Here is a 115343-nt window from a genome sequence, read left to right as displayed (position 1 = left end):
TCAGCTCGTCGCGCATCGCCGCCACGCGCCGCAATTTGGCCATCGCCGCGCCGGTGCCCGCCGGGATCAGGCGACCGACGATGACGTTCTCCTTCAAGCCTTCGAGCGTGTCGGCCTTGCCGTTGACGGCGGCTTCGGTCAGCACGCGGGTCGTCTCCTGGAAGGAAGCGGCGGAGATGAACGAACGCGTCTGCAACGAGGCCTTGGTGATGCCGAGCAGAACCGGCGTGCCTGTTGCTGGCTTGCCGCCCTGTTCGAGCGCCTTGGCGTTGGCTTCCTCGAGTTCGACCTGATCGACCTGCTCATTTGCGAGAAAATCGGTGTCGCCGGGATCGACGATGTCAACCTTCTGCAACATTTGCCTGACGATCACTTCGATGTGCTTGTCGTTAATGGCGACGCCCTGCAGACGATAGACTTCCTGAATCTCGTTCACGAGATAAGCCGCGAGCTCCTCGACTCCCTTGATCGCCAGAATGTCGTGCGGCGCCGGATTGCCGTCGACGATGTAATCCCCCTTCTCCACGACGTCTCCGTCCTGAAGATGGATGTGTTTGCCTTTCGGGATCAGATATTCGATCGGCTCGGCGTCTTCCTCGTTCGGGATGATCGAGATGCGGGTCTTGTTCTTATAGTCGCGTCCGAACTGAACCGTGCCTGAGGCCTCGGCGATGATCGCATGATCCTTCGGCCGGCGCGCCTCGAACAATTCGGCGACGCGTGGCAGACCGCCGGTGATGTCGCGCGTCTTGGCTGACTCCATCGAGATGCGCGCGATGATGTCGCCGGCGCGTACAACGCCACCCGGATCAACGCCGATGATCGATTCGACCGGCAGCGTGTAGCGGGCGTCGCCGCCACGCTGCAGTTTGCTGATCTTGCCGTCGGCCGCCTTGATCACAATTGCGGGCTTCAACGTGGCGGAACGCTGGTTGAGGCGCCAGTCAATGACCATGCGCTTTGCAATGCCGGTCGCCTCGTCGACGGTCTCCGTCATGGAGGCTCCTTCGACAAGATCCTCGAATCCGATGAAGCCGTCGACCTCGGTCAGGATCGGCCGCGTATAGGGATCCCATTCGGCGATGCGCTGGCCGCGTTTGATCTGATCGCCCTCATCGACTTTCATCCGCGCGCCATACTGCACGCGGTGAACGGCGCGCTCCGTACCGTCGGAGCCCTCGATCACAACCGCGACATTGCGCGCCATGACCATCAGATCGCCATCGGTGTTGCGCGCCAGATGACGGTTGCGGATGCGCACGATCCCATCGAAATTGCTCTCGATGAAGGACTGATCCGCGATCTGCGCCGCGCCGCCGATGTGGAAGGTGCGCATCGTCAGCTGGGTGCCCGGCTCGCCGATGGATTGCGCCGCGATGACGCCCACTGCCTCGCCCATGTTGACAGGCGTGCCGCGCGCAAGATCGCGGCCATAGCATGTGCCGCAAACGCCGTTTTTCGCCTCGCAGGTCAGCACCGAACGAATCTTCACTTCCTGGATGCCGGCCGCATTGATGTGGTCGATATGCCATTCCTGAATCATCTCGCCGGTGGCGACAATGATATTGCCTTCAATATCCTTCAGATCCTCCGCCGCCGTGCGCCCAAGAATGCGGGTCGCGAGCGAGGCGACGACCTGTCCGGCGTCGATGATCGCGCGCATGCGGATGCCGCCTTTGGATCCGCAATCCAGCGTCGTGATGATCGAATCCTGCGCGACGTCGACGAGACGCCGGGTTAGATAGCCGGAGTTCGCGGTCTTCAAGGCGGTGTCGGCGAGACCCTTGCGGGCGCCATGCGTCGAGTTGAAGTACTCGAGCACGGTGAGGCCTTCCTTGAAGTTCGAGATGATCGGGCTCTCGATGATCTCGCCGGAGGGCTTGGCCATGAGGCCGCGCATTGCGGCGAGCTGCTTCATCTGCGTCGGCGAACCGCGCGCTCCCGAATGCGACATCATGTAGATGGAATTGATCGGCTTGTCGCGGCCGCTGTCGTCCTTCTGCACGGCGGAGATGCGCGCCATCATTTCTTCGGCGAGCTTGTCCGAGCATTTTGCCCAGGCGTCGACCACCTTGTTGTATTTCTCGCCCTGCGTGATCAGGCCGTCATTATACTGCTGCTCATATTCCTTGGCGAGCGCGCTCGTGTCGGCGATGATCTTCGGCTTCGTCTCCGGCACCACCATATCGTCCTTGCCGAACGAAATGCCGGCCTTGAAGGCCTCGCGGAAGCCGAGCGCCATGATGCGATCGCAGAAGATCACCGTCTCTTTCTGACCGCAGTTGCGGTAGACGACGTCGATCATGTTGGAGATTTCTTTCTTGGTCATGAGCTTGTTCACGACGTCGAAAGGAATCTTGGCGTGGTCCGGCATCAACTGCCCGAGGATCAGGCGGCCCGGCGTCGTGTCATAGATCTTCGACTGACGCTTGCCTTCGCTGTCATAGGTCCAGGCCCTGCCCTTGATCCGCGTATGCAGCGTGATCGCCTTGGAGAACAAGGCGTGCTCGACTTCGCCGATATTGGAAAAGGCCATGCCCTGACCGGGCTCGCCATCGCGCATCAGCGACACATAATAGAGGCCAAGCACGATATCCTGACTCGGCACGATGATCGGCAGACCATTGGCCGGATGCAGGATGTTGTTGGTCGACATCATGAGCACGCGCGCCTCGAGCTGCGCCTCGAGCGAGAGCGGGACATGCACCGCCATCTGATCGCCGTCGAAATCCGCGTTGAAGGCGGCGCAGACGAGAGGATGCAACTGGATCGCCTTACCTTCGATCAGCTTCGGCTCAAAGGCCTGAATGCCGAGACGATGCAAGGTCGGCGCGCGGTTCAGCATCACCGGATGTTCGCGGATGACCTCATCGAGGATATCCCAAACCTCGGGCTTTTCTTTCTCGACAAGCTTCTTCGCCTGCTTGACCGTGGCGGACAGACCCTTGGCGTCGAGGCGCGAGTAGATGAACGGCTTGAAAAGCTCGAGCGCCATCTTCTTCGGCAGGCCGCATTGGTGCAGTTTGAGATCGGGACCGACGACAATGACGGAGCGGCCCGAATAATCGACGCGCTTGCCGAGCAGGTTCTGCCGGAACCGGCCCTGCTTGCCTTTCAGCATGTCGGCGAGCGACTTCAGCGGCCGCTTGTTGGCGCCCGTGATGACGCGCCCGCGCCGGCCGTTGTCAAAGAGGGCGTCGACCGCCTCCTGCAACATGCGCTTTTCATTGCGCACGATGATGTCGGGCGCGCGCAGTTCGATCAGCCGCTTCAGACGGTTGTTGCGGTTGATGACGCGGCGATAGAGATCGTTGAGATCGGAGGTCGCGAAGCGGCCGCCATCGAGCGGGACGAGCGGGCGCAAGTCCGGCGGGATGACAGGAACTTCGGTCAGGATCATCCATTCCGGCTTGTTGCCAGAATGCATGAAGGCCTCGATGATCTTGAGCCGCTTGGCGAGCTTCTTCGGCTTCAGCTCGGTGGTCGACTGCGCGATTTCGATCTTGAGCTTCTCGGCGATCGTCGGCAGATCCATGTTGCGCAGGATCTCGCGGATCGCTTCCGCGCCAATCATCGCCGTGAAGGAATCCTGCCCGTACTCGTCCTGGGCCCGCAGATAATCCTCTTCATTGAGGAGCTGGCGGTCCTTCAGCGGCGTCAGGCCGGGATCGAGAACGATGTAGGATTCAAAATAAAGAATGCGCTCGAGATCCTTCAGCGTCATATCGAGCAGAAGGCCGATGCGCGAGGGCAGCGACTTCAAAAACCAGATATGCGCGACCGGCGCCGCGAGCGAGATGTGGCCCATGCGCTCGCGCCGCACGCGCGACAGAGTGACCTCGACGCCGCACTTCTCGCAGATGACGCCCTTATATTTCATCCGCTTGTACTTGCCGCACAAGCACTCGTAATCCTTGATCGGCCCGAAAATCCGGGCGCAGAAAAGCCCGTCGCGTTCCGGCTTGAAGGTGCGATAATTGATCGTCTCGGGCTTCTTGATCTCGCCGAACGACCAGGACAAAATCTTTTCGGGGCTGGCGATCGATATCTGGATCTGGTCGAAAGCCTGCGGCTGCACGACCGGATTGAAGAGATTCATGACCTCTTGATTCATTGCCATCTCCTGATGCTTGGACCCGCGCGCAACCGCTGCGAGGCCCCGTGCCGGAAACTAAAAAAATGAATAGAACGGCGCGCTGCGTCCGGACGCGCGCGCCGCTCTAAAGTGTCGAGCATCTTATTCAGCGGCTTCAGCCTGCGGCGGCGCCGCCAGCTTTGTCGACATGGTCAGCTCGACATTAAGGCAGAGCGAACGCATTTCCTTGACCAGCACGTTGAAGCTCTCAGGAATTCCTGACTCAAAAGCGTCGTCGCCGCGCACGATGGACTCATACACTTTAGTGCGGCCGGCGACGTCGTCAGACTTCACCGTCAGCATTTCCTGCAGCGTATAGGCCGCGCCATAGGCCTCGAGCGCCCAGACCTCCATCTCTCCAAAACGCTGGCCGCCGAACTGCGCCTTGCCGCCGAGCGGCTGCTGCGTCACGAGGCTGTAAGGCCCGATCGAACGCGCATGGATCTTGTCGTCAACAAGATGATGCAGCTTCAACATATATATGTAGCCAACCGTCACTTTACGATCGAAGGACTCGCCGGTGCGCCCGTCGTAGAGCGTGACCTGACCTGAGGGGTCGAGGCCCGCCTGCTCGAGCATGACCACGATGTCTTTCTCATGGGCGCCGTCGAACACGGGCGTCGCAATCGGCACGCCGCGGCGCAGGTTCTCGCCGATTTCGACGACGGTTTCATCGTCGAGCGCATCGATCTCCTGTTTAGCGTCATATATGTCGATCAGCTTGCTGCGCAGCGGCTCCGCGTTCTGATCGCGCAGATAGGAATTGACCGCAGCCGAAACCTGCTTGCCAAGTCCCGCGCAGGCCCAGCCAAGGTGCGTCTCAAGAATCTGTCCGACGTTCATCCGGCTCGGCACGCCGAGCGGATTGAGCACAATATCCACCGGCGTTCCGTCGGCGAGGAAAGGCATATCCTCCTGCGGCACGATCTTCGAGACGACGCCCTTGTTGCCGTGCCGTCCCGCCATCTTGTCGCCTGGCTGGATCTTGCGCTTCACCGCGACGAAGACTTTCACCATCTTCATCACGCCGGGGGACAGTTCATCGCCGCGCTGCAGCTTTTCGACCTTGTCAAGAAAGCGGCTTTCGAGGCCTTTCTTCGACTCGTCATACTGCTTGCGCATGGCTTCGAGTTCGGCCATCGTCTGGTCGTTCTCAATGGCGAAGATCCACCACTGCGAGCGAGGATATTCCTCGATCACATCGCGCGTCAGCACAGTGTCCTTCCTGAAGCCTTTCGGCCCCGCGATCGCCTTCTTGCCGACAAGGACGTCGAGGAGGCGGGCGTAGACGTTGCGATCGAGAATCGCGAGCTCGTCGTCGCGGTCCTTGGCGAGGCGTTCAATCTCTTCGCGCTCGATCGCCTGGGCGCGCTCATCCTTTTCGACGCCGTGCCGATTGAACACCCGCACTTCAACGATCGTGCCGGTGACGCCCGGCGGCACGCGCAATGAGGTGTCGCGCACGTCGGAGGCCTTTTCGCCGAAGATCGCGCGCAGCAGTTTTTCCTCGGGCGTCATCGGGCTTTCGCCCTTCGGCGTGATCTTGCCGACGAGGATGTCTCCCGCCTGTACTTCCGCCCCGATATAGACGATGCCCGCCTCGTCGAGATTCTTCAACGCTTCTTCCGAGACGTTCGGAATGTCGCGCGTAATCTCTTCGGGGCCAAGCTTGGTGTCGCGCGCCATCACTTCGAATTCGTCGATGTGAATCGAGGTGAAAACGTCGTCCTTGACGATGCGCTCGTTGAGCAGGATCGAATCTTCGAAGTTGTAGCCGTTCCAGGGCATGAAGGCGACAAGCACGTTGCGCCCGAGCGCCAGATCGCCAAGGTCGGTCGAGGGACCATCCGCGATGATGTCGCCCTTGCTTACGAAATCGCCGACGCGCACCAGAGGTTTCTGGTTGACGCAGGTCGACTGGTTCGAGCGCTGGAACTTCATCAGCCGGTAGATGTCGACGCCGGGTTTGCTGGCGTCGGATTCCTCGGTCGCGCGGATGACGATGCGGGTCGCGTCGATCTGATCGATATAGCCTGTGCGGCGCGCGGCGATGGCGGCGCCGGAGTCGCGTGCGACCACGGCCTCCATGCCGGTTCCGACGAGCGGCGCGTCCGCCCGGACGAGAGGCACCGCCTGACGCTGCATGTTGGAGCCCATCAGCGCGCGATTGGCGTCATCGTTCTCGAGGAACGGAATGAGCGCGGCGGCGACCGACACCAGCTGCTTCGGCGAGACGTCCATGAAGTCGACGCGCTCGCGCGGCACCATGACGACGTCGCCCGAATGGCGGCACACCACCAGATCCTCGGTCAGACGACCTTCGGAATCGAGCGGCGCATTCGCCTGCGCGACGTAATATTTGCTCTCCTCCATCGCCGACAGATAGACGACCTCCTCCGTCACGCGGTTATCGCGGATGCGGCGATAAGGCGCTTCGATGAAGCCGTATTTGTTGACGCGTGCGAAGGTCGCGAGCGAGTTGATGAGGCCGATGTTCGGACCTTCCGGCGTCTCGATCGGACAGATGCGGCCGTAATGGGTCGGATGCACGTCGCGCACCTCGAAGCCGGCGCGCTCGCGCGTCAGGCCGCCAGGGCCAAGCGCCGAAAGGCGCCGCTTGTGCGTGATCTCGGACAGCGGGTTGGTCTGATCCATGAACTGCGACAACTGCGACGAGCCGAAGAACTCGCGCACGGAGGCCGCCGCCGGCTTCGCATTGATAAGGTCCTGCGGCATGACCGTATCGATGTCGACGGAGGACATGCGCTCCTTGATGGCGCGCTCCATCCTGAGCAGGCCGAGCCTGTACTGATTCTCCATGAGTTCGCCAACCGAGCGCACCCGGCGATTGCCGAGATGGTCGATATCGTCGATCTCGCCGCGACCGTCGCGCAGGTCGACAAGCGCGCGCATCACCGCGATGATGTCCTCCTTGCGCAGGATACGCACCGTATCGGGAGCGTCGAGATCCATGCGCATGTTCATCTTGACGCGGCCGACGGCGGAAAGGTCGTAACGCTCCGGATCAAAGAACAGCGAATGAAACATCGCCTCCGCCGACTCGAGCGTCGGCGGTTCGCCGGGCCGCATCACCCGGTAGATGTCGAACAGAGCTTCTTCGCGCATGCTGTTCTTGTCGACAGCGAGCGTGTTGCGAATGTAGGGCCCGATATTGACATGATCGATATCGAGAAGCGGCAGTTCGTTGAAGCCCGCGTCGATCAAGGAGGGAAGAGTCTTGACGGTAATTTCATCGCCGGCTTCAGCGAAGATCTCGCCCGTATTGGGATCATAGAGATCGGCGGCGATATATTGACCGAAAAGATCCTCGTCCTGCACGCGCAGAAACCTCAGCCCGCGCTCAGCGAGCTGCCGGGCGGTGCGCACGGTGAGCTTCTTGCCGGCTTCGAGCACGACCTCGCCCGTCTCGGCGTCGAGCAGATCGGCGACGGCCTTCATGCCCTTCAGGCGCTCGGGATCAAACGGCTGGCGCCAGCCTTCCTTGTCGCGCGTAAGCAAAATCGTCTTGTAAAAAGTCGAGAGAATCTCCTCGCCGTCCATGCCGAGCGCATAGAGCACCGAGGTCGCCGGGATCTTGCGGCGGCGGTCGATGCGCGCGTAGACGATGTCCTTGGCGTCGAATTCGATGTCGAGCCAGGAGCCGCGATACGGAATGATGCGCGCCGCGAACAAAAGCTTGCCGGAGGAATGGCTCTTGCCCTTGTCGTGATCGAAGAACACGCCCGGCGAGCGGTGCATCTGCGAGACGATGACGCGCTCGGTCCCGTTGACGATGAAGGTGCCGTTCATGGTCATCAGGGGCATGTCGCCCATATAGACGTCCTGCTCCTTGATGTCCTTGACGGACCGCGCCGCCGTATCCGGATCGACGTCGAACACGATGAGTCGCAGGGTCACCTTGAGCGGAGCTGCATAGGTCATGCCGCGCTGCCGGCACTCGTCGACGTCATATTTCGGCTGCTCAAATTCATATTTGACGAATTCGAGCAGAGCGGTGTTGGAAAAATCGGCGATCGGAAACACCGACTTGAAGACGGACTGCAATCCTTCGTCGGGACGCCCGCCCTTCGGCTCGTCGACGAGGAGAAATTGATCATAGGATGCTTTTTGAACTTCAATCAGATTCGGCATTTCCGCGACTTCGCGGATGTGGCCAAAGAATTTGCGGATACGCTTGCGGCCGTTGAACGTCTGCGCTGAATGATGAGCCATGTCGCTCTCGCACCTCTGCAAAACGGCGATGATCCCGAACGGATTACCGCCTCATCCGCGCCCAGCTCGGACGCTGGGGCGGGACTTGTTCGATCCCCGCGCCGCGGCTGATGCGCCGCGCATTGACCGCAAGGTTCGAACATACCTTCCGGCAATAGATCGACGGCCCCCCGTTTCCAGGGCGCCGTCGCAACTCAAATCTTGACCGCAGCTGCGATCAAACTCACTTGAACTCGACCTTCGCGCCGGCCTTTTCGAGAGCGGCCTTGATCTTCTCGGCCTCTTCCTTGGCGACGCCCTCCTTGACGGGTTTCGGAGCGGCTTCGACGAGGTCCTTGGCTTCCTTGAGGCCGAGGCCGGTCACGGCGCGAACTTCCTTGATGACTTCGATCTTCTTATCGCCGACAGCGGCGAGAATGACCGTGAATTCCGTCTGCTCCTCGACCGGAGCGGCGGCTGCGGCGCCGGCCGGAGCAGCCGCGACAGCGACCGCCGCGGCGGCCGAAACGCCCCACTTTTCTTCAAGGAGCTTCGCCAGCTCCGCCGCCTCGAGTACGGTGAGGCTCGACAGATCCTCGACGATTTTTTCCAGATTAGCCATGTCTACGTCCTTCGATTGGTCAATTGTTGATGGTGTCTCTCAAGATTAAGGCCGTCAGGCAGCGTCTTTTTCGGCATAGGCCGCAACGACGCGCGCGAGTTTCGCGGCGGGCGCCGTTGTGAGCTGGGCGAGTTTCGTCGCCGGCGCCAAAATGAGGCCGAGGAGCTTGCCGCGAAGCTCATCCAGGGACGGCATCGTCGCAAGCGACTTCACAGCGTCCACGGTCAGCGCGGTTTTCCCCATCGCCCCGCCGAGGATCACGAGCTTGTCGTTATCCTTGGCGAAAGCCACTGCGACCTTCGCAGCCGCCACAGGATCGCTCGAATGAGCGATCAAGGTCGGGCCTTTCATCAGACCAGAGATCGAGGCGACCTCCGAGCCTTCCAGAGCAATCTTGACGAGACGGTTCTTGGCGACCTGCACGGTAGCGCCAGCTGCGCGCATCTGCTTGCGCAGATTTTGCATCTGAGCCACTGTCAGGCCGGAATAATGCGCGACCACGACCACCGATGTCGTCCTAAAGACATTGGCGAGCGTTTCGACGCATTCTTTCTTTTCCGCTCTGTCCACAGTGCTTTCTCCTTGCGCAGGCCCGAAACCTTGAACGGCCTGGCCCGCGGGCTGCAATTGCCGCCTCGAGACGGGATGGGAATCCGGCCTCGAAACAGCGCTGTGCCTGTCCCCGGAGCAACAAGCCGCTCCGGACAGAGGGAGTAGACCAAAATCGAAGGATAAAGAGGCCAGACGAGCCGCCCTCATATCCAAAATCTTGTTATTACCCCGTCTATGCTGGCGACTCTCAAACAGGACGGCGAACCGGCCCGGCGATCGAAGATTAAGTTTGAGCTCTTCGCAGAGACATCAAACGCCAGCAGTCTTGGACAGGACATGGCCGGAAGGGACAGGCGTCGCCGCCTATCCTCCAGCCTCATCCACCGGACCGCGAACGCTTTTTCGCACACAAGCTAAACTTGTAAGTCAAATAGGCGGCTCGCAATCGCGGAAGCTTTTAAGGGTGCGGAGCAGCCATAATGGAACGGCCCCGAACTCCCTATTTAAACTAACCAATCCGCGATGCCAAGGGCCATCTGCGAATTTTCCAACATGTCAAGGAATAATTTGCGGTCGCTGACCTCAGGCCGAAACCGTCGACGGATCGACCTTGACCCCCGGGCCCATCGTCGATGAAATCGCAACACGCTGAATATAGGTGCCCTTCGCGCCCTGCGGCTTGGCTTTGGCGACCGCGTCGACAAAGGCCGCTATATTCGCGATGAGTTTGTCGTCGTCGAAGGAAGCTTTGCCGACGCTGCCCTGGATGATGCCGGCTTTCTCGACACGAAACTCCACGGCGCCGCCTTTTGAAGCCTTGACCGCCGCGGCGACGTCCATGGTCACCGTGCCGACCTTCGGGTTGGGCATCAGGCCGCGCGGTCCCAGCACCTTGCCGAGACGGCCGACGAGCGGCATCATGTCCGGCGTCGCGATGCAGCGATCGAAAGCAATCGTGCCGCCCTGGACCGTAGCGACGAGATCCTCCGCGCCGACAATGTCGGCGCCCGCCGCCTTTGCTTCATCAGCCTTCGCGCCGCGCGCAAAAACGGCGACGCGCAATGTCCGGCCCGTGCCGTTCGGCAGATTGACGACGCCGCGCACCATCTGATCGGCGTGTTTCGGGTCGACGCCAAGATTCATGGCGATCTCGACGGTCTCGTCGAATTTCGCACTGGCCCGCTCTTTCACGAGCTTGACCGCGTCCGTGATCGGATAAAGCTTGATCCGGTCAATTCCTTCACGCGCCTTGACCACGCGCTTTCCAACATGCGCCATTTCTCTACCCTACAATCTCGAGGCCCATGGAACGGGCGGAGCCCTCGATCATCGTCATTGCGGCGTCGACCGTCGCGCAATTCAGATCGGGCAGCTTCTTTTCGGCGATCTCCTGGATCTGGGCCTTCGAGATCTTCCCGACGAAGCCGCGCCCGGTCGTCTTCGATCCAGAAGTGATCCCCGAGGCCTTCTTAAGAAAATAGGACACCGGCGGCAGCTTCATCTCGAAGGTGAACGAGCGATCCGCATAAGCCGTGATGACGACCGGAATCGGCGTGCCCTTCTCCATCTGCGCCGTGCGCGCATTGAAGGCCTTGCAGAACTCCATAATGTTCAGGCCGCGCTGACCCAGCGCGGGGCCGATCGGAGGCGACGGGTTGGCCGCTCCGGCAGGCACCTGAAGCTTCACGAAACCCGTGATCTTCTTCGCCATTTCTCTTTACTCCCAGACAAAGCCGGCCTTGCGGCGCGGCGGTTGCGGTCGTGGTGCGACCTGAGGCGGCGGCGTGGCGCGCCATCGCCCGGTCTTCCACGTGATGCGCGGCGGGATTGCCCCTCGCGCCGTTCAGGCGGCTTGACGCCGCCCGAATTCAAAAGCGTTTCGACGCATGATCTTGTCCGGAAAGCCCGCGGCTTCCCGGAAGCGAAGCCTAGACCTTCTCGACCTGCGCATATTCGAGTTCGACAGGCGTCGCCCGGCCGAAGATCGAAACGGCGACCTTGACGCGTGAGCGGCTCTCGTCGACTTCCTCGACGATCCCGTTAAACGAAGCAAAGGGGCCGTCCGCCACACGCACCGTCTCTCCGATCTCAAAGGAGATCGACGCTTTCGGGCGCTCGACGCCATCGGCGACCTGACCCTTGATGCGATCAGCCTCCGCGTCCGATATCGGCATCGGCTTCTTGTCGGCCCCAAGAAACCCGGTCACTTTCGGCGTATTCTTGATCAGATGATAGATATCGTCCGAAAGATCACATTTTACAAGGACATAGCCTGGAAAGAACTTGCGCTCGGAATTGATCTTGCGGCCGCGCCGCACCTCCACGACCTGCTCGGTCGGGACAAGGATTTCCTCGAACTTCGACGTCAGGCCGCGTTGAGCCGCCTGCTCCTTGATCGATTCGGCGACCTTCTTTTCGAAATTCGAATAGGCGTGAACAATATACCAGCGCATGCTCATCGGGTAAGCTTCGACCTCTTTTGAATGGCGCTCAACGCCCAATGCTCAAGACGAGCGTGACGAACAGCCGGAGCCCCTGATCCACCGCCACGAAGAACAGGGCGGCGAAGATCACCATGAGAATGACGAGCCCAGTCGTGATCAGGGTTTCCCGCCGCGTCGGCCAGGTGACCTTGCCGGCCTCGGCGCGCACGTCCTGAAGGAACTGGAATGGATTTGCCATCGCCCAAAAAGACCTCTACGGGGGGGACACTGCCGGTCGCCCAAAAAAATCAGGGCGCGGAGCCAAGAAGGCCACGCGCCGCAGCGATCGACTATAATCATCCCGGCGCAGAACGCAAATCGAAAATTCTGCGTCGGTCCGCCCTACGCGGCGCTCGGCCTTTGCGGGTGAAGCAAAGTCCATGCGCCGCGCAACTGCCGCGCCGGCGATTTCAGCCGGTGAAGGCCGCGGAACAGCGCGCGGTCGCAGTCTCTTTTGCCGGACAAGCTTCGCAGGAACGCGGCTTTCAAACGATCCGAGCCCCTGGAGAGATCAGGCGCTGCGGGCCTCAAGCCCAACTGGCGCAGTATCGAATTGGCTTGATGGATCCGCGCCAGATCGTCCATTGATCGCGTGGTGAAATAGACCGCGAGGCTGACCGACACGCCATCGCCGTTTTTGACCCAGTGCGGCGCCAGAGCCGGATGATGAACCGCAAGGCCCGGTTCAAGCCTGTAGACGGCCTCCCGGCCAGCCAGTTCCGCGCGGTATCGCGTCGCGCCGTCGTTTCCAATCTGAAACGCCTCGATCACGGATTGGGTCAGAATGAACGGATCATTCTGATCATAGAGATAAACGTCCTTGACGCCCCGAATCTGGAACAGGACGTTCTGCTCACGGTCGTTATGGTAGGGAGTTACAGCCCGTGGCGCGGAGACGATGACCGTCATTCCCTTGAAGGCGACATCCGACGCGCAGAGGCCGGTCGCAGCAGCGATCTCACCGATTATTTGCCCCATGAGCGCGTCGAACTCCGGGTCCACTTGATTGGCGAAGGACAGCATCATTGATATGGTTGAGCGCCCGTCATCGAGCTCATTGAAAAGAACTGAAAGCTCGTGCTCCCATCTTTCTTTGCTCAAGGCGATGGGACTCTTCGCGCCCCAGCAGGACATCGCCTGCAGAGCGTCGAGATTCGGCTTGTCTCGCCGCAATTTGAGCTGAGCGTCGATGGCTTGCCCTTCAATCCTCGCGGCATGAATCGCTTTAGCGAGCCGTTCCAGCCTTGGAAGCTGGAACAATGCATTTTGCGCGAGGACGTGGCTTATAAGGAATGGCTTCCTTGCAAATTTCTCGATGTGTTCTGGCAGCCATTCGGCGAAGACTGAAGCGTTGCTGGATAAAGTAGACTTGGCGTTTGAAAAAGTCTCAAGGATTGGAAATGTGGACATCTCAGCACCCAATGTGGAGGCGCGCCTTACTGAAATACAAAGCAGCCTAAGCTATTAGATGAGAGCGCGCAAATAACATTATTATAATTGGAAACTATAGCTTCACATGTAAACACGTTACATTCAGTCTATTGCGTATTAATTATTGTATTTGATGATTGTTGCCGGATATTATATTTCTACTCCGTGCAAGGCTTTGCGATTGTCCTCGCCGCGAATTTCAACACTGCCCCGCTTCGGCCGCGGCGGCTCCTCCGTTTTTGCGGACGGGCTTCCCTTACTTTTTGATCCCGGTTATGGATGCGGCTTCGGACGTTTTTCGTCGCCCATCGAGTCCCATATGAGAGCCGTCCACTGCCTGAATGGGCCAAACCTCAATCTTCTTGGATCGAGGGAGCCGGAGCTTTATGGCTCCGCTACGCTCGCCTCGATCGAGGCGCGCCTCGCCGCCGCCTGCGAATCGCGCGGGCTCGCGCTGCATTTCCGGCAGAGCAATCACGAAGGCGATCTCATCACCTGGGTGCAGGACGCCGGTCTTGCCGGTGAGCCAATCATCTTGAACGCTGGCGCTTATACGCATACATCGATCGCCCTTCGGGATGCGATCAAAGGCGCCAATGCGAAAGTGATTGAGGTTCACCTTTCCAACATCCACGCGCGGGAAGGCTTTCGCCATCACTCCCACATTTCTCCCGTGGCGCAAGGCGTCATTTTTGGTTTCGGGGCGCTCTCTTATAGTCTTGCGCTCGAGGCCTGCATCGCCCTAGCCACGGCCAGCGAAAGTTGAAGAAAATGAAATATGCCGGGCCGAAAGCGGCGGCGCCTTCCTCGGACGGCGCGGTCGACACAGAATTGGTCGAGACGCTCGCCGCGATCTTGATGCGTCTTGGACTGTCCGAGATCGAGATCGCGCAAGGCGATCTCAAGATCCGCGTCGCGCGGCAACTTGTGGCAGTCCAGCCGGCGGCGGCGGCGGCCGCGCCAGCCTCATCCGCGGCCGCGCCGGCGCCGGATGAAGGCGATGTCCCAGGCGCCGTCAAATCGCCAATGGTCGGCACTGCTTACCGCCGGTCATCGCCCGAAGCCGCGCCCTTCGTCGAGGTTGGCTCCGTCGTCAAGGCGGGCGACAAGCTCTTGCTCGTTGAGGCCATGAAGACCTTCAATGAGATTGTGGCGCCGCGCGCCGGGACCGTAACCCGAATTCTCGTGGAGGATGGCCAGCCTGTCGAGTATGGCCAGCCGCTCTTCGTGATCGAATGAACGCCGCGTTCCCGGTGAGTTGAGATGTTCGAAAAAATCCTCATCGCCAACCGCGGCGAAATCGCCTTGCGCATTCTTCGCGCGGCGAAAGAGCTTGGCATTGCGACGGTCGCGGTCCATTCGACCGCGGACGCCGACGCCATGCACGTCAAGCTCGCCGACGAATCGGTCTGCGTCGGGCCGCCCGCCGCGCGCGACTCCTATCTGAATATACCAGCTCTCCTCGCCGCCTGCGAAATAACGGGCGCCGAAGCGCTGCATCCGGGCTACGGATTTCTTTCAGAGAATGCGCGCTTCGCGGAAATTCTCGCCGAGCATCACATCGTCTTCGTCGGTCCCAAGCCGGAACATATCCGCATCATGGGCGACAAGATCGAGGCCAAGCGGACGGCGACCCGGCTCGGCATTCCGTGCGTTCCCGGCTCACCCGGCGCGATCACCGACGACATCGAAGCCGTAGCGATCGCAAAAGAACTCGGCTATCCCGTCCTCATCAAGGCGGCGGCGGGCGGCGGCGGACGCGGCATGAAAGTCGCCTATGGTCCGGACGACCTTTCCTCGGCGCTCGAAACCGCCCGCATGGAGGCGAAGTCCGCCTTTGGCGACGAATCTGTCTATCTCGAAAAATTCCTCGAAAAGCCGCGCCATATCGAGATCCAGATTCTCGGCGACGGACGCGGCAACGCCATCCACCTCGGCGAGCGTGACTGTTCGCTGCAGCGCCGCCATCAAAAAGTATGGGAGGAAGGCCCCTCCCCCGCCCTCAATGCCCCGCAACGGCTTGAAATCGGCGAAATCTGCGCCGCGGCCATGCGCGAGCTTCGCTATTCGGGCGTTGGCACCGTCGAATTCCTTTATGAGGAAGGCAAGTTCTACTTCATCGAAATGAACACGCGCATTCAGGTCGAACATCCCGTGACCGAGATGATCACAGGCGTCGATCTCGTCAATGAGCAGATCAAGATCGCGGCGGGTTCCGAACTGACGCTGACGCAGGACGAGGTCGTCTTCAACGGCCACGCTATCGAATGCCGTATCAACGCCGAGCATCCGGCGACCTTCCGCCCCTCGCCCGGCACAATCAATTATTATCATCCGCCAGGCGGGCTTGGCGTTCGCGTCGATAGCGCGGTCTACGCGGGATACACCATCCCGCCGACCTATGATTCACTCGTCGGCAAGCTCATCGTGCACGGACGCAACCGCAACGAAGCCTTGATGCGCCTGCGCCGCGCGCTCGATGAATTCATCATCGACGGCATCGACACCACCATTCCGCTGTTTCAGACGCTGGTCCGCAACGCCGACATCCAGAACGGACTCTACGACATTCACTGGCTCGAGAAATTTTTGATTGATGGCGGCATGGACGGCGAAGGCTGAGTTTTCGGAAAGCTCCCCGGCTTCAGGACGGCGCATGGCCATTGAATACGCGGTTGTTGAGAGTCTCGACCTTGAGACCTTCCTCACGGTCCTGCGTAACTCGGGACTCGCCGAGAGGCGCCCCGTCGCAGATCAAAGCCGGATCCGTCGCATGCTTGAAAATGCGAACTTGATCGTCGTCGCGCGTGACGGGGACAATGTGGTAGGCGTCGCGCGTTCGATCACGGATTTCTCTTACTGCTGCTATCTTTCCGATCTGGCGGTTGACCGGTCCCATCAAGGCCGCGGCATCGGCAAAAGACTGATCGAAGAAACGCGAAAAGCCGCCGGTCCGGAGGCGATGTGCCTGCTTCTGTCTTCGCCGGACGCAATGGCGTTCTACAAGGCGATTGGCATGCCGCAACCAGAGAATGCATTTCTCTACAAGCGCGAGCGATAGCTCGACTTCGGCCTTCCATTCATCACGTAAATCTCAACTGAGGCCTTGCCCGTTTAGATTCTCGACACAAGATCGCCGCCGTGACGCTCGATGCGCCCGCCGAGTTCGAGTTCGAACAGGATCGTACGGACGTCTCGCGCCGGCGCCTTTGAGGCGCGCACAAGTTCGTCGACCGAGACCGGAGTCGGCCCGAGCAACTCGATGACGCGCGCCAAAATGGCGTCCCGCGTCAGCGGGGCGGGACTGTCCACAACTCCCGCCGGCTTGTCTCGCCCCAAATCGCTCTCGTCGAGCGCGAATGCGTCGATCTCAAGCGTCAGCTCCATCGTCCGCACCAGAGCGCCGTCGAATTCGGGCAAGTCGAGTTCGTCCCAAAATGGCGCATAGGGGCGCCCCGCCTCCGGCTCGGAAAAACTGAAGCCCGGCGTATCGGGCGACAGATTTTGCCGGGCGAGCGCGTCGAGCACATCCTCGGCCCTGGTGCAGAACGTCGCGCCATTGCGCAGAAGATCATTCGCGCCCTCGGCGCGGGGGTCGAGAGGCGAGCCTGGCGCGGCAAAGATTTCCCGGCCCTCCTCGGCGGCGAAGGAAGCGGTGATCAGCGAGCCGGACCGGCGCGCGGCTTCAACCACGATAATCCCCCGTGAAAGCCCTGCGACGATGCGGTTGCGGCGCGGAAAATCACGCCCGCGCGCCTCCCAGTGAAACGGCATCTCGCTGATCGCCGCGCCATGCTCCGTCAGACGTTCGAGCAGTCCTGCATGCTCCGCCGGGTAGATGTTGCCAAGACCGCCGGCGAGCACGGCGATGGTGCCGGTCTCCAATGCGGCCTGGTGCGCGCGCGCATCGATGCCGCGCGCCAGCCCCGAGACGATGACATGCCCTGCGCGGGCGACGCCGCGCGAAATCTGCTCCGCGAAGGCGAGCCCGGCCGCCGACGCGTTACGCGAGCCGACCACGGCGATCTTTGAGCGCTTGAGGCAGGCAAGGTCGCCGCGCGCCGCGATGAGAGGCGGCGGGGAATGGGTTTGTCGCAACAGCGCGGGATAGGCTGGCTCGCAAAGGCCGATGAGCGCGACGCCGTGGCGATCAAGCTGCTCGAGCTCGGCCTCGACGTCGCTCGCCGAGGCGATGGAAATTGGCCGTCCGGCCTTTCCGCTCGCGATGAGTTCGGGCAACGCCTCCAGCGCCGCGCCCGCGCCGCCATAGCGCCTGAGCAAAGAGACAAAGCTGCGGGGTCCGATATTTTCCGAGCGAAAAAGCCGGAGCCAATCGAAGCGTTCGGCGTCGGTCAGCGGCCGGTTCGCTTCGGCGAGCGCAGGCGCCGTCACGATTTGCCGATCCGCGTCTCGTTGCCGGCGCGGAGCCTGGCGATATTGGGAGCGTGCTTGATCCACAGCAGCACGGCCATCAGCGCGAAGACGATTGCCGAACTGGTTTGATCAAGGGCGAACAGGAAAGCCGGCGACAAGGCGCTCGCCAGCAGCGCGGCCAGCGACGACAGACGCGTGATGATGGCGGCGCCAAGCCAGACGGCGATGAAGGCGAGGCCCGCCGGCCAGGCGACAATGAGAAGGCAGCCGAGAAAAGTCGCGACGCCCTTGCCTCCTCTGAAGCCGAGCCAGACGGGATAGACATGACCCAGAAAGGCGCCCATGGCCGCGGCCAGCACGGGCGGCGGCGGCCAGGCGGTTTCGGGAGGAAGCCGGCGCCCGGCAAGATAGGCGACGATGAGAACGGCGGCCGCGCCCTTCGCCAGATCGAGAAAAAGCGTCAGCGCGGCAAGGTCCTTGCGCCCGGTGCGCAAAACATTCGTCGCGCCGATATTGCCGGAGCCGATCGAGCGCGGATCCGCCGTCCCCGCCAGCGCGGTCAATATCAGCCCAAACGGAATCGAGCCGCAAAGATAGCCGAAAACAAGAGCGAGGAAATTGAGGATCACGTCGAAAACCGGGAGCCGGAGGCAGGCGCGCAGAGCCTAGCGTCTGAGGCATTCAGTGGCAACCGATTGCCGCGCGGCGATGATTGGCCCCGCGATTTTTCGCCCCCGGACGACTATGAAATTTCGTCATTTGAGTTGCGCGGCGCGCCGCATAAGCTCATGATGCGATCTATTGCCGCACTCCAAACCCTCCCAGCTTCAGGAGACAACCTTGGCTTCAGTCTTTGTCGTTGAAACCGCCGATCTTCCACGCGCAAAGGTCGGCGGCGTGGACGATCCACATGTGCGTTGGGCTGGCGCCTTCGCCGCCTTTGGCGGACATGGGAGCACCCAATCCTCCACGATCGTCTATGAAATCGAGGCCGGCGACCGGCTTGGCTGGCATACCGACGCCACCGAGGAAACGCAGTATATCCTCGCCGGCAGCGGCGAACTGCATATGGAGGATGGAAGCGTTCATAAGGTGGGTCCGGGCAGCGTTTTCGTCCTGCCGACGCCGGTGCGCCATGATCTCGTCAATACAGGCGCGGATACTTTGCGGGCGGTGGCTTTCTTCGCCGCGCCAATGTTCACGCAGACGTTTGACAACGCCATGCTGCCGCCCAACGTGCATGTCCTCGGCACGCCCAATCGCGAGGGGTAACGCCGCTCTCCCTTCCCTCTCATGACCTGCTCGCGGCGCAACGGGTCGGCGCCGTTGGCGCGCCGCGTCAGACGAGCGCGCGCGCCGCAAGGGGATGGCAAGGACATGTCATTCCCCCGATGTCTTTCTGCCGAGCAGTCCCGCGGATCGATCTGATGGTTCAGGCCTTTGACCAGATCCTGCACCAGCCGTTCGGGCTGATCGCGCCATCGACCTGCTTGCAGGCGTTCGGCGCTATAAACAGGCGACAATTGGAGCAGCTTTGGGCGCCTTTGGGCGCGCCTTGATAGGCTACCGCCGCCCGCGACACCTTTGCGGCTTGCGCGCTGCGTCCGCTCAAACCAAGAAGCGACAGCGCGCCGACTCCTGCCTGGAGAAGAGTTCCCCTTGTCGCTCCTGACAATCCCTGCCGCAGCGATCCGCCAATGTCATGGTTAACTTCCTCTATTTGCCTATGTTTCGCAAGGCGTGAAGAGCGAAGTTGCGGCAGCGCGACACACTTCGGCTCTCAACGATGCGGCAAATGTTCAGGCTGAAGGCGCGCGGTCGATGATTTCGCTCAAATGTCGAAGGTATCCGCCTCGCTTATACACGCGCTTCCATTCTGCCCGCCGCAGCTAAACTATGTATGACGGAACACGGTAAGTAAAAAACTATTTATGTAATATCTGTAAACTGCCGCCGACTACCAAGCTGCAATCAGCCGTTAGTTGTCGCTATCACCGCGCAACCATGCTGTTGTTTTGATACAACATCGGCAAACAATACGCCTTCAGGGCACCATAAAATTTCTTCACTGAAATAGCCATGTTATTGTTGATTGAGACACGATTCTTAGAGCGCGGCGCGTCGGGGGTTGCATATGCCGGATGCCACATCAGACCGCGGCGCCCATGCCGCGAGCGGAATGACCAACGCAACCAAAAGCTGGCGCGATGTTCGGTTCATCGCCAGCTTCGCAGGCGCCGCATCCTTCGCCGCGGCGATCGTCGTCGCCGGCGTCCTGATCAGGCCGCCGGGCGCTTCGGCTCTTCCGAGCTTCGCCCGGCAAACCGGCCAGCCCTGCGCCACATGCCATACGGCGTTTCCGCAACTGACGCCCTTTGGCCGCCGATTCAAGCTGGGCGGCTACACGATGGGCGGCGGCATGAGCTTGCAACAGGCGCCGCCGCTTGCCATGATGGTGATTGGATCTTTCAGCCACACGCAGGATAATCAGGATTCGCCGCCGACGCCCTCGACGCACACCAATAACAATCCGCTCCTGCAGCAACTCAGTCTTTTCTACGGCGGCCAGATCTATGGGAATCTCGGCGCCTTCATCCAGGGCACCTATGACGGCGCCTCCCAGCATATGTTTCTCGACGCCAGCGACGTCCGCTATGCGGACACGACGAAGCTTCTGGGATTTGACGTCACCTACGGCGTGACGGTCAACAACACGCCGACCGTCGAGGATGTCTGGAACACGACGCCGGCGTGGGGCTTTCCGTTCGTCGCCTCGACGCTCGCCCCCCAGTTCGCGCTGCCGGGGACCTTGATCGAGGGCGGTCTCGGCAATCATGTCATCGGGACGGGAGTCTACACGTTCTGGAACGATATGTTCTATGTCGATTTCACCGCCTATCAAAATCTGTCGACGGGAACGTTACAGGCGCTTGGCGAGCCGGAGGTTATCGGCTCCACCTCGATCGACGGCGTAGCGCCCTACTGGCGCGCCGCGTTTGAATACGATACCGGCGAGCAATCCTTCGAGGTGGGAACCTATGGCATTTTTGCCAACACGCTCCCCGGCCGGGTCGCCGGTTTCGGATTCGACCAGATTATGGACGTCGCCGTTGACGCCCAATACCAGTACATCGGAGATCCGCACAACATTACATTGCGGCTGACGAACATACACGAAAGCCAGCAGCTTAATTCAAGCTACCTGCAGGGCGGCGCTTCCAACCTTTACAATACGCTGAATAGCTTCAAGGCCTCAGCTGAATACGTCTATGATCACACCTATAGTTTGACCGCAGGTTACTTCAACGTGTCCGGCTCCGCCGACGCCTTGCTTTACGGCGCAAATTCGCTCGTCAATCTCCCCAACGGCGAAGGAATCATTGTCGACGCAGCCTTTTTGCCATTCAGCAAGGGCGGCCCGTCCTTCTACCCTTGGCTCAATGCACGTCTTGGCGTCTCCTATACGAGTTATCTGAAGGTTTTCGGCGGGGGAAACAATTTTGACGGCCTCAATGTGAACCATAACGCCGCCGGCAATAACACGCTTTTGCTGTACGCTTGGATGGCGTTCTGAGACGGCCCTTTTATCATCGCCGGCTTTTCGGCGGCGGGAGCGGAAAGGCCATTTGCAAGCCGTGACAATGGCTTTCCGCGCCTCCCGCGGGGCGTGCGCCAGCGAGACGGCCGGCGCACCTCAGCCTCAATGAACGGCCTCGCCGTGCAGCGACAGATCGAGCCCTTCCATTTCCACTTCGCTCGCCACTCGCAAACCGATCGCCTTCTCGATGATGAAAAGAATGATCAGAGAGACGATGGCGTCATACGCGACGACGACGCCAACGCCGATCAGCTGATTGACCACCTGATGTGTGTTGCCTTCGATCAGGCCCGCTGTGCCGCCATATTCACTGATCGCGAAGACGCCGGTCAGAATAGCGCCTGTCGCGCCGCCGACGCCATGCACGCCGAAGCAATCCAGCGCGTCGTCATAGCCAAGAGCCGCTTTGAGCCATGTGACGGCGCCATAGCAAATCACGCCGGCCGCGACGCCGATCACCATTGATCCGCCGGGGCCGACGAAGCCGGAGGCCGGCGTGATGGCGACGAGGCCCGCCACCGCGCCGGAACAGACGCCAACGAGCGTCGGTTTGCCGCGATGCGCCCACTCGACCAGCATCCAGACAAAAGCCGAGACGGCGGTGGCGATCTGCGTCACCGTCATCGCCATGCCCGCCTGCAATCCGGCGGTGACGGCGGAACCGGCGTTGAAGCCAAACCAGCCGACCCACAGCAATGAGGCGCCGATAAAGGTCAGCACGACATTATGCGCCGGACCGGTGTCATTGCGCCTGCCGAGCATCAGGGCGGCCATCAGCCCGGCGACGCCGGAATTGACGTGAACCACCGTTCCGCCGGCGAAATCGAGAACCTTGACGAAGGCCGCGTCATTCGTGCTGTTCAGGAAGCCGTCCGGACCCCAGACCCAGTGCGCGACCGGCGCATAGACGAAAATCGCCCACAGACCGATGAACCACAACATCGCCGAGAATTTCATGCGTTCCGCGAAAGCGCCTGCGATCAAGGCCGGGGTGATGATCGCGAAAGTCATCTGGAAACAGATGTAGACTGTTTCAGGAATCGTCGGCGCGAGCGGATTGGGATTGCCGACGCCTTTTCCGATATCGCTCAAAATGCCTTGCAGGAAGGCGCGATCGAAGCCGCCGACGAAGGGCGTGCCGGCGCGAAACGACATGCTGTAGGTCACGACGGCGAACAGGATGGTGACGAGGCAGGTGATGGCGAAGCTCGTCATCACCGTGTCGGCGACGTTCTTCTTGCGCACCATACCACCATAGAACAGTCCGAGGCCCGGAACCGTCATCATCAGGACCAGCGCCACGGAAGTGAGCATCCAGGCGGTGTCGCCGGAGTTCGGCGTGCAGGCGGTCAAGGTCTTGGCGTCGCAGGGGGGCGGCGCGGGAGCCGTCTCCTGCGCCAGGGATGGATGAATACAAAGAAGGAGCGCGATCGCCGCCATCACGAAGCCGCAGGCAAGGAGCTTGAACGTCACAGGCGCGCATTTCAACGACTTCATGGTCTGGCCCCTCCCAACGAACGATCGAAACCTCGCCTGAAGCATGTCTTTGAGAAGCTGAATGACTTTTTCGATGAGAACATGCCCCGGCCTATTGATGTCGCGCGCTGTCTGGTCGGTTACCCCGTTCGACCGGAAGGCGCGCTAAAGCGCCGCTTCATCCATTTCCCCCGTGCGAATCCGCAGCGTGCGGTCGACGCTCATGATGAAAATCTTGCCGTCGCCGATCTGGCCCGTGAAGGCCGATTTCATGATCGCTTCGGCGACCGCGTCGACCCGACTGGCGGGGACTGCGACTTCGATTTTGATCTTTGGAACGAAGCTCGTAACATATTCCGCGCCGCGGTAAATTTCCGCGTAGCCCTTCTGATGCCCAAATCCCTTGACCTCGGTTAAGATCATGCCGGAGACCCCGGCAGCCGTCAGAGCGTCCCGCACCTCGTCGAGTCTGAAGGGCTGAATGATGGCGACGACGAGCTTCATGGGACTGCTCCCAATTCTCGCTTTGATGAAGCGGATCGCGGCGCATGCGTCTAAACGCCGCATGGTCGCGGCTGGCAATCAAATTTTATGCCATCGCGATGCTTTGCTCATCAGCCGCACGCGGCGCGCCCTTACCGTGGCGGCGTGGTTTCAAGCCCCTGAAAAGCTGCGGAAATTGACGCGCGGCATTGTTGTTAGGCCGGCGGCCGCACAGGCGACGCCTCAAACATCGATGATTAAATAAGCAGATGATTAAACTCTAGGCGAAAAGACATCGGCATTTGCCGGGCGCCGGTCGCAACGTCCGGGGCGACAAATCGCTTGTGCGCACGGGTCCGCCGTCAGATCCCGGCGCGCCAAAGGTCAGAAGATCACCAATCGACTTTCGCTGCGCGCGGAGCGTGCGAAACCGGGACGCCAATGTTGGCGACACTTTTTCCTCCGTGCAGCGCCGCGTCTATTCGCTGTGAAGCCACTCACTCCGCCTCGAACGCTGTTTCCCCCGCCACAAGCGTCAGCTTCACCCGGCCTTCCATGCGCGCCTCGTCAAAAGGCGTATTCTTGCACCGCGAATGCAAGTTTGCCGGATCGACGACATAGGGCTCTTCGGGATCGAAACGGATGAGATCGGCAGGGGCGCCGATTTTCAGCCGCCCTTGCGGAAGCCCGAGAATTTCAGCCGGGCGCAAAGTCATCGAGCCGATCAAGCGCTGAAGCGAGAGTTCGCCCGCGTTCACGAGGCGCAGCCCCGCCGACAGCATGGTCTCGAGGCCGATCGCGCCATTCTCGGCTTCCGCGAAAGGCAGGCGCTTGGTCTCGACGTCCTGCGGGTTATGGTCCGACACAATAATGTCGATGAGGCCGGAGGCCAGCGCCTTGACGAGCGCGCGGCGCTCGTCTTCGTGCCGGAGCGGCGGGGCGAGCTTCAAAAAGGTGCGGTAATCGCCAATGTCGCTCTCGTTCAGGGTCAAATGATTGATCGAAACGGCGCAGGTGACCGGCAGGCCGGCCGCCTTGGCTCTCGCGATGATCTCGAGCGAAAGGGTCGTCGTGACGAGGGCGGCGTGATAGCGCGCGCCCGTGAGGGCGACGAGGCGGATGTCGCGATCGAGCATGATCGCCTCAGCCTCGCGCGGAATGCCCGAAAGACCAAGGCGCGAGGCGAATTCGCCCTCGTTCATGACGCCCTCGGCGGACAGATCGCGGTCCTCGGCGTAATGGATGACAAGCGCGTCGAAATCGCGGGCGTAGGACAGGACGCGGCGGAACACCCGCGCATTGCTGATCGACTCGGCGCCGTCCGAAAAGGCGAGCGCGCCCGCCTGCTGCAACAGGCCGATCTCGGCGATCTCCTCGCCGCGCAGGCCATGCGTCAGCGCGGCCGAGGGAATGAGGCGCACGCGCCCAGTGTCGCGCGCGCGGCGCAACAGAAAATCGACGACGGCCGGCTCGTCGACCGGCGGATTGGTGTCGGGACGCGCGAGAATCGTCGTGACGCCGCCCGCCGCCGCCGCGGCCGTCGCCGTGGCGATGGTCTCGCGATGCTCGGCTCCAGGCTCCCCGACGAAAGCGCGCATGTCGATGAGGCCCGGCGCGATGACGTCGCCGCCACAATCAATGACGCGGGCGTGCGAGGGCAGATTCTTTGGCGCGATTTCCGGCCCGAGATCCAGGATCGCGCCGTCAAGGATCAGAACGCCCCCGTGCGCGCCCGAAAATGTCTCGCCGTCAAAGAGGCGCCCATTGACGAGCGCCAAAGGCTGATGCGCGATCGAGGGAGTGGATGGAATTCTCAAGGAGGCGGCCTTTCGCTCTTGCCTTTAAGCTGCTCTTATCCGTTCGGCAGATGCTGGGCGAGCGCGTCAAGCACGGCCATGCGGACCGCGACGCCCATTTCGACCTGTTCGCGGATGCGGCTATGCGCGCCGTCCGCAACCGCCGAATCGATCTCGACGCCCCTGTTCATGGGGCCTGGGTGCAGCACCAGCGCGTCGGGCTTGGCGAGGCTCAGCTTTTCTTCATCGAGCCCGAAGAAGCGGAAATATTCCTTTGGCGAGGGGATGAAGCCGCCCTGCATGCGCTCGCGCTGGAGGCGCAGCATCATGACGATGTCGACGTCCTTCAGCCCGGCCCGCATATCGCGAAAAACCTCGACGCCCATGCGCTCAATGCCGGCGGGCAGCAGGGTCGAGGGACCAATTACGCGCACCCGCGCCCCGAGCGCGGAAAGCAGCAGAATATTGGAGCGCGCCACGCGCGAATGCAAAATATCGCCGCAAATCGCGACTGTCAGCCCCGAGATCCTGCCCCTGTTGCGCTTGATCGTCAGCGCGTCGAGCAGCGCCTGCGTCGGATGCTCATGGGCGCCGTCGCCGGCGTTGACGACTGAGCAATCGACTTTCCGCGCGAGGAGATGGACCGCGCCGGCCTGGGCGTGCCGCACGACTATGATGTCAGGGCGCATGGCGTTGAGGGTCATCGCCGTATCGAGGAGAGTCTCGCCTTTTTTGACGCTGGAGGTCGCGACCGACATGTTCATGACGTCGGCCCCGAGCCGCTTGCCAGCCAGCTCGAAAGAGGATTGGGTGCGGGTCGAGGCCTCAAAGAAGAGATTGATCAGAGTGCGTCCCCGCAAGGTCGAGCGCTTCTTTTCGACCTGGCGCGAAACTTCGATGGCTTCTTCCGCGAGATCCAGCAGAACATGAATGTCCTGCGGCGAAAGACCTTCGATGCCGAGGAGATGCCGATGGGGAAATTTGTATTCTGGACCTTGGTCTAGCATGACGCGATGTCTTACAGGACGCAGGGGCCGTCGTCACAGGCCTTTGGCGCAATCCGCCGCGCCTGCGCACAGATTTTGCGCATTTCAGCGGCGGCCCGGCCCCCCGGCAAGGGGCGGGAGCGAGGAGCGCCGATCGGCCCCGATTTGACTAAGACTGCGCCCTCCCCCATCTTCCGGGCCTAAAATCATACTGCACTGCAACCTTTGCGGAGGAAAGCCCGCCGCACAACCAGCGCGAGCTTAACCTTTAAGACGCGATATGAATTTTTGAAGAAGCGACCCGGGACCATTCCGGTCCAGCCGGTCGAACCGAGGACTGTTGTCAATGAATGTCGTCATCGTCGAATCGCCGGCGAAGGCCAAGACCATCAACAAATATCTTGGCAAGGGCTATGAGGTTTACGCATCCTTTGGCCACGTCCGCGATCTGCCGGCCAAGGATGGCTCGGTCGATCCCGACGCCGATTTCGCCATGCTCTGGGACGTCGACGTCAAATCGGCCAAACGTCTTTCGGAGATCGCGAAGGCCGTCAAGGACGCCGACAAGGTCATTCTGGCGACCGACCCGGACCGCGAAGGCGAAGCGATTTCCTGGCACGTGCTGGAGGTCTTGAAGGCGAAGCGCGTTCTTAAAGACAAGCGCGTCGAGCGCGTCGTCTTCAATGCGATCACCAAATCCGCCATTCTCGAGGCCATGCAGCATCCGCGCGAGATCGACGTGGCCCTCGTCGACGCTTACCTCGCGCGCCGGGCGCTGGACTATCTTGTCGGCTTCAATCTCTCTCCGGTGCTATGGCGCAAGCTGCCCGGCGCGCGCTCCGCCGGCCGGGTTCAGTCGGTCGCCTTGCGCCTCGTCTGCGACCGCGAACTCGAAATCGAATCCTTCGTCGCGCGGGAATATTGGTCGATCGTCGCCCATTTGAAGACGCAGGCGGGCGCGCCATTCACCGCCCGGCTCGTCGGCGCGGATGGCAAGAAGCTGACGCGCCTCGACATCGGCGCGGGACCCGAGGCCGAGGCCTTCAAGGCGGCGCTGGAGAACGCCGCCTTCAAAGTCGCCGAGGTCGAGGCAAAGCCCGCCAAGCGGCACCCTTACGCGCCCTTCACCACCTCGACGCTGCAGCAGGAAGCCTCGCGCAAGCTCGGCTTCGCCCCCGCACGCACCATGCAGCTGGCGCAGCGCCTCTATGAAGGCGCCGACATCGACGGCGAGACGGTCGGACTCATTACTTATATGCGAACCGACGGCGTCGATCTTGCGCCCGAAGCCATCACGAGCGCGCGCTCCGTCATCGCCCGCGAGTTCGGCGACGCCTATGTGCCCAAGGCGCCGCGCAAATATACGGTGAAGGCAAAAAACGCGCAGGAAGCGCATGAAGCGATCCGCCCGACCGATCTGACCCGGCTGCCAAAGCGCGTCATGCGCGCCCTGGAGCCGGACCAGGCGAAGCTCTATGAGCTGATCTGGACGCGCACCATCGCGAGCCAGATGGAATCGGCCGAGCTCGAGCGCACGACCGTCGATATTCTGGCGCAAGCAGGCGAGCGCAAGCTCGATCTGCGCGCGACAGGCCAGGTCATCCGCTTCGACGGCTTCTTGAAGCTCTATCAGGAAGGCCGCGACGACGAGGAAGACGAAGATTCAAGCCGTCTCCCGGACATGGCGAGGGACGAGCGGCTGACCAAGGAGCGCATCGACGCGACCCAGCATTTCACCGAGCCGCCGCCGCGCTTCACCGAAGCGACGCTGGTGAAGCGCATGGAAGAGCTCGGCATTGGCCGGCCCTCGACCTATGCCTCAACGCTGGCGGTGCTGCGTGAGCGCGACTATGTGCGGATCGAGAAAAAACGTCTTTACCCCGAGGACAAGGGCCGTCTCGTCACGGCGTTTCTTGAAAGCTTTTTCACGCGCTACGTCGGCTATGACTTCACCGCCGACCTGGAGGAAAAACTCGACCGCATCTCCAATCATGAAATCGACTGGAAGCAGGTGCTCCGCGATTTCTGGCTCGATTTTTCCGGCGCTCTCGCCGGCACCAAGGATCTGCGCACGACGCAGGTGCTGGACAGCCTGAATGAGATTTTGGGGCCGCATATTTTCCCCGCGAAAGCGGACGGATCGAATCCACGCGCCTGCCCATCCTGCGCGGACGGCCAGCTGTCGCTGAAGCTCGGCAAATTCGGCGCCTTCGTCGGCTGCTCGAATTATCCCGAGTGCAAATTCACGCGCACGCTCGCGGGCGGCAATGGCGAAAACGCCGAGGCCGTCGAAGGCGATCGTCCCGGCGTCAAGGTGCTTGGAATCGACCCCGAGACGGGTGAGGAGGTCACGCTGCGCGACGGGCGTTTCGGCGCCTATGTGCAGCAGGGAGAGGCCGAAAAGCCGAAGCGCTCGTCCCTGCCGAAGACGATTTCTCCCGGCGATCTGACGCTGGAGCAGGCGATCGGGCTTTTATCCCTGCCGCGCGAAGTCGCCAAGCATCCCGAGACGAAAGAGCCTGTCGTCGCGGGCATCGGACGCTACGGTCCATACGTCCAGCACGGCAAGACCTACGCCAATATTGGCAAGGACGAGGATATTTTGAGCATCGGCGGCAATCGCGCGATCGATCTCATCATCGCCAAGGAAAGCGGGCTCACCGGCCGGCGCTTCGGCGCTTCGGAAAGCGCGCCCGCCCGGGTCCTTGGCGAACATCCGTCCGGCGGTCCGGTCACGATCAAGGCGGGGCGTTACGGACCCTATGTCAGCCACGGCAAAGTCAATGCGACCTTGCTGAAGGACGCCGACCCCACCACATTGACGCTTGAGGGCGCCCTGGAGCTTCTGAGCGCCAAGGCGTCGGGCGGCGGCGGTCCCATTCAGGGGCGCCTGCTTGGCGAGCATCCGTCAGGCGGCCCGATCACGGTGCGGGCCGGACGATTTGGCGCTTATGTCAATCACGGCAAGACCAACGCGACCCTCAAGGCGAACGCCTCGGCAGAGACGATCACGCTGGAGGAAGCGATCCGCCTGATCGAAGACAAGGAAGCGGCTGGCGGCGGAGCGAAAAAGAAAGCCGCCGCGCCGAAGAAGACAGCTGCGAAAGCCGCGCCCAAGACAAATGGCGCCAAGGCGGGCGCGTCGAAAGCCGCCGCGTCGAAAGCGAAAGCCTCCGAGGGGGACGACGACGGTCCGCCTTTCGAGCCGACGGCAAATCTCAAACCCGCGCCGGCGCGAAAGCCTGCGGGCTCACAAAAACCCGCCCCTAAACCAGCGGCGGATAAACAGAAAAAGGCCAAACACGCGTGAATAAACCCGCCGGTCCAGGAAAGTCCGGCTCCAAGGCTGCGCAAGGCGCGCAGCAGACCCCTCGCCCCGCGCCCTCGCGGGAAGATATCGTCGCCTTCATCGCCAGAGAGCGGGAGGCGCAGGGCGAGCAAATGTCTTCCGGCAGATCGCCGGCGAAAATCAGCAAGCGCGAGATCGCCCGCGCCTTCGACATCAGGGGCGATGACCGCATCGCCCTCAAACGGCTCCTGAAGGAACTCGAAGCCGAAGGCGCCATCGAACGCCGCCGCAAAGGGCTGCACAAGGCTGGGCTTTTGCCTGCGACCGTGCTCGCCGACTTTTTCAGCCGCGACCGCGACGGCGATTTTCTCGCCGCTCCCGTCGATTGGGACGCGGCGCAAGGACCGCAGCCGAAAATCATCGTCGGCATCCCGCGCAGGCAAAGACCGGGGGCGCCGGCGCCTGGCGTCGGCGATCGCGCGCTTTTGCGTGTCGAGCCCCTGCCTGACGCAAAGCCGGGCGAGCCCGCCTATAGCGGGCGTGTCGTTAAGCTTCTGGAACGCGCCAGATCGCAGATTCTCGGCATTTTCCGCGAACGGCCGGGTGGCGGCGGCCGCGTTTTACCGGTCGACAAGAAGAACGCCAATCGCGGCGAACTCGACGTACATCCCGGCCAGGAGGGAGACGCGCGCGAAGGCGACCTCGTCGCCGTCGAGATTTTGCGTACCGGACGGCTCGGCCTTCCCTCGGCCCGCGTGCGCGAGCGCCTTGGCGCTTTCGACAGCGAAAAGGCGGTGAGCCTCATCGCCCTCCACACCCATAAGATCCCCAATGTCTTCCGGCCCGAGACCATCGCGGAGGCTGATCGCGCGCGCCCCGCGACCATGGATGGGCGCGAAGACTGGCGTCAAATCCCGCTCGTCACCATTGATCCGGCCGACGCCAAGGACCACGACGACGCGGTTCACGCCGAAGCCGACCCTGACCCCAATAATCGTGGCGGCTTCATCCTGCGCGTCGCCATCGCCGATGTCGCGGCCTATGTCCGGCCCGGCTCGCCGCTCGACCGCGACGCGCTGGAGCGCGGCAATTCGGTCTATTTCCCCGACCGCGTCGTGCCGATGCTGCCGGAGCGCATTTCAAACGACCTCTGCTCGCTGCGGCCACATGAGGACAGGCCTGCTCTCGCCGTGCGCATGGTCGTCGCGGCGGACGGACATAAGCTCACGCACAGCTTTCATCGCGTGATGATGCGCTCGGCGGCAAAGCTCGCCTATGGCCAGGCGCAGGCGGCGATCGACGGCGCGGCCGACGAGGCGACAGCCCCGCTCGTCGCGGGCGTGCTGGCGCCGCTCTATGAGGCCTACGCCGCGCTGAAACGCGCCCGCGATGCGCGGGGGCCTTTGGACCTCGACCTGCCCGAGCGGAAAATCATCCTCAACGAAGAAGGCGGAGTCCACAGCGTCGTCATTCCGACGCGGCTCGACGCGCATCGGCTGATCGAGGAATTCATGATCCTCGCCAATGTCGCGGCGGCCGAAACGCTCGAGGCCAAGCATCAGGCGCTGATCTATCGCGCGCATGACGAGCCTTCGGTCGAAAAGCTCAACAATCTCGCGGAGTTTCTATCCTCGATCGGGATCAAGCTCGCGAAGGGGCAGGTTATCAGGGCCGAGCAGTTCAACGGCATTCTGGCTCAGGTCAAGGACACCGACAATGAGCATCTCGTCAATGAGATCGTTTTACGCACACAGGCGCAGGCTGAATATGTAGTTGAAAACTATGGCCATTTCGGCCTTAATTTGCACCGCTACGCGCATTTTACCTCACCGATCCGCCGTTACGCCGACCTCATCGTCCATCGCGCGCTGATCTCGGCGCTTCGTCTTGGCCCCGACGGCCTGCCCCCAAATGCGCGGGAAGAACTGACCGAGGTCGCGGCGAAGATTTCCGCCGCCGAACGCAGAGCCATGGCGGCCGAGCGCGAGACCATCGAAAGGCTGATCGCGGCGCATCTTGCCGACAAGGTCGGCGCGACCTTCGAGGGACGCATTTCAGGGGCGACCCGCGCCGGCCTCTTCATCCGGTTGCACGACACCGGCGCCGACGGATTCATTCCAGCCTCGATGCTGGGCGATGATTATTTTCGCCATGACGAGCGTTTGCACGCGCTGATCGGCTCGCGTACCGGTAAGATGCATCGGCTCGGCGACATCGTCACGGTGAAGCTGGTCGAGGCGGCCCCGCTTGCCGGGGCCTTGCGTTTCGAACTTTTGAGCGCGGGCGGTCCCCGCGCCCCAAGGACCGCGCTCAAACAGGCCGGCAAAGGTGAGAAAGCGCAGCGTCATAACCGCTCATCGAGATGAACGCAGGGGCAATTCATGTTGGACAATGGTGTAATCACCGTTTCGAGCCCTCATACGGTCGAGGAAACGGTCAGCCGCTTCGAGGCCGCGCTCAAAGCGCATAAGGTGACGCTCTTCGCCAAGATCGACCACGCGGCGGGCGCGGGCGAAGCCGGCATGACTCTTCGGCCGACTTTGCTGTTGATTTTCGGGAGCCCCCGCACGGGCACGCCGCTAATGCAGCACAATCAGGAGATCGGCCTCGACCTGCCCATGAAGGCGCTTATCTGGCAGGACGCCGATGGCAAGGTTTGGCTTTCCTCAAACGATCCAGCATGGCTCGTCCGCCGGCACCGCCTTGGCGACGCCGTGGAGGAGACGGTTGCAGCTCTTGAAAACGGCCTCGCCGTGCTCACGCAAGAGGCCAGCGCCGGTTGAGGTTCTGGCGGTCGCTTCAGATCTCGCCGGTCGATCGGCGTTTGCTGCTCAACCCACAAAAATGTCAGCGGGCCGATCCGTAAGGATCAGCGCGCCGATCGCAATTAGCAGGAACGGCAAGATCCATTTCGCCATCTTCTCAAGGAAAGACCGCGAAATCGGGTGGCGCGCAAGCAGTGCGGCCAGCGCGCTCATCAAAATGGCGACCGCCATCGCGGCGATGAAACAGGCGGGAACGAAGGCCGGCTTCAAGTCCGCGAAGAGCGGCGTCAGCACGCTGACGCTGTCGCTGCTGTTCGCCAGCAGGACCGTCGCAAACCCGAGATAGGCGTAAAGACCGATTGGACCTCGCGGCTCGCCAATCAATTCGTCGTCACGGCCGGCCTGGTTCATGCCGAGCTGGCTCGTGATGAGTTGCATGAGCTGATAGCCGCCGAGCCCAATCGGGATCAAGCCAAGATAGCGGATGCTTTCCGCCGGCAGGGCGTCGGCGGCGCGAGCCAGGGCGAGGCTGACGGCGAGGACCGTCACACAGACCAGAACGAATGTGAGCCGCACGAAAGAAGGGTGGTAGCCGGGCCTCGCGCCATAGGCCGAAAGGACGACCATATTGTCGAAATTGGTCGATCCATAAGAAATCGCCGCCGCGCTCGCGACGCTCAGGGCCTCGATCAGCATCTGGGGTGAAGCAAAAGCGCTCAATGCATCGCCTTCGGGAGGGGCCGCTGATCGCGTTCCGGCCTTTGACAGGCCATCGCGGGCGGATGAATCGACATGGTTTCGGAAAGAGGAAGTCGAATCAAGACGATGGGCGTCAGCGCCGGAAATCCTGCCTGGCTCCTCTGATTCATGACACAACAGACTAAAACGCCACGATGGCGGACTCAAGCTGCGCTTTGCCGGAATAATCAGGATGCGGGGGCGTTTCCTCGGTGGCGACGAGCGTGCCCGCCGCGGTTCTCATCGCGTCTCGCCCGGCGCGCAAGAGGGCCGGCGAAGCGGCCATTGGCCACGCAATCGAATTGCCTCACGCCTTTTCATTGTATTACCGTGCCAATGGCGGTCCGCTGGCCTTAACACATGATTCTGGAGACGTAAGAATGGCGAAGCCGACACAGGCCGACGCGGAAGCCGCTGTCAGGGTGCTGATCGAATGGGCGGGCGATGATCCAGATCGCGAAGGCCTCCTCGACACGCCCGGACGCGTGGCGCGGTCTTATCGTGAGCTGTTCGCGGGATACGCGACCGACCCACGAACGTACCTCGAACGCACATTCGAGGAGGTTGGCGGTTACGACGAGCTTGTCGTGATGCGGGACATTCCCGTCGTCAGTTTTTGCGAGCACCATATGCTTCCGGTGATCGGCCGCGCGCATGTCGGTTATCTGCCGAGCAATCGGGTGGTCGGCATCTCAAAGCTCGCCCGCGTTGTGCATGGTTTTGCGCGCCGGCTGCAGATCCAGGAGAAACTGACCGCCGAGATCGCAGACGCCATCCAGGACATTCTGGAGCCGAAGGGCGTTGGCGTGGTGATCGAGGCCGAGCACAGCTGCATGACGCTGCGCGGCGTCAACACGCTCGGAACCACCCTCACAACCAGCCGCCTGCGCGGCATCATCCGGGACGACCCGCGCACGCGCGAAGAGTTTCTGCGCCTGACGCGAGCCTAGAGCGCTTTCCGATCGAATGGAGTCATTCGATCGATCAGAAATCGCTCCAGATTCAAAAACTTGAGCATATCCTTGTCGATCAGATCGAACCGATCTGATCGGGATATGCTCTCGCCGACAGGTTCGACCAGCGGCCTTGGGAGGCGAGCGAACTGCTCCGCGACATGATCGTCCTCGATATGATGGACGATCTCCTTCATACTGATCGCGCCGTCGGCGCCGGTCAGCGCCGAAAACCTCGCAGGCCATCTCGTGTCGCGTCGCCGCAACAATTTTTGGGCCCTTATGCTTGCTTGAAATCATGCGACGCACGCAACATCGGAAAGCCGCCTCAAAAGCGGCTTCAGCTCGGCAACTTCAATGATGCATGATGGCTGGGGGACCTGGATTCGAATTGGTTTTACCGATGAATCAAGCTAAATCGAAGCCTATGGGGACAAGCAAAGAAGCTGAAGAGCTGGCCGCGAAGATCGGGGCTAAGATTAAAGAGTTGCGGCTGGCCAAAGGCTTCGCGACGCAGGATTCGTTCGCCAAGAAACTCGGCATGAAGGCGGACGGCGTCTCGGCATATGAGCGCGGAAATAACCTGATTCAGCTCGTGAAGCTAAGCGAGATGGCCCAAATTCTCGGCGTGACCCCGAACGATATTCTTGGTTTTAAGCCTGGATCGGCAGGGCAGATGCGCCAGGTTACAGGTATTCTTCTAGAGCGCTCATGTGTGGCGCTAGGGGTGCCGGAGAAGCGAGCGAGGGCTCTGGCAGAAACAGTTCTTGCAGTTCTAGATAGTCCTGCAATTCACACATCTGGCATCCCGTTAGAGGACATTGTTCGCATTTTGGCCGACGACGCAATTCGTCGATCTTTGCTGTCAGCGCGGAGCTGACCAACACCCTAATAGATCGCGCATTCTTGATGATTCTTGCAATGTGAAGATGTAGCTGAACGCTCTTTGCGACGGCGTAGGTATAATGTGCTCTTTGAAGGGCACGATCATCTATCGGCCTTTTTGACTCCACCCCGCTAGCTGAAGGCAGGCAGTTTCCGCACAGGTAACTTCCTCCGGCAGTGGAGCGCCGGCGACCGGCTCTGGGTGCGCGATCTTGATGAATTCTCCGGCAAGGATATCGCGGAGAAGACCGTGGATGCCGGATATGCCGCGCCGTGGTGTCCGCTCCGATTCGAAGCCGATAGCGCGCTAGATGGCGATTGGGCGAGATTTGAGAATGGGCCGAACACAGCCGTTCCTGGGCGGCTTCGCCATAGCCGCTTCATGCCACGTTGGGCTTCCCGCCTGACGCTGATCGCAGCCATTATTTCAGCCGAGACCCAGCTTTGGCGCAGTCAGCCATCGCGAAATTAGAACTCGCACGCCCTACCAAAACGTGAACATGTTCGGCAAACCGCGTAGCAAACCGTGTGCAGCACATCTAATCTCGGAATATCATAAGCTATTGATTTCAGAGTGGCTGGGGGACCTGGATTCGAACCAAGATTGACGGAGTCAGAGTCCGCTGTTCTACCGTTGAACTATCCCCCACCGACCCATCTTCGAGGGCTTTCGCTGGGCCGCCCGGCAATCGGATCTATTGGCGCGATAGCGCGAGCGGAGATGTCATCTAGTTCTTCGCCTCGCCGCTGTCAACGTTTCGCCACGGCCAAGCCGGCCGTTATCGTCCTCATGACGCGACGGCCTTTTCGCCGTTCAGGGGGTTGGCTGGATCCCAGCGGTAGCGCACGGTCTCGAAGCGCATGTCGAGCGCGTCGAAGAGCACCAATCTGCCGATGAGGCTTTCGCCAAAGCCGACAATCTCGCGCACGACTTCAAGCGCCATCATGGAGCCGAGTATGCCGGTCAGGGCGCCAAGAACCCCGATCTCCGCGCAGGAGGGAGCGACGCCCTCGGGCGGGGGCTCCGGAAACAGGCAGCGATAGGTCGGATTGGGTTCGCCTGTGACGCTTGATTCATAGGGGCGCAGCGTCGTCAGCGATCCGTCGAAGGCGCCGACCGCCGCCGTGACAAGCGGGCGCCGCTCGTGGAAGCAGGCGTCGGAAACAACGTAGCGGGTCGCGAAATTGTCCGACCCGTCGGCGACGACGCCATAGGCCGCGACGAGTTCACGCGCATTCTCGGCGCTGAGCCGTGTTTGATGCCGCCTCACCAGGACATGCGGGTTCAGCCTTGCGATCGCCGCGGCTGCGCTGTCAACTTTCGGCCGTCCGACATCCTGCGTTCCGTGCAGCACCTGGCGCTGCAGGTTCGAGAGCGAGACGACGTCATCGTCGATGACGCCGATCTCCCCGACGCCCGCCGCGGCGAGATATTGCAGGAGAGGCGCGCCGAGGCCGCCAGCGCCGACGACGAGGACGCGCGCGGCCTTGAGCTTCTGCTGACCCGGACCGCCGACGCCGCGCAGAACGATGTGGCGCGCATAGCGCTCGATTTCTTCTGTTCCCAGGATGACTTCGGTCAACGCGGGCGGCGCCTTTCATTGTTGCGAAGCTAATATGGCGAAGGCGGCGGAAATTGCGAGCCGCCGGCGATCGAAAGCAGCCGTCAGCAGACCGGCAATAAGCGCTTAATCTATTGCAGTTTGAACGCAAGCTATAGAATATGAGCGGGCTCCGTTCGAGGCGGAAGCACATAAAATCTCAGATGCGGGGGACGGATAATGGGGAAAAGGACAAAAATGCTCGCCGCGGCGCTCGTTTTATCGGGCGCGATGACCGCGGCGGCCTGGTGTCAGGGGCTCAGCGAACAGCAAGAGGCGGCGGACTGTCAGGGCGACGCTTTGCGGCTTTGCGGCCCCTATATTCCTGATCACGCGAAAATTCACGCCTGTCTGGTCACCTACAAAGTCTATCTAAGCCCGGCTTGCCGTTCGATCATCGCACCGGCAAAGCATCGTAAGCATAGCTATTAAGCTTTCCCGGCGATGGACGCTTCAGCTCTGAGCTTTGCACATAAAAGCGCAGCGCCAATGGCGCGGCGCGTGAAGCGATAGCTTGAGGCGCCTCGCGCTTTCGCCTAAGAGAGGCCGGGGCTGGGAGATTGGACGATTCTCAACGAAACGATAGGATGAAACATGCAGATTAATTTGACGCGCGCAGTCGTCGCTACTGCGTTTTTGTTGGCGGGCTCCGCCGGGGCGCTCGCTCAGCACGCCTGCCATGATGACGCCTTCCGCTTTTGCCGCAACGTCATTCCCGATCACGCGCGCATCCAACATTGCCTGGAGCGCAATATGTATCACCTGCATGCCGCCTGCCGGGCGGAATTCAAGAGAGGATAAATCCGCGCGTCGCGGCGTCGAGACGCCGCTGCGGGTAGAAGGTTCCTCAGCGGAGCCGCGGGCCGGCCGCGTCAGGCCGCCCGCGAGAAGGTCGCGACGGCGTCGCAAACTTCATCGACGATCCGCTCGACGAGATCGAGATTATCGCCTTCGCCCATCACGCGAATGACGGGTTCTGTGCCCGATGCGCGGATCACGAGGCGGCCCGAACTGCCGAGTTTCTGGCGCCCCGATTCAATTGCGCGGGCGACGTTCGCGTCCTCCAGGGGTTTGCCAGCGCTGACCCTGACGCTCTTTAGCACCTGCGGCGAAGGCTCGAAGCGATGGCAGACCTGGCTGACCGGCTTTGATTGGCGTTTGACGACCGCGAGCAGTTGCAACGCCGCCACGAGTCCGTCGCCTGTCGTGCAATAATCCGCGAGGATGATATGGCCGGATTGCTCGCCGCCGAGATTATAGCCGTGCTGGCGCATATGCTCCAGCACGTAGCGGTCGCCGACAGCCGTGCGGGCAAGCGACAGGCCGATCCCCTGGAGATAGCGCTCGAGCCCGAGATTGGACATCACAGTCGCGACGACGCCGGGCTGCGACAGGCGTCCATCTTCCTTCCAGCTCTCGGCGATCACCGCCATCAATTGATCGCCATCGACGATCTTGCCCATTTCGTCGACGATCAGCACGCGGTCGGCGTCACCATCGAGCGCGATCCCGATATCGGCGCGCATCTCGCGCACCTTCTTGACGAGGGCAAGTGGCGTGGTTGAGCCGACGCCGCGATTGATGTTGAACCCGTCCGGCTCGACGCCAATCGAGAAAACCTCGGCGCCCAGCTCCCATAAAGCCTCCGGAGCGACCTTATAGGCGGCCCCGTTGGCGCAATCGACAACGATGCGCAAACCCTCGAGGGAAAGGTTGCGCACCAGCGTCCTCTTGGCGAATTCGATGTAGCGGGCGCGGTCGCCCTCGACGCGCATGGCGCGCCCGAGATCGGCAGGCTTCGACAATTTCAGTGCGAAATCCTTGTCGAGCATCGTCTCGATCTTGGCTTCGACTTCATCCGACAATTTGAATCCGTCAGGTCCGAAGAGCTTGATGCCATTATCTTCGAAGGAATTGTGCGAGGCGGAAATCATCACGCCGACATCGGCCCGCATCGAATGCGTCAGCATGGCGACGGCGGGCGTCGGCATCGGTCCGAGCAGAAGGGAATCCATGCCGACTGAGGCGAAGCCCGCCACCATCGCATATTCGATCATGTAGCTTGAAAGTCGCGTATCCTTGCCGATCACCGCTCGGTGGCGATGGTCGCCGCGCTGAAACAGGACGCCGGTCGCCTGCGCGACCTTCATGGCCAGCTCCGGCGTGATGACCGAGTTGGCCTGGCCTCGAATTCCATCCGTTCCAAAATGTTTGCGAACCATCAATCAGCTTTCCTTGCAATTCTTCCTGCGCGTTCGGGCTCAAACAACCCACCGAGGCTCGCCTCAACGCCTTCCTCACGTCAACGCCCTGGCATTACACGGGGTCGTGATCAGCGGGCGCCGGCCTCATTCAAACTCCCAACTTGCATTCTGCTGCTGATTGGCATTTACAAGCGGATTTTTTGGCGCGGCGTTCAGGCGCGGGCCGATCTCAATATAGCCACCGATAATCGCCAGACTCCAGCAGAAGAGTTATTTTATAATCAATCACGCCAATTTTGTGGGAAAGCTACGTGATGAGGCATTTCGAAACACTCTTCAGGGTCCTGCTCGGCGCCTGCGCGGCCGGTTTTCTTTGCGGCGCCGTCGCTGGCGCGTCGCCGCGCGCCGAGGCGGCGGGCGCGCCGGAGCGCCTTGCGCAGAATTTTGGAGCTCCTCCCGGCGACGTTGGCGACGGCCAGCCGGACGATGCGTCTACCCTGCTCGTGCGGATTGATCGCCTCGAAAGCCAGATGCGCCAGATGAATGGCCAGATCGAGCAATTGCAGTTTCAAAACCACAAGCTTGAGGATCAGCTGAAGAAGTTCCAGGAGGATGTCGATTTCCGGTTTCAGGATAGCGGACGGCCAGGCGCCGCGGCGCCGTCCGCCGCGAAACCGCAAAAGCGAAGCGACGCGATCGACAATCTCATCGACGCCGGAGATCAGCCCGGGGAGCCGCCCTCCTCCGCGACCCCGCCCAGCGTGACGCCCGGCTCCGCGCGCCCGTCGCGACGCGGCGACGCCTTCGATCCGTCAAATGACCCCAACGCTCCAGGCGCGCCCCGGACGCTCGGAAGCGCCCCGCCATCGCCCGCCGCCAGAGTGAGAACCACCGCCCTCCCGGACGCGGCCTCTCCCGACGCGCCGCTCGATCTATCCGGCGCGAAATGGCGCGCCGCTCCCGCCGATGCTCCGGCGAGCGGCTCCCCGGCCACGGCCACTCCGCCAGTCGCGGCGCTGACGACGCCAAACAGCGTCGCGCCGGGCGCCGCGCCGATCAATCCGGTGAAAGAGGAGTTCGATGTCGCCTACGGCTATCTCCGGCAGAAGGAGTATGAAAGCGCGGAAAAGAGCTTCGCCGCCTTCATCCAGAAGAATCCCAGGAGCAGAATGACGGCCGACGCGACCTATTACCTTGGCGAGAGTTTCTTCCAGCGCAACCGCCCGCGCGAGGCCGCGGAGCAATATCTCAAGATGTCGACGCAATACGCGACGTCGCCGCGAGCGCCAGAGGCGATGCTGCGGCTTGGCCAGTCGCTCAATGCGCTTGGCGCAAAGGAACAGGCCTGCGCGACATTCGCCGAGATCGGCCGCAAATATCCAGGCGCCTCGGCGGCTGTCAAAGCCGGCGCGGATCGGGAGGCTAAACGCGCCCAATGTTGAATGTTGACAGCGCGCGTCCGGGCAGAGGCGGCGAACCGCCGCCGCGCGCGCAAAGACGCGCGGCCAGCATCCAGGCGTTTTCGCCGGAGGCGATCGCGCGGCTGTTTCAAGCATGGGAAAACGCACAAAGAATTCTGCTCGCCGTGTCGGGCGGCCCTGACTCTGTTGCTTTGATGCTGCTCGCGGCCGAATGGGCGCGGCGCAGGCCGGGCGCGCCGTCCCTTCACGTCGCCACCGTCGATCATGGCTTGCGCGAGGATTCCCGCAGAGAGGCGGAAGCCGTGGCGGTTTGGACTGCGCGACTGGGCCTGACGCATGACGTTCTCGTCTGGAGCGGCGCCAAGCCGAGGTCGAAAATCCAGGAGCTGGCGCGCGAGGCCCGCTACGCGCTTCTCTTCAGCCATGCGGCCCGCATTGGGGCCGAGATCGTCGCAACCGCCCATCATGCCGACGATCAGGCTGAGACGATCCTGTTTCGCCTGCTGCGCGGAAGCGGGCTCGGCGGGCTTTCCGGGATGGCCGCCTCCGCGCGGCGGCAGGGCCTGATGCTCTCGCGCCCGTTGCTGGAGCTCCCCAAGGCGGAGCTGATCGCATTCTGCGAGGCGAAAGCGCACCCGTTTTTCGCCGATCCCTCAAATCGCAATCCCGCCTACGCCCGCACGCGGCTGCGTGCGCTTGGCGCTATGCTGGCCGAAGAAGGCTTGAGCCGCCACGCGCTTCTGCGGCTCGGGCGCCGCGCCGCGCGAGCCGAGGCCGCGCTGGCGGCACGCGCGGAAGCCGCCGGCGGCGCCCTCGACGCCCGCCGCGAGCCGGGCGGCTTCTCGGCCGATTTCACCGCCCTCGCCAATGAGCCAGAGGAAATTTTTATGCGCGTTCTGGCAGCGCAGATTACCGTGCTCGGGGGTCAGGGCCGGCCGCTCCGGCTCGACCGGCTGGAAGCGCTGACCGCGGCCGTGCAGGGCGCGCTGCGCAAAAACCAGCCCTTTGCGGCGACGCTTGCCGGTGTGGCGCTCAAGCTTGGCCGGGATGGCGCTCTGGTTCTCCAGACCGAAAATCCGCGCCGGCGGGGACGTGGCGCGCCAAAAAAAGAGCCGCCAATGGCATGATGCGGCGCGGTATTTGCCTTGGCGCAAGCGTTCCCCTTGGCAATGGCGCCTCTGACGCCTACATTATCGTTCTAATCGCCGGACTCACAGTGAGTTTTTCTTTCGACGGGCGATCGACCATCCGGTTTGAATGGCCCGTAGCAGGACGTTGAGATGAATCCGAATTTCCGTAATTTTGCACTGTGGGTGATCATCATCCTTCTGGTGGTGGCGCTTGTCATGCTGTTCCAGAATCCGGGACAGCGCACGGCGTCGCAAGACATCACCTTCAGCCAATTGCTGACCGAGGTCGACCAGGGGCGCGTCCGCGAAGTCACTATTTCGGGCAATGAGATCACCGGCCATTTCAGCGATAACCGGGCCTTCTCGACCTATGCGCCGAACGATCCGACGCTGGTGCAGAGCCTCTATAAAAAGAATGTTTCGATTTCGGCGAAGCCGCCGTCCGATGGCAATAACTGGCTCTTGACGCTGCTCGTCAACGGGCTCCCCCTGATCGCCATATTCGGCGTGTGGATTTTCCTCTCGCGGCAGATGCAGGGAGCCGGCGGCAAAGCCATGGGCTTTGGCAAATCGAAGGCGAAGCTTTTGACCGAGGCGCATGGGCGCGTGACCTTCGAGGATGTCGCGGGCGTCGACGAGGCCAAGGAGGATTTGCAGGAGATCGTCGAATTCTTGCGCGATCCCCAAAGATTCCAGCGTCTTGGCGGCCGCATTCCGCGCGGCGTTCTGCTGATCGGACCGCCCGGCACGGGTAAGACGCTGCTGGCGCGCGCCATCGCGGGCGAGGCCAATGTGCCCTTCTTCACGATTTCGGGCTCCGACTTCGTCGAAATGTTCGTCGGCGTCGGCGCGAGCCGCGTGCGCGACATGTTCGAACAGGCGAAGAAGAACGCGCCCTGCATCATCTTCATCGACGAGATCGACGCGGTCGGCCGCCATCGCGGCGCCGGCCTTGGCGGCGGCAATGATGAGCGCGAGCAGACCTTGAACCAGCTGCTCGTCGAGATGGACGGCTTCGAGGCGAATGAGAGCATCATTCTGATCGCCGCGACCAACCGTCCCGACGTGCTCGACCCCGCCCTGCTGCGGCCGGGCCGCTTCGACCGCCAGATCGTCGTTCCCAATCCCGACGTCGTCGGCCGCGAGCGCATCCTCAAAGTTCACGTGCGCAAGGTGCCTCTGGCTCCGGACGTGGAATTGAAGGTCGTCGCGCGCGGCACCCCGGGCTTTTCGGGCGCCGATCTCATGAACCTCGTCAACGAAGCCGCGCTGCTCGCGGCGAGGCGCGGCAAGCGCGTCGTGACCATGGCCGAATTCGAGGATTCGAAGGACAAGATCATGATGGGCGCGGAGCGCCGCACCATGGTGATGACCGAGCAGGAGAAGATGCTCACCGCCTATCATGAGGGCGGGCACGCCATCGTCGCCCTCAATGTTCCGGCGACCGATCCCGTGCACAAGGCGACGATCATCCCGCGCGGCCGCGCGCTCGGCATGGTCATGCAGCTGCCTGAGCGCGACAAGCTCTCGACCAGCTATGCGCAGATGACCTCCCGGCTCGCGGTCTGCATGGGCGGGCGCGTCGCCGAGGAAATCATCTTCGGCAAGGACCAGATCACCTCCGGCGCGCAATCCGACATCGAGCAGGCGACCAAACTCGCCCGCGCGATGGTGACCCGCTGGGGCTTTTCCGAGGAACTCGGCACCGTCATGTATGGCGAGAACCAGGAAGAAGTCTTCCTCGGCTATTCGATGGGCAAGCAGCAGACCATTTCCGAGGAAACGGCTCGCAAGATCGATTCAGAGGTGCGCCGTCTTGTCGAACTCGGGCTCTCGGAAGCCAAGCGCATACTGACCGAGAAGCGTCAGGATTTGGAGACCCTCGCCAAGGGCCTGCTGGAATATGAGACTCTGTCCGGCGACGAGATCATCGGTTTGTTGCAAGGACGCAGGCCCGTCCGCGAGAACCCCGAGGATACGACGACGCCGCTTCGCGGCTCGCCGGTGCCGACGACCGGCGTCGGCGTCAGGCCGAAACCGGGTCCCGAGCCCGGCGGTCTGGAGCCGCAACCGCAGGCCTGAGCCGGCGGGGGATTTTAAGAATGACAGGGCTGCTTCGCATGTGAGGCAGCCCTTTTTATTGCGTCAAGCCGAACGAAAAGCGGCGAGGATGCCAAAGCAAGAGACGTTTCCGGCGCCGGCGGAGGTTAAATGAAGCATTCCCTATCGCTGTATTCTTTCTTCGGCATGCTCGGTCTCTCCTTCGCCGCCGCCGGCTCCGCCGCGGCGCAGAGCAAATCCGCTGATGGACCGACCATCAAAAGCAATCCCGCGGCCCAGGCGCAGTCTCTCAAGCAATTCAAGGACTGGACGATCGGCTGCGACAATCTCAGGACATGCACTGCGCTCGGGCTCCTCCCCGATCAAAACGCGGGCGCCTATGTCAAGGTCAGCCGCACGGGCGCCGGCGACGATCAACCGGTCGTCGCCTTCACTGTCGATGCCGAAAACCCAGCGAAAGCGCCGCAGTTGAAGGTGCTGCTCGACGGCATGACTGGACCCGGCCTCCCCTCCAAACCGCTTCCTGCTCGTCAGGACGGCGATTTCGTAACGGCCACTTTGACGGGGGATGGCGCCCGCGCCTTCCTCGAGGCCCTGCGGCCGGCCAAGACGCTCACGGTTCAATTGATCGACGGAGCGAGCACTGGCGATCCAGCAATCATATCGCTCGCTGGCTCCGCCGCTGCGCTGCTCTATATGGACGCGCAGCAGAACCGGCTCGGCACGGTAACGGCTTTGGTTCAGCGCGGCAGCGCGCCCGCTTCATCCGTTCCCGCCGCGCCGGCGCCTCCAAGCATAGCGGCGATCACGATGAGCGAGATCAAAACGGCGCCAAAGCGCCCCGCGGGGATTCACCTGTCGAAAGATGAGAGCTGCAAGGATTATGACCCGATCGTGGTCCGCCTGTCTCCCGATCAGACCCTTTGGGGCGTCTGCGAGCAGGCCGCGGCGTATAATTTCCGCTATCGATTTTGGATTGCGGACGCGGGACGAGCGACGCTTGCCGCCTTCAAAATACCCGGGAAGTCCGATGCCGATCCGGCAGAACTGGTCAGTCCCTATCTTTTGGAGGACGGCCTGACGCTTGGCGCGGAGGATAAAGGGAGAGGAGTTGGAGATTGCGGCGAGATCAGCGAATGGGCCTGGGATGGCGCGGCTTTCCAGCTGATCCGCTTTAGGCAAATGAATGAATGCCGCGGCGTTTCTTCGAATGATTGGCCGGCGCTCTATACGGCGAAGGCGGCGCGCGCGAGATAGCTCAAACTCGGCGCAACCACCGCTTTCAGAGCGCCAGGCCCTGACGCAATTCGACAGATTCCATGACACCCGCCAATCAGGGGTCTTAAGCGCCCTGATCGGCTTGCGCGAAAACCCGCCATAGCAGCGGCGAGTCAATCCGCCGTGTCGAGGATGAGCCGGAGATGGCCACTCCGGCGAAATGGCGTTGCCTTCACAACGTCAGGACTGCGAGCCGGCAAGCACGGTGACCGCGCGGCGGTTCTGCGACCAGCAGGAAATATCGTTGCAGACGGCCACCGGGCGTTCCTTGCCATAGCTGATCGTATGGATGCGGGACGCCGGAATGCCGCGCGCCACCAGATAGGCCTTGGCGGCTTCGGCCCGGCGTGCGCCGAGCGCGAAATTATATTCGCGCGTGCCGCGCTCGTCGGCGTGGCCCTCGACGGTGAAATTATATCTCGCATATTGCTGCAGCCAGCGCGCCTGCTTGTCGAGCGTCGCCTGCGCCGTCGAGCTCAATTCGCTGGAGTCGCTATCGAAGAAGACCCGGTCGCCAACGTTGACCGCGAAATCCTGCGGACTGCCGGGCGTCGCCGCCCCTCTTGCGCCCCCATTGAGGCCGGCGAGGGCGTTTGGATCCTCAGCGGGGTTTTTGGCGCATGCCGCAATCGCCAGGGCGGCGCCCAGCACGGCGGCGATTTTCAACTCGCGCCTCCGTTCGAGAAAGCTCATCCCCAAAACTCCTTGTGTGATCGCACGATAGCCCTTTCGTAAAGCCCCGACCGTTAAAAGAAGGTTCCGTCAACCTTGATCCGAGCTTATCAGACCCTGTTGCATTTGAGTAATCAAGCCCAATGGTTAACAGAAAGTTAATCCCCCATAACGCCAAGCCAAGCTGAACGGCCAGTTCAGACTAGAGCTAAAGGTTCGGCGTTCCAGACGTGTCGGGAGCGCCGGATAGGCTTGGATGGCCGGTATATCAGGCGCCGGAGCCATCATAATCCGGGCCTGCCGCTGCCAATTGTCGCGGCCGTCGCCGAAGCCCGATCCATTCGCGAAGGTGATCTGGCTCCTCACTTTTTGTTTCGCCACATGATTTGATCCAGGAACTCTGCGGCTCCTGACGGCGCGCTCTTGCCCGCGCGGCGTTCACGTTCCTTCTAAAGCGAGAAAGTTGCGCGGCGCTGATCGTCCGCGCCGAGAGAAAGGTGTCGCCCGCTTAATGCGCGAGGCGCTCGAGCAGGTCGCGCACATGCACCTGATCGGCCTTATAGTTGCCTGTCAGCGTGTACATCACGAGGTTGACCCCTCCGCGCAAGGCGAGTTCATGCTGGCGTGCTCCGCCGGGGGTCAACGCATAAAGGCTCTCGCCATCGGGGTCGCTCGCCCATCCTCCCGCAAGGTCGTTCGAGGTGATGATCACCGGCGAGACGCCATCGCCGGACCGCGCCGGTCGCGCGCTCCCATCGGCTGGAGCCGGCGGCAGGGCTTCGATCCAGGTGACCCCATTGACGTAGCGGCCAACGAAGCCGTCGAGCAGATAAAAAGTTTTGGTGACGACGTGGTCCGCGGGCACTGGGGCGAGTTCGGGCACGTCGACGCCATCGAGCAATTGCCGCAGCCATTGCGCCTCAGGGGTCGGCGGCCCGTCCGGACGCGCCGTCAGCGCATCACGGGTGTCGAAAATAATGGTGCCTCCAAGTCTCATGAAGGCGCTGATCTTGGCGATAGCCTCCTGCGATGGCCGCGGGCGCCCGGCGACGATCGGCCAATAGAGCAACGGATAGAAGCTGAGTTCGTCGCGCGCAGGATCGACGCCAACCGGCTCTCCCGGCGTGAGGGACGTCCGCCGCGCCAGCACCCGCGACAGGCTGAGGAGGCCTTGCCGGCTCGCCTCATCGACCTTGGCGTCGCCGCTGACGACATAGGCGAGACGGGTCGTTAGCGCCGAATTGATGTCGCGCTGCGAAATCGCCGGGCTCGAAGGTTCGGCCTGCGCCCGCATCGGCCCCGCGACACATCCGCAGGCGATGAGAAACGCCGCAAGGCCCGCGACGGCCCGGCGCGAGGGGCGCAGCGCCCCCGATAGCCAGAGCGAGGCCAGCGCGTCGAGACAGAACAGAAGGAACGCCGCGGCGATCAGGAAGGGCCTGAGATCGACCGGCTCGGCGCCGCGCAGAAAATTGGGCGCGAGGCCAAGGCGGCCAAAATCCAGCGCCGACAAGGTTTCCCCGGCGAGCAGCGTGTTGACGGCGAGAGGCGCATTTTGCGGGCCGTAAAATCCAGGCAGATGCTCCGCGTCCGCCGCGCCCGCAAAGCCGATCGGGATGGGTTTTGCGCTGGCGGGCGGCACGCCAAGGACGCCATAGCCGTCAAGCGTTCGCGTCGGCGCAACGGTGCGCGGCTGATCCGCGCTCGCGGCGAGCGCGTCCTTGTCGCCGGCTTTGGCCGCGTCCGTTTGCGCTTTCTCGGCTTCCACCCCGGTGGCCGCGCCTTGACCCGTTTCTCCAGACAGATCGACGATCTTGCGCAGCATATCGACGAAAAGGCCCGACAGCGGCAGGTTCGACCATGTGGTGTCGGCCGTCACATGAAAGAGAATGGTCATTCCTTTGCCCATGCGCATCGCCGTTACGAGCGGCGTGCCGTCCGAGAGCTGCGCCAGCGTCTTGGCTGGCAGGCCGGGATCGGGCTCGGCGAGCACCTGGCGCGTGACAGTCACTTCATCTGGAACGTTCAAACCAAAGAAAGGACTTGAACGCTCGAATGGCGCGAGCTTTTTCGGCGTGTCCCATGACATCGACCCGCCGAGCACGCGCCCGCCCCGGCGCAGCCGCACGGGAACGAGATCGTCGGAAGCGTTGGCGAGCCGGGTGCCGGCGAAGCGGACAAGGATGCCTCCATCCTCGATAAAATGCCGCAGTTCGTCATGCGTCGGCCCCGAGACGGCGCCGATATCGGCGAGGACCATGACGGCGACATGCTCCTCGAGCAAGGCATGGATCGGATCGCCGACGCCGGGCCGCGCCTCGCGCACGTCTGCGAAGGGAGAGAGCGCCTTCTTCAGATAATAATTCGGCGCGAGCAAGGGCTGCGACACGTCGGCGGCCTCCCCGCTGACGATGCCGACGCTACGCCGGCGCCAGCGCTCATCGAGCAGCGAGACCGCTCCCGCCGAGTGCTCGCCGGCGATTTCGAGCCGCACGATGTCGTTGCGCAATTCGACCGGCAGGTCGAACCGGGCGGTGGTGGCGGTCTTTCCGGCAAAATCGAAAGGGGCGGCGCCGATGGCGAGGCCCTTGAGGTCGAGCGCGCGAACCTCACCTTGCTCGGCGCCCGCGACGGCGGACCGCAGCACGCCCACTTCGAGGCCTCCCGCCAGATTTTGCGGCCCCGAGAGCGCCCTGACCGGATTGGGGTCGGTGACGATGGAGAGGTGTTTCGCCGCCCCCGCGAGGCCGGCAGCGAAATCGCCCGCATGGCCGCGCTCGAGGCCGTCGGCGATCCAGACGACCGAGCTTTCGTCATGGGCGGCGATGAAAGCCTTAATCGCGCCGAGCGCCGGCAACCGATCCGGCGCATAAGGCGCGGGCTTGATCGCGCGCAGCCGCTCGAGCGCCTTGTTCGCCTCAAAGGGAAGAATTTCGCGCGGGCCGTCGGAAGTCGCGACGATGGCGACCGGTCTTGACCGTTGCCCTGCCGCCTGGATGCGCTGCGCGGCCGCCTCGATCCGGCGATCCCAGCTCGGGGCCGCCGGCCAGCCGTCATCCAGCACGAGCAACAGCGGCCCCGCCCCCGCGGCGACCGGCGCAGGGTTCAGCACAGGGCCAGCCATCGCGAAAATGATGCAGGCGGCGATCGCGAGGCGCAGAATCAAAAGCCATAAGGGGGTTCGCCGCGGGGTCTGATTGGCCGGCAGCAGATCAAGAAACAGCCGCAACGGCGGAAATGGCACCTGACGCGGGCGCGGCGGCGTGACGCGCAGCACATAATAGAGGAGCGGCAGACCGATCAGCGCGGTGAGGGCGAGGGGAACCGTGAAAGCGAGCGGAATACCAAACATCAAAGGGCCAGACCCGCGGAGGCGTTATGGAAATGGGCGTCGAGATGCATCCTCAATGCCAGCAAGGCCTCGGACGCAGGCCGGTCGGTCCGGTGCAGCAGCAAGGTCCAGCCGCGCGCCCGGGCCGCCGTCCGGATCGCCTCGCGATGGGCTTCAAGACGCCGGATATAATCGACGCGCAAGGATTCGGCATCGCCGACGCGCAGGCGCGCGGGGGAATCGACATCGATGAATTCAGTATGGCCGGAGAAGGGAAATGTCTCCTCGACCGGGTCGGCGATCATGATGAGATGACCGCGCGCGCCGCGTGCGCCGATCTTTTCGATCGTCGCGGCGATGGCGGCGGGATCACTGAGAAAATCCCCGATCAGCACGGCCTGCGAATTCCGCGGCAGGCTGTCGGAGGCCGGCAGCTCCGCCGCCTCATGATCGGACCCGCGCTGTAAAATCTCGCTGAGCAAAGCTTCCGCGAAGCGCTCGACGATATTGCGGGCCGCGACGGGCCGGACGAGGCCAAGAAGGCCGACGCGCTCGCCGCCCCTGATCAATAAATCGGCCGTCGCGAGGCCAAGCACCAGCGCGCGATCAATTTTCGGCTGCAGCGCCAGTTTCGAGACGAAACGCATCGAGGCGGAGCGGTCGATCCAGACCATCACCGTATGCGCCGCTTCCCATTCCCTTTCGCGCACATAAAGCCTGTCGTCGCGCGCCGACCGGCGCCAATCGATGCGATTTTTCGATTCCCCCGCGTCGAAGGGCCGGAACTGCCAGAAGGATTCGCCAACGCCGGCGCGGCGGCGCCCGTGAACGCCGTGGAGCACGCTGGCGGCAACCTCCCGCGCGGCGACGACAAGGTTCGGAAAACGGCGCGCCAGAGACAGCGCCTCGTCCTGCTGGCGGCCGGCGAGGCGGCCTTCATCGCGGTCGAGGAGCCGGACCTCCGCCATGTTCAGCGCAGCCGTTGTGTGAGCTTGGCGATGAGATCGGTGATCGTCTCGCCTTCGGCGCGGGCGGAAAATGTCAGCGCCATGCGGTGCTTCAGGATCGGCACGGCGAGCGCCGCGACATCGTCGTTCGAGGGCGAGAGCCGGCCGCCAATCAAGGCGCGCGCCCGGGTCGCCAGCATCAGGGCCTGCGCCGCGCGTGGACCCGGCCCCCAGGCGATATGCTGCGTGATCGCCGGATCGCCTTCGCCCGGACGCGCCGAGCGCACGACGTCGAGGATCGCTTCGATGACGCTGTCGCCGATCGGCAGCCGTCGCACCAGCCGCTGAATGCCCATCAACTCCTCGGCGTTGATCACATGCCTGGCTTCGGCCTGGGCCGCGCCCGTCGTTTCGACCAGAATGCGCCTTTCGGCGGCGCGGTCTGGATAGCCGACGTCGATCTGCATCAGGAAACGGTCGAGCTGAGCTTCCGGCAACGGATATGTGCCCTCCTGCTCGAGCGGATTTTGTGTCGCCAGAACATGGAAAGGCTGCGGCAGGTCATGGCGCTCGCCCGCGACCGAAACGTGATATTCCTGCATCGCCTGAAGCAGGGCCGACTGGGTGCGCGGACTGGCGCGGTTGATCTCGTCGGCCATCAGCAATTGGGCGAAGATCGGACCTTGCACGAAACGGAAGCTGCGCCGCCGGTCGCTCGATTCTTCCAGGACCTCGGAGCCAAGGATGTCCGCCGGCATGAGATCCGGCGTGAACTGCACGCGGCGCGCATTGAGGCCGAGCACAATTCCAAGGGTCTCGACGAGCTTGGTCTTGGCGAGGCCCGGCACGCCGACGAGGAGGCCGTGGCCACCCGACAGAAGCGTCACCAGAGCTTCTTCCACCACCTGGGTCTGGCCGAAAATGATCGTTTCGATCGCAGCCCGCGCGGCCGCGATGCGATCCAGCGCGGTTTCGGCGCTGCGCTCCATGGCGGCTTCGAAGGAGGCTGTCACTGCTTCTGCCATAGGATCCCTTTTTCTTGAGCCCGCGGCCGCGGACACGATATTTTCGCTTCGTCGCTCTGCAATTAGTGGTCTATCCAGATTGCATTGTCGACGGGGTTCATTTTCACAATCACCGCGATTTGGCTCTTTTTCATGGCTGGCGCTGCGGCGAGGATGTATGGCGCAGGATATTGAAGCGAAAGGGGAACCGGAGCGGCAAGATCCCCCGGCATTGGCCAGGCTGGCGAGGGAGCTTCCCGCGCCCGCCCAGGCGAGGCCGCTTCCTCCGGTCGCGCAATGGAATCCGCCCTTTTGCGGCGACATCGACATGCGCATCGCGCGCGACGGCGCGTGGTTCTATCAGGGAACGCCGATCCTGCGGCCGGCGCTGGTGCGGCTGTTTTCGACGATTTTGCGCAAGGACCCCGATCGTTACGTGCTGGTGACGCCCGTCGAACGCGTCGGAATCCTCGTCGAGGACGCCCCCTTCATCGCCGTGGAAATGGAGAAAAGCGGAGACGGCCCCGAGCAACTCCTGCGGTTTCGCACAAATGTCGACGATTGGGTGACGGCCGACGCCGAGCATCCCTTGCGTTTCGAGCGCGAGACAGAATCCGGCGGCGTCAAGCCCTATGTTCTGGTGCGCGGAGAGCTTTGGGCGCTGCTCGCCCGCGCCTTATTGATGGATCTCGTTGCGCTTTGCGAAATCAGGGCGCATGAGGGCGCGCAGTGCTTTGGCGTAGCCTCGGCTGGCGCGTTCTTCCCGCTGGCCGGCGCGCAGGAGCTCGCCGCCATAGAGGCAAGCCTTTGACTGACCTTCTCGACGAGCGCTTCGCTCCGACGCGTGTTTTCGCCCATATCAAAGGGCGGCTGACTTTCACGATCGAGCCGCCGGGTCATGATCTCGTGCTCAGCGATCCGGTCATCGACGATGAGGTGATGGCCGGCCAGCCGACGGCCTTGGCCCTCGCCCCGGGCGCGCGGGCGGCGGCCGTGCTCGTCGGGCTCGTCGCTTATCCGCGAGAAGTGCGCGTGCTTTTAACCCAGCGGGCGGCGGGCCTGCGGGTTCATGCCGGCCAGATCGCTTTTCCCGGCGGCAAGATCGAGTCGTACGACGACAGCCCGGCCGCCGCCGCCTTGCGGGAAGCGCACGAGGAAGTCGGCCTGCCGCCCGCCCATGTCGAGCCGCTCGGCTACCTTGATCCTTACGTGACAGGCACCGGCTTTCGCGTCATCCCGGTCGTCGCCAGAGTGGAGCCGCATTTCGATCTCCGGCTCAATCCCGGCGAGGTCGAGGACGCATTTGAAACGCCGTTTGCTTTCCTCATGGATGCGGCGAACCATTCGCTCCACTCCCGCGAATTCGACGGCAAGCTCCGTCAATTTTACGCGATGCCTTACGGCGAGCGCTATATCTGGGGCATTACCGCCGGCATTCTGCGCAATCTTTTTGAAAGGCTTTATTCCTGATGTGGCGCGTCATTCTTGAGCCTGCGCTCTTGTTCGGGTCTCCTTTCGTCGCCTATGTTCTTTATCTGACGCTGCGCCGGAAATATCCTTTCGAAGTCGATCACTGGACGCGCGGCGCCGTCTCGACCCTTGCGCTCATCGGCCTGGTTATCGCCGTGGCCGGCGTGTTCCTCATCGGCATCTTCGCAGATCGCAGCCAGGGTCCGTACATACCCGCCCATATCGAAAATGGCCGCATCGTGCCGGGACGCATTCAATGAATGGGGATGCGCCGCCGACCGACGGGGCCGCATCCGAGGCGCTGGCGGCGCTGCTGAGAAATCCCTCGCTCGACCGCATCTTCGAAGCCATCGACTTTGGCGGCGAGGAGACCCGCCTCGTCGGCGGCGCGGTGCGCAATGCGCTGCTCGGCCGTCCGGTGCATGAAATCGACCTCGCCACCACTGCCGCGCCGGAGACGACGGCGGAGCGGGCGAGCGCGGCCGGCATTCGCGTCATCCCGACGGGCGTCGAACATGGCACGCTCACGCTGCTCGTCGGCGGCGAGACATTCGAGGTGACAAGCCTTCGCGAAGACGTCGAGACCGACGGGCGCCGCGCCACCGTGCGCTTCGGCCGCGATTTCCGGGCCGACGCCCTGCGCCGTGACTTCACGATCAACGCTTTATTTCTCGCTAAGGACGGCCGGATCTTCGATTATGTCGGCGGCCTCGACGACATCAGAGCGCGAAGGCTGCGCTTCATCGGCGAACCGGCGCAGCGCATCCGCGAGGACTATCTGCGCATCCTGCGCTTTTTTCGTTTTTCGGCGGATTTCACCGAAGGTCCGCTTGATCCCGCGGGGCTCGTCGCGGCGATGCGCGAGCGCTCGGGGCTCGCTCGCCTCTCGCGCGAAAGAGTGCGGGCAGAGCTCTTGAAGCTGCTTGCCGCGCGGCGCGCAGCCGAGGCGGCGCAGGAGATGTGCGACGCCGGGCTGCTCGGGCCGCTCATCGCCTCCGCGCCGAATCCCGCGCGGCTGCGGCGGATGGCGGCGACCGAGGACGCCGGCCCGCCCGACCCTCTGCTGCGCCTCGCCGCGCTTTGCGTCGAATTGCCGGAAGACGCCGATCGCCTTGGACAAAGCCTTCGCCTCTCGAACGCCGAGCGGCAGCGCCTTGAGCGCGCGGCCCGCCTCCTGATCCCGCTGCACGCCCGCGAGGCGCCCCCCGGCGAGGACGAATTGCGCCGGCTGCTTTTTCTCAACGGCCGGCAGGCCGCGGCGGACGCCGTCATGCTCGCCGCCATTCGCGCGCCGGACCTCGCGCAGTGGGTCCCCGCCAAGCACTTTTTGCGCGAAACTCAGGAGCCGCGCCTGCCCTTTTCCGGCGCCGACCTTCTCGCGCATGGCTTCGCCCGCGGGCCGGCCATAGGCGAAGCGCTGGACCTTCTGCAAACACGCTGGATCGCGGCGGGATTTCCGGACGATGCGTCCGTCCTCGCGCAAATGCTCGACGAGGTCGTCAAAGGCTCCCGCTGAGCGAAGCTGAACGAAGCGCGCTGTTAACCGCGTTGCAATTCTCAAGCGCGCGAGGGCCAAACTGTTCCATTAAACCCACCGTTAAGGTTTTAGCCGGCCTATCTCCGCGCTATGATGGAGCGGCGCGCTTTCATGCGGCGCCGCGGGTTCGCGGAAACAAAATGCGATCGTTTGAAACTCTTGCGTTCGGGAGTTGCGTTGAAGTGAGCGCAGAGGAAAAGAGGCCATCGGACATAGCGCGCCGGCTCGCCAAACGCTCGCGCGCGCAAGCCGACGACGAGTCGCGGCGCATGGGCGCATGGAGGCGCGAGACCTTTACCCTGCCGCGCAGCGAGGCCCGCGACAAAGCCCGCGAATGGTTCGCGAGATTCCCGAAAGCCGCCTATATGACCGAGATCGAATCCTGGCGCGAATTGTCGGATGATCGCATCGAATTCACGATGCGCCGCCTTCCGAGCGCGGATTGACTCGCCGCGCAAACGCTTAAAGCACGATATCGGGCGTCCGCCAGGAGAGATGCTGCCCGGCGTCGACAGCGATCATCTGGCCGGTGACATTGCGCGCTTTCGCCAGATAAAGAACGGCGTCGGCGATGTCGTCGGGATCGACGGCGCGGCGCAGGAGCACGCTCGCCACCTCGCGCCGGAAGCCAGCCTCTCCCTCCATGCTATTCGGCAGCACCGGGCCGGGCCCCACGGCGTTGACCCGGACATTCGGCGCGAAGGATTGCGCCATCGTCTGGGTCGCGGCCCAGAGCGCCGCCTTGCTCAAGGTGTAGGAGAAAAACTCCGGCGTCAGGTTGAAAACGCGCTGATCGACGATGTTGACCACCGCGGCGTCGGCGCCGGCGCGCGCCTGCGCGGCGAAATCACGGGCCAAAATGCAAGGCGCCCGCAGATTGACGGCAAAATGCCTGTCGAATCGCTCGACGTCGAAACTTTTGGCGGAATCATCTTCGAAAATGGAGGCGTTGTTGACGAGGAGCGCCAGCGGCCCGAACAACGCGCTCGCCGCCGCGATCAGGCGATCAGTCGCCTCCGCTTCCGACAGATCGGCGCTCAGCGCGGCGGCCTTGCCTCCCTCCGCCGCGATGCGCGCCGCCTCATGCTCGACCTCGCTTGCCGACGGGGGGCTGCAATGGAGAATCACGGCATAGCCCGCGCGCGCGAGGCGCTGCGATATTCGCAAGCCAATCCGCCTGCCGCCTCCGGTGACAAGCGCCGTCGGCGAAATTCCTCGGTTCGATCGGTCGGTCATGCCCTCATTTCCGCCCCGGACCACAGTTCAGGTCTCGCCAGAAACGCGGCCGTAACCTTGCTCAGATCTTCCCGTCAAGTCCAAGCTGATAGTATTTGTGCACCACCTTGTCCTGATTTTCCAGCAGCCAATCAATTGAGGGTTCGTTCGCCATCGCCTTTCTGATCGCTTCGGTCATACCTTTGCGGTGAATGTCGAACAGGATCTTATGATCGAGATTGTCGTCCTTGATCACTGACGGCGCCAGCCAGACTGAGCAGATGATGCCAAGATCATTGGCTTTCTCTTTTGGAATGTAGCCGGCGCGAACGGCGTCGAGCACTCCATTCGCGATAGCGAACTGCACAGTCCCCATGAGAATGCTGGTGTAACGGGAATTGGTGACGGACACCTTGGAGACGCAAAGCGTCACCGGCCGCACCATCACATTTGTATTCATGAGAGCGAATACTCTCGTGTGCCCGGCTACCTGGTCGCCGGTGAGAGTGGCGAGCGCTGTTCCAACGGGCCCGTCGAGTTCCCCGATTATAACCTCCGGCTCCGCTGCGGTGCCAGGAGGACCGCCAGCGCTAAGAGCCTCGCCGGTTCGCATGATGATGCGGTCCATTGTCTTTTCCTTTGTGAATAGAAGTGCTTTTCAAATTCCGCGGTCGCCTTGGGCGTTGCAAGACGGCTTAGGCCCACGGCCTTCGTTTTCACGAGAGCCTCCGCCGCCGCATGTATAATGTCGATGCACTGACAGGCGAGCATGCGCGTCGTTCGCCGTCTGAAACGAAAAAAAATGTATAAAAAGCGACGCGGCGCCGGATTCCGGACAACGGACAAGCCTCAGTCCAACTAGACTGCTTTGCCGATGAGGGCTCCGATGCCGGCGGTCAGCGCCATTGCAAACGCGCCCCAGAAAGCGACGCGAATCGTCGGCTTGATGATGTCGGCGCCCCCTGCTTTCGCTCCGAGCGCGCCAAGCAGGGCGAGAAACGCCAGGGACGTCGCAAACACCGCCTGCATGAGAAAAGGCCGGGGAGCGGCCAGCGCCGCGATGACCGGCAGGGCGGCGCCGACGGAAAACGTCGCAGCGGAGGTCAGCGCCGCCTGAATCGGGCGCGCCGTGATCGCTTCGGAGATCCCGAGTTCGTCGCGCGCATGCGCGCCGAGCGCGTCCTTCGCCATGAGCTGCACGGCGACCTGACGGGCGAGCGCCGGCTCAAGGCCGCGTTCGACATAAATCTGCGCCAGCTCATTTGTCTCGAACTTCGGGTTCTCCGCGAGTTCCTGCCGCTCACGCGCTAGATCGGCGCGTTCGGTATCGGATTGCGAGCTGACGGAGACATATTCGCCCGCGGCCATGGACATGGCGCCCGCGATCATGCCGGCAACGCCTGCGACCAGGACCTCGCTCGATGAACTCGCGGCGGCCGCGACGCCGACCATCAGGCTGGCGGTCGAGATAATCCCGTCATTGGCGCCAAGAACGGCGGCGCGCAGCCAGCCGATGCGGTTGACGAGGTGCCTTTCGGCATGGAGACGAACCACGAGGCCAGGCCTTTCAGGGAGGAGCGCGAGACGGACGAAGACGCGTTCAGAGGTCCGAACGGCGCTCGGAGGCGGCTTCGCGTTTCGGCAGCATCCGCAAAAGAACGCCGTCCTTCAAGACATAATGATGCGCCAGCGCCGCCGCCGCGTGCAAAAGGGCGACGGCGAGAACGAGATTGGCCGCGAGTTCGTGCCATTCGGTGATGGGTTTCTTCAGGGCTGGATCGCCGAGCTTCGGCAGGCTTACGACGCCGAAAAGATCATAGCCCCGGACGAAGGCGTTGATAATGCCGAGGGTCACGGCGGCCAGCAGCAGGGCGTAAAGCGCGTAATGCGTCGCCTCGGCCAGAAACTGAAGAAAACCCGCGTCCGCGGGCGGCAGCCGGCGCCCGGCCCCGCCTCGCCATATGATGCGCCCCATGAGCACAAGGGCGAGCAGAAAGCCGAGCGTGACGTGAAGAGACCAGGACCCGGTGCGCAGCGGACCCCGGGGGACGAGATCGGAGGTCTGTCCCAAAATCCAGAGTACGACGACCAAGGCCGCTGTCATCCAATGCAGGAAAATGGTGGTCTGATCATAGTTCGAGCTCGTCTTATCCGACATGGGCGCCGATCCGTTCCATTGTTTCGCGTCAGGCAAATCCTGATGCCGCCGGCGCCGCCTGCCGATTCGCGAGCCAGAGCATCCTAATTTGGATCAGTTCTAATTACGGCTTTTCAGCGGCCTCCGCCTGCCGCGGTGGCGCATGGCTTTAAAATGGCCAAAGCCATGCCCAAGTATACGGCAGACTTGACAGCACAGACCCGCCTGCCTAAATACGAGCTGCCTTTGGCACTCACCCTATCAGAGTGCTAACAGGGCTCCGTTTTTCAAACCCGCCGCCTTTGCAAGAGGCGTCCCAGCGCGGACCAAGCGCCTCCCGCGGCCCATGAAGGAATTAGACATGAGCTTTCGTCCTTTGCACGACCGCGTCGTGGTCAGACGTCTCGAAGGTGAGGAAAAGACCAAGGGCGGGATCATCATTCCCGACACCGCCAAGGAGAAGCCGCAGGAAGGCGAAATCATCGCCGTCGGCCCGGGCGGCCGCGACGACAGCGGCAAGCTGACCCCCCTCGACGTGAAGGCCGGCGACAAGGTGCTGTTCGGCAAATGGTCGGGCACAGAGGTCAAGATCGACGGGCAGGACCTGCTCATCATGAAGGAAAGCGACATCCTCGGCGTCGTCGCCTGATCGGCCAATCCCACTTAAATTTTTAGACTGTTTCAGGAGTTTCCAATCATGGCAGCAAAAGACGTCCGCTTTTCGTCCGACGCCCGCGACCGGATGTTGCGCGGCATCGACATTCTCGCCAATGCGGTCAAGGTAACGCTCGGCCCGAAAGGCCGCAATGTGGTCATCGAAAAATCCTTCGGCGCCCCCCGCATCACCAAGGACGGCGTGACCGTCGCCAAGGAAATCGAGCTTTCCGACAAGTTCGAGAACCTCGGCGCCCAGCTGATCCGCGAAGTCGCCTCCAAGCAGAATGACGCCGCGGGCGATGGCACGACGACCGCGACCATTCTCGCCGCCTCGATCGTACGCGAAGGCACCAAGGCGGTCGCCGCCGGCCTCAACCCGATGGATCTGAAGCGCGGCATCGATATCGCCGTCGCCGCCGTTGTCGCCGATCTCAAGGCCAATTCAAAGAAGGTCACCTCGAACGAAGAGATCGCTCAGGTCGGGACGATTTCCGCCAATGGCGACAAATCGGTCGGCGAGATGATCTCGACGGCGATGCAGAAGGTCGGCAATGAGGGCGTCATCACCGTCGAGGAGGCAAAGAGCCTCGAGACCGAGCTCGACGTCGTCGAAGGCATGCAGTTCGACCGCGGCTATCTCTCGCCCTATTTCATCACCAACGCCGAGAAGATGATCGCCGAGCTCGAGGATCCCTACATCCTCGTTCACGAGAAGAAGCTGTCTTCTCTCCAGGCTCTGCTGCCCGTCCTCGAGGCGGTCGTGCAGTCCGGCAAGCCGCTCGTCATCATCGCTGAGGACGTGGAAGGCGAAGCGCTTGCGACCCTCGTCGTCAACAAGCTGCGCGGCGGCCTCAAGGTCGCGGCCGTGAAGGCGCCCGGCTTCGGCGACCGCCGCAAGGCCATGCTCGAGGACATCGCGATCCTGACCAACGGGACGCTGATCTCGGAAGAAATCGGCATCAAGCTCGAGAACGTCACGCTTCAGATGCTCGGCCGCGCCAAGCGGATCCGCATCGACAAGGAATCGACGACGATCATCGACGGTTCGGGCGCCAAGGCCGACATCGAAGCCCGCATCGCTCAGATCAAGGCCCAGATCGCCGAGACGACCTCGGACTATGACCGCGAGAAGCTGCAGGAGCGCCTTGCCAAGCTCGCCGGCGGCGTCGCGGTGATCCGCGTCGGCGGCGCGTCGGAAGTCGAAGTCAAGGAAAAGAAGGACCGCGTCGACGACGCCCTCAACGCCACCCGCGCGGCGGTCGAGGAAGGCGTTCTGCCCGGCGGCGGCGTCGCGCTTCTGCGCGCCATCAAGGCGCTCGAAGGCCTCACCGTAGAGAATGCCGATCAGAAGACCGGCGTCGATATCGTCCGCAAGGCGGTTCAGACCCCGGCTCGCCAGATCGTCGACAATTCGGGCGCCGATGGCGCGGTGGTGGTCGGCAAGCTGATGGAGAACGCCTCGTACGGTTACGGCTACAACGCCCAGACCGGCGAATATGGCGATCTCGTCAAGCTCGGCATCATCGACCCGACCAAGGTCGTGCGCACGGCCCTGCAGGACGCGGCCTCCGTCGGCGGTCTCCTCATCACCACCGAGGCGATCATCGCCGAGCAGCCGAAGAAGGACGCCCCCGCTATGCCCGGCGGCGGCGGCATGGGCGGCATGGGCGGCATGGATTTCTGATCCAGCCCATCCGGCATTGATCAATTGCTACAGAGCCCCGGAGAAAATCCGGGGCTCTTTTTTTGGCTGCGGCCAAGCTGAACCGCGGCGCGGCGGCGCGCGATCTTGTTCGGTCAAAGAATCGACTGCTTTTCAAAGGCCTGAAATATGCTCTAATCCAACTATCGCAATTGAAAGCAGTGGGGGGGACAGAGGTGCGACAGGCGTCGGAGCCGCAATCGGATGCGGCCGTCAATCGGAGAACGGCGACGCGGGCGGCCCTTCTGGACGCGGTTTACGCCTCGTGTCCGGCGCTTTCGCGCGCGCAGGCGAGAGAGATCTTTGAAATGGCCCTTGAGGAAATCGCCGAAGCGCTGGTGCGCGGAGAATGCGTCAAGCTTCGATCCTTCGGCATGTTCGCTGTCCGCTCTAAACGCGAGCGCATCGGCAGAAACCCGCGCACCGGCGTCGAGGCGCCGATCAAATCGCGCCGCGTTCTCACCTTCAAACCGTCGCCGGTGCTGTCGGCCTGCGTCAACGGCCTCTCTCCCGAAGAAGCCAAAAAAGCGGAGGAATGACGCGAAGCAGCCGCCATCGCGGAATGCTTCGACGACGCCGGCGGCGGCCATGCAAGCTTCGGCCGCGTTTGCGGCAGGCGCAGGCCGCCCTGAAAGTTACGCATATTTAAGGTGAAATAATGCGTTGAAACAAGCATATGGCGGCAGAATGCGATGGCGCGCGCAGACTCCTTCCGCGGCTTGAGATGGGTGCAATGGCGCTCACCTTCCCGGCCCATCTTTGAAACAAAAGCTTTGTTGATTTCGCGCCGCCCGAAATCCCACTAGTCTTCGACGAAAGCCCCTTAAACGCCCTTTGCGAAGGGATATGAGCATAAGGCAAGCCATGCATTTTCTCGCCGCCGTCGTCGCCGTTTTCTCGCTCGCAACCGCTTTGATCGGAACAATGCACGGGGACGCGACCATTCTGCTCCTCGCCGCAACGGGCTTCATCTGCGCCTATACCACCTACAAAGCGCCCAAGATCTCCAGCTTTTTGCAGATTTTCGCCGCGATCTTCGCCATTGAGACGGTCATCTTCGGCGTCGTCTTCATGATCGCGCAAGTCGGCTTCTGGCCGGCCTCGCTCGAAGACTACGTTCTGCCGGAAAGCCTGCCGCTCACCGTCGCGATTTTCGCCATTCTCGTTTACGGCATCTCCTTCATTCCCGTCGTGCAGTCGATGACCCGCATCGGCGATCGCTATTTCGATTCGAACGGGGACACGAGAGCGCAGATCTGGCCGCTGCCCTCGTTTGGGGTCAAAGAGCGCAAGCTGGCCATTGCGATGATCGTTTTTCTCGTCGTCATCAATCAGACCCAGGTCGGCATACAGGTCCGGCTTTCCTTCTTCTCGCGCGACTGGTTCAACGCCATTCAGAACAAGGACCAAGCCGCCTTCTGGTCGCAACTCTTCACTGTATTCACTCCGTGGGCCTTCACCTACATCGCCTCCGCCATCCTGGAGTTCATCGTCGCCTCGACGCTGATCATCCGCTGGCGGCGCTGGCTGACGGAGAATTACGTCGGCCGCTGGCTGGACAGCCACACCCATTACCGGATGTCGCTCGAGGGCGGCCTCGCCGACAACCCCGACCAGCGCATATCGGAGGACGTCAACCGCTTCATCAACGGCGGCCAGGAAGGCTACGGCATCTATACCTTCTCGATCCTTTTGATCTCGAACCTCAGTTCGCTGGTTTCCTTCGCGATCGTGCTTTGGTCTCTTTCCGCGAATTTCACCTTGCCTTACACGGCGATCGCGGTGCCAGGATTCCTGTTCTGGGTCGCTTTGATCTATGCCGGTTTCGGCACCTGGATCACCCATCTCATCGGCCGCTCGCTGGTGCCGCTCTCTTTCGCCAGGCAGCGTTACGAAGCCGATTTCCGCTTTTCGCTGGCAAGATTGCGCGAATATGCCGAACAGGTCGCGCTGCTCTCGGGAGAAGATTCCGAAAAGCGCTCTCTGCGGGAACGTTTCAACACGATCATCGGCAATTATTTTCAGATCGTCGCCGTCCGCAAGAATCTGATCGGCTTTACCGCCTCTTACGGCCAGTTAAGCCCGATCATCCCCTATATCGTCGCGGCGCCCTTCTATTTTGCCGGCAAGATCACCCTCGGCGTCATGACCCAGACCGCGCGCGCTTTTGGCAGCGTCAACGACGCCTTGACCTTCTTCGTGACCTATTATGTCTCTCTCGCCGACTTCAAAGCCGTTCTCGACCGTCTGATCTCGTTCGACGCTTCGATCGAGGCAGCGCAGAAGCGCCCCGGCCTAAAACCCGCGCCGCAAGCCGCCGTCGATGCGCGCCAGCACATCCACCTCGAGGACGTAACGCTGCACCTTCCAGATGGCCGCGTCATCGTCAAGGACGCCAATGTCCGTCTCTCGCCGGCCGAGTCGACGCTTCTCACGGGACCGTCGGGCTCCGGCAAATCGACATTGTTCCGCGCGATCTCCGGCATATGGCCGCACGGCGACGGCTCCGTCACGGCGCCCGCCGACACTCGGGTGATGCTGCTGCCCCAAAAGCCATACATTCCAAATGGCCCGCTGCGCGGGGCCGTCACCTATCCGGCGGCGCCCGAGACCTATGGCGAGGAAGCGATCCGCAGCGCGCTTCTCGCCGCGCAGCTGCCTGAACTGGTCGACAAGCTTGACGTCGACGACAATTGGGGCCAGCGCCTTTCCGGCGGCGAACAGCAGCGCATTTCCATCGCCCGCGCTCTCCTTGCAAAACCGGACTGGCTCTTCCTCGACGAGGCGACCGCTTCCATGGACGAGACGCTTGAGGCGAGGATCTATGAGATTCTCTTCGAGCATCTACCCGCGACGACCATTATCTCGATCGGACATCGCTCAAGCCTCATCGACATGCACGACCGGCATATCGAGATGCGGAGCGACGACGATGGCGTGTTTACGCCCTCCGAGAAACCCGCTTTGGTCAAAAGAGACGTTTCCCTGTCTCCCGGCTTTTGATCCGGGAAGCGCCCGTCCCGCGCGAAAGCATTTGGCCGTGCCTCACCATCCGCCTTCGCGCGCGCCACGACCGGAAGACAACGCGTTCTGAGCCTATTTCACCCGCCAGAGGGAGCTTGCCCATAAGCTTGGGGCTCAACGATTTGCAGGTGTTGCATAATTTCCGGCCGACTTTGCGCGGGATCCTTGAAGATCTGCGCGACGATGCGACTTTGAAGCTCCTCGAAGAACTCGAGGAAACCTGCATGTAAGGGGGCCGCTCCCGGCCCGGCGCCAGCTCCTCGCCGGTGTTGGGGGGGCGGCTCGTCAGCCGTTCTTGCCCCAGGACAGCCTGATTTTGAACTCCGGCGCGGAATCGGGCGAGACGATCCACAAATCGCAGTCCTGGCTGAGAGTGGCGCCAAACTCGATTTCGATTCCTTCCGGTTTTTTCGGCATGGCCTCGATCGAGGCTTCAACTGTCTTGACCAGCGCGCCGATCGTGCCGAGCGCTGCCTGAAAAGTCTCGGCGCTCGCCCTTGAAAAGCCGTTCGTCAGGCCGGCGTCAGGCATTCCCGGCTCGGGAGCGCCGCCGAAAAGAACGATATTCCCCTCGGCCAAATCCACGATCATACGCGCTGACATATAGCAGTCTCCATTTCGCCGGTCGGCGGCATATTCCCGAGTTGAGAAATAATCTCAGTCATTTCCTTATAACATCGACTCCCGCCGCGCGATGCGCTTCAGCCAAGCCGCCCGACAAGTTTCTCGTAGAGCGGATTGGTTGCTGAAAAAACATAGTCGAGCGTTGCGACGCCCACATGATCGGCGCCATGAGCGATGAGCCAGTCGGCGAGCGGCGCGACCTTGTCGGTCGGGCAATTCAGCGTCAGGCGTCCGTCCGCCGCGCGAAAGCGCGGGCGCGCGGCGAAAAGCGCCTCGGCGTCCGCGATCAGGGATGGGAATGGGTTGGCGAGTACGGTCGAGACTTCCCGCGTCGTGCGCGCTTCCTCCTCCGCCGCGATGCGCGAAAGTATGACGCGCGCATTCTCCCGCGCCGGCGGGCTCCAGTCCGCGCTCAGCGAGGCGACGAGATTGGCCTGCGAACGCAAAATGATCCCATCGTCGAGAATTTTCAGCGCATTGGCGGCGAGCGTCGCCCCCGTCGTCGTGATGTCGACGATGAGTTCGGCCTGCCCGGCGGCGGGAGCCCCTTCCGTCGCGCCCGAACTTTCCACGATGCGATAATCGGCGACATGCATCTTCGCGAAAAAGCGCCGCGTCAGATTGACGTATTTGGTGGCGACGCGCATGCGCTCGCCGCGCCTTGCCCGAAAGCTCGCCGCGACGTCTTCGAGGTCGGACATGGTCTTGACGTCGATCCATGCGCGCGGGACGGCGACGACGACATTCGCGCCGCCAAATCCGAGCGGCGTCAAAAGCGCCACCTTTTCATCGGCGTCGGCGATCGTTTCGCGGACGAGATCCTCCCCTGTGACGCCAAGATGGACATTGCCGCTCGCGAGCTGCGCAACAATGTCGGAGGCCGATAAGAACGCGATCTCGACGTTTTTCAGGCCCGCGAGCGAACCGCGATAGTCGCGCGCGCCGCGCCCTTGCACGATCTCAAGCCCCGCCCGCGCAAAGAAGGCGGCGGCGTTTTCCTGCAGGCGTCCCTTGGAGGGGATAGCGAGAACGAGGGTTTCGCTCATGCCGCGTCTCCTTCAAAAGCCAGCGGCAGGCGATCGACCCAGATCGACGCGCCAACAGCGGGGATGGCGCGATCGGCTCCGAGCGTTTGCAGCAGCTGGTCATACCGTCCGCCAGCGACGATCGGCTTCTCATCGGGGCGGGCGCGGTCGAGCGCCTCGAACACAAAGCCCGTGTAATAGTCGAGATTGCGCGTAAAGCTCGCCTCGAAACTGAGCGCCGCGACGTCGAAGCCGAGCGCCGCGATGAAGCCGAGACGCGTGTCGAAAGCGTCGAGACTCGCGTCGAGATCGAGACTTGCCTCTTGCGCCAGCCGGCGCATTCGCACCGAGGCCGCGTCCGGATTGCCCTCGATGGCAAAAAAAGCCTCGATGATGGCGACCTTCTCGTCCGAAACGCCAACACCCCGCTTCAGCGCCGCCTGTTCCAGAAAACGGTCGGCGATCTCGCCCGCCGTGCGTCCCCCCACGGCGACGATTCCCGCGATCGACAGAAGATCCTCGACGAAGGCGCGCGCGCCCTGCTTGTCGGCGCCTTCCAGCATGCCGAGCACGCCCGAATGGTCATGACCCGAGCCGTTTTGGGAGGCGTTGAGGATCGCCTCGACCGACTTGCCCTGGCTGTGCCCACGGGCGATGCGGCGGCGCCATTGCGGCGCCAGATCAAGCGCCGCCAGAAGGCGTGAAAAAAGCCCCGCGTCGCCGATGCGAACGCTGAGGTCAAGGCCGTGGCCAGTGGAGGCGGCGTCGAGCGCAAGCGTCAGAATTTCGGCGTCCGCCGCCTCGCGGTCGGCGCGGCCGAAGCTTTCGACGCCAGCCTGCGTGAACTCACAGCTCTGGCCGGCGGCGTAGCGAAACACCGGGCCGCAATAGGAAAAAGCGGCGGTCTCGCCCGCGGCGCCCGAGGCGAGATAGTGCTTTGAAACGGGAATCGTATATTCCGGACGCAGACAATATTCGGCGCCGGAGAGATCGCTCGTCAGATAGAGCTGCCCGCGCAGATCCTCCCCCGAATCGAAGAAGATCGAGGCCGGCTGAAGGATCGGCGGCTCGCAGCGCGCATAGCCCGCGCGGATCAGATGCGTCGCGACGACGCCGGAAGAATTTTGGACGGAGGTCACAGCGCGCGGCTCACAGGATGGTTCGAAACTGGCTTTGCTCCTAAAGTCCCGCTGGACACGCAACGCAACATCAAGCCCTCATGGCGAGGAGCGCCTGAAGGGGCGTCATCGCGGCGCGGAAGAGGCGGTCGTGTCTCTAAATGGGCGCTTTGCAAGCGAGGGCTGTTTAGCAGGCGGAAGCGTTGGTTGCGACTGCTTTTGCTGGAAAATGTGAATTGTTGGGCTCAATGGCGGCCCAAAACCTCTTTGACCGCTTCGACCAGCCCGGATTCGGGAACGGCGAATTGCGCCTTGGCGCGCAGTTCAAGGTAATCCGCGCGATCCTTGCTGGCGCCGGCGAGTTCGGCGCCGAGCGCAAGGTCTCGAATGGCGACCTCACCTCTTTCGCGCTCGTTGGACCCCTGAATGACGGCGCAGATCGAGCCGCGCTTGTCGGCATATTTCAGCTGCGCGTTCATGCCGGACTGGCCAAGGTAGAGTTCGGCGCGAATGCCCGCCGCCCGCAACGCGGAGACAAATTTCTGGTAGCGCGGAAGCTCGCCCTTATCGAGCGCGAGCACCACCACCGGGCCCTGTTGCGGCCTGGCGGAGACGATCGGCGATCGAACCGCCTTCAGCGCTGAATAAAGCCGCGACACGCCGATGGAAAAGCCGGTCGCGGGTATGTTTTCGCCGCGGAAGCGGCCAACGAGCCCGTCATAGCGGCCGCCGCCGCCGACCGAACCGAAGCGGATCGGCTTGCCGTCCTCGCCGTCGATTTCAAAGGTGAGTTCGGCCTCAAAAACGGGGCCGGTGTAATATTCGAGGCCGCGGACGACGGATGGGTCGATGCGGATGCGGCCGTCATTATAGCCGGCCTGAGAAATCAGTTCGGCGATCTGTTCAAGTTCCGTGCGGCCTTCTTGGCCGATCTCACTGTCGGCCAATCGGATATCTATTGACGCTATATGATCTTCCCACGCCTTTTGTGGGTCGATGAGCCCAACCACAAACTCCTGCTGGCCAGCATCCAGTCCCGCGCCCTTCGTAAAATCCCCGCTCTCGTCCTTGCGCCCGGGCCCGAGCAGCAGCTTCACACCCTCTGGCCCAAACTTGTCGAGCTTGTCGATGGCGCGCAGCACGATCAGCCGCCGCGCGGCGTTCGCCTCGCCGCTGAGCCCGATCGCCTCCAGAACGCCGTCCAGAATCTTGCGATTGTTCACCTTGATGACGTAATCGCCGCGCCTGACGCCGAGGCGCTCGAGCGTATCCGCCGCCATCATGCACATCTCGGCGTCGGCCGCGACTGAGGCGGAGCCGACCGTATCGGCGTCGAACTGCATGAACTGGCGAAACCGCCCCGGTCCCGGCTTTTCGTTGCGAAACACATAGCCGGCGCGATAGCTGCGATAGGGTTTCGGCAGACGATCGAAATTTTCCGCCACGAAGCGGGCGAGCGGCGCCGTCAGGTCATAGCGCAGCGACAGCCAGCTTTCGTCATCGTCCTTGAACGAAAAGACACCCTCGTTCGGCCGGTCGAGATCGGGCAGAAACTTTCCCAATGCGTCGGTGAATTCGATGAACGGCGTCTCGACCGCCTCGAAACCAAAGAGTTCATAAGACTCTTTGATCGCGGCGAGCATTTTTTCGGTCGCGGCGATCTCCGCCGGCCCGCGGTCGCCAAAGCCGCGCGGCAGTTTTGCGCTCGCGCGTTGCGTAGTTTTCGTGTCGTCGTTCATTAAATCCTCGTAACTCCCGTGCTTCATACGAGGCGCGAGGCGAAGCGGCAAGGGATGCCGTCAGGCAACGCCCCTTGGCGGGCGCCGAAAACGGCTTATGTCTTATGCGGCGATAAGGAATTCGCCGATTTTGCACCGGAGAAGGCAATGTCACCCGAGGAACGTCAGTTGCTCACAGGCCTGTTCGACCGCATCCAGAGCGCGGGCGCCAATCCGCGCGACAAGGAAGCGGAGGCCTTCATCGAGGACGCCGTCAAGGCGCTTCCCTATGCGCCTTATCTCCTCACCCAGACCACCATTGTTCAGGATCAGGCGCTGCGCGCGGCCAATGACCGCCTGCAGCAGCTGGAGGCGCAGGTGCGCGACCTCGAACAGCGCGCCGCACAGCCGCAACAGGGCGGCGGCAGCTTCCTCGGCGGCCTCGGCTCCCTGTTTGGCGGCGGCAATCCGCAGCCCTCTCCCCCGCCGCAACAGCCGCGCGCGCCTTCGCCGGGCTGGGGCCAGCCGCCGCAGCAGGGCGGCTGGCAGCAGCCGCCACAACAGCAGCCCGCAGGAGGACCGTGGGGCGCGCCGCAAGGCGGACCGATGGGTGGCGGCTTTGGCGGCGGCGGCCCCATGGGCGGCCCAATGGGTGGTCAAGGCGGCGGCTTCCTCAAGGGAGCGCTCGGAGCCGCGGCTGGCGTCGCCGGCGGTGTTCTTCTCGCCGATTCAATCAAAGGCTTGTTCGGCGGCCACAATAATGCGCTCGGCATTGGCGCCGGCGTGCCCGGCGTCGATCAGGGGCTGGCGGGACTTGGCGGCGGCCGCGAGACCGTCGTCAATAATTACTATGGCGATGATGCGGTTCGCCAGCAGGACGCCCAGCAGGACGCCGATCAGGATCAGGACGACATACAGGACGCCGCCGACTACAGCTCGGACTATGGCGACGACGACAACAGCACGGACGTCTAGAGCGGGCTTCATGGACGGCGCCGCCGGGGCCGTGAGGCTGCCTCATTCGGGCTTGCGCAGCGCATGCGCCAAAACAACGTCGACATAGGCGTCGGCGCTGTGGCTTTGCCTGAAGGCTTTAGCGAGAGCCGCCGCGCGGCCGTGGCTCCCCTGCAAGCGTCCGGCGAGCCGCTCGACGGCGTCGGCGAGCGCCGGCGCGTCGTAGGGCGAAAAAATCTCGCCCTCGGCTTCGCCGCGCGTGATGCTGTCTCCGGCAAAAGTTCCCTTTGAGGCGACTACAGGCCTGCCGGCGGCGGCGGATTGCGTAAAGATGCCCGATCCTCGAAGACCGAAAAGAATGGGATCATAGGGCAAAAGCATCGCGTCGATCCGGCTCGTCTCAGCGGCGTAGTCTTGTCCGTTCAGAACGCCCTCGATCAGCCTTATGCCCTGCATCCGCCGCAGTTCGGCCTCGGCCGCAACCGTCGCCGGCTCCCAACCGCAATGTTGCAGCTGGACGGTGAAATCAGCCGCCAGCCCGCGCGCGCGACAGATCTCTATGGTCTTCGGCAGCAGGTGAAATCCCTTATCGGATTTGGAATTGCCGAAAAAACCAAAGACCGGTCTTTCCGCGGGCGCCGCCGCCGGCGCGACATCGCCAAATGGCACGGGGAGAATGTCCGTTTCAATGCGAAACGTCGTGCGATAAAGCCGTCGCATCGCCTCGTTCTCGGTCGTAAAGAACAGCGTCTTTCCGATCAGCGGCCGGGCGAGAGCGAAGGCTTTACGATAGAGTTTGGTCCCAAGCTTTGCCGGGCGACCCCATGCCGTCCAGTTCGGCCCGAACATGAGTTGACAGAGAACGCGTGGCCGCGCTCCTTCGGGCCTTGCCAGCAGAGCGTGGACCAGTCCAAGAATCTCATTCTGGGAGCAAGCGGGAACAACGATAAGATTGTCCGCGCTCCAGGCGTCAGGCGGCAGCGCCCTTAGATCCTTTTCGAAAGAAGCATTCAAGACGCGCCATGTGTCGATCTCCGACGGTTGTGTCGGATCTGCCTTGAGGCCGAGGATTTTTGCGAAAAGCGTTCGCCGGCGATCATGTTCGCGCTCGGAAATGACAACGGCGAAATAGAGTGGATAGTTGAAGTGTGGAAGAACGCCCAGTTCTTCAGCGACCGAGGCCTGCATGGCCTTCGTCCCGAACCCCAGGTGACGAACTCCCCGGCGCGTCAGCGCCTCTCCGACCTGTTTGATCAGGCTGTAGCTGTGCTCGCCACGGCCGATCAGCCCGTTGTCCAGGAAAATAATATCCATGCCACCCCTGCCCCCGGACGCCACGCAACGAGCAATGCGCCCCCGGTCTCGTTGGGACGTCGGGGATTGACTATTTGCGCGGGAGCAATCGCGCGCCCCAGGCCTTCAACGCCCGGATGATCGAATGACGTTGGCGGGCCCGCCAATAAGCAACGAGCTTGCGTCCGAAGACATCGGCAAGCGCATCAGCTTCGGTCTCGAGCCTTTCCGCGAGATAGCTTTTAGCGGCGTTATTGCGCGAACGCAGGGGCGGCCAAATATCGTTGATCGCCTCGAGAGCCCGGATAAAGCAGGAGGCCTCATGGAGGCGGCTATTGAACATGCGGGCGTTGGCGACGCAATGGTCAATGATCATCTCGCGCGAGCGCAAGTCGAGATCATTGGGGCCGAACCTGTCGTAGTTCAGAACGCCATGGAGGTGAGGATGCTTGGTGAAGCCATTGCCGCCATGCATCCGGTAAATCGACAAGGGCCGGTCGATCAGCACGCTTCCCGTCAGAACGCTGATCCCGCGAATAAGGTAAGTGTCAATCGCATAGCGCAAACCGGGCAACGCTGGATCGCCGATAAATAGATCGAGCGCATCGCGGCGAAAGCAATTGCCCGAAGTTGGCGACCACACCCATGACGCGACGTTCATGGGCTCGATAAGCCGGACTTGCGCCTTGATCGATGCGTCCATTTTCTGCAAGGGCCAGAATTCGGGACAGATCGAGTCAAAATTTCGCAGAAGATCAGCGGTGTTTTTGGTTTTTTCCAGCGCCTGCGCATTGTCCCCGCGGATCGTGCTAAGGACAATCCGTGAATTGAGGGCCTGCATCATGTCCGAGGATGTGAGGCCGACGGGAAGGCGCAGAGACAAATGCACGAAGACATGCGTTTCGACAAAGGCCGATACCAAGACATCGTCGGCGTCGAGGAAGACGATATATTCGCCAGAACTCGCCGCAAAGCCGTCGACACAAGCGGCGCATTGCCCCTCATTGCGCGCGCGCCTTAAAACCACGGCGCTCGGATAATCCGCGGCGATCTCAAGGAGAACCTCTGCGCTCTCATCCGTCGAGGCGTTGTCAACGATAATACACTCGATGTTCGGATAGTTTTGCGCAAATATCGAATCGACGGCCTGGCGCAGGAAGCGCCCATAATTGTAATTAACGACGATCACGCTGACCATAGGCAGATCAAATGTCGACGCCTTTTCGGCGCCCGCCCAAATCTTGTGCTTTAAGTCATTGCCAATTTTGATCGTGAGGTCGTCCATCAATCTCAATGTTCTCCTTGATTCTCCCCGAAGAGCGATGTCCGTTTGCGCGGCGATCTCCGCGAACGAACCTGATGCAAGAAACGCTCCGGGGTTTTTCTACTGGAAGTCTGAGCCCCCTCTGATGACGCCGATTCAGCCGGAGGGTTGGGGCGCGCTAGGAAGGCTGCCCGAGTTCGTTCTTCAAGTCAAATAATCGAGAGCAAATCAGTTGGCTGCTCCATGAGCTTTACGCGAGCCGCAGCTTCGGCTTCAGGCTGCATCGCTCCGGGCAGACGGCGGATTCGTCATATATACTTCAAATACTACCTGAGCGGGCGGCATTTTATAATAGAGGCGCTACGCGGTGGAAAGCGCCGGGGGGCGTGGATAATCTTTAAGAGAATCCGGTAAACTCCCGCGGTAAGCCGATCTGGCTTGACTTTTCTCTGCAAACCAGCGATAGAGGATCATCTGCCTAAGTGTAGATGTTGGCGCTCCGGTTGCGTGAAGGATAGCTTGCTATTCTCCTGTCGGGCGCACCAGCGCACTCCGCTCGACAGCCCAGGCACGCAGGGCGTCCAACCTATCTGAAGCCCCAGCTCCGCCCAAAAGGCGGCCACGGGCTCATCGAAAGATCCCCCATTGCAAGATTTCTCCGGACTCGGCTTGGCCGCGCCCCTTCTCCTTGCCCTGAATAAACTCGGCTACACGGCGCCGACGCCCATTCAGGCGCAAGCCATCCCCCATCTCATGACGGGCCGCGATCTCGTCGGCATCGCTCAAACGGGCACGGGCAAGACGGCCGCCTTCGCCCTCCCCATCCTTCATCATCTCATCACTCATCCGCAACAGGCGCCGCGTGGCGGAGCCCGCGTTCTGGTGCTGAGCCCGACGCGCGAACTCGCCAGCCAGATCGCCGAGAGCTTCCGCAGCCTCGGCTCGGAAATGCAGCTTTCCGTCCAGGTGGTGTTTGGCGGCGTGCCGCATGGCGCGCAGATCAGGGCGTTGCAGCGCGGTCTCGATGTTCTCGTCGCAACGCCCGGCCGTCTCGTCGATCATCTCGACGCCGGCGCCGCGCATCTCGGCAAGACTGAATTTTTCGTGCTCGATGAAGTCGACCAGATGCTCGACCTCGGTTTCGTCAAGTCGATCCGCCGCGTCGTCGGCACGCTGCCGAAGCGCCGCCAGAATCTGTTCTTCTCGGCGACGATGCCAACCGAAATCGCCAAGCTCGCCGGCGAACTCCTCAATGATCCCGTCCAGGTCTCGGTCACGCCGGTGGCAAAGACGGCCGACCGGGTCAACCAGCAGGTGCTTTTCGTCGAGACCCATCGCAAGCGCGACGTTCTCGTCGATCTCTTGTCCGACGCCGGAATGGCGCGCACGATCATCTTCACCCGCACGAAGCGCGGCGCCGACAAGGTGACGCAGCATCTCGACGCGACAGGCATCGCGGCGGTCGCGATCCACGGCAACAAGAGCCAGAATCAGCGCGAACGCTCTCTCGCGGCTTTCCGCGCCGGGCGCGTGCGCGCTCTCGTTGCAACGGACATCGCCGCGCGCGGCATCGATATCGACGGCGTCACCCATGTCGTCAATTTCGACCTGCCGGAAGTTCCCGAAGCCTATGTTCATCGCATCGGGCGCACCGCGCGGGCGGGCGCCGAAGGCGTCGCGATTTCGCTTTGCGACGGCGCCGAGCGCGACCTTCTTCGCAATATCGAAAGGCTGACGCGCCTTAACCTGCCGACGCAGGACCGCCGCGCGGCGCCCGGCTCGCCGGAGGCAAAGCCGCCGGCGCGGAGCGCAACCTCGCCGCGGCCGCAGCAGGACAGGCGGCCAGGCCCAGGCGCCTCGCGTCCGCAAGAACGCGGTTTCGGCGCGCGAAGCGCCGGCGCGCCGGGCTCGAATGGGCCGTCGGCGTCAAGGCCGCGTTATAATAGCGCAAGGCCGCAGGGCGAAAGACGCCGCGGCGATCGCGACGCCATCCAGCCGGCGTAAGCTTCCAGCGTTCGCCGCCGCTCACTGGAGCTCCATGCTGTTTCGTGGCAGCATGGAGCCGCTGGCGGAGAGGCTTTATGAAGATATTCACATTCTGGCGCTCGCTCGCGAGTTTTCGCGTCCGCATCGGGCTTAATCTCAAGGGCCTGGCGCCCGAGCAGGTCTTCGTCGATCTTTTCAAGGGTCAGCATTGCGCGCCCGCCTATCTCGCGATCAATCCGCAGGGCCTGCTTCCCGCGCTCATCGAGGGCGAGGGGCCGCCATTGGTGCAATCCCTCGCCATTCTCGAATATCTCGACGAGACGCATCCATCTCCCCCGCTCCTGCCAGCCGACCCGCGCGGACGCGCAAGGGCGCGCGCGCTCGCGCAAATCGCGGCGGGAGACGCGCATTCGCTGGTGACGCCCCGCGTGCGCGGCTATCTCGCAGCTGAATTCGGCGTCGATGAAACCGGCCAGACGAAATGGGCGCATCATTGGCTGGGGCTCGGCCTGCAATCAATTGAAGAACATTTGACTCGCGAGAGCGAGACCGGCCTCTATTGTCACGGCGACACGGTGACCATCGCCGATATTTCGGTCGTCAGCGTCGCCGTCGGCCATCAGCTTTTCGGCGGCGCGCTCGACGCCTATCCAAGGCTTGCGGAAATCATCGATCGCTGCCTCCAACTCGAGGCGTTCAGCGCCGCCCACCCTTTGAAGCAGCCCGGGGCGCCAAAAGCGGCGTGAGAACGAGGCGTTGATGTTCAAAGCCCAATTCGACGCGATGGCGCGATACAACGCCTTTGCCAGCCACCGCCGCTATGATGCGGCCGACTCAGCCGGCGAGGCCGCGCCATGAAAGACGCGCCGCTTCTGACAGGCGCCGCGCGCTCCCTGTTTCGTTTGGTCGCCTGCTTCGCGCTTTGCTATGCAATCGCGGCGATCGAAGGCGCGGCCACCGCGCCGCAGATTTCAGGCTGGTACGCAACGCTGGCAAAGCCGGCCTGGACGCCGCCGAACCTTGCTTTTCCGATCGCCTGGACCATCCTTTACGGGCTGATGGCGATTGCGCTCTGGCGGCTTTGGGACCGCGCCCCGCCATCGGCGGCGCGCCGGCGCGCCCTGATTTTATTCCTTGTTCAGCTGGCTCTCAACGCGAGCTGGTCGCCCGTCTTTTTCGGGCTCCACGCCATTTGGGCCGGCTTCGCCATTATCCTGCTGCTCGTCGGAACGCTCGCGGCGACCATGTGGCAGAGCGCCAAGGCTGATCGGATCGCCGCCTTTCTGCTTGCGCCCTACCTTGCCTGGATCAGCTTCGCGGCGGCGCTGAACGGCGCTGTCGCCCTGCTCAATTCCTGAAGCGCTACCTGTACGCCATGCGCAGATCGAGCGTCGCTTCGACGCCAATCTTCTCGTAATGCGCGCCGAGCCATTGTTTGCCCGCCTCGCGGCCAAATCCATGCAGCTTCTGGATCATGGACCAGGAGGCGTCGATTTTGGTCGAGGCCGCGAAGGGCTCAAGGAATTTCCCGCCGTCGATGCGATGCGCGAGCGTGCGCATATATTGGTCGCCCGTCAGTCTGCCCTTGTCGATCAGCCTGTTGACGAAATCCATTGCGCGGAGTTCGCCCATCAGCGCGCCGTTGAATGTGATTTCGTTCAGGCGGTCCTGAATGTCGCGCGCGGACTTCGGCGTTTCATCGCGCTCGATGGGATTGATCTGCACGATCAATATATCGGGGCACGCGGTCTCGTAGAACAATGGAAAAAGCGCCGGATTGCCCATATAGCCGCCATCCCAATAGGGGACGCCGTCGATCTCCACCGCCTGAAAAAGGAACGGCAGGCAGGCCGACGCCATCACATGATCCGCGGTCAGATCCTTGCCTTCGAAGATGGTGACCCTGCCGTTATGGACGTTCGTCGCCGTAACGAACAGCTTCAGCTCGGTCATGGCGCGCACTTTTTCAAAATTGATCATTTTGATCAGATGGTCGCGCAGCGGGTTGATGTTGAGCGGATTGAACTCGTAAGGGCTCGCATAATGGGTCAGGAAATCCGTCCACCAGAAGGCAAGGCTGCGCTGCAGCGGCAGATCGCGGAAGAACATGTGGATGATTTTTTGCTGCGCGGGAGAGAACGCCGCCGCGTCGCTGATCGAACGCCAGAATTTGGCGAGGCTCTTGCGCGCGCCCTTGCGGCCGCCTTCGAGATAACCCTCGGCAAAAACGACGGCGTTCATCGCGCCGGCGCTCGTTCCCGTAATCGCCTCCACGTCCAGCCGTTCGTCTTCGAGGATGGCGTCCAGCACGCCCCATGTGAAGGCGCCATGCGAACCGCCGCCCTGCAGGGCCAGGCTGATTTTTTTCTGGCCGTTCCAGTCGTCCGGCGCGACGGATTCAGTCATGGCTTCCTCGATTCAGCTTATTCGGCCGTCCAGCCGCCGTCGATCGAGATATTGGCGCCAGTGATCTGGCAGGCCGCATCGGAGGTGAGGAAAACCGCGAGCGCGGCGACCTGTTCGACGGTGACGAATTCTTTGGTCGGCTGCGCCGTCAAAAGCACGTCATTGATGACTTGCTCGCGCGTCAGATGGCGCGCCGCCATCGTGTCCGGGATCTGTTTCTCGACGAGCGGCGTCCAGACATAGCCGGGCGAGATGCAATTGACCGTGGTTCCGAATTTGGCGAGCTCCAGCGCGGCCGTCTTGGTCAGGCCGTCGATGCCGTGCTTGGCGCTCACATAGGCCGATTTGAAGGGCGAGGCGACTTTTGAATGGGCCGAGGCGGTCGAGATGATGCGGCCCCATTTGCGCGCCTTCATGCCCGGAATCGCCGCGGCGATCGCATGGAAGGCGGCGGACAGATTGATCGCGATGATGAGGTTCCAGGTGTCGATCGGAAACTCCTCGATCGGCGCGACATGCTGGATCCCTGCGTTATTGACCAGAATGTCCACGCTGCCGAAGGCTTTCTCGGCGTCCGTCACCATCGCGCGAATTTCCTCGGGCTTCGTCATGTTCGCCGGCGAATAGCGCGCCTTGACGCCGAAATCCTTCTCGATCGCCGCCCGTTCGGCTTCGATCGCCGCCGCGTCGCCAAGGCCGTTGATCGTGACGTTGGCGCCTTCCTTGGCGAAGGCGCGCGCCATGGCGAGCCCGATGCCGCTGGTCGAACCGGTGACGATGGCGTTGCGCGTTTGCAGGGTCATGATGAACTCCGTGGTGAATGGGCGCGGATGGACTGGCGGGACTGCCGGGCTGACAATAAATCTTTACCGGGTTGACGAAGATCTTACCAAGCGCGCTCCGGCGCGGAATCGCCCCGGGGGCAGCCGGTCGCCTTACCTGCATAATTGCGATATATTACGGAGATGACAATTTTGCGCGCATCGCCCCCCCGCCTCGACCATCAGGATCATGACCATTCGAAAAAGCCCGATGGCGAGACCGCCTTGAACGCGGCGCTGACACTGTGCCGCCAGGAAGGCATCGCTTTGACTCCGAGCCGGCGCCGCATCCTCGAAATTCTGGCGCGCGAGAGACGCCCCCTCGGCGCCTATGATCTCATCGACCGCGTCGCGGATCTTACCGGAAAACGCCCGGCGCCGATTTCAATTTATCGCGCGCTGGATTTCCTGCTTGAAAACAGCCTCGTTCACCGGCTGGCCTCGCGCAACGCCTATCTCGCCTGCGGCCACGGCCACGCCCGCGAAGCGCCGATCGCCTTTCTAATCTGCGACGTCTGCGGCGAAGTGGTCGAGGCCAATTCCGGCGCGCTGCGCGGCAGTATCGCGGAGCTGACCAGCGAGGCGCATTTCTTTCCGCGCGCACAAGTCATGGAAGTGACGGGCCTTTGCCAGGCCTGCGCGGCGGCCTAGCAGCCAGGTCCGGCCTTTCGTCTCGCGCCGGGCGCCAATATGCCGACTTGACGCGAAAATCGTTTTTGGCCACGACTGTCGCGGCTCCGTCGGTTAGGATCGCGCCGCGCCGGCGGATGATCGCGCCTTGAGGCGCTTTCGAAAACTTCGGGAAACCGCCCCGCATGAGCTTGCTTCAAGAAACGCCCTTCGAAACAGCATCGGCCTCCTCCCGCTACGCTGACGCGCAGGAGGCGGGACCGGCGCCGCGCCGACGCTCGGTCAGCGTCATGGTCGGATCGGGCGCGGCGGCGGTCCGGGTCGGCGGCGGCGCTCCGATCGTCGTTCAGTCGATGACCAACACCGATACGGCCGACATTGACGCGACCGCCGCGCAGGTGGCCGCGCTGGCGAGAGCCGGCTCCGAACTCGTGCGCATCACGGTCGATCGCGACGAGGCGGCCGCCGCCGTGCCGCATATTCGCGACAAGCTCGCGCGTCAGGGCTGCTATGTCCCGCTCATCGGCGATTTCCACTATATCGGCCACAAGCTTCTCGCCGACCATCCGGCCTGCGCCGAGGCGCTCGACAAATACCGCATCAATCCGGGCAATGTCGGCTTCAAGGACAAAAAGGACCGCCAGTTCTCCGCCATCGTCGAAATGGCGATCAAGCACGGCAAGGCGGTGCGTATCGGCGCCAATTGGGGTTCGCTCGATCAGGAGCTTCTGACCGCCCTGATGGATGAGAACGCAAAAACAGCCGCCCCCGTCCCAGCCGACGCGGTGATGCGCGAGGCGATGGTGCAATCGGCGTTGCTCTCCGCCGCGAGGGCTGAGGAAATCGGGCTGCCGCGAGACAAAATTATCCTCTCGGCCAAGGTCTCCGCCGTACAGCAGCTGATCGCCGTCTATCGCACGCTGGCCCGCCGCAGCGACTACACGCTGCACCTTGGCCTCACCGAGGCCGGCATGGGCTCGAAAGGCATTGTCGCCTCCTCCGCCGCCCTCGGGATTCTGTTGCAGGAAGGCATTGGCGATACGATCCGCGTCTCGCTGACGCCGGAGCCCGGCGGCGACCGCACGATTGAGGTGAAGGTCGGTCAGGAAATCCTGCAAACCATGGGTTTTCGCACTTTCGTGCCGCTGGTCGCCGCCTGCCCCGGCTGCGGGCGCACCACCTCGACCGTATTCCAGGAACTCGCGCGCGACATCCAGACCTACATCCGCGATGAAATGCCCCTCTGGAAGACCCGTTATCCCGGGGTCGAGACGCTGAACGTCGCGGTCATGGGCTGCATCGTCAACGGACCCGGCGAATCGAAACACGCCGATATCGGCATCTCCCTACCCGGCACGGGCGAAACGCCGACCGCCCCGGTTTTCATCGACGGCCAGAAGGCGATGACCTTGCGCGGCGAAGGCATCGCGGCCGAGTTCAAGACGATCGTCGACAATTATATCGAACGCCGCTTCGGCGGCGCGAAAAGCGCGGCGGAATAGACTCGAACACATCGCGGCTTGGTCGATTGGAGCAGACGCGCGGGAGACGCTCGTGCGTTTTCCATTGCGCCGGCGCTGATCGTTGGCGATTGTCGTCATGGATCATCGGGGGTGATACATGAATCGCGCGCTTCTCGTCGCAGCAGTCGCCGCATCGTCATTATTGCCGCCGGCGCCGTCATCGGCTGGCGAGGCGGCGCCGGCCGCTTTGTGGCAGGGCTTTTATGGCGGCGTGAACTGGGGCGTCGCGACGGGCGAGACCAAATGGTCTGATCCGGGCGGCATCCTTGCGGCGCGCACGCCACGCTACCCGGCTTCCTCCGGCCAGAACGGCCTCTTCGGCGGCGGACAGATCGGTTACAATGTCACCGTCGGCCCGTGGGTCGCCGGCCTTGAGGGCTCGGGCGCAGCTTCAAATCTCTTTGGCCACGCCATATGCGGCGGCGCTCTTGGCGCGCAGGATGGCTTGGGCTGGACCTGCGAATCAAACCTCCGCGCGCTTGGCGACGTGAGCGGACGCGCTGGCTATGCGGTCGGACGCGCGTTGATCTTCGGCAAGGCGGGCGCCGCCATCGCCAACGAGGCTTTCGCCGTTCCTGTCTTCGTCGAAAACCACAACGGCATTCGCCCAGCAGGCGGCCAGACCCGTTTTGGCTGGGTCGTCGGCGCCGGCGTCGAATACGCTTTATGGCCGCATTGGTCGGTCAAGGGCGAGTTCGACTATTACGACTTCGGGCCCGGACAGATCGGCCTTTATGATCCCTATTACGGCGACGTCTCGCATGTGAGCGTTCGCCACAGCGTGCAACTGTTCAAGCTCGGCCTCAATTATCGGTTCAACGACGAGGCGCCCGAGATATCCGCGCCCATGCTGCCGATACTTGGCGACGTCACTGGCGAGTTCGGCGGCCGATTCGGCGTAACGACCGGCTATTTCCAGAAAAACCTCTTCGCGTACTCGCCGACCCTGGTCTCGCGCCTCGCGTGGAATGATCTCAGCGCCGGGGCGATCGAGGGCTTCGCTCGCGTCGACCATAGCTCGGGCGTGTTCGTGAAAGGATTTCTTGGCGGCGGCAGCCTGTTCGGCAGCCATATGACCGACGAGGACTATCCGCCGGTTACGGAGCCTTATTCGAGGACACTTTCGCAGCAGCAAAAAGGGAGCAATTTCTCCGCTGTCGCTGATCTCGGCTATAGCGCGCTGCGCGGCGAGGGCTGGAAGATCGGCGGCTTCGTCGGATACAGTTACTACCAGCAGGCGCTCAACGCCTATGGCTGCGCTCAGGTTGCGAGTTCGCCGATATGCGCCCCATCGGACAATATTCCCGCCGGCCAACTCATATTGAGCGAAACGGAACATTGGAACTCGATTCGTCTCGGCCTCGCCGGCGACGTCATGCTAACGGATCGCGTCAAGCTCGCCGCCGAGGCGGCATGGCTGCCCTATACAAAATTCGGCGGCGTCGACAATCATTGGCTGCGTCCCGATATCAATCCGATGACCGAAACGGGGTGGAAAGGCGACGGCCTTCAACTCGAGGCCTCGCTATCCTATTTTGTCACCGACCGCGTAAGCATCGGCGTCGACGGCCGTTATTGGTCGCTTCGCACGCCAACCGGCTATACGCAGTTTCCAAATTCGCCCACGATCCAAAGAATGGATTTCAAATCCGGCCTCTATGGCGCGTTCGTGCAGATCGGCTACCATTTTGGCGGCTCCTGAAGAATGAGGCGCTTCAGAAGCGCGCCGTCGTTCAGATGAGCCCCGCCGCAATGTTGATCGTGAGCGCAAGCACCGCGCTGTTGAAGAAAAACGACAAAATGGAATGCACCAGCGACACGCGGCGCATCTCCTTCGCCGTGATTTCGACGTCCGCGGTCTGCGAGGCGACGCCGATAATGAAAGAAAAATAGAGGAAGTCGAAGTAATCGGGGTCATCGGTTCCCGGAAACTTCAGGCCGCCCGCCTCATGCGGCTCCTTGCCCGGCTCGGCGTCGAGTTCGTCGAAATATTCATGCGCATAATGCAGTGCATAGGTCAGATGGATGAAGGTCCAGGCGCTGATGATGGTCGCGGCCGCCAGCGTGACATGCAGGCTTTTGGTCATCCCCGACATATCCTTGGTGGCGCCAAGCTGCGCCACAATCGCCCCCATTGAAGCGATCGCGGCTAAACTGGTCAGAATGAGGACGAGGAATCGTCCCTCATCGCTGGCCTTGGCGCGCCGGCGCATGGATTCTGGGGTAGAGGTGACGACAAGCACGGCCGAAAGAATAAAATAGAGCCATGTGCCGATATTCCATGCGATCAAAAGCCGTGTCGCGAGCCGGAAATTGGCCGGAAGGAGAAAAGTGACCAATATGCCGAGCGCAAGGCCGGCGAAAAGGCGCGGATGGCCCCGGACTGTGAGATAGGGATAGTCTATCCGCACCATGGCCCGCCTCTTCCTGAGCATCGGACGTCTTAACAGCCTTCAGCTGGCGCGCCGGGCGACAAAGCGCGCCGCCTCTTTGAGGATCATAGCGTCCGCGCCTTGCGAGAAGCAGTCCAGCGCGGCGATTGCCTCGGCAGCAAGTCTGTCGCGCCGCTCACGCGCGCCTTCAAGGCCGAGCGCCGCGACAAGCGTAGCCTTGTTGCGCCCGGCGTCCTTGCCGGCGCGTTTGCCAAGCACCGCCTCATCAGCTTCAACGTCGAGAATGTCGTCCGCAACCTGAAAGGCCGCGCCGAGGGCGAGGCCATAGGCTGAAAGCGCGGCCCTCGCCCTCGCGTCGGCCTTGCCGATGATGGCGCCGGCGATCACCGAAAAATGCAAAAGGGCGCCGGTTTTCATGGATTGAAGCCTGATCACGGCCTCCGTTGTATGCGCTGCTTGCGATTGTTCGGCCTCGAGATCGAGCACCTGTCCGCCGATCATGCCGCCGAAGCCGGCGGCGCGGGCAAGCTCCAGCACAAGCCCGGCGCGGATCGCCGCATCTTGATGGGTCGCGGGATCGGCGATCACGTCGAAGGCGTAGGTCAGAAGGCCGTCGCCGACGAGGATCGCGGTCGCTTCATCATAAGCCTTGTGCGTCGTCGGCCGTCCACGTCGCAGATCGTCATTATCAAGAGCCGGGAGATCGTCGTGAACCAGCGAATAGCAATGGATCATCTCGACCGCAGCGGCGGCGCGGAAAACGCCCTCGCCCTCAACTCCGAACAGCCGCGCCGTCTCGACGAGCAGAAAGGGGCGCAGGCGCTTGCCGCCGCCAAGAGTCGAATAGCGGATCGCGTCGAGGAGACGCGCGGGCCTTGCGATCTCGCCGGGAAGCGTCGCCGCGCCAAGCAGGCGATCCAGAATATCCTCAGCGCCTTCCGCGACTGTCTTCAACCGCGTCTCGAATTCCGCCGCCGCGCCCTCAGTCATCGTCGCTTCATCCCACTCGCCGGCCGGGCGAACCCCGCCAAACCAATCGCGCCAAACCAATAAAGTTCAGGCTCGGCTTGCCCGATCGGAGAAGATCGGTCAAGGCTCGCGCATGGCGTCGCGGTTCAGCCGAGCTGGTTTTGTCGGCAAATTGTTCATCATCCTCACCCGGCTCGCTCTGGCGTTCGCGCTTGGCGTCGTCGCGCTGGCCTTCGCCTACCGATATGTGACGCCGACGTCGACGCTGATGCTGGCGCGGGAGATTGAAGGCGAGCCGGTCCAGCGCCTCTATGTTCCGCTTGCTCAGATATCGCCCAATTTGCGCGCGGCGGTCATCGCGTCGGAAGATGCGTTGTTCTGTCGCCATCACGGGGTCGATTGGGGGGCGTTGCGGGAAGTGATCGACGACGCCGACGCGGACGGGCCCTCGCGCGGCGCCTCGACGATCACGATGCAGACGGCCAAGAACCTGTTTCTATGGCCTTGGCGCTCGGCCATCCGCAAGGCCATCGAAATCCCGCTGGCGCTGCTCATTGATTTCGTCTGGCCGAAGCGGCGCGTGCTCGAAATTTATCTGAACATCGCCGAATGGGGCGACGGCATTTTCGGCGCCGAGGCGGCGGCGCAGCGCTATTTTCAGAAAAGCGCGGACAGGCTTGACCTCCGCCAGGCCGCCCTGCTCGCCTCCGCGCTGCCCAATCCCCGGCTGCGCGACCCAGCGCGTCCTAGCCGGCAGCTGAGCCGGCGCGCCGCGACCATCATCGCCCGCACCCGGAGCACGGACACGGCCTGCGTCAATTAAGGCCCGGATCGAACCGAGTGGCGCTCTCGTGGCGATTTGAGATAGCCAGCGCGGTTTTTTCATTGTATGAGGCGCGTTCACACCTGAGTTCACGTCGAGCCGCAAGGTTCGCTTAACAGCTTTATCGAGACTGATCCATGGCCGTTCCGAAACGCAAAACCTCCCCCATGAAGCGCGGTTTCCGCCGCTCCGCCGATGCGCTCGCGGCCCCGACCTATGTGGAAGACAAGGATTCCGGCGAGCTGCGCCGTCCGCACCACGTCGATCTCAAGACCGGCATGTATCGCGGCCGCCAGATTCTGACGCCGAAAAACAAAGAAGCTTAAGCTTCTTTTCTACCGCGCCGGCGCCAGACCGCTGTCTGGCAAGGCGGGGCGAAGCGCCGAGCGGCTGTCTTCAAGGACGAGCGGCGCAATGCTCAGGCAGGCACGCTTCCACAGGACCGGCCGCGATTCATCTCAAGCTACGAATGAATCGCCGCCCGTTGATCGCCTGAGCAGGCTCAGGCGACGGCGAGGAGCCGCTGCGACACGAGTTCGCGCAATGACCGCAGATCACGCGAGAACAGCCTGATCCCCTCCGCGAGCTTTTCCGTCGCCATAGCATCCTCGTTCAAGAGAAAGCGGAAGGTTTTCTCATCGAGATTGAGCCGCGCCGACGCCCGATGAGCCGCGCTCGCAGGGTCTAGGCGACGCTCCAGGACGCCGTCGTCCCTGGCGAGATCGTCGAGCAATTGCGGCGAAATGGTCAATCGGTCGCATCCTGCCAAAGCTTCGATCTCGCCCTTGTTGCGGAACGAAGCGCCCATGATGACGGTCTTGACGTCGTAGGCTTTGTAGTAAGCATAAATCTGCTTGACCGAGAGAACGCCGGGATCGGTTTCGGCCGTATAGGTCTTGCCTTCGGTCTTGACGTGCCAGTCGAGAATGCGGCCGACGAAAGGCGAGATTAGGAATGCGCCTGCGTCGGCGCACGCGGCCGCCTGCGCCAGCGAGAAGATCAAGGTCATGTTGCAGTCGATCCCTTCGGCCTGAAGGATCTCGGCCGCCCTGACGCCCTCCCATGTCGCGGCGATCTTGATGAGGATGCGCTCGCGCCCGACGCCGCGCCTCTCATATTCGGCGATGATCTCCCGCGCCTTCGCCACCGTGCCTTCTATGTCGAACGAGAGGTCCGCGTCGACTTCCGTCGAGACCCGGCCCGGAACGATTTTGGTCAGCTCCTCTCCGAAATTGATCGCCAGCCGATCCGCCACCTCGCTTGTCAGATGATTGTGGCTGCGTCCCCAGACGATCGCTTCGGACAGCAGCGGCGCATAGGCCTCGAGCTGAGCGGCTTTCAGAATAAGGGTTGGATTCGTGGTCGCGTCCACGGGCGCGAAGGCGCGCACAGCCTCCATGTCGCCGGTATCGGCGACAACCGTGGTCATGGCTTTCAGTTGATCGAGCTTTGAGGGCATGGGCCTTCCGATGTCGCACGCGTTTGAATAGACGCTTTATATCGCAAGGCTCTTTCGAGCGCATCGCCTGTTTGACAATGGCCAGACACAAAGAAGGCTTCTGTCAAGGCGCATCACGGCAGCTCTTCTCTGGCGCTGATCGCCGCGAGAGCTGCCGCTTGAGGAAGACGGCTCCGCGCCGGCGCGAAGTCAGCGACACCGGCCAGCGCCGCCCGGGAAATCATTCAATTAATCGATCAATTTCAGAAGAACAATGAATTATACAGATTGGATTTCCCGCCCTATCTATTGGTCATGAAACGGATGGAACCAACCCATCCCGATCAGCACTAGTGTTCTCGGCCATAGCCCAAAAATGCCAACTCGCCGAAATCACGCGCCTTTTTGCCGTGTTCAAGCGAGTCGCGAACAGGAGAAAAATTATGATTGGATTGCGCAAAATCACCACTGGCGGCTTCGCCGTCGCCATGATTGAACTCGCCTTCGCTGCAGCGTCCCCGCACGCCATGGCTTTCGGCATTATCCCCACTGATGGCAGGAGGTGGGCGACCATTCTCACCCAGGAGAATGAAGGATATCCAAATCCCGCGGGCGACAGCCGCTGCGCTTTGGCGAGCCGACCGGTCGTTGACGCACACGGCCATTTTATGGGCTATCACACGTTCAACGTCTGTAAATGAAAAAATTGAGAACAAATGGACAACATCCAGAGCGCGCGCCGGGGCTGCAGGCCTTTGCTCTGATCAACGCGACAATCTGGAGAGACGGAGCCAGACGGCGTGAACGCCGTCTGGACAAATTGGCGGCCCAACTAGTCGATGAGGCGCTTCAGGGCGCGCCCGGCCTTTGATTTCAGTTCCTTGGCGTCGAGCGTGCCTTCATTATCGACGTCCGCCTTCTTGAACAGATCTTCGACGATGGCGAGATATTCGTCCTTGCTCAGCGTCCCGTCATTGTCGGGGTCCGCCGCCTTGAACTCTTTCTTGCCGATCACCCTTTTGACTTCCTTGCTGTCCAGCGTGTCGTCGGAATCCTTGTTCAGTTTGTCGAATTGCGCGCCCGCAGCGCTCTTCACCTCGGCGAGATCGAGGGTTTTGTCGCTATCCTTGTCATATTTCGACACCACATCGGAGGCGGCCAATGCAGCCGGCGCCGAATGCAGGACAAGCACAGCCGCCAACAGACCGCAGCAGGAGATTTTTGCCAAAATCGAGCTCTTATCCAGCATTCTTAATACTCCGTTTACGATGCATTCAGGCAGGATCGACACCGCCTTCAGCCGAGGGTCAGCCTCGTATCAGAGACTATAGCAACGCGCAGATTGAGCCAATCCCGTCATTGCTGACGGAAATTGACCGGCACGGTCAGCGTGATGCGGCTCCCGGAAACGTCGGCCGGCGGCGGCGGAAAGGGGCTGGCGCGATGGGCAATCGCCACCGCCTCCGAGTCTAGGGCGGATGAGCCAGAACTCCGCACGAGGCTCGCCGAAACAAGGCGCCCCGATCGGTCGATGGAAAAACTGATCGTCGCCGCCCCGCTCGCGCCCTGCGCCGAGGGCGGATAGCGTTTGTTGCGATTGAGTTGCGCCGAGACGAGACTGCGCCACGCGCCGGCCGACATGGTCGAGCCCGCGGCCCCTTGCGAGGCCTGGCCTGGGGCGCCGGCGCTCTGGCGGGCGGGCGCGCTGGTGCGCGCGGCGCGAGGCCCCGGCTCCCGCTTCGTCTCCGGCTTTGGACGCTCCTCGGTTATTTTCTTCTTGGGCTTTGCTTCGACTTTGGGCTTGGCCTCGACCTTCGGCTTCGGTTCGGCCTTGGGCTTTGGCTCGACGATGGGCTTTGGCTCCGGCTTGTCCGGCGCAACCAGCACCGCGTCGGCCTTTGGCGCGGGGGCAAGATCAGGAACCGGCGGCGCCGGCGGCGGCTCGGCCGCCTCGGGTTGGGGCTCCGGCGTCGGCTCCGGCTCCGCCTCCTTCATTTCCGGCCCCGGCGGGACTTCCGCCACGGGCGCCGGCTGCGCCACCCCCATCGGCGGAAGCTCGATCAGAATCGCGGATTCCGGCGTCCCGCCAAGGTCCGGCGTCTCGAACCTCCGGCTCAGCCAGTAAAACAGGCCCGCATGAACAAGAACGATCACCGCCGCCGCGAGAGTCCAACGCCAGCGGGAGGGTTTCTCATCCGGCGGCAAAACGAGATGAACGTGCATCGTCATCAATGGGCGCCCGCTGGTTTTGCGTCAGAAGGCGCGGCCGAATCAGCCTCGAGGCCGACGAGCCCGATCTTCAGATAACCCGCGGCCCGAAGAAGATTCATAGCCCCCATCACGTCGCCGTAAGAGACGCTCTTGTCGGCGCGCACGAATACGCGGCTGTCCTTATCGCTCTTCGTCTGCGCATCGAGCGCGGCGGCGAGCCCGTCCCGCGTCACGGGGTCTTCCCCGAGCGCGAGCGACAGATCGGGCTTGATCGTCAGAAACGGAGGCTTGTCCGGCCGCTGCGCAGGTTCGGCCGTGGAGGCCGGCAGATCGACATTGACGTCCACTGTCGACAGCGGCGCGGCGACCATGAAAATGATCAAAAGGACGAGGATGACGTCGATAAAAGGCGTGACATTGATCTCGTGATTGATCTCGAGATCATCGTCGCTGGAGGACAGCCGCACAGCCATCGGCTTACTCCGCCGAACGGCGCATGGCGATTACATGCGCCTCATCCTTTGCGGGCGCGGCGGGCGTCCGGTCGGCGTCGCGGCGGTCGAGATCGCGGGACACATGGCGGAGAACCTCCGCCGAGGCGTCGCCGAGCCGCGCCTTGTAGCCCGTGATGGCGCGCGCAAAGCCATTGTAAATCATCACGGCGGGGATGGCGGCGACAAGTCCGGTCGCGGTTGCGAGCAAGGCTTCGGCGATGCCGGGCGCGACCACGGCGAGATTGGTGGTGTGTGTCTTTGATATGCCGATGAAGCTGTCCATGATGCCCCAGACCGTGCCGAAGAGTCCGACGAAAGGCGCGGTCGAACCGATCGTCGCGATGATCGCCGTGCCGCGCGCCATCTTGCGCCCGGCATGGGCTTCAAGACGCGACAGCAAGGCCGCGACGCGCTCTTTCACGCCTTCGGCCGGCAGACCGTTTGAACGCTCCTCTTCGCCAACCGCGGCGCGAACGAACCGGGCGACCGGAGTGGCGGACTCTGCGAAGGATGCCTCGGCAGCGGAAAGGCTCGCGGCGCTGGCGAGCGTCTTGAGGTCGCGATGCGCTGATCGCTGGGCGGTCCAGAGCTCGAGGGTTTTCGCCAGCCAGATCGTCCAGGTGACGAGCGAAGCAAAGGCGAGCCCCGACATGACCAGCTTCACGATCAAATTAGCGTGGAGGAACATGCCCCATGGCGAGAGATCGTTCGGCAGGGCCGACGGCAAAGATGCATCGGCAGGGGGCGCAAGCCTGACGGATTCGCCGGCCGCCTTCGCGCCTTGGGGGGATTCCACCGCCGCGGCGGCCGAAGGCGCAGACTCCGCGGTTGGAGCAGGAACGGCCACCGCGGGATCGATCGTCCCGGCCGGCGTTTGCGCCAGCGCCGATCCTGCGCACAGGCCTAAAGTCAGGGCCGCCGCTGCGAGAACCTTGCGGGAACGATCAATGGAGGGCCAAGCTGCTGATCTAAGCCTCATGTTATTTTCGGCCGACATCATAGAATAATTCCTCCCAGAGTATAGAATAATTCCCGGTTGAAGGCGCATGACCCAATTCTGGTCGGATCGGCGGACATCCCAAGCCAGCACATCATGCAGGCTCCCAAATAACAATGCGAAGCTATGACCCGGCCATCCTTGCAGAGCGGGCGATAAACTTACACCTCGGACCATTGCCGAAGCAAATTATGATAAGTCGCAGTCAATGAGACCAGCGCCGGATTTCCCGGGACGTCGCGCGTCAATTGAATGATCGCGGCGTCGAGTTCGAACAGAATGGAGCGCCGTGTCTTATCGGGAATGAGGCTCTGAATCCAGAAGAAGGATGCGACGCGCCCTCCCCGCGTAATCGGCGCGACCTCATGCCGGCTGTCGGCGGGATAGACGATGAGATCGCCGGCCGGAAGTTTGACCGAGTGATTGCCGTAAGTGTCTTCGATAATCAATTCGCCGCCGTCATATTCGTCCGGGTCGCTGAGGAACAGGGTCGCCGATATGTCGGTGCGGATGCGGACCCCGCCATCCGCCGATTGCCGGATGGCGTTATCGACGTGAAGCCCAAATCCCATTCCGCTCTCATAGCGGTTGAACAACGGCGGAAAGACCGTATGCGGCAGCGCCGCCGAGATGAAAAGAGGGGAACGATGCAGGGCGCGCATGATCATGACGCCGAGTTCCTGATGTTCGGCGCCGCCCTCCGGCAATTGCAGATTGTTTTTCACCTGCCGCGACTGGTGACCCGCCGTGACGCGCCCGTCGACCCAGGCGGCGCGCCGCATCGCCTCACGACAGCGCGCAAGTTGATCCTTGTCGAGAATGTTTTCGATGTGAACGATCATGTCAGCCTCGTGGTTCGAGGGAGGAGAGGTCGGACGCGGCGCGCCGCGCGCCCTTCTGCGCGGAAAGCAGGGCTTGCGTTGTCGACTGGCGGCGACACAGCCACATCAAAAGCCCGGTCGCAAAAAACAGCGTCGGCGCAAAGCCGCAAACGACGACGATCAAGCTCCAGACCGGGCCATGCGATCGGCCCTCATGAATGCGCCGCAGCAAAGCGAGGAGCCCGTCGCCCGCCGCGATGGCCTGAACGGTGACGGCCCCGGATGCGTCATCGACGAGCACGGTCTGCGTCGCGCCGGTCCGCGTCGCCGCCGTCACGCGCCAGAATTTTCCTTGAAGCGTCGGCGGCGTCAGCGAGACCGGCTTCAATCCTTCGCCGGTCTGCATCGCGAGATCCACCACGCGCTGCGGATCCTGCAAAGGCTGGCGCATCGAGCCGCCGGAGGCCGGACGCGGCGCCTGTGGCGCGACCTCGGCGAAAAGGCTGATCGTCGCGCGCGTCGCCACCGGAAAGCCGAGCGTGACGCCGGTAAGCGCCATCGCCCCCAAAGGCGCGGCGATCCAGAAGCCCATCATATGATGGAGGTTTGAACTCAGCGCTGGACCGCGCCGCCAGCGCAGCAGCCGGAGAAAGCCGACAGACGGCCGGCGCCAGAGCCAGAGGCCTGTCAGCACCATCGTCAGAAGCGCGGCGCCTGCCCAGCCGACAATCTGCCTCCCGAAGGAAGGGGGAAGCATCAGATTGGCGTGCAGCGCATGCGCGAGGCCAATGAGCCCCCCGCGGAGATCGGCGATGTCGAGAACGCGGCCGGTCGGCGGATCGAGATAGGCGAGGCGCGCCTGATCGGCAAAAGCGCCGCCGCGCAGCAGAACGGTGACAGGCGCCCCCTCCATCCGAGGCCAGCGCAGGACCATGACGCGCGCGCCTGAAGCGGCCGCCGCCGCGCTGCCGAGATAGACGCCGGCCGGCTGACCCGCCACTGCGCCCGTCACCGCGTAGCGGGACGGAAAGACCCAGCGATCCACCTCCGGCGCAAAAACGAGGACGACGCCGGTAAGGCCGATCGGAACCATCAGAAAGGCCAATCCAAAACCAAGCCAGAGATGGATCCGGCGCCATATCGACCGGCTGAGAAATGGACGAACCATGATGTTGTCGCGAGTCCCTGGAAATCAATACGGGCTCAGTATCAGTTTATTATATCGAAAATCAAGCTACTCCTTGTTTACAATTGTTCTAATTTGAAAGTTACACGGTTTTATTGCGACTCATTTGCTGAGATGATAGTAATATTTGTAAGTATATACATTAGATCAAATCTAAACTAGATATATGGGAGTCTTCATCATGATCACAGGGCCTGTATCTGAATTATCCGGCTCCCAGCGCAAGCCCCAATCCAGTTCTACTTCTGGATTCATTCTAGCCAAGGCGCGGCGGCCCATCGCGCACGCCGCCGTCAGCCTTGCTTCAGTCATGCTCGCGGACGCGGCGTTCGCGCAGGACGCCGCAGCCCCGGAGGGAGACCCGATTGCGCTTGAACAGGTCGACGTGAGCGGCCAGGGCCAGGGCGGCGGCTCCGATTACAATCCGCGCACGCTCGGCCTGAAGCGCATTGCGACGCCGATCCTCGACACCCCGCAAAGCATCACCGTCGTCCCGCAGCAGCTCATTCAGGACCAGAAGGATTCCACCGTGGTCGAGGCGCTGCACAATGTGCCGGGCGTCACCTTCTTTGGCGGCGAGGGCGGCACGCAGGGTGATAATGTCTCGATCCACGGCTATACGGCGCGCAATGATTTCTACCGCGACGGCGTGCGCGATCCAGGCTGGTACACGCGCGACACATTCAGCATCCAGGAAATAGAGGTGCTAAAGGGCCCGGCGTCATTCCTGTTCGGCCGCGGCTCAACCGGCGGCGTCATCAACATGACGAGCAAGCTGCCGGTCTTCACGAATTTCACGACCGTCGAAATGTCGGGCTACACGGCTCCCGGCGCCCGCGTCACCGCCGACATCAACCGCACATTCGCCGATACGGCCGCGCGCATCATTCTGCTCGGCAACGACACCGATGTCGCCGGTCGCGACCATATCAATACGAAGCGCATCGGCGTCGCGCCTTCGATCACGATGAACATGACCCAGGACACGCGGGTCACGCTCAGCTACGTCTATCAGCGGGACGACAATATCCCCGATTACGGCATTCCCCTTCTGCCGGCGGCCTATTTCGGCACGCCCTACGGCAAGCCGGCGCCGGTCGCCGCCAACACTTATTATGGCCGATTGAGCAGCGGCTTTTCCGACGCCGAAAAAGTCAGCGTCAACATCGTCACCGCCCGCATCGAACATGACTTCAACGCCGATTGGCAGGGCAGCAACGTCACGCGCTATTCCTACGTCGACCGCTTCGTCCGCATCCGCGGCGTGCAAACCAACACCGGCGTTCCATATGCAACCGCCGTCGGCGGCAGCGCGCTGACCAGCGCCCAATTGTTCAATTTCCCGCTCGACAGTCTTTACTATCAAAATACGAATGATTTTCAGAACCACACACAAAATTCGCTGCTCACCAATCAAAGCGATCTCGTCGGGCATTTCGATACAGGCTTCCTGCGCCATACGATCCTCGCCGGCCTCGAACTGTCGCAGGAGACGCGGGATCAATATCGCACCAACATCATCGGCGGCGATCGCGTCAACATCGGCGAACCCAATCCCTACCCGGTCAATCCCGGCTACCCCAATCCGACCAGCACAGATCAATACTCCCTCGGTCGAACGATCGGCGTCTACGCGAATGATCAGGTCAAGATCGGTCCATATTTTGAAGTTCTCGGAGGCCTGCGTTTCGACGATTTCAAAATCTGGCAGAATTACGGGACGGTGAACACCGGCAGCAAGGTCTTCATCTCGCAAGTCAATGCGGCGACCCCCTACAACATAAACAGTGACACGAATTTTCTGAGCTGGCGCGCCGGCGGCGTGTTCCATCCGGTCCCGAACGCCAGCATCTATTACGTCTATGGAACGTCCTTCGACCCTTCGAGCGAGTTTTTGACCCTCTCGGGCGGCCAGCAGAACCTGCAACCGACCACCAATCAAAACATGGAGCTTGGCGCCAAGATCGACTTGCTCGAAAGCCGCCTTAGCCTGACAGGCGCTCTGTTTCAGGTGACGCAGGAAAACGCCGTCGAAACCGTCAACGCCGCGGCGGGCCTTTATGCGCAGATCGGCAAAACGCGGGTTCAGGGCGGCGAGATCGGCGTCGCCGGCAAGATCACCGACGCCTGGAGCATTTTCGGCGGCTACACCTATATGGACGGCAGGGTGCTCGCCAGCGGAACGACAGCCGCCGGCGCCTTCATCTCGCCTCCCGGCAATAAGCTTCCCAACGTGCCGCGCAACACCTTTACAGTGACAAGCAGCTACGCCATCACCGCCGCGTTAACCGCCGGCGCCAGCGCCTATTTCGTCGACTCGCGCTACACCAATTCCGCCAACACCGGGTGGGTCCCGGGTTACTGGCGCTTCGACCTGTTCGGATCATATAAAATCGACGAACATTTCTCGGTGCAGGCGAACATTTACAATATCGCCGACACGAAAAACTTCGAGACGATTTCAGGCTACGGCTCGGCGACGCCGGGGCCGGGGCGATCGGCCGTCCTCACCGCCAAAATGACCTTCTGAAGCGCCGCGGGAAAAAGCGCTTTCGGCTCGATCCCGCGCCGCCTTCCTTTAATGCGCCATAAAAACCGGCAGATTGGCCTCCGCCAGTATTTCGCTCGTCACTTTGCCGAAAATGAGCTGACGCAGCCTGCTGCGCGTGTAGCCGCCTTTGATGAGAAGATCGGCGCCGAGCGCCGCCGCCGCCTCAAGAAGCGCGGCGGCCGGTGAATTCTCGGCCTCGCCGACGATGCCGACGCGCGCCTGCGCGCCATGCCGGCGAAGACTTTTCGCCAATTGTTCGTCGCTTGGCCCCGGCAGCGCCGGACCCGGCACCGTCAGAATCACGACGTCCTGGGCGCGGGTGATCAATGGCATGGCGAAGGCGATGCTGCGAGCTGTGTCCGTGGTGCCGTTCCAGGCGATCGCGATCCGCTCGCCCAGCGTTTGAGGGGGCTCGGGCGGCGCGATCAGAACTGGCCGCCCGCTCTCGAACAGCACCGCCTCCAAGGTCGATTTGCGCGGCGATCGCGGTCCCTGCCCCGGCCGCCCGACCGTAATGACGTCGAAGATACGGCCATATTCGCCAACCCCGGAATCGGACACAAGCGCGTCGCCGGTCCAGCCGAAGGTCGGGCGATCCCCCTCGTCCCGCGGGCGCTCGACATGGCGGCGCGCCATGAAACTCTCGAGCATCCTGCGGCTGTGATCGACGAAATCGCGGCGCGTCCGATCGTCGAGAACAATGCCACTCAGGGCGAAGTCGGCGGCGACGAATTCGGCGATGTCAGGGCCGACCGCGATCCCTTCCATGTAACTGTTAAACGCGTGCGCCAGAAGCAGCGCTGTCTCCATCACCGCCTCCATGTGAGCATGGTCCTCGACCGGGATCAGGATTGATTTCAAGAGGCGCCTCCCGTGCGGCCAGAGGCTTCGGCCGCCGCTTCGATCATGCGCTTTTTTGCATCTGAAATCATCTCGCCGGGCGGCGACCGCGGGATAGATTTGCCCGGTAATACCGCGTTTATCATGTTGCGAGTGATAAATGATAACTGTCTTTACGTTAAAACATATCAACCGTAATCGTTGCAATAAGGGTTTTTTAAAGGTCATCGCAGCGAGGCGAAGGCATCTCAATGGGCGCGGTTACTTCGATCACAGCGGCGCGTAAACAACACAGAACCGCGGCGATTGAAGGCCATATCGAAAAGCTTCTCGAGGACGCCCGCCTCAAACTTATCGAAACCGGAACCCGCAATCGCCTGATCCATACGCCGCGCGGCACTAAGCGTACGCGGTGCTTGCCGATCGCCAGCGCCAAGCCCGACGCCATTTTCGTAAATCTCGTTCGCGAAGGGAAATTACTTCGGTTTCTGGCTGCGAACGGCTCCGACGAAGCGGCGCAGGATCTACCGGGGGAACGGGTCGCGCGTCTCGCCGACCGGGAGCCCGATGCGGCGCCAAAGCCAAGCCATGCGAATCGCAACGGTTTGCAGACGATGCTTGCGCCTGATCTGCTGCAAAGGCGCCTTCACGCGATCCAGCGCGACGCCAAGACGGCTGAGGAGGAGCGCGGCGTTAACATACTTTTCCTCGCACTCGGATTCCTGCGCTGGTATGAGGACGAGAGGTCCGACACGCTACGTCAAGCGCCGTTGATCCTGCTGCCGGTCAGCCTCGTGCGCGACCTCAAGCGATCGACATTCGACCTCGCCTTCCGCGACGAGGACATCACCTCAAATCAGGCGCTGAAGGAGCGCCTGCGCGGCGATTTTGGCATCAGCCTGCCGGACATTCCTGACAGCGACAACTGGCTCCCGGGCGCTTATTTCAGCGCCGTCGCCACGGCGATCGCCTCAAAACGCCGGTGGTCGGTCGACGCCGACGGAGTCGAACTCGGCTTTTACTCCTCTTCCAAACTCCTCATCGTCCGCGATCTCGATCCCGCCAACTGGCCCGGCAATGCGCTGGTTGAACACCCTCTCGTGCGCGGGCTCCTGCGCGATGGCCTCGCCAGCGAGCCGCCGCTTCTGCCGGATGACGCCAAGCTCGACGCGATTTTGCAACCGAGCGACCTTATCCATGTGGTCGACGCCGATTCATCGCAAACCAGGGTTATCGATAGCGCGCGCGCGGGACGCAATCTCATTGTGCAAGGCCCGCCTGGCACCGGCAAATCGCAAACCATCACCAACATCATCGCGAGCGCCGCGCATGCGGGGAAGTCGGTGCTTTTCGTCGCTGAAAAAATGGCCGCGCTGAATGTCGTGCACGACCGCCTGCGCGAAGCCGGCCTCGAAAATCTTTGCCTCGAACTGCATAGCCATACAGCCAACAAGCGGCTCGTCGCCGACCGGCTCGACCGCACGCTGCAATCATCGGCGGACTTCGATCTCGAAGACGAAAGCTCAGCCGACGAACTGGCCCTTGCGCGCGACGCGTTGAATCACGTCGCAAGCCGTCTGCACGCGCCGATCGGAGAAACGGGAATGACGCCCTATCAGGCGCTCTCGATTCAAATCGCTGCGACTGTTCGCCAGATAACGCCCGATCTCGGCCTCGTCGAAGCCGCGACTCGTTGGACGCGCGAAGACTATGAAGAGAAGGCGCGAAGGGTCGAGCGGCTCGCCAAACTGACCGCGAGCGCGGGACAGCTCAACCGCCATGTCTATTTCGGCGTCGGCGAGATCGCGTTGCAGCCGGCTGATTTCCAGCGTCTCGTTCCGCAATTCAGACGCCTTGCGGAATCCGCCACGGCGCTGGCTGCGACCGCGGCCGGAATTTCACGCTATCTCGGCTTCCAGCAAAGCCCGACGCTTTCCAGCGTCAAGACTTTGGTCGCTATGCTGAGGATCGTCGCCGAGCTGCCGCGCGAGGGCGTCCCGATCGCCGCCGCCATCGCTGGAACACCCTCGCTGCAAAGGGTCATCGACGCCGCCGCGAAAGGCATTGAATGGCGCCGGCGGCGGACGCGGTATGGGCGCGCCTTCCTCCCCGCCGTCTGGCAGGCGCCGCTCGCGCGGCTGCGCCCCGCCCTCGCCAAAGGGGCAACGTTCTGGCCGGCGCGATTTCTTCGCTCCTATCGTGAGGCCGAACGTCTGCTGCGCGGTCTTGCGACCGCCCCCTTGCCGCGGCGTGCCGCCGAACGCCTCGCGCTGCTCGACGCCCTGCTGAGAGGGCAGGAGCTCTCGCTGTCGCTCGCGGCGGAATCGCGTTTCCTCGACGAACTCCTTGGCGAAGCCTGGCAAGGAAAGGAAACCGACTTCGCCGTTCTGCATAAGGCAGCGCAAACGCTCAAAAGCCTCGCGGCGTTCGGCGCCGATCTCGACTTTGAGCGCATCATTGATCTTGCGCGCCAGGGCGTCGCCTCGACTTTTGCCGATGACTTCGAGAGCAGCCTCAAGGCGCTGGGTCAGTCGCTCGCCGGAGCCATTCAGGCGCTTGACCTCAATGTCGCGGCGATCTTCCACGTCAAGGCCGCAGGCGCCATCGATCTCGAGCGGCTTGCCGAGCGCGCCGGACAATGGGCGGTTCATCCCGCCCGCTTCGAAGAATGGGCGCGTCTCGCCAAGGCCGACCGTCTGCTGCGCGCGATCGGCCCCGTCTCCATCGCCGACGCCCTCGCCTCAGGCGCGCTGCAGCCGGCAAGGGCGCAAGCGACGATCGAGGCCGCTTTTGCCGAAGCCTCCTGGAAGCGGGCGATCGAGGCCGATCCACAGCTCGCCGCTTTCGACGGCGAACGGCACAATGCGCTGATCGCCGTTTTCAAGACCCTCGAGATCAGGCGGCGGCGCGCAGCCGCCATGAGCGTGCGCGCGCGCCATCAGGCCGCCATCCCGCGCGGGGCGCTCGGCGCGATGGGCGTCATTCGCGGCGAAATCGGCCGCAAGCGCAATCATATGCCGCTCCGCAAGCTGATGAAGGTGGCGGGAGAAACCATCCAGCAGATCAAGCCGGTGTTTCTCATGAGCCCGCTGTCAGCCGCGCAATATCTGCCGCCGGGCGCCGTTCATTTCGATCTTCTCATCATCGATGAGGCGAGCCAGGTTCGGCCCGGCGACGCCCTCGGCTTGATAGCCCGGTGCCGGCAAATCGTCGTCGTCGGCGACAAGAAGCAACTGCCGCCGACGCAGTTCTTTGATCGCATGATCGCCGATGAGGTCGATCCGATGGACGAGGACGAGACGAAGGGGCGCCTTGGAGCCGGCGTCGCGCCGGTCAGCGACCTTGAAAGCATCCTCTCCCTGTGCGAGGCGCGCGGCCTCGAAAGCCAGATGCTGCGCTGGCATTACCGCTCGCGCCATCCTTCCCTGATCGAGGTCTCCAACGCTGAATTCTACAAGCGCCTTGTCATGCCTCCGGCGCCCTCGACGGAGCGTAAGGACAAGGGATTGCTCATGCGCCGCGTCGCCGGCGCCTATGATCGCGGCGGCTTGCGCACCAATCTGATCGAAGCCGAAGCGATCGCCGCGGCCGCGGCCGAACATGCCCGTATCTGCCCCGACCTGTCCCTTGGAATCGTCACTTTCTCGACCGCGCAACGTGATCTCATCGGCGATTGCCTCGACGGCAAACGGCGAAGCGATCCCCTCCTCGACGCTTTTCTGCGCGAACGCGGACGCGAGGACGCTTTCGTCAAAAATCTGGAGAATGTGCAAGGCGACGAACGCGACGTGATCCTGATCTCCATCGGCTATGGTCCGCGCGAGCCGGGCAAACCGCTCGACCGCATGGCTTTCGGCCCGATCTCGAGCGAGGGGGGCGAGCGCCGGCTCAATGTCCTTTTCACGCGCGCTCGGGTGCGCTGCGAGATTTTCGCATCCTTCGGCTCGGGCGACATCAATCTCGAGCGCGCGACAGGCGCTGGCCCGCGCGTGCTTAAGCGCTTTCTGCAGTTCGCGGAAACCGGCGTGCTCGAAGAGGCGAAGCCAAGCGGCGCCGATTTCGACTCGCCCTTCGAGGCCAATGTCGCGGCGGCGATCGAAAGCCTTGGCTATAGTGTCGAAACGCAGATCGGCTCGGCCGGTTTCAAGATCGACCTTGCCGTGCGCGATCCCAAACATCCCGGCCGCTTCATGCTCGCGGTTGAATGCGACGGCGCGACCTACCATTCCGCTCTTTGGGCGCGCGAGCGCGACCGCCTTCGCCAGGAGGTGCTCGAAGGGCTCGGCTGGCGGATCCATCGGATCTGGAGCACCGACTGGTTCTATCGCCGGGACGAACAGCTGCGCAAATTGAAAGCGGCGCTCGAAGCGGCGCGCGGCGAAATACAAAAGCCGGCGCCCGCCGTCGCCGCCCCTCCAAATGACCGCGGTCGCGAACAGCCACAGGATGGCCCCCCCAATGCGCCCCCCGTTTACGAGCTGGCGAAATGCGAAGTTCCGCGCGGGGAGAGGATCGATGAAATTGACGCCCGCCGTCTCGCCGAGCTGACGCGATCGGTGATCGAACAGGAAGGGCCCATTCACCAGCACGAGATCATCAGACGCGTCGCGTCCTTCTTCGGCCGCGGCAGGCAAAGCGCCAACGCCATCGCTGCGATCACGCAGGCGCTCGACGCTTTGGCGACGAACGCCCCGGAGTTCTGCCGGCAGGAAGAATTCTGGTTCACAAAACGGCAAAAAAAAGCGCCGCCGGTCAGGTGCAGAAGCAGCGCCCCGGCTCGCCTGCAGAGCCTCGAAATGATCGCGCCGATCGAGATAAAAGCGGCGATCGATCTCGCCCGATCAGAGGCCCCGCAAACCGGCGAGGCCGATCTCGTCGCCGCCGTCGCGCGCCTGTTGGGACTGCCGCGCGCCAAAACCGAAATCCGGGATCGCGTCCTTTCCTTTGCAAGGCAGGCCTCACATTCAACGGGCGACCGCCGGCAGAAATGAACTCTTTCTACGCGTCGAAGTCCTTCGGATCGAAGACGCGAAAGGTCGAGCAGAATTCGCAGGTGACGCCGATCAGCCCATCGTCGCCGACCATTTCGTCGCGGTCTTCCGCGGAAAATCCGCGCAGCATGGCCTTGACGCCGTCATCCGAGCAGCGGCAGGCGTCACGCACCATTTGCGGGTCGAAAACCTTGACCCCCGGCTCGTGAAACAAACGATAGAGCAGCCGCTCGCTGGACAGGGTCGGATCGACGAGTTCGTGATCCTCGATGGTTGCGACGAGCGCTTTCGCCTCGGTCCAGGCGTCGTCTTCCGCCGGCGCTTCGAGAGACGTCCCCTCCGGCGCATCGCCCGGATGGAGGTCGATCGGCCGGCGCCGCTCGCTGACGCTCGGCAGAAACTGCACCATGAGTCCGCCCGCCCGCCAGCTGACGCCCTGAGCGGTCACGCTCTGCGCGACGGCGAGCCGGACATAGGTCGGAATTTGTTCCGACTGGCGAAAATACTGGTGCGCGGCCTCCTCCAAGCCCTGCCCGGTCAGCGCGACAATGCCCTGATAACGCGCCGCTTCATGGCCCTGATCGACGGTGAAAGCGAGATGGCCGCGGCCGAGGAGATCCTGTCGAAGATCTTGTCCCTTGGCCTCGTCGGCAAGTCCTGCCGCGTCAAAGCGCGCGAAGGCGCGCAGGCGCCCCGGAGCGTCAAAATCCACGACCAGCATATCGACGACGCCGTCACTGCGCGTCTGCAGCTGGAAGCGGCCGTCGATCTTCAGCGACGAGCCGAGCAGGATGGTCAAGGCCAGCGCCTCGCCGAGCAATCGCGCCACAGGCGCCGGGTAGGCGTGCCGGCCTAGAATCTGATCGACGCTCGCCCCGAGCCGCACGACGCGGCCCCGCACGTCGAGTTGCTCGACGGCGAATGGAAGCACCGAGTCGTCGAGTCCGAAATCCGATACAGGACGCGACGCCGGACCGGCAGACTGCGGCCGGTCGATCATGCTCTCGCCCCTCCCGGCGTCTTCCCGTCCTGCAGCAGCATCATATCTTCAAGGCACCAGGCGAGAATCCCTTTTTGCGCGTGCAGCCGGTTTTCGGCTTCATCGAACACGACCGATTGCGGCCCGTCGATGACCTCGTCCGTAACCTCCTCGCCGCGATGGGCCGGAAGGCAGTGCATGAAGATCGCGTCGCTCGCGGCGGCGGCCATGAGTTTGGCGTTGACCTGATAGGGCGCCAGCAGATTGTGCCTGAACGCCTCGTCCTTGTCCCCCATCGACACCCAGCAATCGGAGACGACCGCGTCCGCCCCGTCGACCGCCTCGAAGGGATCGCGCGTGACGTTGAGGCGCGCGCCGGAACGACGCGCCCAGTCGATGAGGTCACGCGGCAACTCCAGCTCCGCCGGCGTCGCGACGTTCAGCGAAAAGTCGAAGCGCTCGGCGGCGTGAACCCAGCTGGCGAGAACATTATTGGCGTCGCCCGACCAGGCGATCGTGCGGCCTTTGATCGGCCCCTTGTGCTCCTCGAAGGTCATGACGTCGGCCATGACCTGACAGGGATGGGACCGCTTCGTCAGCCCATTCACCACCGGCACGCCGGCGTAGCGAGCGAGCTCGATCATGTCGTCATGTTCGAGGATGCGGATGACGATTGCGTCGACAAAACGCGACAGGACGCGCGCCGTATCTGCGATCGTCTCGCCGCGGCCGAGCTGCATTTCCTTGCCGGTGAGCATGATCGTCTCGCCGCCGAGTTCGCGCATGGCGAGATCGAACGACACGCGCGTGCGCGTCGACGGCTTGTCGAAGATCATCGCGAGGACCTTGCCCGCGAGCGGCTGCTCCGCTGCGCGCCGCCCTTTACGCCGCGTGGATTTGATGGCGGCGGAGACGTCGAGAATAGTGCGAAGATCGGACGCCGGGATTTCCGAAAGATCGAGAAAATGCCGGATCGCGACCCTGTCGTCGGGGTTGGAGCGGCTCATCCCTCAGCCTCGCTCAGGGCGGCAGCTTGGCTGCTTTCGAAATGCCTGCACGCGGCGTCGAGACGGCTCAGCCCTTCGGCGATCTCTTCCTCGGTAATGATCAAGGGCGGCAGCACGCGGGCGACATTGTCGCCGGCGGGGATGACCACAATCTTTTCGGCCCGCGCGGCGGCGACGAAATCGGCGACGGGGACGCGCAAGGCGATTCCGAGCATCAGACCCTCGCCGCGAATCTCGGCGATGACCCCGGGATGCGCATTTTGCAGGCCGACGAGGCCTCGCTTCAGCGTCGCGCCGAGCGACGCCACATCAGCAAGGAAGCCTGGCTTCAAAACGACGTCGAGAACAGCATTGCCGACGCTGGTTGCGAGCGGATTGCCGCCATAGGTCGTCCCATGCGTGCCGACGACCATGCCTTTGGCGGCCTCGCGCGTCGCGAGGAAGGCGCCAAGCGGAAATCCGCCGCCGATACCCTTGGCGACCGCCATGATGTCCGGCTTGATCCCCGAATGTTCGCAAGCGAAGAATTTGCCGGTCCGGCCGATGCCGGTCTGCACCTCATCGAGGACGAGAAGGAGGCCGTGCTCGTCGCAAAACGCGCGCAGGCCGCGTAAAAACTCGGCCGAGCCGACGCGAATGCCTGCCTCGCCCTGGATCGGCTCGACCAATATGGCGCCGGTGTGCGGACCGATGGCGGCCTTCGCCGCTTCGAGATCGCCAAACTCGACATTGTCGAAGCCCTCGAGCTTCGGGCCGAAGCCCTCCATGTACTTTGGGTTTCCGCCGGCCGAGACCGTCGCGATGGTCCGCCCGTGGAACGCGCCCTTGAAGGTGATGATGCGATATTTGTCCGGATGGCCGCAGGCCGACTGATATTTGCGCGCGGTCTTGATCGCGCCCTCGACCGCTTCAGCGCCCGAATTGGTGAAGAACACATAATCGGCGAACGTCGCCTCGGTGAGGCGCGCGGCGAGACGTTCGGCCTCAGGAATCTGAAAGAGGTTCGAGGTATGCCAAAGCTTGCCGCCCTGTTTGACCAAGGCTTCGACAAGATGGGGATGCGAATAGCCGAGCGAGGCCACCGCGATGCCGGCGCCGAAATCGAGATATCGCTCACCCGTCGTCGCGGTCAGCCAAACGCCATTTCCATGGTCGAAGGCAAGATCAGCGCGGGCATAGGTGGGAAGCAGCGACGAAGTCACGGTTTCGCTCCGGGTTACAGGCTCGAAGGTTCGATTGCGACCTTCAAAATCAAATGCCGCCCAGCGGGCGGCAAAACTGCTCCTTTTAATCTAGGCATTCCCTCCGGTCTGTCAAATCGAATGGGCGCTCACGGCGCAAGCCTTCGCGCATCCGCCGGGCCAGCCCGGCGCAAGCCGCCTCCACCACTTTTGGCGGCGCGGCGGGACGCAGAGTTCGACGCGCCTCGGATGAGGAATAAACCTGACGCGCCGCCGATCTCCGGCGCCGATGGATCAGCGCCCAATCCCGGGTTCTTCTACGCGTCCAGCGGAACATCTGTTGAAAACGTTTTGAGGACTGTCGCGAAGCTTGCGTGAGATTCAACACCTAGTGTAGCGTTCGGCATAGGAGCTACGACATGTCGTGCGGCGGGCAAGCGGCCTCGAACTTCGTTCGAGCAGTGTAAGGCCGACTGGCGCCGGTCTCAGGTCGCAGCGATGACGACGCCATTGGGAAATGCTCCCAAGATCGAACTTGTTGTTACGGATTCTTTCGATGAGCGCTCGCTTCAAATGCATTGTCAGACCTTCGAATTTCAGATCGCCTCAAATCTAGGAGACCGTGATGTCCTGGACCGATGAACGCATCGAGTTGCTGCAAAAGCTCTGGCTCCAAGGCATGAGCGCCAGCAAGATCGCGAGCGAACTCGCAAATGGACTGACCCGCAACGCCGTCATCGGCAAGGTGTACCGGCTCGGGCTTTCGGGCCGGACCAAGGCTGACGCCCCGCCCGCCACGCAACAGGCGTCGAAACCGCCCGTGCGCCCGCACGCCGGCCGGCCGGCGCCGCATCCGGCGCAAAGCCGGGGCGGGCCAACGCAGGGCGGCCACGGACACGGCGTTTCAGGCCATCTCGCGCAGGCCCAGATCTCGCCGAACACAAGCTTCATTCGCGGCAATACGGCCTTGGCCGTTCAGCCCGTGGCTTTTGCAACGCCGGCGCCCGCGCCAAACCGCGACGTCGTCGTTCCGATCGCTGAGCCGGTAACGATGCTGGAATTGCGCGAGTCCATGTGCAGGTGGCCGATCGGCGATCCGACACAGGCGGACTTTCGCTTTTGCGGCGCGCGCAAGACGCCGGGCGAAGGCCCCTATTGCGGATGCCACGCCGCTATCGCCTATCAGCCGCAGCAGGATCGACGCCGCCAGCGCCCGCAGAAGTCAAGCTGAAGGCGCAGCGCTCCGCTGGTTTTAAGCGCAAGGCCACCTGCGGCTCCGCGCGCCCCGTCGCGGCGCAGCCGGTCTTTTGCACGCCGATAATCTGGCTTTGCCCGCAGGAGCGGCGAGGCCCATCCTCCGCCGATCGCAGTCCAATGTGAAAAAGAGCCCGTTCCGCCAGCTTGCCTTTTGGCCAGCTCCCGGCGCTTCTTTTTGGCGATCATGCGCGCTGCAACCGCCGCATGATCTTGTCTGAAAACCGAAAAACCGGCGCGCGTTCCAGATCGTGGCTATGCCTTGCTGAACGTCTCATCGAAGGAATAGCCGGCTCCCCGCACGGTGCGGATCGGATCCCTTTCACCCGTGTTCGACAGAGCTTTACGCAAACGCCCGACATGCACGTCGACCGTGCGCTCGTCGATTTCCGCCGAAAGGCCCCAGACGCTATCCAGCAATTGCGCGCGCGAAAAAACCCGGCCGGGCTTTTCCATCAAATGTTCAAGCAGGCGAAACTCCGTCGGTCCGAGGTGGACGTCGCGCGAGCCGCGATGAACGCGCCAGTTCTGCCGATCGAGTTCAAGATCCCCCGCCGAAAGGACGCCGGCGACGCGGTCCGGCCGCGCCCGCCGCAGCAGAGCGCGAACGCGCGCCATGAGTTCGGGCACTGAAAACGGCTTGACCACATAGTCGTCGGCGCCGATCGAAAGGCCGCGCACGCGCTCGCTTTCCTCGCCGCGCGCCGTCAGCATGATGACCGGAAGCGTGCGGGTGACCTCGCGCGCGCGAAGCCGGCGGCAGATCTCGAGGCCGGAGACGCCTGGCAGCATCCAGTCGAGAATGATGAGATCGGGGATGACTTCACTCAGCCTGATTTCGGCCTCGTCGCCGCGCTCGACGCGATCGACGACAAAACCCTCCGCCTCGAGGTTGTAGGCGAGGAGCAGGCTCAAAGCGGCTTCGTCCTCGACAACGAGAATGCGGGGAGCTGGCGTCGCGGAGAGGCCGCGTCCCGCGCCGGTCCGGGTTTCAACGGAAGTCTGAATTTCGCTCATGGATTTCAACCCGCTGCGGTCGGCAATTCGGAAAGAACACTGCGGCCCTTCGGACGATCGGCCGGCATGGTTTCGCCGGTCACGAGATAGACCACCGTCTCGGCGATATTGGTGGCGTGATCGCCTATGCGCTCGATGTTTTTTGAACAGAACAAAAGATGCGCGCAGAATGAAATATTGCGCGGATCCTCCATCATGAAGGTCAGCAGGTCGCGAAAGACCGAGTCTTCAAGAGAGTCGAGATCGGCGTCATAGGTCCAGACTTCGCGCGCGCGCGCGGCGTCGCGCTGCGAATAGGCGTCGAGCACGTCCTTCAACAGGATCGCGGCGGAATCGTGCATCGACTTGAGGCCGACGATGGCGCGCGGAATACGCACGTCGGCGGCGACCTTGATGGCGCGTTTGGCGATATTCTTGGCGAGATCGCCAACGCGTTCGAGATCGTTCGATATTCTGATGGTCGCGATGATCTCGCGCAGGTCAACGGCGAGAGGCTGGCGCCGCGCGATCGTTAAGATCGCCTGCTCCTCGATCTCGCGTTGCAGCGTGTCGAGGCGCGGATCGCTGGCGATTGTCGCATGCGCAAGCTGCGTGTCGAAATCGGCGAGGGCGTCCATCGCGTCGGACAGCATTTTTTCAGCGATACCGCCCATTTCCGCGATCTTTTGGCCGAGGCCCTCAAGTTCCGCGTCGTAAGCTCTCACAATATGATCGGACATGTCGTGTTCCTCGAAGCCCTGGCGAGCAATCAGCCGAACCGGCCGGTGATATAGTTCTGCGTCTGCTTTTTCTCGGGCGAGGTAAACACGTGCGATGTCACCCCGAATTCAATAAGCTCGCCAAGATACATGAAGGCCGTGTAGTCAGAGCAGCGCGCCGCCTGCTGCATATTATGCGTGACGATCGCAAGAGTGTAGTTTTCCTTCAGCTCGTCCATCAGCTCCTCGATCTTGGCCGTCGAAATTGGATCGAGAGCCGAGCAAGGCTCGTCCAGGAGGATCACTTCTGGATGAATGGCGACGGTGCGGGCGATGCAGAGCCGCTGCTGCTGGCCGCCGGAGAGCGACAGGCCCGAGGCCTTCAGCTTATCCTTGACCTCCGTCCAGATCGCGGCGCCTTTCAAGGCCGCCTCAACCCTGCCGTCGAGCTCGGATTTGCTGACTTTCTCATAGAGCTTGATGCCGAAAGCGATGTTGTCATAGATCGACATCGGAAACGGCGTCGGCTTTTGAAACACCATGCCGACGCGGGAGCGCAGAAGATTGAGGTCCTGATCCGGCTTCAGGATATTCTCGCCATCGAGCAGCACTTCGCCCTCGGCCCTCTGCTTCGGATAGAGATCATACATGCGGTTCAGCACGCGAAGCAGCGTCGATTTTCCGCAGCCGGACGGTCCAATGAAAGAGGTCACTCTGTTGGTGTAAAGCGGCAGGCTGACGCTCTTCAAAGCGTGAGTCTCGCCGTAGAAAAAATCGAGGTCGCGAACGCTGACCTTCTGCGGCAGATTGGCGATGTTGTTCGTCGCAGTCATTTCGCGGTCCTTTGGGCGCCGAGCACGCGCGCGATGATGGAAAGGGCGAGCACAGCAAGGGTGATGATGAGAGCGCCGGCCCAGGCGAGCTGCTGCCACTCCTTGTAGGGGCTGAGCGCAAACTGGAAGATGACCACCGGAAGGGTCGACATTGGCGCGTTCAGATCGGTGCTGAAGAACTGATTGTTGAGGGCGGTGAAGAGTAATGGCGCCGTTTCCCCGCTGACGCGGGCGACCGCCAGAAGGACGCCTGTGATGAGGCCGGCGCGCGCCGCGCGATAGGACACTTTGCTGATGACGATGGAGCGCGGCAATCCAAGCGCGCTGGCCGCCTCCCGCAATGGATTGGGCACGAGCAGCAGCATATCCTCGGTCGTGCGCACGACGACGGGAACCACGATCACCGCCAGTGCAAAGGCTCCGGCGTAGGCGGAGAAATGACCGACGCGCGCCACCATGATCTCATATATGAAAAGGCCGATGACGATGGACGGCGCGCTGAGCAGAATGTCATTGATGAAGCGCACCACAAAGGTCAGCTTGGTATGACGCCCATACTCGGCCATATAGGTGCCGGCGAGGAGGCCGAGCGGCGTGCCGATGGCGACGCCAAGAAAGGTGATGACGAGGCTGCCCGCGATAGCGTTCAGAAGGCCGCCGGCCGATCCCGGCGGCGGCGTCATCTGCGTGAAGACAGCCGGGGACAGACCGCCAAAGCCCTGAATGAAGAGTTCGAGAAGAATAATGACCAGCCATCCAAGCCCGAACACGGTCGAGGCATAGCACAGTCCCAGATAGATATTGTTGGTGCGCCGACGCCGGCCGTAAAGCGACATGAATCAAGTCCCCGCCTGACGTTCAATCCGCATCAGCATGTAGCGCGCGATCGCGAGAATGAAGAACGTGATGATGAAGAGGATGAGGCCGAGGGCGATCAAAGCGGAGGTGTAAAGGTCTCCGACCGCTTCGGTGAACTCATTGGCGATGCTCGCCGAAATCGTGGTGCCGGGGGCAAGCAGCGAGCCCGAGATGCGATGCGCGTTGCCAATGACGAATGTGACGGCCATCGTTTCGCCGAGCGCGCGGCCAAGGCCCAACATGACCCCGCCAATGACGCCGATGCGCGTGTAGGGAAGAACGATCGACCGGATGACTTCCCAGGTCGTGCAGCCGCAGCCATAGGCCGCCTCCTTGAGCACCACGGGCACGGTTTCAAACACATCGCGCGAAATGGAAGTGACGAAGGGAAGCACCATGATGGCGAGGATGAAGCCGGCTGTCAGAATGCCGATGCCATAGGGCGGCCCCGCGAAAAGCGACGAGAGGACGGGCACGTTCGCGAATGTGTCGATCAGCGCCGGCTGAATGTGCCTTTGCAGAAAGGGCGCAAAGACGAAAAGGCCCCAGATGCCGTAGATGATCGACGGGATTCCTGCCAGAAGCTCGATTGCAATGCCGATCGGGCGGCGCAGCGGCTGCGGGCAGAGTTCGGTCAGAAAGATTGCAACGCCAAGGCCGATTGGCACCGCGAAAATCATGGCGATCGCCGACGTCACCAGCGTGCCGTAGATCGGCGCGAGCGCGCCGAATTTTTCCGTCACGGGGTTCCATGTCTGCGTGCCGAGAAAGCCGAATCCAAACGCCTTGAGGGCGGGAATGGAGCCGACGATCAGGGAGCCGATGACGCCGCCGAGAATGAGCAGAACCGCGAGCGCGGCGCTGAGCGTTAGCAGCCGGAAGCCTCGGTCTTTGAGCTTCAGCCAGTTTAGAATTCTGATCCGGCTCAGCGCCCTGCCGGACACGGCGCCGTCGACTGCGAGGTCCACCACGGCCTTCTCCTTGAGGTCTTTCACTCTCGTTTCCACCAAGAACCGTCCGGGGCGCCGGGTCATTCGTCACGGCGCCCGCCATGCGAGCAGATCAAAGAAGGTCGATGAAATCGCTCTTCCCGCAAGTCTCAGTTCAGAAGCGGCTTGCCGTCGGCGCCCTTGATTTCGGTAGCCCATTCCTTCTTGATCAGAGCCACAACCGAGTCAGGCAGCGGTACGTAATCAAGTTCCTCGGCGGCCTTATCGCCCTTCTCATAGGCCCAGCTAAAGAACTTCAGAGCCGCAGCGGCGGCGGCGTCGTCCTGGGGCGCTTTGTGCATCAGGATAAAAGTGGCGCCCGCGATCGGCCAGGACTGCGCGCCCGGCTGGTCTGTCAGGATCTGGTAAAATCCCGGCGCATTAGCCCAGTCGGCGTTCGCGGCGGCGGCCTTGAAGCTCTCGGCCTCGGGGGCCACGGACTTGCCGTCCTTGTTGATCATATTGACGAATGTCATCTTGTTCTGTTTGGCGTAGGCGTATTCCACGTAGCCGATTGCGCCTCTCGTCTGAATGACGTTATTGGCGACGCCTTCATTGCCCTTGGCGCCGATGCCCGCGGGCCATTCGACAGCAGTACTGGCTCCGACCTTGGACTTCCAGTCAGCGCTCACCTTCGAGAGATAATCGGTCCAGATGAATGTCGTTCCAGACCCATCGGAACGATGAACGACCACGATCGCCATTGACGGCAATTTCACTTTTGGGTTCAACTTCTGGATCGCCGGGTCATCCCAGGTCTTGATCTCGCCGAGGAAAATCCTGGCGAGCGTCGGGCCGTCGAGCAGCAATTCACCGGGCTTGATTCCGTCGAGGCTGACCACCGGCACATCACCGCCAGTCACGGTCGGAAACTGCACAAGGCCCGCTTCCTGGAGCTCCTCAGGCTTGAGCGGCATGTCAGATGCGCCAAACGTCACGGTCTTGGCTTTGATCTGCTTGATCCCGCCGCCCGAACCGATCGATTGATAGTTCAGTCCGAGACCGGTTTCCTTCTTATAGGTATCCGCCCATTTGGCATAAATCGGATACGGAAATGTGGCGCCGGCGCCGGAGATATCCGCCGCGTCGGCCGCACCGCCGGCGAGCCCTATCGCGACGGTCGCGAGCGCCGTTCGCAGGAACGAGAAATTCATCGAATGCCTCTTCGTTGGCTGAATGTATGGAGAGCGCCAGGACGCCGAACTGTAAATCGCCAATCCCGCACGTCATCGCTCCGTGGAAGGCCGAAGGCAGGGTTTCCAAATCAGCCCACCAGCCGAAACTAAGTGGTCTTCAAGAGCTCCGTATGAAGCTTACATGACACTTTCATGACAGTGGCCGCTTAAATTCAGCTCGCGTAGAGCGGAAGGGTCACGCTGAATGTCGAACCCTGCTCAGGCAGTGATTCAATGCCGAGACGGCCGCGATGGCGCGCGACGATATGCTTGACGATGGCAAGGCCAAGCCCAGTCCCCCCTTTAGCTCGGCTTTGGCCGGCGTCCACCCGATAGAAGCGCTCGGTCAGGCGCGGCAAATGTTCCGGCGCGATGCCAGGACCGTGATCGCGGACGCTGAACACGCAGTGACGCTCCTGGGAAAGCAGCGTGATCTCGACGTCTCGATCCTCGCAGCCAGGATCGCTCGCGCCATATTTGATCGCGTTTTCGACGAGATTTTCGACAACGCGCAACAATTCGTCGCGATCGCCGGGGACGATCACCGAGGCCGGCGCGTCGACATGGAGGACGGTGTTATTTTCCAGCGCCATCGGCGCGAGTGTGTCAGCGATGTGACGAAGAATTGTGACAAGATCGACCGGCGACTGCGGCAGCAGATGCAGATTCTGTTCGATGCGGGACAGCGACAGCAAATCATCGACAAGGCGCGTCATGCGCCTCGCCTGCTCCCGCATGATGCCTAGAAATTTCACCCGCGCCTGTTCGTCGTGACGCGCCGGGCCTTGCAGTGTTTCGACGAAGCCGAGCAGCGAAGCGAGCGGCGTGCGCAGCTCATGGCTTGCGTTGGCGACGAAATCGACTCGCATGCGCTCGACCCGCCGCGCCTCGCTGAGGTCGCGCAAGGTCAGGATCATCGTCGCCGAACCGGGGGGGCCCTCCATCGGAGCGACGTTGAGTTCAAAGAACCGTTCGACCGGCACGCGATCGAGCCACGTGGCGCGTTCCGGCCGGCCAGAGGCGCGCGCGCGCATGACGGCGTCGAGAACATCCGGCGCGCGCAGCCCCCGCGCCAGCAAAAGATCAGGCCGCAGCGCCGGGAAAAGGGCCAGCGCCGGGGCATTGACGGCGACGACGCGATCGCTCGCATCAATGACGATCACGCCTTCCGGCAAAGCGTCGATGAGCCGCGCCGCCATCAGGCGGTCCCGGGCCGGCAAGCTCCTGACGGCGGCGAGAGTTTTCATGACCCTCTGTCATTGGCGGCGCGTTCAGCGCCTTGCGCGAGAAATCCGGTCAAGCTTCATTCAGCCTTGGTTGCGAGACGCGCGGCCTGTAACGGAGCGCGAATCGAATGTAAATTGAAACAGATGATTAAAACTCTTTTTTGACAGTCGCCCGCGTCCCTTGCGAGAGGCGCCGCTGAATCAATCAGCTTGCCATCCGCGCTCCGCCGCCAAGGCGCCCTCAACGCAAGACGTGCGGGGAGCCTCCTCTTCGCCAGGCTGCGCCGGCGACGCCCTTCCGGTCAGCCGAGATCGTCCACCTGCGCTTCAGTGCGGTCCATTGCTTCGCGCAGGCTTTTCCAGCGCCGGAAGGCCTCATGCGCGCCAAGAAGAGCCAGGGCGAGAATGAAGGGCGCGATATAATAGATGGCGCGAAACAGCAGCAAAGAAGCCAGCAAGGGCTCCTGCGCAATTCCAGGCAAGGCCTTCAGCATGGTCGCCTCGAACACGCCAATGCCGCCCGGCGCATTGCTGGCGACGCCGAGAATGCAGCCAAACACATAGGTTGCGGCGAAAGTGAAGAAATCGATGTGGAGCTGCTGAGGCAGCAGCACATAAAGCACCCCGGCGGCGGCGCACTGGTCGACGACGCCAAGGACGATCTGGCCGAGCGACAATGCAAGGCCCGGCAGCTCCAGCCGGAAACCCTGGATCCGGACAGTGCGGCGACGGACCGTCACCCATGTGAGATAGCAAAGGATGCCGCCGATCAGCCCCGCGCCGATCAGCATATTCAACGCAGGGGTGAGATGATTGATTGCGCTGATCGCCTCCGACCGGAAGGCGAGCCCCGCGCCGATCACGAGAATCATGCCGATCCAGAATGTCACTCCGGCGATGATCGTGAGGCTCGCGACCTTGCTCGCCGCAAGCCCCACCTGGGAATAAATCCAGTAGCGGACCGTACCCGCGGTGATCAAAGGAAAGCCGAGCACGAAGGAAATTGCATAGCTGGTGAAAGAAGCGAGCGCCGTCGTTTTATAAGGCACGCGAACGCGCAATTGGCGCAGCGCCAGCGCGTCATATCCGGTCAAGGCGAGGAAGGACACGCCAGCCAGCAAGGCCGCCCAGGCGATCTGATCATTGCCCGTCGCCGCGATCGCCCGCTGCAAATCGGCGAGATTGACGCCGGAAAGGGTGCGAATGAGGACGTAAATCGAGAAGGCCGCAATCGCAACGCTGAAGCCGGCGGCCAGCTTTTTTCCGAAGGAGCGGTGATGCGCCGCCACGCTGCGCACGCTCCGCGCATGGGCGTCCTCCAGCGGAGCTTCATAAAAGAGCGGAGCCATCTCTCGCGGCGAGCCAGCCGCCCCCCCGCCGTCGGATTGAGGCCGGACGTTGTTATGCATAAGTCCCTGATCCAAAACTTCTGGTCCCTGGCGATCCTCGCTTCTGACCCGCCTCGCGGATCAATAAGAAGGCGCCGCGGGGGTCATATGGGCGTGCTTATGCGGCGCGAACGCGACACTAGCAAGGCCTCGCCATGAAGACGTCATTTGTTCGTCGCTCCAAGACAATTCTTGATACACATCTCAACTGACCGTGATCACGTCTTAATTTAAGGCCGGGATCTTCGTTTGCTTGGCTTTTCGTAACCATTTCCAGCATTTTGCGCCCAAATTCGGGACGAAGTGCGAAAACCTTGTTAACCGTCGCGCAAGCGCCCAAAGCCTAACCTCGTCGCATTCAAACCGAAGCTCGGCTGATTGAATATGCCGGGATGCGCGGATCAGGCCTGCCAAACCGCAGAACTTGCGGGCTTCGGCTTCGTTCCCGGCCTTAAAAAATCGGCCCGGCGACCGATATATACAGACTCGAGACGAGATTCAGCGTTGAGCGAGGAGCGTAATCGCACAGCGCAGCCGTGGAAAAGCGGTTTTCATCAGCAAACGGCGATCGGTTTTCCCCGTCCCGTCGAAAGCGTTAGAGGGCGTTAACTTTCCCGTTTCATGATCTTTTGATCGATCTCGGGAAACTTCATTCTCCTCGCATCAGAAGAGCAAAGTCGATGACCCACCAGGATAATCCTCAACCGGCCCCGGCCCCTCAAAGCGGCGCACGCGACCTCCTCTCGAGGCTTTATCGCGAAATCGGGATTTCCGCGGTCGCCGCGGCCCTTGAATCCAACAAGCGCCCCAAGGCGAAGGAGATCGAGTCAGCCAAGAATCCGGCCGTGCTGCGCGAAGAGAAAGCCGCGTAAAAGCAAGGCGGCGACGCGCGTACCGCCGGAATGGAAAGCGCCGGCTCTGCCTCCGGGTTGGCTCTATGGGCCATGTGCGGTATAGATTTTATATGACTCATCTCAGCCGCCGGCTTTTCCTCCAGACCGTCGGCGGTGCAGCTTGGGCGACCGCTGGCTTTGGCTCCTACGCTTTCGCGTTCGAGCCGGGCCTTCGACTCAAGGTGACCCCCTATGAGGTGACGCCGCCCAATTGGCCTTCGGCGCTGAAGCTGAGGGCCGTGGTGCTGGCCGATATTCACGCTTGCGATCCCTGGATGCCGGCCGCCCGCGTCCGCTCGATTGCCGAACTGTCCAATGCGCTGCAGCCTGACATTGTCTTCCTGCTCGGCGATTTCAGCGGCGGCCATACGATTTTGACCGAAGCCGTCATGCCCGACGAATGGGGCGAGGCGCTTTCGGTGCTCAAGGCTCCGCTCGGGGTCTACGCCGTTCTCGGCAATCATGATTGGCTGCATGGACCGCTGCCCAACATGCCGGGCGACGACGCGGCCGGCGTGCGCAACGCCTTGAGGGCGGCCAATATCAGGGTGCTTGAAAATGACGCGGTCCGCCTGACCAAAGACGGTCAGCCGTTTTGGCTCGCAGGCCTTGGCGATCAACTCGCGGGACCGAAGGACCGGCCGTTTGGCGGCGGCGTCGATGATTTGCCTGGAACGCTGGCTTTGATCACCGATTCCGCCCCGGTGATCATGCTCGCGCATGAGCCCTTCGTATTTCGGCGCATGCCGGCGCGGGTCGACCTCACCTTATGCGGACACACGCATGGCGGCCAGGTCAATCTCCCGCATGTCCAGGCGCGATATGCGCGCGCCTTCAGCAATCTGGTTTACGGTCATATCATAGAGCAAAATCGCAATCTGATCATTTCCGGCGGCCTCGGCACATCGCACGTCCCGGTGCGTTTCATGCGGCCGCCGGAACTCGTCGAAGTCGCGATCAGCGCGGCGGCGCCCAACGGCGATTCCTGAACCGCCTTTTGCGGCGGCCGGACGCCGCAGACGGGTCGCTTTCATCGCCGGGCTTCATTCCTCGCCGAGTTTCAATGGACAGAGCGCGCCGAAGGCAATATGGGAGATTTCGCGCCCTGTTTCGCGAGCATCCGCAGCGTAACCCGCACTGGAGCGAGCCGCCTCCGTGACGACGCTTTTTATGAGTCATCCGTCGTGTCTCGACCATGACACAGGTCCTGGCCATCCCGAACGCGCGGACCGCATTCGCGTCATAGAGCGCACATTTGAAAGCGAGATCTTTCAAATGCTGCATCGCGATCTAGCGCCCGAACTCGATTACGACGCCCTGCTTCGCGTTCATCCCGCCGAATATATCGAACGGATCAGGGCGGCGATGCCGACAGAGGGGCTGGTCGACATCGCCGAGGATGTCGTGATCAGCCCCGGCACCTGGGAGGCCTTGTCGCATTCGGTCGGCGGGACGGTGGCGGCGGTCGACGACGTGATGCGCGGCCTTTCAAAAAACGCCTTCGTCGCGATGCGCCCGCCTGGCCACCATGCCGAGACAGCCCGGCCGATGGGGTTTTGCATTTTCAATCTCGCCGCGATCGCGGCGCGGCGAGCGCAGACTGCGCATGGCGCCGAACGCGTGGCGATCGTCGATTTCGACGTCCACCACGGCAATGGAACGCAGCAGATTTTCTGGTCCGACCCATCGGTTCTTTATGCTTCGACGCATCAAATGCCGCTTTATCCCGGCACCGGCGCGCTCGGTGAATGCGGCGCCTGCGACACGATCGTCAACGCGCCTTTGCCAGAGGACGCTGGCAGCAAAATGTTCCGGGAGGCGATGGAGACGCGGATTCTGCCGCGGGTCGAGGCCTTCGCGCCGGATCTCATCGTCATTTCGGCCGGATTCGACGGCCATCGCTTCGATCCGGTCGGCGGACTTCATCTCGAGGTCGCGGATTTCTCCTGGATCACGAACCGGCTCATGGACATTGCCGAGCGCCGCGCCAACGGCCGCATCGTGTCGGTCCTCGAAGGCGGCTATGATCTCGAAGCGCTCGCCCGTTGCGCCTCCGCGCATGTGCAGACGCTGATGGGCGCCTAACGCACGATGATCTCGGGCGGCGCCGCTCAACCTCGGCTTTATTCAACGCCTTCGCTGGCGACGATCTCGATGCCGAATCCGGAGAGGCCGACATAAGTCATCGGCCGCGAGGTGCGCAGCCGGATCGACGAAACGCCGAGATCGCGCAGAATCTGAGCGCCAAGACCGACTTCGCGCCAGGCCTTTGTCCGCTGCGCCTCGGAATCGGCCGGCTGCTCGTCGGCGATCGTCACGGGGACGCCCGCCGCGCCGTCGCGCAAATAGATAAAGACGCCACGCCCGTTCTTTTTGAAGGCGGCGAAAGTACGCTTAATGCTGTCGCCGCCGGTAATGACGTCCGCGATGATGTCGACCCTGTGCAGACGCGTCGGCATATCGCGGCCGTCGCCAATCTCGCCCTGCACGAAGGCGAAATGCTGGACCTGATCGAAGGGCGTCATATAGGCGTAGCCGGTCAAGGGGCCGCTCGGGCCCTCGACGTGGAAGGTATTGACCCGCTCGACGATTTTTTCGCGCGCCTGCCGATAGGCGATCAAATCCGCGACCGAGATCCGTTTGAGACCGTGCTCTTGTGCGAAAGCCTCGATCTGCTGCCCCGCCATCACCGTTCCGTCGTCATTGGCAAGTTCACAAATCACGCCGACCGGCGGCAGCCCGGCGAGGCGTACGAGATCGACCGCGGCTTCGGTATGGCCGGAGCGCATCAGCACGCCGCCTTCCTTGGCGATCAGCGGAAACACATGGCCCGGGCGCACGAAATCCGCCGCGCCCATGTTGCCGTTGGCGAGCGCGCGAACCGTATTGCTGCGCTGTTCGGCGGATATTCCCGTCGTCAGCCCGTGCTTGACATCGACCGAGACGGTGAAAGCGGTCCCATGCGGCGCATCATTCATCGCCACCATCGGCTGAAGGCTAAGGCGCTTGGCGTCACGCAGCGTGATCGGCGTGCAGACGATGCCGCAGCAATGGCGGATGATGAAGGCCATTTTCTCCGGCGTGCAGAGCGCGGCGGCGCAGATAAGGTCGCCTTCGTTCTCGCGGTCGTCGTCATCCGTGACGATGACGATTTCGCCGCGCGCAATGGCTTCGATGGCCTGCGAGACGGACTGACCCATGGCCGCAATCTCCTTCAATTCGGCGATCTTCAGAAAATCATTCGGCGTCACCGCGCCCCCGGTTTCACGCAAGAGATGCTCGGCCGTCTCGCGCGATACCCAGGCGTCGCCCTGGTTGCAGAGCTGTGAAATCGAAGCTTTGGACAGCCCGGTCCTGCGCGCGAACTCCGCTTTGCTGACATTGTTGTGCTTCAGCCAATCACCGAGCTTCATGCCGAAGCCAACGCCTTTACGAGCCTGCCTGCGCGTTTAGTTAGGCTAAACTTCTTTCCGCATCAAGGTTTAGAATAAATAAATTCATGGCCGCGATGGCCACGCCGGGCTTTCGCCGACCTGCCCGCGATGGCGCAAAAACTGGTCTGCGAGGACACAGGCGACCATCGCCTCGCCGACCGGCACGGCCCGGATGCCGACGCAAGGGTCGTGGCGCCCCTTGGTCACGATCTCCGCCTCGGTCCCGCTGCGATCGATGGTGCGGCGCGGCTGCAAGATCGAGGATGTCGGCTTCACGGCAAAGCGCGCGACGATCGGCTGTCCAGTGGAAATGCCCCCCAGAACCCCTCCGGCATGATTCGACAGGAAAAGCGGCCTGCCGTCGTTTCCAAAGCGCATTTCATCGGCGTTTTCTTCGCCGGTCAGTTCAGCGCTGGCGAAACCCTCGCCGATTTCGACGCCTTTGACCGCATTGATGGACATCAAGGCGCTCGCGAGCTCCGCGTCGAGCTTGCCATAAATCGGAGCGCCCCACCCTGCCGGCGCATTCTCGGCTACGATCTCGATGACGGCCCCGATCGAGGAGCCGGCTTTGCGAACGCCGTCGAGATAGGATTCAAAGAAGGCCGCGGCTTTGGCGTCGGGACAAAAAAACGGATTCTTCGCGCATTCGTCCCAGTCCCAGTTCGCCCGGTCGATTTTGTGCGGACCCATCTGCACCAGCGCGCCGCGAATGAGGACGCCGGGGATGATCTTGCGCGCCACGGCGCCGGCCGCGACCCGCGTCGCCGTCTCCCGCGCAGAAGAGCGGCCGCCGCCGCGATAGTCGCGGACGCCATATTTGGCGTCATAGGCGTAGTCGGCATGGCCTGGCCGATAAACAGTCTTGATGGCGTCGTAATCTTTCGAGCGCTGGTCCGTGTTTTCAATCAAAAGCGCGATCGGCGTTCCGGTCGTAACCTGCCGCCCCGTCTGCGGATCGTCGAATACGCCGGAGAGAATTTTGACCTTGTCGGCCTCCTGCCGCTGCGTCGTGAAGCGGCTCTGGCCCGGGCGTCGGCGCTCGAGGAAGACCTGAATATCCTCCTCGGCCAGTTCGATGCGCGGCGGACAGCCGTCGACAACGCAGCCGATCGCCGGCCCGTGGCTCTCGCCAAAGGTGGTGACGCGGAAAAGATGGCCGAAAC

The 115343-nt window shown here is 62.4% G+C and carries 102 protein-coding genes and 1 tRNA gene (2 of these 103 cut by a window edge); 42 read left to right on the top strand and 61 right to left on the bottom strand.

Features of this window, described 5'->3' with window-relative positions; all coding sequences use genetic code 11:
• The 9 genes from rpoC to SIN04_RS19855 all read right to left on the bottom strand — a co-directional run.
• A protein-coding gene (rpoC, locus tag SIN04_RS19895) for a DNA-directed RNA polymerase subunit beta' (RefSeq protein ID WP_134492095.1) crosses the window boundary here: on the bottom strand, nt 1–4114 show its 5' portion. The gene continues 83 nt to the left of window position 1, outside the view; only the first 4114 of its 4197 coding nucleotides appear in the window; its start codon is at nt 4112–4114; its stop codon lies off the left edge, out of view.
• Nucleotides 4115–4237: 123 nt separating this feature from the next.
• Nucleotides 4238–8368 (bottom strand): DNA-directed RNA polymerase subunit beta, encoded by a 4131-nt coding sequence (gene rpoB, locus SIN04_RS19890; RefSeq protein ID WP_134492093.1) that lies wholly within the window; start codon nt 8366–8368, stop codon nt 4238–4240.
• 223 nt (nt 8369–8591) lie between these two features.
• On the bottom strand, nt 8592–8969 hold the full coding sequence (gene rplL, locus SIN04_RS19885) for a 50S ribosomal protein L7/L12 (protein ID WP_134492091.1): 378 nt from the start codon (nt 8967–8969) through the stop codon (nt 8592–8594).
• A 54-nt stretch (nt 8970–9023) separates the two neighbouring features.
• Entirely contained in the window at nt 9024–9539 is a 516-nt protein-coding gene (rplJ, locus tag SIN04_RS19880; RefSeq protein WP_134492089.1) for a 50S ribosomal protein L10, read from the bottom strand.
• A gap of 564 nt (nt 9540–10103) precedes the next feature.
• Nucleotides 10104–10799, bottom strand: a complete 696-nt coding sequence (gene rplA, locus SIN04_RS19875; RefSeq protein WP_134492087.1) for a 50S ribosomal protein L1 — start codon at nt 10797–10799, stop codon at nt 10104–10106.
• A gap of 4 nt (nt 10800–10803) precedes the next feature.
• The gene (gene rplK, locus SIN04_RS19870) at nt 10804–11232 is read right to left on the bottom strand and encodes a 50S ribosomal protein L11 (RefSeq protein ID WP_134492085.1); all 429 of its coding nucleotides are present in this window, start codon (nt 11230–11232) and stop codon (nt 10804–10806) included.
• A 217-nt stretch (nt 11233–11449) separates the two neighbouring features.
• Nucleotides 11450–11980 carry a transcription termination/antitermination protein NusG gene (gene nusG / locus SIN04_RS19865; RefSeq protein WP_134492083.1) on the bottom strand — a complete coding sequence of 177 codons (531 nt, stop codon included), beginning with the start codon at nt 11978–11980 and terminating at the stop codon, nt 11450–11452.
• Nucleotides 11981–12011: 31 nt separating this feature from the next.
• On the bottom strand, nt 12012–12203 hold the full coding sequence (gene secE / locus SIN04_RS19860; protein ID WP_134492082.1) for a preprotein translocase subunit SecE: 192 nt from the start codon (nt 12201–12203) through the stop codon (nt 12012–12014).
• 143 nt (nt 12204–12346) lie between these two features.
• The gene (locus tag SIN04_RS19855; protein WP_134492081.1) at nt 12347–13414 is read right to left on the bottom strand and encodes a cupin-like domain-containing protein; all 1068 of its coding nucleotides are present in this window, start codon (nt 13412–13414) and stop codon (nt 12347–12349) included.
• A gap of 340 nt (nt 13415–13754) precedes the next feature.
• On the opposite strand from SIN04_RS19855, the gene aroQ reads away from it, so the two are divergent.
• Genes aroQ through SIN04_RS19835 form a run of 4 tightly spaced genes read left to right on the top strand, consistent with a single transcriptional unit; the run spans nt 13755 to nt 16496 of the window.
• Nucleotides 13755–14201 (top strand): type II 3-dehydroquinate dehydratase, encoded by a 447-nt coding sequence (aroQ, locus tag SIN04_RS19850; protein WP_134492080.1) that lies wholly within the window; start codon nt 13755–13757, stop codon nt 14199–14201.
• A gap of 5 nt (nt 14202–14206) precedes the next feature.
• Nucleotides 14207–14674, top strand: coding sequence for an acetyl-CoA carboxylase biotin carboxyl carrier protein (accB, locus tag SIN04_RS19845; RefSeq protein WP_134492712.1), 468 nt, complete (start codon nt 14207–14209; stop codon nt 14672–14674).
• A gap of 24 nt (nt 14675–14698) precedes the next feature.
• Nucleotides 14699–16057, top strand: coding sequence for an acetyl-CoA carboxylase biotin carboxylase subunit (gene accC / locus SIN04_RS19840; RefSeq protein WP_134492079.1), 1359 nt, complete (start codon nt 14699–14701; stop codon nt 16055–16057).
• A 34-nt stretch (nt 16058–16091) separates the two neighbouring features.
• On the top strand, nt 16092–16496 hold the full coding sequence (locus tag SIN04_RS19835) for a GNAT family N-acetyltransferase (RefSeq protein ID WP_134492077.1): 405 nt from the start codon (nt 16092–16094) through the stop codon (nt 16494–16496).
• Nucleotides 16497–16549: 53 nt separating this feature from the next.
• On the opposite strand, the gene dprA is transcribed toward SIN04_RS19835, so the two are convergent.
• On the bottom strand, nt 16550–17827 hold the full coding sequence (gene dprA, locus SIN04_RS19830; RefSeq protein WP_134492075.1) for a DNA-processing protein DprA: 1278 nt from the start codon (nt 17825–17827) through the stop codon (nt 16550–16552).
• The gene (plsY, locus tag SIN04_RS19825; protein ID WP_341264173.1) at nt 17824–18438 is read right to left on the bottom strand and encodes a glycerol-3-phosphate 1-O-acyltransferase PlsY; all 615 of its coding nucleotides are present in this window, start codon (nt 18436–18438) and stop codon (nt 17824–17826) included. The genes dprA and plsY overlap by 4 nt, the downstream gene beginning before the upstream one ends.
• A gap of 211 nt (nt 18439–18649) precedes the next feature.
• On the opposite strand from plsY, the gene SIN04_RS19820 reads away from it, so the two are divergent.
• Nucleotides 18650–19081, top strand: coding sequence for a cupin domain-containing protein (locus SIN04_RS19820; RefSeq protein ID WP_174512145.1), 432 nt, complete (start codon nt 18650–18652; stop codon nt 19079–19081).
• Nucleotides 19082–19241: 160 nt separating this feature from the next.
• Here the strand turns inward: SIN04_RS19820 and SIN04_RS19815 are convergent, their stop codons facing one another.
• A complete protein-coding gene (locus tag SIN04_RS19815; protein WP_244606011.1) occupies nt 19242–19391 on the bottom strand; it encodes a high-potential iron-sulfur protein in 150 nt (49 codons plus the stop codon).
• 597 nt (nt 19392–19988) lie between these two features.
• On the opposite strand from SIN04_RS19815, the gene SIN04_RS19810 reads away from it, so the two are divergent.
• Nucleotides 19989–21383 carry a cytochrome C gene (locus SIN04_RS19810; protein ID WP_134492071.1) on the top strand — a complete coding sequence of 465 codons (1395 nt, stop codon included), beginning with the start codon at nt 19989–19991 and terminating at the stop codon, nt 21381–21383.
• 126 nt (nt 21384–21509) lie between these two features.
• Here SIN04_RS19810 and SIN04_RS19805 read toward each other — a convergent pair whose 3' ends face one another.
• Nucleotides 21510–22847: an ammonium transporter gene (locus SIN04_RS19805; protein ID WP_134492708.1), complete on the bottom strand. Its 1338-nt coding sequence runs from the start codon at nt 22845–22847 to the stop codon at nt 21510–21512.
• A 201-nt stretch (nt 22848–23048) separates the two neighbouring features.
• Nucleotides 23049–23387 carry a P-II family nitrogen regulator gene (locus SIN04_RS19800; protein WP_134492069.1) on the bottom strand — a complete coding sequence of 113 codons (339 nt, stop codon included), beginning with the start codon at nt 23385–23387 and terminating at the stop codon, nt 23049–23051.
• Between the two features lie 25 nt (nt 23388–23412).
• Here SIN04_RS19800 and SIN04_RS19795 point away from each other — a divergent pair, with 25 nt between their 5' ends.
• Complete coding sequence (locus SIN04_RS19795) at nt 23413–23631, top strand: hypothetical protein (RefSeq protein ID WP_134492067.1); 219 nt, start codon at nt 23413–23415, stop codon at nt 23629–23631.
• 232 nt (nt 23632–23863) lie between these two features.
• Here the strand turns inward: SIN04_RS19795 and pyrC are convergent, their stop codons facing one another.
• Together pyrC and SIN04_RS19785 are read right to left on the bottom strand one after the other, a co-directional pair.
• On the bottom strand, nt 23864–25183 hold the full coding sequence (gene pyrC / locus SIN04_RS19790; protein ID WP_197732008.1) for a dihydroorotase: 1320 nt from the start codon (nt 25181–25183) through the stop codon (nt 23864–23866).
• A gap of 35 nt (nt 25184–25218) precedes the next feature.
• A complete protein-coding gene (locus tag SIN04_RS19785; protein WP_174512140.1) occupies nt 25219–26169 on the bottom strand; it encodes an aspartate carbamoyltransferase catalytic subunit in 951 nt (316 codons plus the stop codon).
• Nucleotides 26170–26494: 325 nt separating this feature from the next.
• On the opposite strand from SIN04_RS19785, the gene topA reads away from it, so the two are divergent.
• Genes topA through SIN04_RS19770 form a run of 3 tightly spaced genes read left to right on the top strand, consistent with a single transcriptional unit; the run spans nt 26495 to nt 32220 of the window.
• Entirely contained in the window at nt 26495–29458 is a 2964-nt protein-coding gene (gene topA / locus SIN04_RS19780) for a type I DNA topoisomerase (RefSeq protein WP_341264172.1), read from the top strand.
• Nucleotides 29455–31803, top strand: a complete 2349-nt coding sequence (gene rnr / locus SIN04_RS19775; protein ID WP_423135987.1) for a ribonuclease R family protein — start codon at nt 29455–29457, stop codon at nt 31801–31803. Before topA ends, rnr begins: the two co-directional genes overlap by 4 nt.
• A 15-nt stretch (nt 31804–31818) precedes the next feature.
• Nucleotides 31819–32220, top strand: a complete 402-nt coding sequence (locus tag SIN04_RS19770; protein WP_134492063.1) for a DUF302 domain-containing protein — start codon at nt 31819–31821, stop codon at nt 32218–32220.
• A gap of 48 nt (nt 32221–32268) precedes the next feature.
• Here the strand turns inward: SIN04_RS19770 and SIN04_RS19765 are convergent, their stop codons facing one another.
• Nucleotides 32269–32922, bottom strand: coding sequence for a cadmium resistance transporter (locus SIN04_RS19765; RefSeq protein WP_134492061.1), 654 nt, complete (start codon nt 32920–32922; stop codon nt 32269–32271).
• 398 nt (nt 32923–33320) lie between these two features.
• Here SIN04_RS19765 and folE point away from each other — a divergent pair, with 398 nt between their 5' ends.
• Nucleotides 33321–33890: a GTP cyclohydrolase I FolE gene (folE, locus tag SIN04_RS19760; RefSeq protein ID WP_134492059.1), complete on the top strand. Its 570-nt coding sequence runs from the start codon at nt 33321–33323 to the stop codon at nt 33888–33890.
• On the opposite strand, the gene SIN04_RS19755 is transcribed toward folE, so the two are convergent.
• On the bottom strand, nt 33887–34090 hold the full coding sequence (locus SIN04_RS19755; RefSeq protein ID WP_134492057.1) for a hypothetical protein: 204 nt from the start codon (nt 34088–34090) through the stop codon (nt 33887–33889). The genes folE and SIN04_RS19755 overlap by 4 nt on opposite strands.
• 194 nt (nt 34091–34284) lie before the next feature.
• Here SIN04_RS19755 and SIN04_RS19750 point away from each other — a divergent pair, with 194 nt between their 5' ends.
• Nucleotides 34285–34773, top strand: a complete 489-nt coding sequence (locus tag SIN04_RS19750; protein ID WP_341264171.1) for a helix-turn-helix transcriptional regulator — start codon at nt 34285–34287, stop codon at nt 34771–34773.
• 580 nt (nt 34774–35353) lie between these two features.
• On the opposite strand, the gene SIN04_RS19745 is transcribed toward SIN04_RS19750, so the two are convergent.
• Nucleotides 35354–35427: transfer RNA gene (locus SIN04_RS19745), tRNA-Gln, on the bottom strand.
• A gap of 139 nt (nt 35428–35566) precedes the next feature.
• Complete coding sequence (locus SIN04_RS19740; RefSeq protein ID WP_134492053.1) at nt 35567–36361, bottom strand: HesA/MoeB/ThiF family protein; 795 nt, start codon at nt 36359–36361, stop codon at nt 35567–35569.
• Nucleotides 36362–36559: 198 nt separating this feature from the next.
• Between SIN04_RS19740 and SIN04_RS19735 the strand changes: the two genes are divergently transcribed.
• Nucleotides 36560–36811: a hypothetical protein gene (locus tag SIN04_RS19735; protein WP_134492051.1), complete on the top strand. Its 252-nt coding sequence runs from the start codon at nt 36560–36562 to the stop codon at nt 36809–36811.
• A gap of 440 nt (nt 36812–37251) precedes the next feature.
• On the opposite strand, the gene glmM is transcribed toward SIN04_RS19735, so the two are convergent.
• Entirely contained in the window at nt 37252–38601 is a 1350-nt protein-coding gene (glmM, locus tag SIN04_RS19730; protein WP_134492047.1) for a phosphoglucosamine mutase, read from the bottom strand.
• Between the two features lie 296 nt (nt 38602–38897).
• Between glmM and ybgF the strand changes: the two genes are divergently transcribed.
• The 4 genes from ybgF (at nt 38898) to SIN04_RS19710 (ending at nt 44452) form a co-directional block, all read left to right on the top strand.
• Nucleotides 38898–40025, top strand: coding sequence for a tol-pal system protein YbgF (gene ybgF, locus SIN04_RS19725; protein ID WP_134492045.1), 1128 nt, complete (start codon nt 38898–38900; stop codon nt 40023–40025).
• Nucleotides 40019–41131 (top strand): tRNA lysidine(34) synthetase TilS, encoded by a 1113-nt coding sequence (tilS, locus tag SIN04_RS19720; RefSeq protein ID WP_341264170.1) that lies wholly within the window; start codon nt 40019–40021, stop codon nt 41129–41131. The genes ybgF and tilS overlap by 7 nt, the downstream gene beginning before the upstream one ends.
• Nucleotides 41132–41284: 153 nt before the next feature.
• A complete protein-coding gene (gene ftsH, locus SIN04_RS19715) occupies nt 41285–43216 on the top strand; it encodes an ATP-dependent zinc metalloprotease FtsH (RefSeq protein ID WP_134492041.1) in 1932 nt (643 codons plus the stop codon).
• A 129-nt stretch (nt 43217–43345) separates the two neighbouring features.
• Nucleotides 43346–44452 carry a DUF1176 domain-containing protein gene (locus SIN04_RS19710; RefSeq protein WP_341264169.1) on the top strand — a complete coding sequence of 369 codons (1107 nt, stop codon included), beginning with the start codon at nt 43346–43348 and terminating at the stop codon, nt 44450–44452.
• 201 nt (nt 44453–44653) lie between these two features.
• Here SIN04_RS19710 and pal read toward each other — a convergent pair whose 3' ends face one another.
• The 4 genes from pal to SIN04_RS19690 all read right to left on the bottom strand — a co-directional run bounded on the left by pal (nt 44654) and on the right by SIN04_RS19690 (nt 50448).
• Nucleotides 44654–45166 carry a peptidoglycan-associated lipoprotein Pal gene (gene pal / locus SIN04_RS19705; RefSeq protein WP_134492035.1) on the bottom strand — a complete coding sequence of 171 codons (513 nt, stop codon included), beginning with the start codon at nt 45164–45166 and terminating at the stop codon, nt 44654–44656.
• A gap of 487 nt (nt 45167–45653) precedes the next feature.
• Nucleotides 45654–48497, bottom strand: a complete 2844-nt coding sequence (locus SIN04_RS19700) for a DUF4159 domain-containing protein (protein ID WP_134492033.1) — start codon at nt 48495–48497, stop codon at nt 45654–45656.
• Entirely contained in the window at nt 48497–49444 is a 948-nt protein-coding gene (locus SIN04_RS19695; protein ID WP_134492031.1) for a DUF58 domain-containing protein, read from the bottom strand. Before SIN04_RS19695 ends, SIN04_RS19700 begins: the two co-directional genes overlap by 1 nt.
• Nucleotides 49445–49446: 2 nt before the next feature.
• Nucleotides 49447–50448 carry an AAA family ATPase gene (locus tag SIN04_RS19690; RefSeq protein ID WP_134492029.1) on the bottom strand — a complete coding sequence of 334 codons (1002 nt, stop codon included), beginning with the start codon at nt 50446–50448 and terminating at the stop codon, nt 49447–49449.
• A 157-nt stretch (nt 50449–50605) separates the two neighbouring features.
• Here SIN04_RS19690 and SIN04_RS19685 point away from each other — a divergent pair, with 157 nt between their 5' ends.
• The 5 genes from SIN04_RS19685 to SIN04_RS19665 all read left to right on the top strand — a co-directional run bounded on the left by SIN04_RS19685 (nt 50606) and on the right by SIN04_RS19665 (nt 53880).
• Nucleotides 50606–51238, top strand: coding sequence for a DUF1285 domain-containing protein (locus SIN04_RS19685; protein WP_341264168.1), 633 nt, complete (start codon nt 50606–50608; stop codon nt 51236–51238).
• Nucleotides 51235–51897, top strand: coding sequence for a CoA pyrophosphatase (locus SIN04_RS19680; protein WP_244605912.1), 663 nt, complete (start codon nt 51235–51237; stop codon nt 51895–51897). The genes SIN04_RS19685 and SIN04_RS19680 overlap by 4 nt, the downstream gene beginning before the upstream one ends.
• Nucleotides 51897–52157, top strand: a complete 261-nt coding sequence (locus SIN04_RS19675; protein WP_134492025.1) for a DUF6111 family protein — start codon at nt 51897–51899, stop codon at nt 52155–52157. The genes SIN04_RS19680 and SIN04_RS19675 overlap by 1 nt, the downstream gene beginning before the upstream one ends.
• Nucleotides 52154–53413 (top strand): CCA tRNA nucleotidyltransferase, encoded by a 1260-nt coding sequence (locus tag SIN04_RS19670; protein ID WP_134492023.1) that lies wholly within the window; start codon nt 52154–52156, stop codon nt 53411–53413. Before SIN04_RS19675 ends, SIN04_RS19670 begins: the two co-directional genes overlap by 4 nt.
• A gap of 203 nt (nt 53414–53616) precedes the next feature.
• Nucleotides 53617–53880: a hypothetical protein gene (locus tag SIN04_RS19665; RefSeq protein ID WP_134492021.1), complete on the top strand. Its 264-nt coding sequence runs from the start codon at nt 53617–53619 to the stop codon at nt 53878–53880.
• A 16-nt stretch (nt 53881–53896) separates the two neighbouring features.
• Here the strand turns inward: SIN04_RS19665 and SIN04_RS19660 are convergent, their stop codons facing one another.
• From SIN04_RS19660 to SIN04_RS19645, 4 genes are all read right to left on the bottom strand, one after another.
• On the bottom strand, nt 53897–54670 hold the full coding sequence (locus SIN04_RS19660) for an SDR family oxidoreductase (RefSeq protein ID WP_134492019.1): 774 nt from the start codon (nt 54668–54670) through the stop codon (nt 53897–53899).
• 61 nt (nt 54671–54731) lie between these two features.
• A complete protein-coding gene (locus tag SIN04_RS19655) occupies nt 54732–55277 on the bottom strand; it encodes a formaldehyde-activating enzyme (RefSeq protein ID WP_174512121.1) in 546 nt (181 codons plus the stop codon).
• Between the two features lie 230 nt (nt 55278–55507).
• Nucleotides 55508–56203, bottom strand: coding sequence for a VIT1/CCC1 transporter family protein (locus SIN04_RS19650; RefSeq protein ID WP_134492015.1), 696 nt, complete (start codon nt 56201–56203; stop codon nt 55508–55510).
• A 46-nt stretch (nt 56204–56249) separates the two neighbouring features.
• Nucleotides 56250–56807 (bottom strand): cytochrome b, encoded by a 558-nt coding sequence (locus SIN04_RS19645; protein ID WP_134492013.1) that lies wholly within the window; start codon nt 56805–56807, stop codon nt 56250–56252.
• A 340-nt stretch (nt 56808–57147) separates the two neighbouring features.
• Between SIN04_RS19645 and groES the strand changes: the two genes are divergently transcribed.
• From groES to SIN04_RS19620, 5 genes are all read left to right on the top strand, one after another.
• Complete coding sequence (groES, locus tag SIN04_RS19640; RefSeq protein WP_134492011.1) at nt 57148–57435, top strand: co-chaperone GroES; 288 nt, start codon at nt 57148–57150, stop codon at nt 57433–57435.
• A gap of 48 nt (nt 57436–57483) precedes the next feature.
• Nucleotides 57484–59127 (top strand): chaperonin GroEL, encoded by a 1644-nt coding sequence (gene groL, locus SIN04_RS19635; RefSeq protein WP_134492009.1) that lies wholly within the window; start codon nt 57484–57486, stop codon nt 59125–59127.
• A gap of 194 nt (nt 59128–59321) precedes the next feature.
• A complete protein-coding gene (locus SIN04_RS19630) occupies nt 59322–59684 on the top strand; it encodes an integration host factor subunit alpha (RefSeq protein ID WP_134492007.1) in 363 nt (120 codons plus the stop codon).
• Between the two features lie 325 nt (nt 59685–60009).
• The gene (locus tag SIN04_RS19625; RefSeq protein WP_341264485.1) at nt 60010–62148 is read left to right on the top strand and encodes an ABC transporter ATP-binding protein/permease; all 2139 of its coding nucleotides are present in this window, start codon (nt 60010–60012) and stop codon (nt 62146–62148) included.
• Nucleotides 62149–62264: 116 nt separating this feature from the next.
• Nucleotides 62265–62399, top strand: coding sequence for a hypothetical protein (locus SIN04_RS19620; RefSeq protein ID WP_341264167.1), 135 nt, complete (start codon nt 62265–62267; stop codon nt 62397–62399).
• 55 nt (nt 62400–62454) lie between these two features.
• On the opposite strand, the gene SIN04_RS19615 is transcribed toward SIN04_RS19620, so the two are convergent.
• The 4 genes from SIN04_RS19615 to hisS all read right to left on the bottom strand — a co-directional run bounded on the left by SIN04_RS19615 (nt 62455) and on the right by hisS (nt 66675).
• Nucleotides 62455–62772: a CU044_2847 family protein gene (locus tag SIN04_RS19615; protein ID WP_134492003.1), complete on the bottom strand. Its 318-nt coding sequence runs from the start codon at nt 62770–62772 to the stop codon at nt 62455–62457.
• A 98-nt stretch (nt 62773–62870) separates the two neighbouring features.
• Entirely contained in the window at nt 62871–63839 is a 969-nt protein-coding gene (gene hisG / locus SIN04_RS19610; protein WP_134492001.1) for an ATP phosphoribosyltransferase, read from the bottom strand.
• Nucleotides 63836–64957, bottom strand: coding sequence for an ATP phosphoribosyltransferase regulatory subunit (locus tag SIN04_RS19605; RefSeq protein WP_134491999.1), 1122 nt, complete (start codon nt 64955–64957; stop codon nt 63836–63838). The genes hisG and SIN04_RS19605 overlap by 4 nt, the downstream gene beginning before the upstream one ends.
• Nucleotides 64958–65181: 224 nt before the next feature.
• Nucleotides 65182–66675, bottom strand: a complete 1494-nt coding sequence (gene hisS / locus SIN04_RS19600; RefSeq protein WP_341264166.1) for a histidine--tRNA ligase — start codon at nt 66673–66675, stop codon at nt 65182–65184.
• Between the two features lie 147 nt (nt 66676–66822).
• Here hisS and SIN04_RS19595 point away from each other — a divergent pair, with 147 nt between their 5' ends.
• Entirely contained in the window at nt 66823–67629 is an 807-nt protein-coding gene (locus SIN04_RS19595) for a DUF2076 domain-containing protein (RefSeq protein ID WP_341264165.1), read from the top strand.
• Nucleotides 67630–67671: 42 nt separating this feature from the next.
• Here the strand turns inward: SIN04_RS19595 and SIN04_RS19590 are convergent, their stop codons facing one another.
• Both SIN04_RS19590 and SIN04_RS19585 read right to left on the bottom strand, forming a co-directional pair.
• Entirely contained in the window at nt 67672–68922 is a 1251-nt protein-coding gene (locus tag SIN04_RS19590; RefSeq protein ID WP_134491997.1) for a glycosyltransferase, read from the bottom strand.
• Between the two features lie 70 nt (nt 68923–68992).
• Nucleotides 68993–70186 carry a glycosyltransferase family 2 protein gene (locus SIN04_RS19585; protein WP_134491995.1) on the bottom strand — a complete coding sequence of 398 codons (1194 nt, stop codon included), beginning with the start codon at nt 70184–70186 and terminating at the stop codon, nt 68993–68995.
• Between the two features lie 624 nt (nt 70187–70810).
• Between SIN04_RS19585 and SIN04_RS19580 the strand changes: the two genes are divergently transcribed.
• From SIN04_RS19580 to SIN04_RS19570, 3 genes are all read left to right on the top strand, one after another.
• Nucleotides 70811–72169, top strand: a complete 1359-nt coding sequence (locus tag SIN04_RS19580) for a DEAD/DEAH box helicase (protein WP_341264164.1) — start codon at nt 70811–70813, stop codon at nt 72167–72169.
• Between the two features lie 77 nt (nt 72170–72246).
• Nucleotides 72247–72897, top strand: coding sequence for a maleylacetoacetate isomerase (gene maiA, locus SIN04_RS19575; RefSeq protein WP_134491991.1), 651 nt, complete (start codon nt 72247–72249; stop codon nt 72895–72897).
• Nucleotides 72898–73005: 108 nt separating this feature from the next.
• On the top strand, nt 73006–73509 hold the full coding sequence (locus tag SIN04_RS19570; protein ID WP_134491989.1) for a TspO/MBR family protein: 504 nt from the start codon (nt 73006–73008) through the stop codon (nt 73507–73509).
• Nucleotides 73510–73513: 4 nt separating this feature from the next.
• Here the strand turns inward: SIN04_RS19570 and SIN04_RS19565 are convergent, their stop codons facing one another.
• Entirely contained in the window at nt 73514–74557 is a 1044-nt protein-coding gene (locus tag SIN04_RS19565) for a patatin-like phospholipase family protein (protein WP_134491987.1), read from the bottom strand.
• Between the two features lie 17 nt (nt 74558–74574).
• Nucleotides 74575–75360: a 3-hydroxybutyrate dehydrogenase gene (locus SIN04_RS19560; protein WP_134491985.1), complete on the bottom strand. Its 786-nt coding sequence runs from the start codon at nt 75358–75360 to the stop codon at nt 74575–74577.
• Nucleotides 75361–75522: 162 nt separating this feature from the next.
• Here SIN04_RS19560 and SIN04_RS19555 point away from each other — a divergent pair, with 162 nt between their 5' ends.
• The 3 genes from SIN04_RS19555 to SIN04_RS19545 all read left to right on the top strand — a co-directional run bounded on the left by SIN04_RS19555 (nt 75523) and on the right by SIN04_RS19545 (nt 79233).
• A complete protein-coding gene (locus SIN04_RS19555) occupies nt 75523–76029 on the top strand; it encodes a transcriptional repressor (RefSeq protein ID WP_134491983.1) in 507 nt (168 codons plus the stop codon).
• A 164-nt stretch (nt 76030–76193) separates the two neighbouring features.
• On the top strand, nt 76194–77510 hold the full coding sequence (gene ispG / locus SIN04_RS19550; protein WP_134491980.1) for a flavodoxin-dependent (E)-4-hydroxy-3-methylbut-2-enyl-diphosphate synthase: 1317 nt from the start codon (nt 76194–76196) through the stop codon (nt 77508–77510).
• Between the two features lie 118 nt (nt 77511–77628).
• Complete coding sequence (locus SIN04_RS19545; protein WP_134491978.1) at nt 77629–79233, top strand: outer membrane beta-barrel protein; 1605 nt, start codon at nt 77629–77631, stop codon at nt 79231–79233.
• 31 nt (nt 79234–79264) lie between these two features.
• Here the strand turns inward: SIN04_RS19545 and SIN04_RS19540 are convergent, their stop codons facing one another.
• Both SIN04_RS19540 and SIN04_RS19535 read right to left on the bottom strand, forming a co-directional pair.
• A complete protein-coding gene (locus SIN04_RS19540) occupies nt 79265–79945 on the bottom strand; it encodes a DUF1345 domain-containing protein (RefSeq protein WP_134491976.1) in 681 nt (226 codons plus the stop codon).
• A gap of 39 nt (nt 79946–79984) precedes the next feature.
• Nucleotides 79985–80914 (bottom strand): polyprenyl synthetase family protein, encoded by a 930-nt coding sequence (locus SIN04_RS19535; RefSeq protein WP_134491974.1) that lies wholly within the window; start codon nt 80912–80914, stop codon nt 79985–79987.
• 112 nt (nt 80915–81026) lie between these two features.
• Between SIN04_RS19535 and mtgA the strand changes: the two genes are divergently transcribed.
• Both mtgA and rpmF read left to right on the top strand, forming a co-directional pair.
• The gene (mtgA, locus tag SIN04_RS19530) at nt 81027–81716 is read left to right on the top strand and encodes a monofunctional biosynthetic peptidoglycan transglycosylase (RefSeq protein WP_134491972.1); all 690 of its coding nucleotides are present in this window, start codon (nt 81027–81029) and stop codon (nt 81714–81716) included.
• 137 nt (nt 81717–81853) lie between these two features.
• A complete protein-coding gene (rpmF, locus tag SIN04_RS19525) occupies nt 81854–82042 on the top strand; it encodes a 50S ribosomal protein L32 (RefSeq protein WP_012589860.1) in 189 nt (62 codons plus the stop codon).
• A 176-nt stretch (nt 82043–82218) separates the two neighbouring features.
• Here rpmF and tal read toward each other — a convergent pair whose 3' ends face one another.
• From tal to SIN04_RS19485, 8 genes are all read right to left on the bottom strand, one after another.
• Nucleotides 82219–83175, bottom strand: a complete 957-nt coding sequence (gene tal, locus SIN04_RS19520) for a transaldolase (RefSeq protein ID WP_134491970.1) — start codon at nt 83173–83175, stop codon at nt 82219–82221.
• A gap of 329 nt (nt 83176–83504) precedes the next feature.
• Nucleotides 83505–83870 (bottom strand): hypothetical protein, encoded by a 366-nt coding sequence (locus SIN04_RS19515; protein WP_134491968.1) that lies wholly within the window; start codon nt 83868–83870, stop codon nt 83505–83507.
• A 116-nt stretch (nt 83871–83986) separates the two neighbouring features.
• Nucleotides 83987–84403, bottom strand: a complete 417-nt coding sequence (locus SIN04_RS19510; protein WP_134491966.1) for an EF-hand domain-containing protein — start codon at nt 84401–84403, stop codon at nt 83987–83989.
• Nucleotides 84404–84510: 107 nt separating this feature from the next.
• Entirely contained in the window at nt 84511–85383 is an 873-nt protein-coding gene (locus SIN04_RS19505; protein WP_341264163.1) for an energy transducer TonB, read from the bottom strand.
• Nucleotides 85383–85838, bottom strand: a complete 456-nt coding sequence (exbD, locus tag SIN04_RS19500; RefSeq protein WP_134491960.1) for a TonB system transport protein ExbD — start codon at nt 85836–85838, stop codon at nt 85383–85385. The genes SIN04_RS19505 and exbD overlap by 1 nt, the downstream gene beginning before the upstream one ends.
• A gap of 4 nt (nt 85839–85842) precedes the next feature.
• A complete protein-coding gene (gene exbB / locus SIN04_RS19495) occupies nt 85843–86838 on the bottom strand; it encodes a tonB-system energizer ExbB (RefSeq protein WP_134491958.1) in 996 nt (331 codons plus the stop codon).
• Between the two features lie 179 nt (nt 86839–87017).
• Nucleotides 87018–87698, bottom strand: coding sequence for a Fe2+-dependent dioxygenase (locus SIN04_RS19490; protein WP_134491956.1), 681 nt, complete (start codon nt 87696–87698; stop codon nt 87018–87020).
• Nucleotide 87699: 1 nt separating this feature from the next.
• Complete coding sequence (locus SIN04_RS19485) at nt 87700–88845, bottom strand: PepSY-associated TM helix domain-containing protein (RefSeq protein WP_341264162.1); 1146 nt, start codon at nt 88843–88845, stop codon at nt 87700–87702.
• Nucleotides 88846–89044: 199 nt separating this feature from the next.
• Between SIN04_RS19485 and SIN04_RS19480 the strand changes: the two genes are divergently transcribed.
• Nucleotides 89045–91393, top strand: a complete 2349-nt coding sequence (locus SIN04_RS19480; protein WP_341264161.1) for a TonB-dependent siderophore receptor — start codon at nt 89045–89047, stop codon at nt 91391–91393.
• Nucleotides 91394–91441: 48 nt separating this feature from the next.
• On the opposite strand, the gene SIN04_RS19475 is transcribed toward SIN04_RS19480, so the two are convergent.
• Nucleotides 91442–92275 (bottom strand): universal stress protein, encoded by an 834-nt coding sequence (locus SIN04_RS19475; protein ID WP_134491948.1) that lies wholly within the window; start codon nt 92273–92275, stop codon nt 91442–91444.
• Between the two features lie 230 nt (nt 92276–92505).
• Here SIN04_RS19475 and SIN04_RS19470 point away from each other — a divergent pair, with 230 nt between their 5' ends.
• On the top strand, nt 92506–97245 hold the full coding sequence (locus SIN04_RS19470) for a DUF3320 domain-containing protein (RefSeq protein WP_134491946.1): 4740 nt from the start codon (nt 92506–92508) through the stop codon (nt 97243–97245).
• A 7-nt stretch (nt 97246–97252) separates the two neighbouring features.
• On the opposite strand, the gene SIN04_RS19465 is transcribed toward SIN04_RS19470, so the two are convergent.
• From SIN04_RS19465 to SIN04_RS19455, 3 genes are read right to left on the bottom strand one after another with little or no spacing between them, the layout of a single operon-like run.
• Nucleotides 97253–98245 carry an Hsp33 family molecular chaperone gene (locus SIN04_RS19465; protein ID WP_134491944.1) on the bottom strand — a complete coding sequence of 331 codons (993 nt, stop codon included), beginning with the start codon at nt 98243–98245 and terminating at the stop codon, nt 97253–97255.
• Nucleotides 98242–99231, bottom strand: coding sequence for an ornithine carbamoyltransferase (argF, locus tag SIN04_RS19460; protein WP_134491942.1), 990 nt, complete (start codon nt 99229–99231; stop codon nt 98242–98244). The genes SIN04_RS19465 and argF overlap by 4 nt, the downstream gene beginning before the upstream one ends.
• Nucleotides 99228–100433: an aspartate aminotransferase family protein gene (locus tag SIN04_RS19455; RefSeq protein ID WP_134491940.1), complete on the bottom strand. Its 1206-nt coding sequence runs from the start codon at nt 100431–100433 to the stop codon at nt 99228–99230. Before SIN04_RS19455 ends, argF begins: the two co-directional genes overlap by 4 nt.
• A gap of 604 nt (nt 100434–101037) precedes the next feature.
• On the opposite strand from SIN04_RS19455, the gene SIN04_RS19450 reads away from it, so the two are divergent.
• Entirely contained in the window at nt 101038–101643 is a 606-nt protein-coding gene (locus SIN04_RS19450) for a GcrA family cell cycle regulator (protein ID WP_134491938.1), read from the top strand.
• A gap of 278 nt (nt 101644–101921) precedes the next feature.
• Here the strand turns inward: SIN04_RS19450 and phoB are convergent, their stop codons facing one another.
• From phoB to SIN04_RS19410, 8 genes are all read right to left on the bottom strand, one after another.
• Nucleotides 101922–102683, bottom strand: a complete 762-nt coding sequence (gene phoB / locus SIN04_RS19445) for a phosphate regulon transcriptional regulator PhoB (RefSeq protein WP_134491936.1) — start codon at nt 102681–102683, stop codon at nt 101922–101924.
• 5 nt (nt 102684–102688) lie between these two features.
• On the bottom strand, nt 102689–103402 hold the full coding sequence (gene phoU / locus SIN04_RS19440) for a phosphate signaling complex protein PhoU (protein ID WP_134491934.1): 714 nt from the start codon (nt 103400–103402) through the stop codon (nt 102689–102691).
• Nucleotides 103403–103431: 29 nt separating this feature from the next.
• Nucleotides 103432–104214, bottom strand: a complete 783-nt coding sequence (gene pstB, locus SIN04_RS19435) for a phosphate ABC transporter ATP-binding protein PstB (protein ID WP_341264160.1) — start codon at nt 104212–104214, stop codon at nt 103432–103434.
• Nucleotides 104211–105050, bottom strand: a complete 840-nt coding sequence (pstA, locus tag SIN04_RS19430; protein ID WP_174512082.1) for a phosphate ABC transporter permease PstA — start codon at nt 105048–105050, stop codon at nt 104211–104213. The genes pstB and pstA overlap by 4 nt, the downstream gene beginning before the upstream one ends.
• A gap of 3 nt (nt 105051–105053) precedes the next feature.
• Nucleotides 105054–106082 (bottom strand): phosphate ABC transporter permease subunit PstC, encoded by a 1029-nt coding sequence (pstC, locus tag SIN04_RS19425; RefSeq protein WP_423136038.1) that lies wholly within the window; start codon nt 106080–106082, stop codon nt 105054–105056.
• An 89-nt stretch (nt 106083–106171) separates the two neighbouring features.
• Nucleotides 106172–107215: a phosphate ABC transporter substrate-binding protein PstS gene (gene pstS / locus SIN04_RS19420; RefSeq protein WP_341264159.1), complete on the bottom strand. Its 1044-nt coding sequence runs from the start codon at nt 107213–107215 to the stop codon at nt 106172–106174.
• Nucleotides 107216–107409: 194 nt separating this feature from the next.
• Nucleotides 107410–108483, bottom strand: coding sequence for an ATP-binding protein (locus SIN04_RS19415; RefSeq protein ID WP_134491928.1), 1074 nt, complete (start codon nt 108481–108483; stop codon nt 107410–107412).
• A gap of 281 nt (nt 108484–108764) precedes the next feature.
• Entirely contained in the window at nt 108765–109811 is a 1047-nt protein-coding gene (locus SIN04_RS19410) for a lysylphosphatidylglycerol synthase domain-containing protein (protein ID WP_134491926.1), read from the bottom strand.
• A 719-nt stretch (nt 109812–110530) separates the two neighbouring features.
• On the opposite strand from SIN04_RS19410, the gene SIN04_RS19405 reads away from it, so the two are divergent.
• From SIN04_RS19405 to SIN04_RS19395, 3 genes are all read left to right on the top strand, one after another.
• Nucleotides 110531–110722, top strand: coding sequence for a hypothetical protein (locus SIN04_RS19405; RefSeq protein WP_134491924.1), 192 nt, complete (start codon nt 110531–110533; stop codon nt 110720–110722).
• A gap of 92 nt (nt 110723–110814) precedes the next feature.
• A complete protein-coding gene (locus SIN04_RS19400; RefSeq protein ID WP_134491922.1) occupies nt 110815–111732 on the top strand; it encodes a metallophosphoesterase in 918 nt (305 codons plus the stop codon).
• A gap of 166 nt (nt 111733–111898) precedes the next feature.
• Nucleotides 111899–112828, top strand: coding sequence for a histone deacetylase family protein (locus SIN04_RS19395; protein ID WP_134491920.1), 930 nt, complete (start codon nt 111899–111901; stop codon nt 112826–112828).
• A gap of 38 nt (nt 112829–112866) precedes the next feature.
• Here SIN04_RS19395 and ribB read toward each other — a convergent pair whose 3' ends face one another.
• Together ribB and aroC are read right to left on the bottom strand one after the other, a co-directional pair.
• The gene (gene ribB / locus SIN04_RS19390; RefSeq protein WP_134491918.1) at nt 112867–114156 is read right to left on the bottom strand and encodes a 3,4-dihydroxy-2-butanone-4-phosphate synthase; all 1290 of its coding nucleotides are present in this window, start codon (nt 114154–114156) and stop codon (nt 112867–112869) included.
• An 84-nt stretch (nt 114157–114240) separates the two neighbouring features.
• Nucleotides 114241–115343 carry the 3' portion of a chorismate synthase gene (aroC, locus tag SIN04_RS19385; RefSeq protein ID WP_341264158.1) on the bottom strand. Its footprint extends 13 nt past the window's final position, so only the last 1103 of its 1116 coding nucleotides appear in the window; its start codon lies off the right edge, out of view; its stop codon occupies nt 114241–114243.

The organism is Methylocella tundrae (genome assembly GCF_038024855.1).
Taxonomy (GTDB): domain Bacteria; phylum Pseudomonadota; class Alphaproteobacteria; order Rhizobiales; family Beijerinckiaceae; genus Methylocapsa; species Methylocapsa tundrae.
This window is presented reverse-complemented; position numbering and strand designations above follow the sequence as displayed.

Bases quoted from the DNA above. Each gene is read 5' to 3' on its own strand.
- accB (WP_134492712.1), top strand. From the start codon at position 14,207: ATGAAATATGCCGGGCCGAAAGCGGCGGCGCCTTCCTCGGACGGCGCG.
- hisG (WP_134492001.1), bottom strand. From the start codon at position 63,839: ATGAGCGAAACCCTCGTTCTCGCTATCCCCTCCAAGGGACGCCTGCAG.
- SIN04_RS19480 (WP_341264161.1), top strand. From the start codon at position 89,045: ATGATCACAGGGCCTGTATCTGAATTATCCGGCTCCCAGCGCAAGCCC.
- SIN04_RS19510 (WP_134491966.1), bottom strand. From the start codon at position 84,403: ATGCTGGATAAGAGCTCGATTTTGGCAAAAATCTCCTGCTGCGGTCTG.
- SIN04_RS19405 (WP_134491924.1), top strand. From the start codon at position 110,531: ATGACCCACCAGGATAATCCTCAACCGGCCCCGGCCCCTCAAAGCGGC.
- SIN04_RS19645 (WP_134492013.1), bottom strand. From the start codon at position 56,807: ATGTCGGATAAGACGAGCTCGAACTATGATCAGACCACCATTTTCCTG.
- mtgA (WP_134491972.1), top strand. From the start codon at position 81,027: ATGGCGTCGCGGTTCAGCCGAGCTGGTTTTGTCGGCAAATTGTTCATC.
- argF (WP_134491942.1), bottom strand. From the start codon at position 99,231: ATGAGCCGCTCCAACCCCGACGACAGGGTCGCGATCCGGCATTTTCTC.
- SIN04_RS19545 (WP_134491978.1), top strand. From the start codon at position 77,629: ATGAATCGCGCGCTTCTCGTCGCAGCAGTCGCCGCATCGTCATTATTG.
- SIN04_RS19700 (WP_134492033.1), bottom strand. From the start codon at position 48,497: ATGTTTGGTATTCCGCTCGCTTTCACGGTTCCCCTCGCCCTCACCGCG.
- tal (WP_134491970.1), bottom strand. From the start codon at position 83,175: ATGCCCTCAAAGCTCGATCAACTGAAAGCCATGACCACGGTTGTCGCC.
- rpoB (WP_134492093.1), bottom strand. From the start codon at position 8,368: ATGGCTCATCATTCAGCGCAGACGTTCAACGGCCGCAAGCGTATCCGC.
- SIN04_RS19470 (WP_134491946.1), top strand. From the start codon at position 92,506: ATGGGCGCGGTTACTTCGATCACAGCGGCGCGTAAACAACACAGAACC.
- SIN04_RS19755 (WP_134492057.1), bottom strand. From the start codon at position 34,090: ATGAAGGAGATCGTCCATCATATCGAGGACGATCATGTCGCGGAGCAG.
- exbD (WP_134491960.1), bottom strand. From the start codon at position 85,838: ATGGCTGTGCGGCTGTCCTCCAGCGACGATGATCTCGAGATCAATCAC.
- nusG (WP_134492083.1), bottom strand. From the start codon at position 11,980: ATGAGCATGCGCTGGTATATTGTTCACGCCTATTCGAATTTCGAAAAG.
- pstS (WP_341264159.1), bottom strand. From the start codon at position 107,215: ATGAATTTCTCGTTCCTGCGAACGGCGCTCGCGACCGTCGCGATAGGG.
- SIN04_RS19810 (WP_134492071.1), top strand. From the start codon at position 19,989: ATGACCAACGCAACCAAAAGCTGGCGCGATGTTCGGTTCATCGCCAGC.
- ftsH (WP_134492041.1), top strand. From the start codon at position 41,285: ATGAATCCGAATTTCCGTAATTTTGCACTGTGGGTGATCATCATCCTT.
- phoB (WP_134491936.1), bottom strand. From the start codon at position 102,683: ATGAGCGAAATTCAGACTTCCGTTGAAACCCGGACCGGCGCGGGACGC.
- ribB (WP_134491918.1), bottom strand. From the start codon at position 114,156: ATGAAGCTCGGTGATTGGCTGAAGCACAACAATGTCAGCAAAGCGGAG.
- SIN04_RS19565 (WP_134491987.1), bottom strand. From the start codon at position 74,557: ATGACTGAATCCGTCGCGCCGGACGACTGGAACGGCCAGAAAAAAATC.
- SIN04_RS19805 (WP_134492708.1), bottom strand. From the start codon at position 22,847: ATGGCGGCGATCGCGCTCCTTCTTTGTATTCATCCATCCCTGGCGCAG.
- SIN04_RS19855 (WP_134492081.1), bottom strand. From the start codon at position 13,414: ATGTCCACATTTCCAATCCTTGAGACTTTTTCAAACGCCAAGTCTACT.
- ispG (WP_134491980.1), top strand. From the start codon at position 76,194: ATGAGCTTGCTTCAAGAAACGCCCTTCGAAACAGCATCGGCCTCCTCC.
- SIN04_RS19490 (WP_134491956.1), bottom strand. From the start codon at position 87,698: ATGATCGTTCACATCGAAAACATTCTCGACAAGGATCAACTTGCGCGC.
- SIN04_RS19800 (WP_134492069.1), bottom strand. From the start codon at position 23,387: ATGAAGCTCGTCGTCGCCATCATTCAGCCCTTCAGACTCGACGAGGTG.
- SIN04_RS19590 (WP_134491997.1), bottom strand. From the start codon at position 68,922: ATGGATATTATTTTCCTGGACAACGGGCTGATCGGCCGTGGCGAGCAC.
- aroQ (WP_134492080.1), top strand. From the start codon at position 13,755: ATGAGAGCCGTCCACTGCCTGAATGGGCCAAACCTCAATCTTCTTGGA.
- SIN04_RS19770 (WP_134492063.1), top strand. From the start codon at position 31,819: ATGTTGGACAATGGTGTAATCACCGTTTCGAGCCCTCATACGGTCGAG.
- pal (WP_134492035.1), bottom strand. From the start codon at position 45,166: ATGAGCTTTCTCGAACGGAGGCGCGAGTTGAAAATCGCCGCCGTGCTG.
- glmM (WP_134492047.1), bottom strand. From the start codon at position 38,601: ATGGTTCGCAAACATTTTGGAACGGATGGAATTCGAGGCCAGGCCAAC.
- SIN04_RS19615 (WP_134492003.1), bottom strand. From the start codon at position 62,772: ATGTCAGCGCGTATGATCGTGGATTTGGCCGAGGGGAATATCGTTCTT.
- groL (WP_134492009.1), top strand. From the start codon at position 57,484: ATGGCAGCAAAAGACGTCCGCTTTTCGTCCGACGCCCGCGACCGGATG.
- SIN04_RS19785 (WP_174512140.1), bottom strand. From the start codon at position 26,169: ATGCTAGACCAAGGTCCAGAATACAAATTTCCCCATCGGCATCTCCTC.
- SIN04_RS19485 (WP_341264162.1), bottom strand. From the start codon at position 88,845: ATGGTTCGTCCATTTCTCAGCCGGTCGATATGGCGCCGGATCCATCTC.
- secE (WP_134492082.1), bottom strand. From the start codon at position 12,203: ATGGCAAATCCATTCCAGTTCCTTCAGGACGTGCGCGCCGAGGCCGGC.
- SIN04_RS19555 (WP_134491983.1), top strand. From the start codon at position 75,523: ATGACAATTTTGCGCGCATCGCCCCCCCGCCTCGACCATCAGGATCAT.
- exbB (WP_134491958.1), bottom strand. From the start codon at position 86,838: ATGAGGCTTAGATCAGCAGCTTGGCCCTCCATTGATCGTTCCCGCAAG.
- SIN04_RS19570 (WP_134491989.1), top strand. From the start codon at position 73,006: ATGAAAGACGCGCCGCTTCTGACAGGCGCCGCGCGCTCCCTGTTTCGT.
- SIN04_RS19670 (WP_134492023.1), top strand. From the start codon at position 52,154: ATGAATGGGGATGCGCCGCCGACCGACGGGGCCGCATCCGAGGCGCTG.
- pstA (WP_174512082.1), bottom strand. From the start codon at position 105,050: ATGTCGCTTTACGGCCGGCGTCGGCGCACCAACAATATCTATCTGGGA.
- SIN04_RS19695 (WP_134492031.1), bottom strand. From the start codon at position 49,444: ATGGCGGAGGTCCGGCTCCTCGACCGCGATGAAGGCCGCCTCGCCGGC.
- accC (WP_134492079.1), top strand. From the start codon at position 14,699: ATGTTCGAAAAAATCCTCATCGCCAACCGCGGCGAAATCGCCTTGCGC.
- hisS (WP_341264166.1), bottom strand. From the start codon at position 66,675: ATGAACGACGACACGAAAACTACGCAACGCGCGAGCGCAAAACTGCCG.
- SIN04_RS19685 (WP_341264168.1), top strand. From the start codon at position 50,606: ATGGCGCAGGATATTGAAGCGAAAGGGGAACCGGAGCGGCAAGATCCC.
- rpmF (WP_012589860.1), top strand. From the start codon at position 81,854: ATGGCCGTTCCGAAACGCAAAACCTCCCCCATGAAGCGCGGTTTCCGC.
- SIN04_RS19795 (WP_134492067.1), top strand. From the start codon at position 23,413: ATGAAGCGGATCGCGGCGCATGCGTCTAAACGCCGCATGGTCGCGGCT.
- SIN04_RS19400 (WP_134491922.1), top strand. From the start codon at position 110,815: ATGACTCATCTCAGCCGCCGGCTTTTCCTCCAGACCGTCGGCGGTGCA.
- groES (WP_134492011.1), top strand. From the start codon at position 57,148: ATGAGCTTTCGTCCTTTGCACGACCGCGTCGTGGTCAGACGTCTCGAA.
- phoU (WP_134491934.1), bottom strand. From the start codon at position 103,402: ATGTCCGATCATATTGTGAGAGCTTACGACGCGGAACTTGAGGGCCTC.
- SIN04_RS19655 (WP_174512121.1), bottom strand. From the start codon at position 55,277: ATGGACCGCATCATCATGCGAACCGGCGAGGCTCTTAGCGCTGGCGGT.
- pstB (WP_341264160.1), bottom strand. From the start codon at position 104,214: ATGACTGCGACGAACAACATCGCCAATCTGCCGCAGAAGGTCAGCGTT.
- folE (WP_134492059.1), top strand. From the start codon at position 33,321: ATGGCGAAGCCGACACAGGCCGACGCGGAAGCCGCTGTCAGGGTGCTG.
- SIN04_RS19505 (WP_341264163.1), bottom strand. From the start codon at position 85,383: ATGACGATGCACGTTCATCTCGTTTTGCCGCCGGATGAGAAACCCTCC.
- SIN04_RS19625 (WP_341264485.1), top strand. From the start codon at position 60,010: ATGCATTTTCTCGCCGCCGTCGTCGCCGTTTTCTCGCTCGCAACCGCT.
- rplK (WP_134492085.1), bottom strand. From the start codon at position 11,232: ATGGCGAAGAAGATCACGGGTTTCGTGAAGCTTCAGGTGCCTGCCGGA.
- SIN04_RS19535 (WP_134491974.1), bottom strand. From the start codon at position 80,914: ATGACTGAGGGCGCGGCGGCGGAATTCGAGACGCGGTTGAAGACAGTC.
- SIN04_RS19675 (WP_134492025.1), top strand. From the start codon at position 51,897: ATGTGGCGCGTCATTCTTGAGCCTGCGCTCTTGTTCGGGTCTCCTTTC.
- topA (WP_341264172.1), top strand. From the start codon at position 26,495: ATGAATGTCGTCATCGTCGAATCGCCGGCGAAGGCCAAGACCATCAAC.
- SIN04_RS19710 (WP_341264169.1), top strand. From the start codon at position 43,346: ATGAAGCATTCCCTATCGCTGTATTCTTTCTTCGGCATGCTCGGTCTC.
- SIN04_RS19690 (WP_134492029.1), bottom strand. From the start codon at position 50,448: ATGGCAGAAGCAGTGACAGCCTCCTTCGAAGCCGCCATGGAGCGCAGC.
- SIN04_RS19540 (WP_134491976.1), bottom strand. From the start codon at position 79,945: ATGGTGCGGATAGACTATCCCTATCTCACAGTCCGGGGCCATCCGCGC.
- SIN04_RS19415 (WP_134491928.1), bottom strand. From the start codon at position 108,483: ATGAAAACTCTCGCCGCCGTCAGGAGCTTGCCGGCCCGGGACCGCCTG.
- SIN04_RS19450 (WP_134491938.1), top strand. From the start codon at position 101,038: ATGTCCTGGACCGATGAACGCATCGAGTTGCTGCAAAAGCTCTGGCTC.
- maiA (WP_134491991.1), top strand. From the start codon at position 72,247: ATGAAGATATTCACATTCTGGCGCTCGCTCGCGAGTTTTCGCGTCCGC.
- SIN04_RS19660 (WP_134492019.1), bottom strand. From the start codon at position 54,670: ATGACCGACCGATCGAACCGAGGAATTTCGCCGACGGCGCTTGTCACC.
- tilS (WP_341264170.1), top strand. From the start codon at position 40,019: ATGTTGAATGTTGACAGCGCGCGTCCGGGCAGAGGCGGCGAACCGCCG.
- ybgF (WP_134492045.1), top strand. From the start codon at position 38,898: ATGAGGCATTTCGAAACACTCTTCAGGGTCCTGCTCGGCGCCTGCGCG.
- SIN04_RS19595 (WP_341264165.1), top strand. From the start codon at position 66,823: ATGTCACCCGAGGAACGTCAGTTGCTCACAGGCCTGTTCGACCGCATC.
- SIN04_RS19410 (WP_134491926.1), bottom strand. From the start codon at position 109,811: ATGGCTCCGCTCTTTTATGAAGCTCCGCTGGAGGACGCCCATGCGCGG.
- SIN04_RS19735 (WP_134492051.1), top strand. From the start codon at position 36,560: ATGGGGAAAAGGACAAAAATGCTCGCCGCGGCGCTCGTTTTATCGGGC.
- rplL (WP_134492091.1), bottom strand. From the start codon at position 8,969: ATGGCTAATCTGGAAAAAATCGTCGAGGATCTGTCGAGCCTCACCGTA.
- SIN04_RS19465 (WP_134491944.1), bottom strand. From the start codon at position 98,245: ATGATCGACCGGCCGCAGTCTGCCGGTCCGGCGTCGCGTCCTGTATCG.
- rplA (WP_134492087.1), bottom strand. From the start codon at position 10,799: ATGGCGCATGTTGGAAAGCGCGTGGTCAAGGCGCGTGAAGGAATTGAC.
- SIN04_RS19835 (WP_134492077.1), top strand. From the start codon at position 16,092: ATGGCCATTGAATACGCGGTTGTTGAGAGTCTCGACCTTGAGACCTTC.
- SIN04_RS19585 (WP_134491995.1), bottom strand. From the start codon at position 70,186: ATGGACGACCTCACGATCAAAATTGGCAATGACTTAAAGCACAAGATT.
- SIN04_RS19560 (WP_134491985.1), bottom strand. From the start codon at position 75,360: ATGACCCTGCAAACGCGCAACGCCATCGTCACCGGTTCGACCAGCGGC.